Source organism: Haliea alexandrii, assembly GCF_003719295.1.
In the GTDB taxonomy this organism is placed as follows: domain Bacteria; phylum Pseudomonadota; class Gammaproteobacteria; order Pseudomonadales; family Halieaceae; genus Haliea; species Haliea alexandrii.
Genome location: NZ_RFLW01000002.1, coordinates 230,686 through 344,155, shown reverse-complemented (window position 1 = coordinate 344,155; position 113,470 = coordinate 230,686). Strand labels below are relative to the sequence as shown.

Genomic DNA, 113,470 nt, shown 5'->3' with positions numbered 1-113,470 from the left:
CATTGCGCAACAGCTTGCGTGTGTTCTTGCAGTCCTCGGCCGTGCAGCCGAAGTACTTGCCGAAACGCCAGGTTTTCAGCTGCATCTCGGCGCCGCACTTGTCACACACCAGTGTCGGGCCGTCATAGCCCTTTATCTTGAATTTGCCCTTCTCCACTTCATAACCCGGGCAGTCAGGATTATTGCCGCACACATGCAGCTTGCGCTGTTCGTCGATCAGGTAACTGTCCATGGCGGTATTGCAGAGCTTGCAGCGGTGCTTGGTTCGCAGCAGGCGGGATTCCGCCTCATCGTCGGCGTCCTCACGAATCGCCTCGTCACCCGGCGTCAGGTTGATGGTGTTCTTGCAGCGTTCCTTCGGTGGCAGCGCGTAGCCCGAGCAGCCCAGGAACACCCCGGTACTCGCGGTACGAATCTGCATCGGCCTGCCGCATTTGCTGCAGGGAATATCCGTCGGTGTCGGCTCGTTCGGTTGCATGCCGGCGGGTTCGGCCTCTTCCGCCGTTTCCAGCAATTGCCGGAAATCGGCGTAGAAGCTGTCGAGCAGGTCGCGCCAGTCGAGTTGCCCCTGGGCAACGGTGTCCAGACGCTCCTCCATGCTGGCCGTGAAGCCGTAGTCGAGCAGCTCGGCAAAACTGTTCTGCAGGCGCTGGGTAACGATGTCACCCATCTTTTCCGCGTAGAAGCGCTTGTTTTCCAGGCGCACGTAACCGCGGTCCTGAATTGTCGAAATAATGGAGGCGTAGGTTGATGGACGCCCGATGCCCCGCTTCTCCAGTTCCCGCACGAGGCTGGCTTCACCATAGCGTGGTGAGGGTTTGGTGAAGTGCTGGGCGGGGTCCAGCGCCAGCAGCTTGAGCGTATCGGCCTTCTGGATGTCCGGAAGAACTTCGTCTTCGCCTTTCCGCCCGCCCGCTCCCTGAACACGCGTGTAGCCGTCAAAGCGAATGATGCGGCCCTTGGCCGACAACTCATACTCACCTGCGGTGACGGTAATGGTCGTGGCGGTATATTCGGCGGGCGTCATCTGCCCCGCCACAAACTGTCTCCAGATCATCTCATAGAGACGTTCCGCATCGCGCTCCATGCCCTGTAGCCCGGATTGCAGCAGATTCACGTCCGACGGGCGAATCGCCTCGTGCGCTTCCTGCGCGCCCTCCTTGCTGCTGTAGCGATTGGGCGCCTGCGGCAGATACGCCGGCGGAAACTCCGCCGCGATATAGTCGCGGCAGGCCCTCACAGCCTCATCACTGAGGTTGGTTGAATCGGTACGCATGTAGGTGATGTAACCCGCTTCATAGAGGCGCTGCGCCATCATCATCGTTTTCTTGACCGAAAAACCCAGGCGCGTACTGGCCGCCTGCTGCAACGTGGAGGTGATAAACGGCGCCGGGGCTTTCGAGCGTGTGGGCTTGTCCTCGCGATCGCTGACAACATACGGCAGCTGCTCCAGTGCCGTGGTTGCGGCACGTGCCGCCTCCTCACTGGCGGGACGAAACGCGGCCCCTGCATGCTTGCGGACCTGGAAGCGCACCGCATCGGCGCCATCCGGCTCCAGGTCGGCGTGGATTTCCCAGTACTCCTCCGGCACGAAGGCGCGGATTTCGCGCTCGCGCTCGACGATCAGGCGCACAGCGACCGACTGCACACGCCCTGCGGACAGGCCGCGTGCAACCTTGGCCCACAGCAGCGGCGACACCATGTAGCCCACCACCCGGTCGAGGAACCGGCGCGCCTGCTGCGCGTTGACCCGGTTCTGGTCCAAGTGTGCGGGACGTTCGAAGGCCTCGCCAATCGCTTTCTTGGTGATCTCGTTGAATACGACACGCTGGTAGCGCGAATCGTCGCCGCCAATCGCTTCACGCAGGTGCCAGGCGATGGCCTCTCCCTCGCGGTCAAGGTCAGTCGCGAGGTAGATGGCATCACTGCTCGCGGCGAGCTTGCGCAGCTCCGCGACCACCTTCTCCTTGCCCGGGAGTATCTGGTAGTCCGCGCGCCAGCCGTGTTCGGGGTCTATGCCCATCCGGCGCACCAGTTGCTGCCGCGACTTGGCCTTGCGGTGCTGCACCTTTTCTTCCGGTGACAGCTTGCGCGTAATGGCAGCCTGGGCGGCACGCTCTTTCGCATCCACCTGCGCAGCGCTGCCCGCCGTAGGCAGGTCGCGGATGTGGCCGATACTGGATTTCACGATGAAATCCGGACCGAGATATTTGTTGATCGTTTTCGCCTTGGCGGGCGATTCGACAATAACCAGTGATTTCCCCATAGACTCCCGCGTGATCTCGCTTGGTTTGGGTCAGCGGGTACCGGCACCGCAGTGCCAAAGCCCGTGAAAAAAGTGGCATATATAAAGACCCTGCCCCTCCGGGTCAAGGAATCTGTTGCGCCCAGTCCTTCAGAATGGTCGCCATGTGCTCTACGGTAGCCCCATCACCCGATTCTTGCCAGTACAGGCCGCAGCTGTCTTCGTGCACGCTCGCGGCGAGGATGGGAAGCGTGCAATCCTCCAGCGCAGCCGGCAGTGGTTCACGCGTTGCCCCCACCGATTGCCAGCCCGAGTCCCGCAGCAACCAGGCACAGCGACGACGCCCCTTACCGCGCGAGGGCCGCAGCCGCAGGCCGTAGTAAATCACATCGGCTGAATTGGCATGCGCCTTCACCACGGCGCCCGGCAGTTCGCGAAACTCGACAAATAGCCCGCTCAGCGCGGCGGTCTCGCGCAATTTCACCTGCAGCCGCTGACGCTTGCTGGGCAGGAAATGGGTGAGCGGCGCGAGCGCGACCAGCAGAGCAAAGGCAATGAGCAAATAATTCAAGGCAGGTCCTGACTCAGGTCAACGTTCGCGGCAAAGTCGCGCCGGGGCGCTTGTCCGGCGCGCATTGTATGCTATAACAGGACCTGATTTCTGTTGACGTTCACAGGGGGCCCCAATGTCCAATTACAAAAAACTGATTATCGCCGTGGACCTGAGCGAGGATTCCGCCGATGTGGCCCAGCGCGCCCGCGGTGTGGCGCAGGGCAGCGGTGCCGAATTGCATCTTATCCACGTCATTGAACCCCTGAGTTTTGCCTACGGCGGCGATATCCCCATGGATTTCTCGGGCATACAGGACGAAATTCACCAGCAGGCCGCACAACAGCTGGCACGTTTCGGGGAACAGTGCGGCATTGCCGCTGATCGCCAGCACATCGTGTTAGGGCGCCCGGAAGTCGAAATTCACAGCAAGGCCGAGGAAATCGGCGCTGACCTCATTGTGGTCGGCAGCCACGGTCGCTACGGCCTTGCGCTGCTCATGGGGTCCACTGCTAACGGCGTTTTGCACGGCGCCTCCTGCGACGTACTCGCCGTCAGGGTCGGCATCAAGTCCTGAACCGGCATGGCCGGGCCGTTGCGCCCGGCCACACTATCCCTGCGGCGGTGCCTCCGCTTCCAGGAAATTCAGAAGTTGCTCGGGGGAAAACGGGCCATCGAGCTCGCGCCCGCTGTGACTGCGTAACACCGGAATACGCAGGCCGTAACGCAGAAACAACGCATCGTCCGCGCTGATATCAACCTCGGCATAGTCGCTGATGATCGATTCGCGCACCGCCAGCGCCAACAGGGCGGACGCCTGCTCACACAAGTGACACGCCGATGTGCCGTACAGCGTAAAGGGACTATGACAAAGCTCTGGCACCTGCAGGCTCCCTGTTGTTTAATGCGTCCCGCCTGGCAGCAACCTCACCCAAACGCAGGATTGCGGCCGCTGGCAGTCGGAGGTTATGATTCTGCAGTACAGCATAATGAACCGCACATTTGCGAAGCCAGGGAGTACCTGACGTGGCACTGTTTTCCCAACCTACAGCTCGCGCGCTTGCCATACTCGATTTACTGATGGCGAACCCGCAGCAGGCCTTTGGTTTGACGGAAATGACACGTCGTCTGAACCTGAACAAGGCCACCTGTCACGCCATTCTCACCACCATGGCCAACTATGGATTCCTGGTGCAGCATCCCAAGACCAAAGCCTACCGGCTGGGCCCTTCCATTATAGCCGCAGGTAACGCCGCCTTTGCACAATTTCCCGTGTTGGAATATGCCCGGCCCGAGCTGGAGGGACTCAACAGCGACCTGAATCTGGGTTTCGCGGTGACGGCACGTTCCAAGCTGCACCAGGTACTGCTGGCCCTGTACGGGAACGCCACCCCCCTCATGGACTCCTTCCAGCTGGGCCTGCGCCTGCCAAACGCCGCCCCCATCGCTGCCTGCTTCACCGCGTTTTCGCCGGCCAAGCAGCTGGAAGCCTGGCTGACCCGCGCCCATGAATCCCGCGGCGGCTACAACGAGCGTCTGGATCAGAAGTTGCGGGTTTCGGTGATTGCGATCCGAGCGCGAGGCTATGAAGTCACGCTGAAAACACGCGCGGAAGAAGAGCTGACCCGTGAGCTCACACGCATCCACCAGTCCTGGAGCCTGCAGGAGCTCGAGGAGGCAACAAACAAGTACCAACAGGGTATTTGCCTCGAGCATTACCACCTCGACCGGGTCGACCCCAAGGCACGCTACGAGGTGAGCACGATTGCGGTACCGGTGTTTGTGTATCGGCAGGTGCCCGTGATGTGTTTTGTCGCCGGTTCCATGGACGCGCCGATGACCGGTGCCCAGATCGAGGACATCGCCACGCGCATGAAGCAGTCTGCCGACCGCGTTACCCGCCTGGCCAGCGGCCACGAGCCCAGCGCGAACCCCTGAACCGTTGAAGGACCGCCCAGAATACACCGCGCGCAAGGCCTTCTTCGATCGCGTTCTTACCGTGTTCGGTCGCAAGCCCGTGCTTGAGGCACTGCGTAGCCCTCAGCTGTCACTGCACGCCCTGCACGTGGCAGACAGCAACCGCGAAGACGGCGTTATGGCAGAAATACTGCGCGAGGCGACGCGGCGCAAGTTGACGGTATTGCGCCACACTCGCACCGAACTCGCGCGCATCTCGCGCAATGGCCGGCAGGACCAGGGCATTGCACTGGATATCCTCTGCCCCGCCTTTGCCCGCATCGAGTACTACCTGCAGGCGCCACGCAGTGCGCCGCAGCGGTTGCTGGCGCTCGACGGCATCACCAACCCACAGAATCTGGGCATGATCATTCGCTCGGCGGCCGCTGGCAACATCGATGGCATTCTGCTGGCCAAACGCGGCAACGCAGCGCTCGGGCCGCTGGTAATCAAGGCCAGCGCTGGCACTCTCTACCGCGCGCCCGTGCTGTTCTGCGAATCGCTGCCCGCAGCACTGAAGGCGTGCAAAGCGGGAGGTTTTACCGTTTGCGCGCTGCGCGCCGATGCCACCCAGAGCCTCTTCGACTACCGCCCGACGGGCGACTGCCTATACCTTCTCGGTAACGAGACAGACGGGGTGTCAGCGGCCAGTGACAGCCTTGCGGACACCGCTTTGAGTATTCCCATGCGCAACGGCGTGGAGTCTCTGAATGTGGCGGTAACCGCCAGCCTGATCGCGTTTTGCAACAGCATGGGCCAGCAGCCCGCCTGAGGGCCCTGCCCTACTTCGACAGGTAGGCCATCGCCTCTTCCAGTCCGTGCAGGGTCAACGGGTACATGTGCCCCTCCAACAGTTTGTGGGTCATGGCGGTGGATTGCGTGTACTCCCATTCTTCCCGGGGCACGGGATTGATCCAGGCCACTTTTTCGTAGGTCTGTTTCAGGCGACGCATCCAGACCTCTCCAGACTCTTCGTTCCAGTGTTCCACCGAGCCGCCGGGCTGGGCGATCTCATAGGGCGACATGGCTGCGTCGCCGACAAAAATCACCTTGTAGTCGTGACTGTACTTGTGCATGACGTCGAGCAGGGGCACTCGCTCGTTGTGCCGACGCACGTTGTTGCGCCACACGCTCTCGTAGATGAAGTTGTGGAAGTAGTAGTACTCCATGTGCTTGAATTCGGTGCGCGCCGCCGAGAACAGCTCCTCACAAACCCGTACGTGAGGGTCCATCGACCCACCCACATCAAAGAACAGAAGCACCTTTACCGCGTTGTGGCGCTCGGGCACCATCTTGATATCCAGCAGGCCCGCGTTGCGCGCGGTTGAGCGAATCGTATCGTCCAGGTCCAGCTCGTCCGCTGCCCCGGTGCGCGCAAACTTGCGCAGACGGCGCATCGCCACCTTGATGTTGCGCGTGCCGAGCTCGACACTGTCGTCGAGGTTGCGGAATTCGCGTTTGTCCCACACCTTCACGGCCTTGCGGTTGCCGCCATTGGGCCCCACCCGAATACCCTCCGGGTGATAGCCCTGCTGACCGAACGGTGAAGTCCCGCCCGTGCCAATCCACTTGTTACCGCCTTGATGGCGTTCCTTCTGCTCTTCCAGACGCTTTTTGAATTCCTCGATCAGCTTTTCCAGCCCGCCCAGGGATTCAATCTTTGCCCGGTCTTCCTCCGAGAGCTGCTTCATGAACTCGGCGCGTAACCAGTCGTCCGGAATGATGGCCTCAATCACATCATCGAGCCCCTCCAGATCCTTGAAGTGTGCTCCAAACGCCCGGTCGAAGCGGTCGAAGTACTTTTCATCCTTGACCATGCAGGTACGGCTGAAATAGTAGAAATCATCGATAGAGGCAAAGACCACGTGCTGCCGGATACCGCTGAGCAGATCCAGTAGCTCACGTGTTGTCACCGGTACCCCGGCATCACGCAGCCCATGGAAAAAATTGACCAACATGGGGTCAGCGTGTCTCGCGGCGGTGCATGAAGGCCAGACGCTCCAGCAGGTGCACGTCCTGCTCGTTCTTCAGCAGCGCGCCATACAACGGCGGTATGGCCTTGCTGGCATCGCGATTCTTGAGCACCTCATCGGGAATATCGTCGGCCAGAATGAGTTTCAGCCAATCAATCAGCTCCGAGGTGGAGGGTTTCTTCTTCAGGCCGGGAATGGAGCGCAAATCAAAGAACACTTCCATGGCCTCCTGCACCAGCGCCTGCGCGATACCGGGATGGTGTACATCGATGATCGCGCGCATGGTGTCGCGATCGGGGAAATTGATGAAGTGAAAGAAACAGCGCCGCAGGAACGCGTCCGGCAATTCCTTTTCGTTGTTGCTGGTGATGATGATGATCGGGCGATGCCGCGCACGCACGGTGGCGCCGGTTTCATAGACAAAGAACTCCATGCGATCCAGTTCGACCAGCAGGTCGTTGGGGAACTCGATATCCGCCTTGTCGATCTCGTCAATCAGCAGCACCACCTGCTCTTCGGCCTCGAATGCCTCCCACAACTTGCCCTTCTTGATGTAGTTGCCGATGTCGTGGACTTTCTCGTTGCCCAGCTGTGAGTCGCGCAGGCGGGACACTGCATCGTACTCATAGAGGCCCTGCTGGGCCTTGGTAGTGGATTTGATGTGCCACTGAATCAGACGCTTGCCGAGGCCGAGTGCCACCTCCTCGGCGAGCATGGTCTTGCCAGTTCCCGGCTCACCCTTGATCAACAGCGGGCGCGCCAGAGTCACCGCAGCGTTTACCGCCATGCGCAGATCATCGGTCGCGACGTAGCGCTCAGTTCCCTCGAATTTCATCATCAGTTCCATACTCGTGAAAAAGAAAGCCGCAAAGGGTAGCGAGCACTGCGCGGCTAATCAAGGGGCTTTCTCATTGTCACCGCTATCCGGGTCTGTCGCGCTGAGCCCGGACACCACCGTGTCCTCCGAGCCACCGCGCGAGGCGTCGAAGCGCCGCTGCCAGATCGCCATTTTGCGCTTGCGGCGGCGCCGATACACCCAGAACGCCACGGCCAGCGCCAGCAGTAACAGCGCGATGAGCGTCACCGCCGGGCGTTGCAGGTCCTGTTCGGAGACCTCGGCGGGGCGCGTACTGATCGCGGGCGCCGCTTCCTCGGCGATGACCTCCACGTACAGGGGCAGCTCGCGCTCAAGCGTTTCGCCACGCAGCTGTACCAGCACCTGATAGCGGCCACCCCGCTCGAATGCGGGAACGCTGACACGGTATTCACCGGTCGCGGGAACCGGATAGCGGCCGCTGACGTCAATCGACTCGCTGTATCCGTCCGGGCCGGTAACCTGCACGGCCAGCGTGAACAGCTGCAACAACTCGGGCTGGGAGATAACTCCCTCGGCATCGCGCAGGCGGATACCCAGTTCAGTCACCCGTCCTGCCGGCAGGCTGTTGGGTAGCGGGTCGACTTCCAGCTTCAGGTCGGAGATCACTGACACCCGGCTGCGTGCGCCATCCGGGGCGGCCAGTGTCCAGGCACCACGTTCCGGGGATGTGACCGTTACCAGCGCGAACTGGCTGCTCTCGAACCAGTCGACGCCATCAGCACGCTGCTCCGGGCTATAAACGCTGCCGGCGGGACTGGTAAGCGTCACTTCGGCGCCGGCCTCCTGCAGAAAAACCAGTGCCGTGAACTCGTCTACTGTGTCGTCAATGAGGAAAATATTGCCCACGATCGGCACACGCGCCGTCGGTGCGACCATTTCCAGCGACTGCACGAAGATTTCGGTCAGCTGGGCTGCGGTGCGCGCCTTTTCTGCAAGCCCTGCCGTGCTGTTGGCGAGCGCGCGCAAGAAGGTCCAGTCCGCCTCTTCCGACAGTGCAATGGTGTGTACCGGAATACCAGTTGCGCCCAGCTCAGGTGCAGTATTCGCCAACAGGTCGCGCGCTGCAGTGGCGTTCGCCATGGGCGAAGCCGAAAGATCCACCTTGCCGTCCGTCAACAACACCACGCTGGTGCGGTAGGTCGGATCCATGCTGCCGAGATCATAGGTGGCCGCTGCCAGCGCCGCCGGAATATTGGTGCGCTGGCCTGAGTTATCGATACGAGCCACAGCATCCAGTGCGCGCTCTCGCCATTGCGCATCGACAACCTGATGAGGAACAATTTGCTGTACGTTCTCACCGAAAATCCATACCCCGGCGCGCGCACCGTCGGGCAAAAGGCGGACGATCAATTCCAGTGCGGGCCCACGCAGGTTGTCCGGGTCGGACTCTTTCATACTGCCCGAGATATCGATCAACAGGCGCAGGTCCGGTTGTGGGCCCAACGGGGTTTGCGCCTGCAGGTGTGACGAGGCACTGAGCAGTAGCGCACAGAGCAGGACAAAACGTGAGATGAATCCAGTTGGTCTTTGCAGAACGGACATAACAGCTCCTCCGGATCAGTGATCGCCAGGTGCATGCCGTGCGCGGCGCAACACGGTGAAATACAGTAACAGAGTCAGTAACAACGCAAGCCCCAGGGCAGCCACCAGCGGTCTAACCGCGTGGGCGGCGGCCTCTGGCCCCTCTGTCAGCATCTGGAATGCGGCGACAACAAGCGCGGGTGCAAACGTGTTGACGCCTTCGTAAGGGTAGGCTGGTGTCATTAACAGCGCTGCCCCTGCCAGCAGCAGGAGCCAACGCCAGAGCGGGCTCCAGCGGCGCCGCAGCCACCAGAACAGCGCGCCCAGCGCACACAGCGCCGCGCCGAGGTAGACCAGCGTAGCTACGAGATAATCCGACTGCCCGGTCATCGCGGTTCCTCCTGCACCCACCGCACAATATGTTCTTCATGGCTATCCGGGTGCACGTGATCCTCAGAGACTACACGTCCACGCACGGAAATACCCGCCCTGTGTACGGAGTCGGCATCGCCAGACAGCAACGGATGCCAGAGATACAGCGGCTCGCCACAGGCACGCAAGCGATAGGCACAGGTGGCGGGCAACCAGGCCAGCGCCTCGGCAATATTGTCTGGCTGCAGGGTAATACAGTCGGCGACTAGACGGCTGCGTTGCGTGTATTCGCGGCACCGACAGCTCTCGCTGTGCAGATAGCGACAGCTGACACGGGTGTAGAACACTTCGCCATTGTCGGCGTCCTCGAGCTTGTGCAGGCAACAGCGGGCACAGCCGTCGCAGAGCGCTTCCCACTGGCTCGGCGTCAGTGTGTCCAGTGGTTGCTCCCACCAGTCAGTCACGGGCGTTCTCCCGCTGCTTCAAGACAGCATCCGCCGGCGGCATTTGCAGGAAAAAACCCTGCGCCTCGATTGCGGCCAACACCTCCGCCGCTGCGACCCGCGCCAGCTTCCGGCCTTCCGACAGGGCCAGAACAAGCACCGGTTGTGGGTCGCCGAAGCGCGCCAGCAGGGGTTCGGGCACACGGGCACACCCCTCTGCCTTGTCCACGTAGAGGTACATTTCCGCTTTCAACGGACTGCGAAACACCTGGCAAATACGGGTCACAGTCCCTTCTCCTCAAGCAGCTTGCGCAACGGAGCAATGACTTTCTCGGCACGCCAGCCCGACCAATTTATCGGGCTCTCCTGCACCTCGCCGCGCTGCTGCCGCAGCAGGAGTTCATAGTCGCGCGCTGCGAGCAGTGCCTCGGGGGCGGCATTGAGTTCACTGGCGATCTCACGCGCGCGGTGCTTCAGTGCCTGCAACAGTTTACGCCCCGCCGGATCCAGTGGTTGCGGCAGTCGCCCGGGTAGTTGGTCCTCGGGACAGTCGCGCTGCGTGGCCAGTAATTCCAGCAAGGCATTGCCGTCGCGACGCAGTGAGCCGCCACTGAGCAGCCCAAGCTTTTCCAGAGCCGTCATAGACTGCGGGTCGGCCTCGGCGATCCCGAAACAGGCGGCATCATCAATCACCCAACCGCGGGGTTTGTTGCGCTCGCGCGCTGCCGTTTCGCGCCAGGCACAAAGCGCTATCAACCTGGCGGTGGCACGGCGGTCCAGTTTCCAGGCCGATTTGATGCGCGCCACGCCACTGCCTGGCGGTGCGCGGTAAGCCGCCAGCACATCCGCCCCGTCCGCCAGCAGCCAGTCCAGCTTGCCCTGTGCCGCACAGTCGGCAGCGAGGCGTTGCCACACGGGCAGCAGGTGCGCCACATCCTGCGCCGCATACTCGCACTGTGCCGCGCTCAACGGGCGTTGCAGCCAGTCCGAACGGGTTTCATCCTTCGGTATATCAACCCCCTCGCAGGCGAGGACCAGCGCGCGGTAACCAATACCAAAACCCATGTTCAGCAGCGCCGCGGCGCGCTGGGTGTCAAACAGCGGTTCGGGGAGCACGCCCAGCCAGCGATCGAACACCTCCAGGTCTTCGCTGGGCGAGTGCAATACCTTCACCGTGTTCGGGTCCTGCATCAGCCGGCGCAGCGGTTGCAGATTACTCAACTGCAGTGGATCGACCAGCCAGGCTTCATCGCCGAAACAGAGTTGCACCAGGGCCACCTCGGGGAAAAAGGTGTTGCGGCGCATGAATTCCGTATCGACCGCCACGGCAGGTGCGCCTGCAAAACGCTCAAGCATTGTCTCTAGCGCGCTGTCAGACTTGATCAAATGCCACTGCATTCAGGCGCCTCCACTGAGTTGGCGGCGGCCGGTAAAGGCGTGCGCAAGTGTATTGCCATCAACATATTCCAGTTCGCCACCCAGCGGCACACCGTGGGCAATTCGCGACACGCGAATACCGCGTGGCAGCAGCATGTCCGATAAATAATAGGCCGTCGCCTCCCCTTCCACGGTGGGGTTGGTCGCCAGGATGACCTCGGTGATTCCCTCGTCGATCACACGCGCCTGAAACTTGTCCAGACCGATTTCGGCCGGACCAATGCCGTCTATCGGGGAAAGATGCCCCATCAGCACAAAGTACAGGCCCCGGTAGCTGCCACTCTGCTCAACCGCGAGCACATCCGCGGGCGTTTCCAGCACGCAAATAGTCTGCCGGTCGCGGCGCGGGTCAACGCAGATTTCGCACACGTCGAGCTCGCTGAAATTCCGGCACTGCGTGCAGTGGTCGATGCGATCCATGGCGACGCGCAAGGCCTCGGCCAGTGCCAGCGCTCCCGCCCGATCGCGCTCAAGCAGGTGCATGGACATGCGCTGGGCAGACTTGGGACCGACGCCCGGCAAGCACCGCAGCGCATCTATCAATTGCCCGAGGGCGGGGCTGAATTTCATGGTGTCCTCAAAACGGCAGCTTGAAGCCCGGGGGAAGGTTCATGCCCGAGGCCAGGCCCGCCATGGATTCGCGATTCTGTGCCTCTACCCGGCGCACGGCGTCGTTCACCGCCGCAGCCAAGAGGTCTTCTAGCACCTCTCGCGACTCGCTGAGCACGCTGTCATCAATGCGTACCTGCTTGACGTCGTGGCGACCCGTCATGGTCACGCGCACCAGGCCAGCTCCCGCTTCACCGGTAACCTCTTTTTGTGCCAGTTCTTCCTGCGCCTTCTGCATGTCGGCCTGCATTTTCTGCGCCTGTTGCATCAGGTCGTTAATACCTTTCATCTGTTTTTCCTCACGAATCCAGGGGCGTTATGGAACCCCGATCCAGTTCACCATCGAAACGCTGAATGAGTTGCTGTACGCGAACGTCACTCTCAATAGCAGCCTCGGCCTCGCGCTGGCGCTCTTCCCGTTCGCGGGCCAGACGCATGGCGGGGGTCTCCCCGGTGGGGCGGCCGGGCTCTATGGAAACTGACACCGGGGTGTCGAAGTAGTTCTGTAAAGCCAGGCGGATACGCTCGGCATGTCCGGGGTTGAAAAGCCCCAGTTGATTGTCGTCCAGCACGAAGCGGAACTCACTGCCTTGCTGCTGTTCCAGCGCGCAATGCGAGGCAATACTCAGCACCATGCCAGCCAGACCCAACCGCGCCAGCAAATCGGGCCATTCGGCGCTGGTAGTCAGTGCCGGCGAGCTGGAACGATCCAGTTGCATGCTGGCGACAGGCGCTGGCGGCTGCGGTACGACGGGTGCGGGTAGCGGCGTTTCCGGCTGCGCGGCACCGGCGTTGGCGCCACCCGTCTCAGGCCCCGAGGCAGAGGGTTCACCGTCCAACGAGGGCAGGCTTCCGTCGTCGGGCAGCAGCGCCGGACGGAAGGCCAGCATGCGCAGTACGGTCATCTCGAATCCGCTGCGCGGGTCCGCGGCATGCGGCAGGTCGCGCTTGCCATTGAGCGCCATCTGGTAGAAAAGCTGCGCATCTTCCGCGGTCAGCGCCGCGGCAAGACTCACAACACGCTCTGCATCACCGCGGCTGGTATCGGCGTGATCGGGCAGCATCTGGGCAACCGCAACCCGGTGCAGAAGACCCAACAGTTCCGCCAGTGCGGAGTCGAAATCCGGTGCATGTTCCGCCATGTGCGCGACCGCGGCGAGTGCAGCCGCTGCGTCGCCCGCCGCCACGGCCTCCAGCACGGCATACACGAAGGTCATATCCACCGTGCCCAGCATGCTGCGCACACCCGCCTCGGTGATGCCACCGGCACCGAATGCAATGGCTTGATCGGTGAGGCTCAAGGCGTCGCGCATGCTGCCATCAGCAGAGCGCCCCAGCAGCCACAGGGCCGGTTCTTCGTAGCGGATCATCTCGGTATCCAGCACCGCCGCCAGGTGCGCCGCGATCTGCTCTGGCACCATGTTTTTCAGGTTGAATTGCAGGCAGCGCGACAACACGGTAGCCGGGAGCTTCTGGGGATCGGTTGTGGCGAGCAGGAACTTGACGTGCGGCGGCGGCTCTTCGAGCGTTTTCAGCAGCGCATTGAAGCTGCTGTTTGACAGCATGTGGACTTCGTCGATCAGATAGACCTTGTAGCGCGAGCGCGTGGGGGCGTACTGCACGTTCTCCAGCAGTTCCCGCGTATCCTCGACCTTCGTGCGCGAAGCGGCGTCCACCTCGAGCAGGTCCACACTGCGCCCCTCGGCAATTTCCACACAGGAACTGCAGCTGCCGCAGGGTTCAGAACTGACACCGGCTTCACAGTTCAGACTTTTGGCGAGAATGCGCGCGATTGTGGTCTTGCCTACGCCGCGCGTGCCGGTGAAGAGGTACGCGTGATGCAGACGGTCGTGGTCCAGCGCGTTTACCAGCGCTTGCAATACGTGTTCCTGGCCCACCATTTCGCTGAAACGACGGGGCCGCCACTTGCGGGCGAGTACCTGATAAGACATGTCAGACTGGCCTTGCCGAAAAGCGCCAAGGATACACCACCCCCGGGGAAGGGGCACAGGCAATTCAGGAAAGAGGCAACCCGGGCAGCCACACCCCGGCACACGCATCAGTAACTACCGTTGCTCCCTTCCGGGCCTGGCGGGGTTCGCTACCTGGCGTTGCGAGGGGACCACCCGGGTCACCGGGGCGGCATTCTCCTTGAATCGCACCCCGGCTGCAACCACTTGCGTGCGCCCAAGGACAGGGCACTGCCAGCGCTGTCGCCTGGGCGGATTACACAGAGCGCTTTCAATTCGATGTTAAATGCTCTAACATTAAATGTTACTGCCATTAACATTCGAGCTGCAACCCATGCCGGTTTTGCTTCCACGTCGCTACGTCACGTTTCTGCTCAGCCTTATGGCCGCGCTGCTGGCTACCGCGCTACTGACGGTTACCATCACCCTGCGCGCCGGCTCGGAGGAGCAGCCAACACCCGCCCCCCTGCCCGTTGCGGTGTTGCCTTTTGTCGAGGAGAACAGCTACACCGAAGCCATACAGCTCTCCGGAGTCGTGCAGGCCACGGCGCGCGCCCAGCTCGCTTTTGAAGTGCCGGGCCTGCTACTGGAGCTCACGGTGGAGGAAGGCAGCGCCGTGACCGCCGGACAGATTCTCGGGCAACTCGACACCCGCCAGCTGCAGGCACAGAAAAACATGGCCAGTGCGGACCTGGCGAGTGTGGACGCCGAGCTGCAATTGGCGCGCCTGCGCCTCGAGCGCAGCGAGCGTTTGCGTAAAACCGGCGCCGTTTCAGCCCAGGACTACGATGAGGCCCGTTTGACGGCGGATGCGCTGGACAACCGCAAAGGCGCGGTGCTGGCGAGGCTGGAAACCCTGGACATCGACCTGGAAAAATCAGCGCTGAGAGCGCCCTATGACGGGGTTGTCGCCACGCGCCATCTGGATCCGGGGACGGTATTGCAGGCGGGTGAGCCGGTCATGCAGCTGGTCTCGGTGGATGCGCTGGAAGCGCGCATCGGCATTCCCGCTGCGCGACTCAGTGATCTCGAGGCGGGGGCACGTTACACGCTGCAACTGCGTACCGGCGCCATCGAAGCCACCCTGACGGCCCTGCGCCGGGATGTGGATACCCGTACCCACACCGCAATCGCGGTCTTTCAGCTGGCACCCGTCACTGAAGTACTCGATGGTGAAGTGGTCAGCGTGACGCTCCATCGCAGTGTACAGGCACGAGGTGGCTGGGTGCCTGTCAGTGCTCTGCTTGAAGGCGAGCGTGGCGCATGGACAGTGTTGCGTATCGAAGAACAGCACGATGGTCGCCATGTCGCCCTGCGCGAGGCTGTCGAGGTGCTCGCCGTGAACGCTGATCAGGCGTTTGTGCGGGGTAGTCTGCAGGCAGGACACAGCGTTGTCGCCGACGGCATACACCGCATTGCCGCAGGGACAACCGTGCAACCTGTGGAGTACTGAACATGCTTGCGCGTCTGCTCTACGGCAATACCCGCTACTTCATTCTGCTGGTTATGGTGGTGCTGGCCGTCGGTATAGCCAGCCTGCGTTCCATTGCACGGCAGGAAGATCCCACCATTACCAACTTTGTGGCGCACGTGACAACCTTCTATCCCGGCGCCGACCCAGCGCGGGTGGAGGCGATCATCACACGTCCCCTGGAAGACGAACTGCGGCAGATCGCGGAAATCGACGAGCTGAATTCGGTCTCTGGTACCGGCGTCTCCAGCCTCACCATATCCTTGGTAGAGAGCCTTTCCGATGCAGACATCGAACGCAGCTGGTCGGAGATTCGCGACGCACTCGGCGATGCCGCCGCCCAGTTCCCGACGGGGGCGAGCGCGCCGCTGTTTGATGATGACCGGCTGAAGTCCTACACCATGCTGGTCGCCTTGCGGGCCAGGGACGGCAACACGGCGCCGCTGTCACTGGTACACCGCATCGCGCTGGATTTTGCCGATGCTGCGCGCAATTTCAGCGGCACGGAGCGCGTGGACCTGTTCGGTGAACCGAGCGAGGAAATCCGCGTGGCCATCGACGAAGTCGCCCTCGCCAGCCGCGGCCTGAGTGCCGCTGATGTTGCGGCGGCGCTGCAGGGCGCAGACCCGCGCGCTGCAGCAGGGCGCAGTACCGGCAGTGGCAACGACCTGCTGATTGAAGTGGGTGGCGAGTTCGACACCACGGCGCGCGTACGCGATGTTTTACTGCGCGCTACGGCGGATGGAGGCGCGATACGGGTAGGCGACATTGCCGATGTGTACCGCGCGCGCTCCACCCCGCCTGCCGCGCGGGTTCTGGTGCAGGGCGCGGAAGGTATCCTGATTGGCGTGGCGATGAAAGACGGCCTGCAGGTCGACCGCTGGGCCACCGATTTCACCAATTTTGTGGCCACCTACAATACACTGGCGCCCGATGGCATCAGTATCGAGATCAGCTACGATCAAAGCGTGTATACCGAGGAGCGCTTGCGCAGCGTTGTTGCCAATCTCGCGCTCGGCGTATTGCTGGTACTGCTGGTGTTGCTGTTCACTATGGGCTGGCGCGCTGCGGTGGTGGTTGCCTGCATCCTGCCCCTGTGTACCTTGTTTTCCGTCACCGTGCTCTATCACGCCGGCATTGCGATCCACCAGATGTCGGTTACCGGCCTGGTGGTAGCGCTCGGGTTGCTGGTGGACGGCTCCATCGTCATGACTGACGAAATCCGCAAGCGCCTGATCGACCATGGCGACAGCCCGCTTTCCTCCATCACCGGCGCGGTGTCACGGTTGCGCGTTCCCCTGCTCTCTTCAACGGTCACCACCGTACTGGCATTCATGCCCATGGTGATTCTGCCCGGCCCTTCGGGGGACTTCATGGGGTCCATCGCCATCGCCGTGGTGGTCATGCTGACCGGTTCGCTGCTGCTGGCATTGATTGTCACGCCTGTGCTCGCCGCCTGGTTATTGCCGCGTGGACTGACGCGCAGCGGCCGCTGGTGGGAAATGGGTATTGCCAGCGGCCGCCCCGGCACTCTCCTGGTTCGCGCATTGGACTGGTCGCTGCGCAACCCGGCCAGCTCCGTGGCCCTGGCCCTGGTGTTGCCGGTGACGGGTTTTCTCACCTTCCCCACGCTCACGGCGCAATTCTTTCCCGGCACCGACCGCGACCAGATGTACCTGCAGGTGAAGCTGCCAGATGGCCGTTCCATTGACGACACCACTGCGCTGGTCAAGCGGCTGGATGAAGACCTGCGTGCAGAACCCCTGGTGCGCAGGGTTGACTGGACCATTGGCGAGAGCACACCGCCCTTCTACTACAACATGTTCCGCACCCGGGAGGCCATGCCCAGCTGGGCCGAAGCACTGGTGCTGACCACCGACCCACGTGCTACCGACGCCCTGATCCGGCGCCTGCAGCGCGCCGTGGACCGGGACTACCCCGCGGCGCGCATCATCGTGCGCGGTATCGACCAGGGGCCGCCGGTGATGGCCCCGCTGGAAGTGGAAATCTATGGTGACAATCTTGATGTGCTGCGCGAACTGGGTGAAGCCTTTCGCCTGCGCATGGAACAGCTGGCGGATGTGACGCACACCAATACCAGCCTGGCCGCTGGCGCGCCAAAATGGGTGTTTCATGCCAACGACATGCGGCTGCAGCTGTCGGGTGTAAGCCAGCGCGATGTGGCAGCGGCACTGCAGGCGGCGCTGCAGGGCATCAGCGGCGGCGAGGTGCTGGAAGGCACGGAACGGCTACCCGTGGTCGCTCGCTTGCAGGAGGAGCGCTGGAGCAGCCCGGGAGATATCGGCAATCTGCACTTGCCGCTGGCGGGCCTGCAGGAGAGCACCGGTATGCCGGGTGTTGCGCTGCACAGCCTCGGAGAATTCGCGCTGGAGCCAGCCCGCAGCCCGATCAGCCGCACGCGCGGCGAACGTACCAACACCGTCCAGGCCTACCTCACACGGGGCGTGTTACCGGAGGAGGCGCTCAGCCAACTGCGTGACGATCTGCTCGCCAATCCCATCGCAATGCCGGAAGGCTACCGGTATGGATTCGGTGGAGACAGCGACGAACGTACCGAAGTTGTACACGACATCATGGCGCCAATGGGCATGATTCTCGCGCTGCTGATTGCCACCATTGTCCTCACATTCAACTCGTGGCGGCTTTCCGCCGTCGCTGGTATCGTCTGCGTCTGCTCCATCGGGCTCAGCCTGCTGTCACTGGCCATCTTCAAATATCCCTTTGGTATTCAGGCGCTGATTGGCGTGATCGGTTCGATTGGCGTATCGATCAACGCCGCCATCATCATCATGACGGCCCTGCAGGAAGACAGCGGCGCCATGACCGGTGGCCGCTATGCGGTGCGCCGGGTGGTCATGGACTCCAGCCGCCACATTGTTTCAACCACGGTAACCACCTTCGGTGGCTTCCTGCCGTTGATACTCGAAGGTAGCCAGTTCTGGCCGCCTTTCGCCATGTCCATTGCGGGTGGCGTGCTGTTATCCACCGTTGTGTCGTTCTTCCTTGTGCCCCAACTCTTCGTGCTGTTCAAGCACGGTGGCACGCATACGATGCCACAGCCGCTACCCGCAACTGCGCTGGATGCACAACCATGAGCACGCGTTCCCCGGCCTATCACCACGGCGACTTGCGTAACGCCCTCATTCTCGCTGCTGCCGAGCTGATTGAGGAGCGCGGCGGCGCGGACTTCGCCATGGTAGACGCGGCACGCCGCGCCGGTGTCAGCAGCGCCGCCCCCTACCGCCACTTCAGCGATAAAACCGCCTTGCTGGACGCGGTAATCGATTTCGCCTTCTTCACGCTGGGTGAGCAAGTGGCAGCGGTCGTGCAAACCGAACCGCATGGCAGCGCCGAGGCAATTATCGCCATTGGCAAAGCCTATATCCGCTTTGTTTGTGAACACCGTGCGTTCTACGGCCTGATGTGGGGCGATGCGGGTATCCGCGCAATACGGGAAAGGAAGAGTGATGAGCGCAGTGCCGCAGGGTTCTACGTGTTGATGACCGCCGTAGAGCACTGGTGCACACATAACCCCGTGGATGAAGACAACGTGCTGCAGTTGAGCATAAAGCTCTGGTCCATGGCACATGGCCTGGCGGGTATTGCCCTCTATGGTCACGTGGAGCGCTTCCTGCCTGAAGCCGATGTATTTTCATTGCTTGAAAGCAGCACGCACACCTTTCTGGAGGGTCTGCGCAAGCGCCAATAACTGCGCGTCGGGCGGATGTTGAGGTATAGTGGCGCGGCTTGAGGCCTTCACAGCGAGACACCATGCAAAACACCCGACCCTACTCCCCGGACGCACCCAGCCGGGCGTCTATCGACCTGACCCCGGGTGAACTCCTGCTGGAGTTTGGAACCGACTGGTGTGGCCATTGCCGGGCCGCGCAACCCGCCATTGCAGAGGCGCTGCAAGCGCATACCGCACTCGCCCACCTCAAAATTGAAGACGGCAAGGGGCGCCCGCTTGGACGTTCCTTTGGTGTGACACTGTGGCCGACGCTGATACTGCTGCGCGCAGGGCAGGAAGTCGCACGCGTGGTGCGCCCCACGGCAGCCTTGCAAGTGACTCAACTGCTGCAACGCTGAACTCCTGATGGCCGCAAACACCGTCCCGGAAAACGACTGCCTGCCGCGGTTTCAGGCCCTCGATAGCTTGCTGTACCGGCACCGTGAGCTGTGGCAGCTGAGACCGTTTCACTATCGTGTGCTGCCCTGGTCGACAACCCATCCCACACTCGCTGCAGCGCTGCAGCGCCTGGATGACGCACAGCTGGCAACTCTGGAGGCTGCACCACTGGAGCGCCTGCAATGGTTGCAACCCTGGCTGGGTGAGGCCGCCACGCGCCTTGCCGAGCTGTGCGCCCTGCCCCGTTTACCGGCCCGCGATCTGGCGGTTCCTGCACGCCTGGATACAGGTATCCCCGGGCGCAAGTGGCAACAGATCAAGGCGTTCGCGGCGCGCATGCCCGACACCGACCAGCAGGTGCTTGAATGGTGCGCCGGCAAGGGGCATCTTGGCCGGCTGCTGGCGACGAGTGACCGGCGCCGGGTCACGAGTATCGAACGGGATCCCGAGCTCTGCCGCGCCGGACGGCAACTGGCGGCGCGCTGGGCGGCGGCGGCGGCGGTCGAGTTTTGCGAAATGGACGTACTGTGCGCCAACGCAGGCGCACTACTGCCACGTGGAGGGCACGCTGTTGCCCTGCATGCCTGTGGCGACCTGCACACCACGCTCTTGCAGCACTGGACACACAGCGAGTGCGCACGACTCAGCCTTTCACCCTGCTGCTACGACGCGATTGCCCAGCATGCCTATCAACCGCTTTCGCGCCCGGGGGCGGCAAGCGAACTGCGGCTGACTCGCACCGACCTGCAGCTGACCCAGCAGGAAACCGTGACGGGCAGTTGTGGTACACGTCGCAAGCGGCAACAGGAGCTGTGGTGGCGGCTGGCGTTTGACGAGTGGCAGCGCACTGCGCGCGCCAGCGATAGTTACCTGCCTCTGCCATCCCTGCCGACCGCTGTTCTGCGCGGCTCATTCAGCGATTTTTTGCGTTACGCCGCGGCGCTCAAGCACCTGCCAGCACCGGATACCGTGAATGAACAGCAGTGGCTTGAACAGGGCGCGCAGCGACGCAAACTACTGCGGCGTATTGAGCTCGTCACGCATGTGTTTCAACGCCCGCTGGAGATCTGGCTGGCGCTGGACCGCGCCCTGCTGCTGCAGGAAAGCGGCGCGGACGTGCGCCTCGGCACGTTCTGTGATTACCAGCTGACACCGCGTAATCTGCTGATTGACGCCCGGCGGCCAGAGCATGCGTGAGCCTGCGGCGCGGCACGTTGGTCGCTACCAAGCAGCCCAGTGGCAGGCCATTGCGGCGCTCGGCATCACCGCTGCGCTACTGCTGTTGCCGGGGTCGGCGCTCGCAGCACTCGCTGACTGGCTGGGCTTGGCGGACACGCCGGGTCCTCAGGTCAGCGGGTCTGACAAGCTCGTTCACGTGGCCCTGTTCGGGCTGTGCGGTTACACGAGCCTGCGCGCCTGGGGTGGTCGAATCACTCAGGTGGTGCAGATCGTCCTTGCACTGGCACTGTTCGCGGGGGCCACGGAGGTGCTGCAACTCTGGGTTCCCGGGCGTTCGGGCAGCGTCAGCGACTTCGTGGCGGACCTGCTCGGTGCGCTGGCGGGCATGGGGCTGGCGGCGCGCGCGATGATTTTGCCGGTTCGAGCCCCTTGAGTCAGGTCTGTGAAAATGACGGGATAACGCTATACTCAACGGTTTTGGATGCCTAACCCGCGAGGCAGCAGGCACAGCCCATGGTAAAGAAGCTACCCGAGAAAGCCGACCTGCGCGCCGACCTTGACCGTGAGACCCGGCGCTTTTTGCAGGCGGGTGGTGAAGTGGAGTCGGTGCCGTCCGGCGTGAGTGGCAAAGACCCCCTCGCTGCTCCTCTGTATCTGACCCGGCGGCTGTTCACCGAACCTCGCGCAGAGCGGACCCTGATTCCGGAGGTGGTCGCCGCCATCGAAGAGCGCCGCAAAGCACTACAGAAAAAGCAACCCGCGACGAAAAAAACCAATCGCGCCCGCCCTCGACGCAAGACAGTGTACGATGATTTTGGTGAACCGTTGCGCCAGATCTGGGTGGACGAATAACGCTACTGCGCACTGGCGCCATCCCCGGAGGCTGGTGCCGCTTCCTCTGCAAGCCCCGCCCCCGCCTCGGAGGTCAACTCGAAACTATGCTGCGGAATGTAGACCGTGAGACGCTGCCCGGCAATCAACTCGCCGGCCCGCAGTGACTTGCCGTCGATCAGTGCGCGCCATTGCGGGCCAACTCGCACCGTTGTCTGGTGCCCCGCACTGCCATCAACATGTACCGTGCGCACGGTCATGCGATTACCACTGACCCGTAACACCTCAACCTCGGCCTGGGCATAGAACACGCCGTCTCGCTGGTAAATGCCGCGGCAGATCTGCTCGATATCGGGGTAGCTGTCGTGCACCGCCTGCGACCAGGCGAAATTGTCACAGGTGGGCAAACGGGTGTCTATGTCGTACTGCGCCTGCACAGCAAGGCTAGCCAGCGCACAGCACAATACCCCAAAAATCCGGCAGCAACCGACCATTCTCACTCCTTCGCCATTTTCCAGGCAGCTTCCGGCCCAATGCGGTGAGCGCTCTGCAGACACCGCCTAAAAACGCGGGGCCACGCGGCGTCTATACTGATTACCGAAGCGGCAATCTGTACCCGGTAGCACATCGTATAAAGGCTAACGTTTTTCAGAGGTTTGCACCATGATTGAGCTGCACGAAAAAATCGATGTGCCGCGCCCTGTGCGCGAAGCATTCGACTATGTGAAAGACTTTCGCAGCACCCGGGAGTGGGATGCCACCGCCAGCGCTGCGGAGAAGTTGTCCGCGGGGCCGGTGGAGGTAGGCACCCGATTCCGCGTGACCTGTGATATGCCCGTCGGGTCCGTGGACCTGCTCTACACCGTCACGCACCTGGAGCAGGATAAATCCATTGAGCTGCACGGCACGTGTCGTCTGTTCGAGGTCACCGACGTCATTCACTTCTCTACATCCACTACCGGCACGCACATCGATTACCGGGCATCGTTCAGCTTCCACGTGCCGCTGGGGCCCACCGTGTCCGCGCTGCGCAAGGGCATGGAGAAAATGGGCTTTGAATCCCTGCAGGGGCTGAGGGCAGCGCTGGAGGACAACTATCCTGCACCGACCATCTCGGCCGGTAACGCACGCGCAGACCGCTGGGTGCTGCCCGGCGTCGCACGTTTCAGCCGGCGCGGCTACACGCTGGGTAAAAAGCACTGGAACCCGATGTCCGCGTGGATGGGAGACAAGCACGCTGTCATTACGGGGGCCACCTCCGGGCTCGGCCTGGCTACGGCGCGATCCCTCGCGGAACGCGGCGCTACGCTTACCCTGGTCATCCGCAACGAATCCCGCGCGCAGGAACTGATCAACACGCTGCAGCGGGAAACCGGCAACCCCAATATTTCCGTGGAAATTGCCGACTTGAGCCTGATGTCCGAGGTGCAGCGTCTGGTGGAGCGTCTGCTGCGCACCGAACTCCCGATCGACATTCTGGTAAACAACGCGGGTGCTCTCTTCAACGAGCGCACGCTGACCCCAGAGGGGCTGGAGCAGAGCTTCGCGCTTCTGCTGCTGTCACCCTACCGCCTTACTGAAGGGCTGAAGCCCCTGTTGCTGGCCGCCCCGCAAGCCCGTGTGATCAACGTGGTCTCCGGGGGCATGTACACGCAGCCATTGAAGGTGCGCTGGCTGCAGGCCCGGGAGGAAAACTACTCGGGCAGTGTAGCCTACGCCCGCTGCAAACGGGGCCTCATGGTGTTGACCGAACAGTGGGCCGAAGCCTGGGCCGATGAGGGTATCGTGGTCAATGCCATGCACCCGGGCTGGGCCGACACCCCGGGGGTGGAGTCGGCACTGCCCGGTTTTCACCGCATCACACGGCGTATTCTGCGCAGCCCCGAGGAAGGTGCCGACACCATCGTGTGGCTCGCGGTCGCCACTGAAGCGGGCAAGGCGAGCGGGGAGCTGTTTCTCGACCGGGAACCGCGCACGCCGCACTTGCTGCGCAAGACCGAAGGCGATGCTGCGCAACGCGAAGCCCTGCAACCCTACCTGGAGTCAGTCACTGCGGCCAAGCCGCGCAAAACCCCGGCGAAGCGACGCAGCGCTACGCGCAAGCAGGCGGCAACCGCGGGTTAAGCGGGTATACCGCCGGCACGGATTGACGCCCGTAGCGCTTGCATCGCAACTGAGCTGTGGCTACGGTAGTGCGCTCAACTGAGGGTCCTGCCATGTCCGATACCGCCGTTCTGCCATTCACTGTCGATATTTCCGATGCGGATCTGGAGGATTTGCAGCGTCGTCTCAGCACAACCCGGTGGCCGGAAAAAGAAACCTGCGATGACTGGAGCCAGGGTATACCACTGGCCTACACGCAGGAACTGGCAGGCTACTGGGCGCGCGAGTACGACTGGCGGCGTTGTGAGGCGGAGCTGAACCGCTGGCCACAGTTCCGCACCCGCCTCGACGGCATCGACATCCACTTCCTGCACTGCCGCTCGCCGCATGCCGGAGCTTTGCCCCTGATCATATCTCACGGCTGGCCCGGCTCGGTGCTGGAGTTTCGCCATATCATCGACGCGCTGGTAGACCCGGTTGCGCACGGAGGCAGCGCCGCTGATGCCTTCCATGTGGTAATTCCCTCCCTGCCCGGCTACGGTTTTTCGGGTAAACCGACTGGCACTGGCACCTCCGTGGAGCGCATTGGCCGCATGTGGGGCGAACTGATGGCGCGCCTCGGGTATAGCCGCTACATCGCGCAGGGGGGCGACTGGGGCAGCATGATCACCCAGAGTATTGGGCAGACGGAGACCGACCATTGCGCGGGCATCCACATCACCATGCCCATTGTGACGCCCGATCCGGAGACGATGAACGACCTCAAGCCGAATGAGCAGGCGGCACTGGAAGCGATGACCTTCTATGCCCAGTGGGACTCCGGATACTCGAAACAGCAGTCCACCCGCCCGCAGACCCTCGGTTATGGGCTGGCTGACTCGCCCGTCGGCCAGATGGCCTGGGTTGTGGAGAAATTCTACGCGTGGACAGACTGCGAGCGCGATGGCATCAAGCATCCTGAACATGTCATCAACCGCGATGAACTGCTCGACAACGTGATGCTCTATTGGTTGAACAACACCGGTGCAAGCTCGGCGCGGCTGTATTGGGAGAGCTTCAACAATCCTTCCATGCAGCCGATTGCCATGCCCACCGGGTGCTCAATCTTCCCCAAAGAGATTTTCCGCAGTAGCCGGCGCTGGGCCGAGCAGCGCTTCCAGAACCTCATTCACTGGAACGAGCTGTCGCAAGGTGGGCATTTCGCCGCGCTGGAGCAACCTGACGTACTGGTCAATGAGTTACGCACCTGCTTTCGCAGCCTGCGCTAGCACACTACAAAACAGGACCCGCTACATGTTTGATAGCCCAGAAAGCAGCAAGGCGGTTTTCAGCCCTTTTGCCTCGGAAGAGGTTTCACCGCCTTTTTCATCCCACTGGGAAGCGAAGCGGAGGGCCGCCGAGGCCTTGCGCGCACTCACCGAAGCCCTGGTAACCAGCGACGCCTCCACTGACTTCATTAATGCGCTGGCGCAGCGTCTCGAACGCGAGGCTCACCAGCTCCAGGCCGAGCCACGTCTCTACGGCCTGGCGGCATTCCTGAAGGATGGCAAACACGGTGGGCACGGTGAGGTGAATCATGAACTGAATGCGCTGGGCGGCTGGAGCAACCCTCTGTCGCCGGCACTCAATATGTGGCTCAAGGGGCGCGAGGCTTTCGGGACCGTGCGTTGCGGCTATGCCTACGAAGGGCCGCCCGGTTATATCCACGGGGGTTTTATCGCGGCTATTTTCGACCAGTTCCTCGGCATGGCGCAACTGGCAGGTGACAACCCCGGCATGACCGGTTCGCTGACCGTGCGCTACCACCGTCCGACACCGTTGAATCGCGATCTGGACCTGCACGCAACCCTGCAGGACACTGTGGGCCGCAAAACAGTGGTCACCGGCGAAATGCTGTTGGATGGCGAAGTGACCGCAAGCTGCGAGGCGCTGTTTATTCGCCCCCGCACTGCCTTGCTAGGCCCTTGAGTCGTTGCCCGGATTAGCCTTCGAAGCTATCGCTGGTGTTGAGGCTGGCTGAAAACGGCACCGGGGTGAAGCGACGCGGCGCCCCCTGTTCCCGATCCACATCGTTATCTGGCGGTTCGGCATGAGGCAACGGGGTGCGTCCCCGGGGCGGCGCTTCAAAACGTCGCGCCACGCTGAAGCCGGCGGCATCCAGCGGGTGCGACAGCGGGTCCACCTGCTGCGTCTCCGCGGATGGCGCCAGCGCCTCACCCAGGGCAGCCGGCGGTACCGGTCGCCGGCGACGATCCCCCGCGCGGGCCGCCCGGCCACCTGAGGCGTACGCCATCGACGCCCCACCACTGCCGATAAACTCCAGCCCCTGCAGTGCTGCATCGGTGGTTTCCACCGTGCGCTCACGGGCGAGCGGCACGTCGCATTCAGGCGGCGTTAACGCAAGCTCGTGCCGCTCCTGCGTCTGCCAGTGCGCGTCACCCTGCAGGGCCCGCTGACGCAAAACGTCATTGGCACAGGCGCTCCAGCGACCAAAATGTACGGATAGCGCCGGATCCGGCATACGGTGCTTGCGAAACTCGCGCTGCGCTGCCATGAAATGCTGCTTTACGGCGCGGTAATGAAAGATATGATCCTCGGTTTTCAGGTGCAGCGCTTGCCCGCCGCGGCGGAACATCACCATCTGCGGTGGCAGCACGCCCTGCACGCTGTGGAGCAGGTCGGCAAGAAAACACAGCCGGAAGGCATCGTGCCGATTGGTTTTACCCTGAGTGTCGCAGGGGATATACAGGTGGTTACCCAGCTCTGAGTAGCCGCTGGTACGCATCAACAACTGACTGGATGCTGCCAGCGGCCCCACGGCGAGCTGGCCGTTGACGATGAACTCCGTGCCGCTGCGCATGGCCGCCAGCGTTTCACTGCGCCGCAGTGTCTCCGGCGCATCCCAGTCGATCACTGTGACTTGCCGGCCATTGTTGGCGAGCAGTTCGGCGACTGCATCCTGCCGCCGGGCACTGTCGCCGGGGGGTACACTGCCTGCATCGGGCGCAACGCCGTGCGCGGGGTTTTCGAGCGTCAGGCGCTCCATCCAGCAGGCAAAGGGCGATTCCTTGAACAGCACCATGTCTTCGGATGTAAAGGTCAGTGTTCTGTCGACGCTGTAGAGGTACATGGGTGAGGACCAATTCCTTTGGTTTTTTTACCTTCCGAAGCAGGTACGTAACACCAGCGCTTTTATAACGAATCACGGCGCGACTGTCCACGCCGCGCGTTTATCCCCGCTTGAACACCAGCGCCCCGCCCACCCAGGTAGCATCCACTTGCAGCTCTCGCATCCCCATCGTGTCACGCAGCGGACTCCCATCCAGCAACACCAGGTCCGCGTACTTGCCGGGCTCCAGCGAACCGCGATTGTCTTCTTGAAAAACCTGCCAGGCGGCGTCAATGGTCACCGCACGCAGGGCCGTCATGACATCCACACGTTGTTCCGGTCCCAGCACATCACCGCCGTAGGTTTGCCTGTGTACGAGGCTCCAGGCCGCCTGCAGCGGGCGCATCGGCGTTACCGGAGTATCCATATGCGAGGTGAAGCGCAGCCCCGCCGCCTGCGCCCAGCCCGCGGGACTGATCTGCGCGGCGCGCTCGGGGCCGATAAAGATCTCCCGATGTCGGTCACCCCAGAACCAGGTGTGCGCGGCAAAAAAGCTGGGCGTAACACCCAGTTCTGCCATGCGCTGGATCTGATCCTGGCGTGCCATTTGCGCGTGAATCAGAATCAGGCGCGGGTCGTCTGCAGGGTGGGCGGCCTGCGCCGCTGCAAACGCATCCAGGATGTCGTCAATGGAGGCGTCACCATTGCCATGCACAGCGATCTGTAACCCCGCGGCATGCAGGGTCTCGATCTGCTCGAACAGACGTTCCCGGGGTACCGCTGCATAGCCGCGGTACTCTTCGTCACCGTGGAATGGTGTGTGATAGGGCCGCGTGAGGTAACCGGTAAAGCCCTGGATACTGCCATCGGCGACGATTTTTACCGCGCCGACATCAATCCGCCGCGCCGCGAGGTCCTCCGGATCGAACGTGCCAGCGCCGATCGCGTCTCCGTAATCATCCTGCATGGGGAAGAGCACCAGCCGCAGCGGCATCAGTCCCAGTGCGCTGGCGAGCTTGAAACCCCCGGCCATCTGGGGCGCCACGCCCCCCGCCTGTGCGGTGGTGACGCCATATTCGGCATATTCACGCACTGCCGCACTCACCATGCGCAGGAAATCCATGGCGCCGAGATCCAGCATGCGTTCGGCAACCGGCAGGCGCGCGGTTTCCTCCAGCAAGCCGGTCAACTCACCGCTGGGCGTACGACCGATTACGCCACCTTCAGGGTTGGGTGTGTCTGCGCCTATTCCAACAGCCTCCAGCGCGCGACTATTGGCAACCACCATGTGCCCGGAAATATGCAGGAGCGCGACGGGGTGTTCGGGTGCCACCGCATCCAGTTCTTCACGGGTGGGGTGGCGCCCTTCCGCCAGCAGGGTATCGTCGTAGCCGAAGCCGGTAACCCACTCCCCCGCCGGCAGCTGCGCCGCCCGGGCCCGCAGGGCACCCAGCAAGTCCTCCATGTTTTCCATCGTCCCGATCGGCGGACTGTTCAAGTCCACAGATACCGTGTTCAGTGCGGAGCCGGGAAAGTGGCCGTGTGCATCAATGAAGCCGGGCATGAGTGTGCGCCCGGCGAGATCGATCACCTCGGTCCGGTCATCCACGAGTGCCATCATTTCCTCGTTGCTACCGAGTGCTTCGATGCGCTCGCCACGCACCGATAGTGCCTGAACCACACGGTTTTCGGCATCCATGGTCAGCACATCGCCGTTGACGAACACCTGATGCTCCGGTGGTGTCGGCAAGCGCGTGGCAATGGAGAACAGTGTGAATAACCCCACGGCAAACGTGAGCCCCAGTAACACCCAGGTCTTCCAGCTCATGGCATAATCTCCAAATGCACGTGGTGGTGGATCATGCGGCGCTGCCAATCACGATATCGGCGAGTCGCGCCCGGTGCCAGGCCGCATCGCCCCAGAGCACTTGCGAGTGTTTCTGACGCTTGAAATACAGGTGCACATAGCACTCCCAGGTAAAACCGATACCCCCGTGGCTCTGCACTGACCGGCTGCTCGCATAAGCCGCCATATCACTGGCCGAGGCCTTGGCCATATGGGCATACTGTGCTGCCTTCTCCGGCTCGCTGTCACAGGCGCAGGCCGCGTTGTAGACCAGCGACTTCGCTTCGTCGATCAGCACCATCACCTCGACCAGAGGGTGCTTGATCGCCTGGAAGAAGCCCAGCGGACGGTCGAACTGCTTGCGGGTGCTCACGTATTCAACGGTGGTGTGCAGTTGCCATTCGCCGGCACCGACCATGTCGGCAGCAAGGAGTGTCCAGATAGCGGGCATGGCTTCGTGCAGAACGGCCAGTGCGTTGCCGCTGACCTCCAGCCCCTGCGCGCCATCAAAGGTGATGTGGGCCTGGTCGCGGGTGAGATCTACAATGCCATCGGCCTGTACAGTAACACCCGCAGTGGCAGCATCCACCCAAAACAGGCCATGGCCGGCGGCAGTGCTGGCACAGACCAGCAGCTTGTCACATTTCAAGGCATCCTGAACGAACCACGCCGTGCCATGCAGTGCACCATCGCGGAATTCTACTTCGGTGGCCGCCGGATCCCACGCCCCATGACGATTGGTGAGCGCCAGTGTGGCTGCTGCACCAGAGGCAATGTCAGCCAGCGCTGTTGCCCCCGGTTGTTTACAGGCCACAAGCGCATAGGTGGCATTCAGTGTGCCCAGCAGCGGGCAGGGAAAAGCCGCCCGGCCCACCTCTTCCACCAGCCCGGCCACCGCCGCCACGGGCATTCCCACGCCACCCGCTTCTTCAGGCACCGCCAGCATGGTCCAGCCCAGCTCAACCAGCTGGCTCCAGAGGGTTTCATCCCACTGACACTGTGGTGCCCGCCCGGGTGTTGGATCACTGGCCACCAGGGCGTGCAGTTTGTCGGTAGTGAAATGCTCGCGGAAAAACTTGCGCGCCGATTCCTTGAGCAGTGCAGCCTCTTCGCCGAAGCCGTAATTCTTGGGTTGTGTCATGTGCTGTATTCCTTTTTCGGCTTCAATTCACTTCGACTTCGGCAGGCCGAGCACACGCTCGCCAAGAATATTGCGCTGCACCTCGCTGGTGCCCGCAGCAATCGTCATGCCGTAGGAGTTCATGTATGACAAAGGCCACTGCCCGCCAGCCGGTGCGTTGCTGTCGCCCATGTAGAGCGAGGACGCCATGCCCTCCACTTCCACGGCCAGCGCGGCGATGGATTGGGCGATTTCACTGGCCAGCAGTTTGTTTTGCAGCGGCAGGCGCATGGGGTGATCCAGCAGGGCCTGCACCCGCGAGCGGCGCTGGTTCTGCTTCAGGCCTTCCTCGCGAATCAGCTGGCGCATCAGTTTGTCGCGCAGCAGCACGTCATCGGCGGCCGTGCCTGCACCGCGCCTGGTGTTCCGTGCGAGGTCGATAACAGCCGAAGTGGTAATGTTGTGGCTGGAACGGTTCTTCATGCCGCCCGAGCGTGGCCCCTGCAGCTCACCCGCGCCGCGCTCGTGCAACAGCGTCGTCATCGCCACCTGCCACCCCTTGCCCAACTCATCCAGGCGGTAGCGGTCGTCCACTTCCAGGTTGTCAAAAATGACCTCGTTGAAGCCGGTCTCGCCGGTGATCTTGATCAGTGGCCGCACCGTCACCCCCTTACCCAAGGCGGCGCGTATCGGCACCACAAAATAGGACAGCCCGTCGTATTTGTGTGATTTATCCGTGCGCAGAAGAATAATCATCCACTCGGCAAAATGTGCCAGCGAGGTCCACACCTTGTGACCATTGATCACCCACTTGTCGCCGCGCGGTTCTGCAAAGGTTTGCACACTGGCCAGGTCGGAGCCGGCACCAGGTTCGCTGAAGCCTTGGCACCAGATGTCTTCGCCTGAAAACAAACGTGGCAGCAACTCCGCCTTGACCTCATCCCGGGCGTGATAGAACACGGTGGGGGCCGCCATGCCCAGGCCAATCACATTGGGCAGAAAGGGCGTGCGGGCTGCCAGCATCTCCTCATTTGCAACGCGCTGGCAATCCTTGCGACCGCCACCGCCCACTGCTTGCGGATAATCACAACCGATAAGGCCGGCATCGTAGGCCGCTTTCTGCCACGCCTGCAGGTAGCTCAGCTGCTCTTCGGTCATGATCTCGAGTGGTGTCTGCGGCAGCCGCACGGGTGGCTCACCGGGCGTGTTGCCTTGTAGCCAATCGCGGCAGTAGGCGCGAAATTCGGCCTGTTCGGGTGTGTCTTTGCGGGCGGAATCGTCGGACATGGTCTGTACCTGTAAAATTATGCTGTCAGTCAAAAAGCGCCAAAGTGTGGGCGATTTGCCTGCGCGAGGCAAGTTGTCAGCCAGGCCCCGGCGCACTGCAGCCGATGCAGCGTTGCGGAATGACGATCAGTAATGTGGAGGCGGCGCCTCAGGGCCCCGGGGCCGGGCATCATCGAGTGCCGCGGCCTGCTCATCCTGACGCTCCTTCAGCAGCTGCATCTGCCGCTGCACTACCAGCAGGTCCTGCTGCTGGCTGCTCAGCGCCGCCTGCAGCCCCTGCAAGGTGTCTTCCTGAAACGCCACCTGACTCTGCAGGTCCTCCAGCATTTGCAGCAATTCCTTCTTCTTCACTGTCTTCCCTCGCGGCACATTTCAATTGCAGCGCGGAGGCTAATATACTGCCGGGCGCCGCTCAACAAGGAATTGACCATGCCGCGACGCAACCCCACAAACTCCCGTCTCGTGTACTCCACCGATGGTGGGCGCCTGTGCCCGCAGTGCCAGCGCCCTGAGGCGGGCTGCGTCTGCGGCAAGGCGAAACCCGCCGACCTGGGCGATGGCATCGTGCGCCTGCACCGCGAAACCAAAGGCCGCGGCGGCAAAGCCGTTACCCTGATTCGGGGCTTGCCGTTGCAGGGCGATGAGCTGAAGTCGCTGGCCAAGGCCCTGAAACAGAAGTGTGGCGTAGGCGGTGCGGTGAAAGAGGATGCCGTGGAGATTCAGGGCGATCAGCGCGAGTTGTTGAAAGCCGAGCTGGAGAAGCGCGGATTCACAGTGAAGATAGCAGGCGGTTAAACGCAGCTTTTAATTACATATAACCGCAATTAATCCATATTTAAACGATTTTTGGCGAAATAAAACGCTGTTCTTACGCGCGTATTCTTTGCAGTTACACACTCTTCCGCACGTACTTAGTAAATAATTACACGCAACCTGTTATTTTTATTGGCTTTATTGAATTCGTATGCTAAAAATACCTGCAGGTGCCATGACGGCGCGGGTGAACCGAGCAAAGGTGGCCCGGTCGCAACAACAATAACGGCACCGGAAGAAAAGTGGAGTACGAAACGGCGGTAATGAATTCAATCGGCTTCCCGAGAGGATACAGGCCATGTACGTAACCGCAGAACACCTGAGAGACCAGGTCATCCGGCCCACATTGAAGTACCTGGGGGTGTGGACGGAAGCCTGTGAAGACTTCCTGCTACAGGCCGCCATCGAAGCGCCTGAGCTGGGCTTGTTCTCAGCGCGCAGCAGCGGGCTGGGGCTTTATCACATCACCACCGCCCAACACCGGGACATCTGGGACCGCTACCTGGCCTACCGCCCGGAGCTGGCCAGCCGTGTCCGGGGGTTGGCCAGTCAGCGGGCCTTTCTCAGCGACCCGGACGGTGAATTGCAAACCAACCTGGGCTACTGCACCGCCGTTGCCTGGCTGTTGTACCAACGCTCACGGGTCAGTGCCGACGAACCCCAGCGCGCCGCCGCCACTGCGACCGCCTGAACCCGACACGGCTGCCAGCAGCACGCGCCAGGCGGCGAGGTCATCCGGGCGATCAATATCCTGTAAGGGAGGCAGCAGCGCGGTGCTATAGCCCGCCTCTGCCGCCCGTGCCAGTGTCTCTGCCAGAACCGTGTCCGTGCCCCAGCTCACGCCATCAAACACCCCGCGACGCAGCGCGCAGCGCGCAGCGATTAGCACAAAGCCCCCGTCCAGCGCAGGCCCCAGAACGATGTCATCACGCTCCAGCGCCTGCACGGCGAGTTCCAGATACGCGCGGTCGATCCACGGGCAGTCGCTACCCACCAGGACCACCCGGCCAGCCTTCTGCAGCCCCGCTGTCAGGGCGTGTTGCATGCGCTCACCCAGATCGACACCCTGCTGCACGCATAGCCGGCTGACGCCCTCGCTCAGGCACTGCTGAAACAGCGCGTGATCGCCGCCGCCGGCAGTCCACAGCTCAACTGGGCCCAGGTGCGCCTGCAGCAAGCTACGCGTGGTCCACAGCACCAGTTGCTCGTGCAGCGCGCAGGCCTCGCCGGGGCTCAACGCAGGTTGCATGCGGGTTTTCACGCGGCCCGGCACCGGGGCACGGGCAAACTGCTGTAAGACCACACTCATCGAGTCACACCGTAGTAATACCGCCAGAGACGCGCCGGACTGACACCCAGCGCGTACGCCAGACGCAGGCCCCACATTTCCACCACCGTACGCGCCACCCCTCTCTTCTCCCATCGGCGGCTTGAGGTCCGCACCCACAAGCCAGGTGGCAGGAGAGGCCGCTGCTGCTGGCGCAGACGCACGCACAACTCGATGTCTTCCATGAGCGGAATCGCCGCGAACCCGCCTGCCGCTGCAAAGACGTCCCGACGCACAAACAACAACTGGTCGCCGGTGCCAATGCCGGAAGCACTGGAGCGCCAGCTGATCGCACGTTCGATCAACCGGAATACCGCGGCCCTGCCATCGAGGCGCAGCCTGAAATAGCCCCAGGCGGGGCGGAGCTCCAGCGCGGCGCGCAAGCTTCTGGCGTCAAACAGGGGGGTGGTATCCGCATGTAAGAACAGCAGGTACTCGCCCTGTGCCGAGCGCGCCCCGAGGTTCATCTGCAAGGCCCTCCCCGGCTCCGCCACAAGTACACTCGTTGCACCCGGTAGCGCGAGGGCCACCGTATCGTCATCGCTGCCGCCGTCCACGACAACTCGCTCCGCGCCGGGAAAGCGGGCTTGCAGGTCCTTCAGCAGGCCCGCGATGCGTGGCGCCTCATTGAGTACCGGTATGACAAAACTCAGTTGACTGGCGGGTGCTGCCACGTGCGCTCAGTACGCCAACTGGCGTTCGCGCTCGGTGAGCACGCTGCCCGACTCACCCAGCTGGTACTGGAATACAACGTTGTACGCCAGCACCGCCTGCACGTAGTTGCGTGTTTCACGAAAGGGAATGGTTTCTATCCACACATCCACCGGGACTGTGGCATCGGCTGCGTTCAGCCAGCGGGTGACACGATGGGGGCCGGCGTTGTACGCGGCGAGCGCCAGGACACGATTGCCGTCATAGCGGTCGAGCAACTGACGATAGTAGGCACTGCCCAACAGTACGTTGTGCTCCACATCGTAGAGTGCGCTGTCCGAATGCGGGGTACCGAGGCTCGCGGCCACCTCGCGGCCCGTAGCGGGCATCACCTGCATCAGCCCACGGGCACCAACCGGGGAACGGGCGCCGGCGTAAAAGGCACTCTCGCGGCGCGCAATGGCCATCAGCTCGGTTTTCTGCAGGCCGCGCTGCGCTGCCAGGCGGGTGAAGGTGTCGCGGTAGGGTAATGGAAAACGCAAGTCCAGTGCGTCCCAGGCCTGGGCACGGTTTGCCGCATCAATCGCCATGCGGTGCCAACCCATATCCGCTGCCAGCGCTGCCAGTTCAACCTGCTCCTCCGGCGTCGTGAGCTGTAAGGTCTGGTACCACTCCGAATGTGCGAGGTTTTCTTCCTCATGGTGGTAGAGTTCCTGAATGCGCTGCACTACCGGCAACTCACGCAACGGGCCCGCGCGCTCCGCGGCCACGGTAATCACCTGCGGATTGAACTGGTAGGGCAACCCCAACCGGTCTGCAGCGAGAAAGCCATAGTAGTCGCGCTCGCCAGCCAGTTCGCGAAACAGCGCCTGTGCCAGCTCGGTTTCGCCGTCGCGCTCATAGAGTACGGCGCGCCAGTAGCGCCATGCCGGCGCCGCCCTGCCCTCCACCGACAGCGTCTTCAGGGTTGCCGCCAGCGCTGACCAATCCTGCTCCTCCAGCGCCCAGCGCAGCCTGACCTCCACCAGCAGGTCATCGCCCAGGCGGGCCAGGGCATCGTCCACCCACGCCAGATTGACATCCGAGCGTGCAAACAGGCTGCGCAGCGCCAGCTCCCGCTCCGCCTGTATTTGCTGCGCGGCAGTAAATACCATGCGCTGCTGAAAATACTGCCACTGGACCAGTGCCGCTTCAGGCTTGTAACGCGCGAAATAGGCGGTGCCATGTGCCACGATGTCAGCCACCTTCGGGTCATCACTTGGTTCAAGACGGTTTTTCATCTGATCCGGCTGCACATAGGCCTGGAGCAGGCGCTCGGCCCAGGGTTGCAGGTCGGCACTCCCCTGGCGTGCCACATAGTTCATCAGGCTGCGCTGCCTCGCGTCGAAGGCTTTCAGCAACCGCGCCCACACGGCGTCATCGTCAAGCTCCCCGGCTTTCTGCCAGGCAGCAAACAGTGGATCGCAGGCCTTGGGGCGCGACTCACCGTGCACCCAGAGACGCTCTGCACCCTCCCAGGCTGCCAGCGGGTCGGATGCTGCGAGTTTGGCGCGGAAGTAGTAGCACTTGAGATCAATGCTGTTGGGCTCTGTCGGCATCACGGCGAGAAAATCTCGCCAGCGCTGCTCCTGCCCAGCACGCCGCAGGTATACCGCCAGGAAGCGATTGGGCAAGGGGGTTCCGGCGCTGCGTTGCAGGAACAGCTGCGCGTCACCCGGGCGCACGGCACTGGGCTTGCGGCTGAGCTCAAAGTAGTCGAGATACATCGCCAGCGGATACTCATCGAGTGCCGGGCGTAATTGCTGGTACTCCGTCCATCGCCCACGGTCGATGGCAACCACCGCATCGCTGTAGCGCTCACGGTCTACGGGCAGGTCGGATGCCTGCGCTGCGCCTGCATTGACTGATAAAAACTGGAGTGCGAGAACACCCGCGACACACCGCCACCGCAATCGGGTAACCCTCTCTAAACAACCTGCCGCCGCGCGGGTGCGCGGCGGACACTCACGGTGCAGAGAGTGATACGCCAGCGCGGGATTTGCAAGGGGCTGGCGGTGGACGAATTGCATATGGTGCCCCCGCCAGGACTCAAACCTGGGACCTACCCCTTAGGAGGGGGTCGCTCTATTCAACTGAGCTACGGGGGCGCTGCGGGCGGCGAGTATATCAGCAGCCCTGCATAGATGGCACCACCGGCCGTGTCCTGAATGAGTCAAAGTGAAGGCAGGGAGCAATCCAGCGTGATCGAAAGTAGAGGGATAGCCCGGTGTCCTGTGCAAGGCCACCGGGGGGAACGCGTTTCAGCTGTTGGGCAGGATAACCGCATCGATCACGTGGATCACGCCGTTGGCGGCCTCAATGTCGGTCGCCGTGACGTTCGCCGCGTCGACCTTAACGCCTGCATCAGACGCCGTTACCATTATCGTGTCGCCCTGCAGGCTGGTCGCCTCGGTCAAGGTTACAACGTCTGCGGCCATCACCTTCCCCGCTACCACGTGGTACGTGAGCACGGCAGACAGTGTCTCCTTGTTTTCCGGCTTGAGCAGGTCGTCAAGAGTGCCCTCAGGCAGCGCGGCGAATGCCGCATTGGTCGGGGCAAACACGGTGAAGGGCCCTTCACCAGACAGTGCCTCAACCAGCCCTGCGGCCTTCAGCGCAGCAACCAGGGTCGAGAAATCCGGGTTGCTCACCGCTATTTCTACAATCGTCGGCTTGGCCATTTCCTCGGCGTGCGCGTGACCGTCCGCGGTCGCAACGGAAGACGCCAGCAACATGCCGCTCAAGGCGGCCAGTGACATGAGTTTCGAGATTAATCGCATAATAGAGCCTCGCAAGTTCAGGTCGTGTTGAATCGGCGATTCAACGTCAACAGACTTTACGAGTCCTGTGCTGGCGTGGACTGGCCCTGTAGACGTTTTGACCATCCACAGGGCTGCGTGCAGGCTTAGCCGCCAATATCCAGACAGATCTTGCCGAAGTGTTGCTGGGATTCCTGGTGGCGGAACGCATCAGCCAGCTGTTCCAGCGGGTAGCTACTGTCGATAACCGGTTTGATACCGCCCGCCTCTACCGCTGCCAGCATGTCGAGTTGCTGAGCTCTGCTGCCGACGGTAATGCCGCTGATGCGCGCATTTTTCTGGAACAGTTCGGCTGTTGGCACCTCGCCGGCAAGACCTGTCAGCACACCGATCATGCTGATACAACCGTCAAACGCGGCGGCTTTCACAGACTGCGGCAATGTACCGGGGCCGCCCACTTCAACCACCAGGTCCACGCCGCGACCCTCGGTGATTTCCTGGACGCGCTTCCCCCAGGCAGGCACGTCGCGGTAGTTGATCAAATGCTCGGCCCCCAGCTCCCCCAGGCGCGCCAGCTTGGCATCCGATGAGGACGTGGCGATGACCCGGCACCCCATCTGGCGAGCAAACTGCAGCGCAAAAACCGATACGCCGCCACTGCCCTGCACCAGCACCCAGTCCCCGGGGCGCAACTGTGTTTCTACCATGAGGGCGCGCCAGGCAGTGAGGCCGGCGCAGGTGAGCGTTGCCGCTTCCCGATAGTCCAGCCCCTTGGGCATGCGTGTAAAGCCCTGCGCCAGCATGGTGACCGTCTCCGCGGCAAAGCCGTCGACGTGGTCGCCGGGAACGCCGGTGACTTTGCGCAAATCCGGACGGCCGTCATGCCAGGCGGGAAAAAAGCAGCTCAACACATCATCGCCCACGGCAAATTCGGTAACGCCCTCACCGACGGCGGTTACGACGCCGGCGCCGTCTGACATGGGAATTCTGCCGTCGTCTGTGGGCAACATTCCCAGAGCCACTACATAGTCGTGGAAGTTCAGCGAACTGGCACGCACCTGCACCTGTATTTCGCCGTAGCCGGGTGGGCGCGTATCGCGCTCGACCACCTTGAGATTGTCCAGGCCACCGGGTTTTGCAAGGGCTACTGCGTGCATGTGATGTTCTCCATTATCGGGTGAGAGGGGCTTGTGTAGGCAGATACCCGCTTCTCAGGCACTGCCTCGCACTATCAGACCCGCAATGTAGGCAATATGCAGCGCCACCACAAGCAGCGTGAGCTGCACCCGCATGCGCGAGTACCAGCCGCGCGCTGCGCTGCTGCCACGTTCGTACCAGAGCGTTGCCAGATGAGCCAGCGCCAGCAGGCCTGCGGCGATCACGGCCTGGGCTGTCAGCACACTGCAGACGGCAAATAGAACGACGCCATTGCTGACCAGCAGGCGCAGCGCTTTATCTCCACCCGCTCGGCCGCGCGCTGTGCCCCACAGTGAGCCGGCGATGAAGCAGAGAATAGCCAGTGAGTAGACAATAAAGCCCTGTTGCGACAGTGCGCGCGGATAATCACGCAGAACCCAGACACCCGCCACGCTGGCTGCGAAGGGCAAGAGGCCGGCGTAACCGAGGCCAGTGACCAGGCGTGTCATCGCCTCAATCGCTCAGTCAGGTACTTTGCTGATGACCAGCAGGATCTCCCCGACACGGATGCCAAACTTGGTCATAATGGATTCATTGATCAGTGTCGTTGGGTTCACCAGGTACATGCGGTCGTCGATACGCAGGTCAAGCGTGCCATCGTCCCAGGGTATCTGCAGCACGTAATCGAGAAACATGCTGTTGCCTGCTACGCTGATCCTGCCTTCCCCAACCACATCGCCGGCGGTGCCTACATACTCGCCCTCTCCTGTGGGGGTAAGCGTCCACACTCGACGGTCCGGCTCGTCATCGTCGAACAGGAAATCCTCTTCGAGCGTGCCGATACCATTCTGCCAATAGGCCTTGATATCTGCATTGAAGTAGCGAATCACCTTGCCGCCGCGATCCTTGATAACGCCGTGTGCGGTCAGCTGCCCCTGAAAAAATGTCTCGGGGACCAGGGTTGGCTGGTTGTTGGCGTATTCATCTACCGTCACCGCGCCGCAACCGGAGAGGCCCGATAGGAGAACGAACAGCACGAAAAGGGAAAATGGCTGGCGCATTGGGTCGCTCACAAGACAGAGGGTTCCTGCTTGTTTACGCGCGCTACGCGCCGGGGGATCACCCGGCCGGGAAAGCCTACAGCGTGTAGTGAACACCAACGTGGTAGCTGCAGGCCTGGCTGCCGCTGAAAGCACGCAGGCGCGCCTCAATGGCCGACTGGTCACGCTCGACAATCCCGAACATCAGTCCATCAAAATAGCCGAGCGCCTTGGCGTAGATGACATCGCCGGATTCGGCGTCGTAGGCACCCAGCACCTCCTCCACCTGGTCTGCGTACTCGTCTTCACTGAGAAAGCCCAGTGCATCGTGCGCGAGCACACAGCTCAATTGACGCGCAGCGGCAAATTCCTCCGCGCCGAGTGAAAGCGCCTGAGCCTGGCTGGCGGTAACGAGCAATAGTGCAGCAATCAGTGAACGCATGGTACGCTGAACCCTCCTCCGGGGAGATGTCGAAAGCCGCGACTTTACGCCCGCTTTATGACACCTGTGTGACAACAATATGAAGAATGCGGGGAGTACAGAGACATGAGTCTGAGAGTCGTTGTGTGGGGCACCGGTAACGTCGGCCGCCCCGCGATCAGGGCAGTACTATCCCACCCGGGCCTCGAGCTCGCCGGCGTGATTGTTGCCAACCCGGAAAAAGTGGGTGTCGATGCGGGCCTGCTTGCCGGTATTGCGCCGGTTGGCGTGCTGGCCGGCAACGATGCCGCGGCATTACTCGCCGATCGACCGGATGCCGTGGTGTACACGGCAACCGCGGACACGCGGCCCGAGGAAGCCATGCGCGACCTGCTGCAGTGCCTCGAAGCCGGTTGTAGCGTTGTCTCCAGCGCTTTTTATACGCTGCTGCACCCAGCCTCAAGTTTTGCCGAGGTGCTGGACCCGATTGAGGCCGCCTGCAAACGCGGCGGCGCCTCGCTATTTGTGTCCGGTATAGATCCTGGCTGGGCCATGGATATGCTGCCGGTTTTTGCCAGCGGTACCAGTTCCGCGATAACGGAAATACGCAGCCGTGAAATCTTCAACTACGCCCTCTATGACCAGCCGCATGTGGTAAGGGAAGTGATTGGCTTTGGCGGCGACATGGACGCTCTGCCCATGATGTTGCACGAATTTGCCATCGAAATGGTCTGGGGGCCGATGGTTCGTTTGGTGGGCGATGCGCTGGGCCATCCGGTGTCCGCTCTGGAGGTGAACGTGGAGCGGCGCGCGCTGGAGCAGGACGTCACGGTTGCCGGCATGGGCGTGTTCCGCGCCGGTACCCAGGGGGCTTTTCGCTTTGAGGTACGCGGGCTGCACCAGGGGCACCCGCTTTTCGTGCTGGAACATATTACCCGCATTGACGACCGCTGTGCGCAGGACTGGCCCTATCCGCCGCACAGCGGGGGCTGCCATCAGGTGATTGTCAGTGGCAACCCTACCGTGACGCTGAGCCTGCATGCGGAAGACCAGTTCGAACCCGGCGCCGGCGGCGGTGGCAATGCATCCGCCGCCTGCTGGCTGGTGAATGCCATTCCCGCCGTGATCGCGGCGCCTACCGGCGTGGTGACGGCGCTGGACATGCCGCGGATAGACGGCAGCAGCCAGTTGGGCATGGAGTTGCCGTAAAAGAAAAGGCAAAAAAAACGCCAGCTCAAGGCTGGCGTAAAGGGGATGCGCGTTCGCTTACAGCGAGCCGGATACCGTCCAGCCTTCAAACCAAGTGCTCGAAGCCGAGGGATCTACAGCACCCGCGTAGTCGGTTGCCTCAAAGAACGCAGGGTCGGCCAGGCTGGCAGAGTACGTTGCATTGATGTTGTCGATGTCGAGCACGCCCACTGCAGCGGCCTCGGGGGCCTGTGATGCGTAGTTAGCATCCAGCGCCACGTCGGATACCAGCGCGGGCAGCAGCACCACATCACCGCCAACGTCACAGTCGGCCACGACGTTGGTGTACACCAGCTCGGTACCCACCTGCGCCGCTCGCGAGGAATCCACGCAGGTAGTTTCGGCGGTAAAAGCATCGTCGTAGGTGAACACGGAGTGGTGCACAAAACCACCCGAGGTCGCCTTGAAGACCGCACCCGTAGCATTGCTGCCGCCGCCAATGAACGTGGCGTTGGCAATGGTGGGCAGTGACAGGAAGTCCAGCGTACCTTCGGTGTCGGCTTCAATCACATTACCGGTTGCATCCGGGCCCTGGTCAACCAGCAGGAACTGCAGGTTGCCGCTCCAGCCTTCATCCCAGTCGACTGAATCGTCCTGGTTGCCCGTCAGCACCATGTAGCGCACGCTGACCGAACCGCCGTAGAACTCAATGCCGTCATCGGCGTTGCCGTTCACCTGGATGTACTCCATCTCCGTGCCGCTACCGACACCGATCAGAGAGATACCGTTGATTTCGTTACCCGTGGCGAACTCGAAGCCGCCTTCGGTGACGATGACATAGCGCAACACACCGCTGCTGTCGTCGGGGGAGTAGCCACCACCGAACCCGGATTCACCCTCGGAGTCGACGTTACAGGCGACGGCGCCCTGATCGGCGGTCAGGCACTCGTTGTGCGGTGCATAGCCGTGCATGATCAGGCCGCCCCATTCACCGGCGCCATCGAAACCGGCGTCATCGGAGCTGAACACGATGGGGGCATCAGCCGTGCCCTCTGCCATGAGCATGGAACCGCGGGTGATGATCAGGTTGGCAAAGCTGCCGGTCTGACCCTTGATCTGCGTACCGGCTTCAATGGTCATCGTCACATTGGTCACGGGGTCGCCGCTGGCCAATGTCCCTTCATCAATGGACATTTCCTGATTGCCGTTGCCCACGGTTACCCGGGACTCCATGTACCAGACCTTGTCACTGGTCAGGGTGCGATCAGCGAGCACCGTCGAGGGCAGCTGGCATACATCATTGCCATCGCTGTCCTTGGGGCGCGCTGATGACCAGTCCGGGCAAGTGGACGCGCTGCCGGAGCCATCACCGCCGCCGTCGACTGGCGGGTTGACGATTTCCGTAGGCGCATCGATATTGATGGTGGCACTGTCACCTTCGGAACATCCATACAGGCCGCCAACCGAGCCGAGCATCGCCGTGGCGATTGCCAATTTCTTCAGTTTCATAGTTACTCCTGGGGTTTCCTGGTTCATTGAACTTCAAACTTCCTACTGACGCCGAGCGGCGAGCCTGTTGTCAGAATTCCCAATCGAATCCTGCTTTCACTTCATAGCCACGCTTGTAGCTCTGAAACACATTTCCGCCCTGGGTGAACTCCAGTTCGCTGTCCAGCAGATTTTCCAGCTTGACGCGGAAGGTAAAGGTATCGGAGAGCGAGTAGCGGTAGACCAGATTCACGTCCATGCGCGGCTCGAGGATGACATCCGGCTGCCCGGACACGCCCACGTCCACAATCGTCTCCCCGCTCTGGTTCATCAGCAGCGTGAGTTCATGCCCCTGGGCGATGTCGTCGTAACCGACAATCAGGTTAAACGTATAGTCCGGTGCGCCCTGCAGGTTCCGCGTGCTGGCATTCTGCAGGGTCACTTCCGAGTCGATCAGGCTGGCGTTGGTGGCAACGAAGACACTGCGGGTGAAGCTGTCGTCCAGCGCAAAATCCTTGCGACCGTCAATTTCTACACCGAGTATTTCCCCGGACTCGGCATTCTGGAACGTCCGCGAATTCCCCGCCGTACCGGAAGCCGGCTGCACCACGCGCTCGATCGGGTCGGTCATGTCCTTGTAGAACAGCGCGACACTGAGCGATTCCTGGTCGGACCAGTATTTCTCCCAGCGCACGTCATAGTTGGTGACATCGGATAACTGCAGGTTCGGGTTACCGCGCACCCGGAAGTTGAATTCGCGGTCATAGAAGGTCGCGTTCGAGGTTTCCTTGAAGTCGGGGCGTGCCACCGTTCTGGATATCCCGAAACGCAGCTGCTGCTCGTCGGTGATGAACCAGTTGAAGCTCAGCGAGGGCAACACCGAATCCTCGGCGAGCACCGACTGTTGCGGACCCTGGTCTCCAGACAGGGAGAAGGTGTCGGTAATCTGTTCGAACTCCTCGTAACGCACACCCACAACCAGCTGGTACTGGAGGTTCCACAGCGCGTCGTAAGACACGTACACACTGTTCAGGTCCATCTCCGCGTCGTAGCTGTCGCTGGGCAAGGTCTTGTCCTGGAAGGAGAAGCCTGTGCTGGACACACCGGTGATGGTGTCGCTGTTCACCACATCAGACACCGCCAGGTTCGGCGCATTGTCGTCGATGGCCAGCAACCCGCCGCCAAATCCGTAAGTATCGGAGTCAGAGTCACGCTCGCGGCTGATGCCGTTGACGCCAAAGGTCAGGGATGACTCGAGGTTGCCGTTGGAGAACAGATAATTCGCATCGACCGAGCCATCAAGATTGTCGTCCACCAGGTCGTCGTAGCGGCGGGTCAGCTCGGGTACCTGGAGGTTGTAGATGCCATCGTTACCCTGCAGGTCAAAGCGTACATCGCGGCGATCGGGTGCGTAGCGTTCTGCGCGGCTGCCGGTCAACTGCCAGTTCAGCGTCCAGGATTCATCGTCACCCAGAATGTGCTCGCCGGCCAACTGTTGGGAGATGAACTGGCGCTCTTCCCACTCGATGGACCAGCTGATTGATGGGTTGAGCTCGTCACCGTCAAACCCCTCCTCCACTCGCACCGATTCGCTGGTGACGCGGGAAACAATGGTGTTGGCGGTGAAGCTGGAAGCGCCGATGTTCAAACCAAGGGACAACAGCCCGCTGGCGTCCACGTCGTTATCGAACTGTTCGAAGGTGTAGTCATCGAGCAGGAGAGACGCATTGACCCCGCCGTATGTCCGGCGGATGCCGTCCTTGCGCACACCGCGTTCGTTCTTGTAGTTACCCGCCACGAAGAAGCCGAGTTCGGCGCCCCAGTCCGGGAGGTCAAACACATCGCCATAGTTCGCACCCATGGAAAGATCCGGCGCTGCGCTTTCCGTGTCGTACTGGAAGCCATCAGTGATTGCGTTCGCACCCAGCTTGCCGAGTTCGCGCTCGACTGCCGCACCGTAGTAATCCGAGTATTGCAGTGCCTGGGCAACGGCATAGGCAATGGCCGGGCGCTGCCGTGCGCCATCGTCCCAGCCGAAGACATCAAAATCGCCACTGGCAGGGTCGACGTACGCATCGTCCAGTGTCACGCCATCGACATAGCCGAGCTGGAATGACAGGCTACCGCCACGTTCGTTGGGGAACGTGCGCGTGTTGATTTCCAGATTGCCGCCGGTGCTTTCGCCCGGCATGGAGGCCAGGTAACTTTTCCGTATATCGAGCTGCTCCACCATGCTGCTGGGAAACAGGTCCAGGGGCACACTGCGCTTGGTCGGGTTGGTGCTGGGCAACGTTGCTCCGTTCAAGGTGCTGCTCACGTAGCGATCACCCAGGCCGCGAATAAACACAAACTGGTCGTCCTGCACCGTGACACTGGGCACACGAATCACCGATGCGGCGACATCGGTGTCGCCGAAGCGCGCCAGCTGCTCGACATCCAGCGTGTTGATGACGTTGGTGGCAAAACGCTCGGAGTCCTGCATACCGCCCGCTGGCAGACTGGCGATGACCGTCACTTCCTCGAGTTGCGGCACGCTAATTGCGAGCGATTGAGCCGCGGCAGGGGAACGCAGGACAAAATCCGATTGCTTTTCGGCACTGGCGATGACGCGGTAGTCATTCACATTCTGCGTGCCGAGGTCCGGATGGCTGATGCTCAAGCTGTAGATGCCGCGTGGCGCCTCCAGTGCGTACACCCCGTTTTGATCGGTCACGGCACTGCGTTCAACACCGCCGCTGAGCGCGACCACCGCACCCACGACAGGTGCACCGCGTGACTCCACGCGCCCGGTGAGTCGGCCGGTCACCGCGCGACTGCGCTGGGCGGCGGTTTCCGCGGCAAAGTAGGATTCAACTGACGTGGATGCCTCGGACTCCGCATCGAGGGTGACCAGAACATCCGCCAACTGACCATCAGCTGTGTTGAACCGGAAGCTGTGCAACGTGCGCCCGCCGTCGAGAATCTGCACGCTGTGCGCGCCAGACGCCAGGTCGAAATAGGCAAAACCGCCGGCGTCGAGGGGCTTGCTGACTTCACCGTCAAGCACCACGGTCAAGCCCGCGGCGGAGGCGCCGACGCGGCTTACCTGCACAACGAGTTCATCTGCCGCCTGCACCAGCGCACTGGAGCATATGAGGACGGCCGCGGCGCCGATTTGAGAAAACGATGACTTCATTCTTGCTTCCCGATGCATGAGCGACATTCGAGACAGGGCTGCGAGCTACGCACCCCGCTCAGGACAGGGGCAAGAATAGAGAGGCTTAATGACAGTTGTGTGATTGAACTGTGACGTTTTTGTTGCAGTCCGCGCGACGCACCCAGCCTTTCCTGCCGCACGTGGACAGTCAAGAAAACTTCATCGCGCTGTCGCAGGACTGCAATACCCACTGTGCAGAGTTGCCGGCAAACCCACCGTGGAGGCTTGACCATGCAGCAACAGACACTCCAGACGCGCCTGACCCAGAAAGAACGGGAACGCCGCGAAATTCAGCGCCAGATCGATCACTTCATCCAGCGCGGGGGCCGGATTTCCGTGATCGAACAGGCCGGGGAGCGCGCGGCCCCGGGAATGGCGTTCGCCTGGCAGCAGGAGCAGGACGATTCACTCAACCTGATTTACTCCTAGGGGCGAGGCACATGCTGGATATTCGCGAGATTGTGCAGCCACGTTGATTATTTTCCCCGCCGGCGAGGTCTCGCGTTTCGGGGTGAAGGGAGTCAAGGATGGGGACTGGCAACACGGTTTTATTCGTATCGCCAACACAGCCCAGGCGCACAATACTGTAGAGGCGCGCGTGGGAGCCCCGATTCCCTGGCAAAACTACCACACCGTGTCCACCTCGCCGCGTACTCTGGCGGGCCAGTTTCGCCGCCATGTCTATCGTCTGGCACGCAACGCGCCGCCCATCTTCCGGGGTGTGGAGGCCATTGCCGAACCCGAAAACCGGCGGCTGCTGGAGCAGGAAGTAACGGCCAGCGAACTGCTCGGGTGCACCCCGGACGGCATGCAGATTCACTTGTGCAAAATGGAGCGTGCTCCCTGCACGATGCGCGAAATCGGCCGTTTGCGTGAACTCGCCTTTCGAGCAGTGGGCGAAGGCTCGGGGCTACCGCGCGACATCGACAGGTTTGACCAGAACTACCTGCAGCTGGTGCTTTGGGACCCGGACAACCGAGAGGCAGCGTTACCTGCAGGCACCGCCGATCCGCTAGCCCTCAGGCACTGCCACTGCAAGCGTCATGAAGACAACGTCCAGTTACCGTTGCGGCGTGCCAGCCAATCCTGCAGGGCAACGGGAGCATAATCTCCCCGCGCATGCCGTTCGCAAACGGATCGGTGCAGCACCGCGTCATCCGGAATACGGCGGTTGTATCGCCCCAGCGCGCGCCAGAAACGTTGATAGGAGCGGTGCGCGGCTGCCGAGCTATCCAGGTCACCGGCATCCAGCAAGTGTGCCTCCAGCGCCACGCCGGCGCTTTGCGCCTCGCGCGCCATCCAGTTGAGCGGTATATCGCTCAGGCGCTTGCCCGCGCTATCGACGCCGTAGCCTCCGCCCACGTCACCGTGCACCCCGGCAAACCAGACCTGCTGCATGTCGGCACTGTCGGTAGGTGTCCACAGGGTGGGCTCAAAATCGCTGCGTTGCTCGTCAATGGAGACCGCATGCCGGGCCACGCGAACGTTGCTGCCCAACACCGGGTCATAAAACAGATCCTTCTCCCCGGCAAAGGCCAGCACGCGCGTTGGAATACCCAACGCACCCACCGTATCCCACACGCCGATAAAATCGACTTCGGCACGCTGACCGCCCACCGCGAACGCCTGTCGCCACTGTTCTGATGTCGGTGACCCGGGCGGCGCATTGCGCTGTTTGTACAAGGTGAAGGCCTCGGGTATGCGCGACGCCTCCGCGCGCCGTAGCACCCCGCAGTTATTCAGCATGCCCGCCAGACAGCGCACCGTGTAGGCGCCGCGGCTGAAGCCAAACAGAAACAGGCGATCTCCCGGATCGTAGTTCTGTACGATAAAGCGATAGCCATCCTGGATATTCTTGGTCATGCCGAGACCGCTTACTCCGCCCGCAGCCTGGGCGTAGTAGGAGCCGACTCCCCAGTCATAGAAGACAACCTGCTTGCAACCGTTCGCCGCGCGGGGGCTGATGGCGCGGGCCATGCGCAGTACGTTGGTGGGGCTTTCATCTTCGGGGTCGTTCCACGTGCCATCGGCACAAATTACGATGTGTTTGCCATCCGCAGCCATATCGCCCCCTCGTCGACCGGTTGTGGGTGATCTTGCAGTGTACACCCGCTTTGGTTATAAACGGGGAAAGCCTTGCTCCCAATCGATGTTTGCGAGGCCTTTGGCAGTCTGTTTAGATGGAACCGTGCCCCCCGGGCACAAGGGTCCAACAGGAGGCAGTATTGATGAGAAGACAGAAACGCGACATGAATTCCCGGGCGTATGACCGCGGCTACCAGGCCGGAGTAACGGGCCGCAGTATCGATTTTTGTCCGCACGCCAACGAGGAGCATCGCCAACAGTGGGTATCGGGCTGGCGAGAAGGTCGTGTCGACCAATGGGACGGCCTGACCGGCGTGTCAGGCGTGCATAAACTCCGCGTCAGCTGAGACGCCATACCGCGCTGGAAGGTCTACATGGCCTTCTGGCGCCTGCCTCGCTCAGGTGCGCAGGCTGCTCTGAGCCAGATCCAGCAACTCCCGTACCGCGACAGCAAACATCGCAAAGTCCGGTGAATCGGTCGTGTGGAGTTCGGTGACCATATCCTGCCAGCGGGACAGCAGCGCTGCCTGCTGCTCCTCCCAGGTCTGCAGGCAGGCGTCCAGCGAACCGTCCGCAGTCAGGTAGCGCAAGGCACCTACCGCCAATGTTCGCTGTTGCCACTCGAGGTCCTCGAGATAAGTGTCGCGGGCCAGCGCCTGCCACTCATTCTCGACCTTGCTCGCCAGAATCTGCCCGCTGAACCAGTCCAGCTGTAGCCGTTCGCCCATTTCGAAATAGAGCTCAGCCACGTGCATGAGAGGCGCTTCTGTCTCGCGCGCCGCCTGCACAATGCCCAGCGCAGTGTAACCCTGCAGCGCCCCCGCCACCGCTTCCGCCAGTGAGGCGTCAACCCCCGCTTGCTGCCAATGCTCCGACATGGCGCGGTATTGCTCCGCCGCCCGGCCGCGCAGCATCGTCGGCAGCGCTTCGCGCAACTGCGCGACACCCTCGGCAAACTCGGCGATGGCTCGTGTCGGTGCCATCTCATGACGCCGGTTGCGCAGTAGCCAGCGGCTGGCGCGCCGCACCAGGCGCATGAGGCAATGCATCATGGTCTGTTGGACCGTGGCGTCTACGGTGTAATCCAGTGCCTCCACCTGCGTCCACAACGCATCCACCGCATAGATATGCATGACCGCGGTGTACGCCCTGGCAACGTCGGCCACCGGTGCGCCGGTCGCTTTGCGTTGGCGCGGCACAAAATTGAAACCCAGTCGGTTAACGATATCGTTGGCAACCTGGGTACACATGATCTCCCGACGCAGGCCGTGTTCGGCCACCTCTTCCGGATAGCGCTCCAGCAGTTGTGGCGGGAAGGCCGTCGTTGCCGCCGCCGCCAGGTGTGGATCCAACCCCAGGTCGGACGCAATCAATTCCTCTTTCAGAATCGCCTTGCTGTAGGACACCAGCACCGCCAACTCCGGCCGGGTGAGCCCCTGCCCCTGCACCCGCCGGTCCGCGAGATCCTGGTCCGAGGGGATAAACTCCAGCTGGCGATTGAGCTTGCCAGCGGCCTCGAGGTTGCTGATATAGCGCCGATACTCACCGCTGCGCTCCTGGACTTCTGCCTCCGCCAGGCTGATCGCCTGGGTTTGCCGGTAGTTGTTCTGCAGCACCAGTGCCGCCACGCTGTCAGTCATGTCCTCCAGCAGCGCATTGCGCTGCTTGCCGGTAAGATCGCCGCGTTCTACCACCGCGTTCAGCAAAATCTTGATATTGACCTCGTGGTCGGAGCAGTCCACGCCGCCGGCGTTGTCGATAAAGTCGGTGTTGGACCGTCCTCCGGCCAGGCCGTACTCAACACGCGCCAGTTGACTCATGCCGAGGTTCCCGCCCTCGCCGATGACGCGGCAGCGCAGTTCGTCGGCGTTGATGCGCAGGCCATCATTGGATTTGTCGCCAACATCCGTGTGCGACTCGCTACTGGCCTTGATGTAGGTGCCGATGCCACCGTTCCAGAGCAGGTCCACCTCTGCCCGCAATAGATGTGATATCAGCTCATTCGGCGGCAGCCGATCGGCGTCGATCGCAAACCTCGCCTGCATCGCGGGGGATATGGCGATCGACTTGGAACTGCGCTCAAACACCCCGCCGCCGGCGGAAATAAGCGTCGTATCGTAGTCCGCCCAGCTCGAGCGCGGCAGCGCAAACAGGCGCTGGCGCTCGGCAAAGCTGGCTGCCGCAACCGGTTCCGGGTCAATGAATATATGCTGGTGATTAAAGGCCGCGACCAGTTGTATGTGGGGCGACAACAGCATGCCGTTGCCGAAAACATCGCCGGCCATGTCACCGATCCCGACCACGGTGAAATCCGTCTGCTGGACGTTGATGCCGAGCTCACGGAAATGCCGTTGCACCGACACCCAGGCGCCGCGCGCGGTGATGGCCATTTTCTTGTGGTCATAGCCGGCACTGCCACCGGAAGCGAACGCGTCGCCCAGCCAGAAACCGTATTCACGTGCCAGCCCATTGGCGATATCAGAGAATGTCGCCGTGCCCTTGTCGGCTGCGACCACCAGGTAGGGGTCTTCATCGTCCTTGGCCACCACCAGCACCGGGCGCAGGATGCCACCCTCACCGCGATTATCCGTGATATCGAGCAACCCGCGGATGAACGTCTGATAACAGGCTATGCCTTCAGCCTGTACCTCGTCGCGCGACATGCCCGGCGTCAGGCACTTGGCCACAAAACCACCCTTCGCCCCCACCGGCACGATCACCGCATTCTTTACCTGCTGCGCCTTCACCAGCCCGAGCACTTCCGTGCGGAAGTCCTCCAGGCGGTCGGACCAGCGCAACCCGCCCCGGGCCACCTTGCCGCCGCGCAGATGCACACCCTCCACCCGGGGTGAGTACACATAGATTTCGTAGAGCGGCACCGGGCGCGGCACATCAGGTATCTCGCGCGGGCTCAGTTTGAACGAGAAATACGGTTTGAACTTGCCGTCGCTGCCCGGCTGGAAAAAGTTGGTGCGCAACGTGGCCTTGATCACCTTCACATACTGACGAATGATGCGATCCTGACCGAGATTCTGCACCTCCTCCAGAGCCGCCAGTACGCGCTCTTCCACCACCTGTTCGCGCTGGCTGCGCCAGTCGTCATCACCATCGAACACGGGGGAAAAGCGCGTCAGGAACAGCTCGACCAGGCCCGCGGTAATCTGCAGGTGGTCCGCCATGGTTTCGGCGATGTACTCGACACTGTAAGGAAACTGCACCTGGCGCAGGTAGCGTGCGTAGGCGCGCAGCAAGGCAATTTCCCGCCAGCTCAGCCGGGTTCCCAGCAACAGGCGATTGAACGAGTCACTTTCTGCCTCACCAAACCAGATACGGGCAAAGGCATCCTCGAACTCGTCGCGCACCTGCTCCAGATCGATGTTGTCAGACAGCGAATAACTGAGGCTGAATTCCTGTATCCAGAAGCGTGTGTCATCCGCCGTACGGATGCCATAGGGGCGTTCGGTCATGACGCGCAGGCCAAGGTTCTCGAGAATCGGCAGCACATCCGACAGGGGTAGCGATTCACCCCGGTGGTACAGCCGCAGGCGCAAGCGGTCTTCCTCCTCCTCCAGCTTGCGCGACAGGCTCATGCCGAGCTTCTGTCCCGCGCGCAAGTTGAGCAGATGCTTGATATCCAGCACGGCAACCCGCGGGTCGAAATCGTCCCGATAGCCCGGAGGGAAGCCGGGGCCCAGTTCGCGTGCGTACTGCTCGCCGTTTTCCTCGCCGAACTCCTCGATCAGGCGCAGCCGCAGCCGGTCTTCCCATGCCAGTGTTGCCTGCACGATCTGCTCCTCAATTTCGTTGACGTCCCAGGACCGATTCACTGCGGGGTCGACCCGCAACACGAAGTGACAACGCACCAGCACGGACTCGGAAAAGTAGGTGGTGAACTCTGATTCCTCAGCGCCCAACGCGCGACAGAGGATCTCCTGCATCACGCAACGCTGCTGGGTGCTGTAGCGGTCCCGCGGCATGTAGACGAGACAGCTGAAGAACTTTCCGTGCACGTCGCGACGCACGAAAAGCCGGGTTTGACGGCGCTCCTGTATGCGATTGACCGCTAGCACTGTATTGCGCAGCTCTTTCACATTGGACTGGAACAGCTCGTCACGCGGAAACAGCTCCAGTACACGGGCGAGCTCGCGGCCATCGTGCTCGCGGGGATCCAGGCCCGAGCCCTCAACCACCTGCGCGACTTTACGGCGCAGGATCGGGATAAGGGCCGGGTTCATGGTGTAGACAGCCGCTGTGTACAAACCGATGAAGCGATGCTGACCGGCAACATCACCCGCCGCATCGTAGACCTTGATTTCGATATAGTCTGGATACGCCTGACGATGCACGCGGGAGCGCAGCCCCGACTTGGCAAAGCTCAGCTGCCGCCTGCGCAGTTCATCGGGGGACATGGCGTGCAGATCGGCGTGCAGGTCCTGCGCGCCGCGGGTGTCGCGCTGGCGGAGAATACCGAGCCTCGCGGCCGGGTCTTCTGCCACGCGGTAGTCCGGACCTTCGCGAGTGACCTGCAGGTATTCATAGCCAAGGAAAGTTACCCGGTCCTGCTGCAGCCAATCGAGAAATGCCAGCGCTTCTGCGCGGTTTTCCTCGTCGGGGCCGGCATTGGCACTGACCGCTTCGCGCGCCTGCTGCAGGCAATCGCGCATGGCGGCAAAGTCGTCCACGACCAACGCCACCTCGCGCAGAATGTCACGCAGGGTATCGTGCAGCTCACCCAGCTGCTCGGGGCGGGAGTGACGGCCGATCTCGAAGAACAGCAGGCTTTCGTTGGACACCTGCCGCGCGTCCTCCGGCGGTGCGCCCAGCACGGCTTGCAACTCCCCGGCGGGACTGCGCGCCACCAGCAGGTTACAACTGGCGAGCGCGTGAATGCGAATATTGCGCTGGTTCAGCTCCCCGCGGACCGAGGCCGTGCAGAACGGCAGGTCGCGGCAAAGCACGGCGATGACCGTGCTCTTGCTCTCCCAGCCATGATCCTCCAGGCTGGGATTGAAAATGCGCACCTTAGGCTCCGGTGCATCCCACTCGCTCATGAAGTGCAGCAGGCTGTAGAGCGAACCGTAGAGGTCGTCGATGGAGCGATGGCGCAGATCTTCTGCCGGATAGCGGGTAAAGAAGTCGTCCGCGAGTTCGTGTAGCGAGGCCCGGTCGCCCTCCGCCGCGCGGGCATCGATACATGCCGCGAGGTCCTTGAGCAGGTTTTTCTTGAACTCGTCCCACGCCATGCTGCAATGCTCCCGCGCCTTCGAGGGCCCAGTTTCCAATGTCTTATATGCATGTAGTCTACCGCAATGGTGGCCGGGACGTGACGGCTGCAGAGGGAACTTTTACACACACGCAGGGCTCCAAGGGCTGCATCCGTGGGAAGCGTGAAGAAACCCGGGGTATTGGCTACAATACGCCCCCGCCGCAAAGGCGATCTGTGTCGTCAAACAAGGAGACTGCGTGCCTAGCGCTGAATTGAGAACGCTGGAGAGCTGGCTGAGTGGCCAGATTATCGGACAATCCCACCTGGTCGAACGCCTTATCATCGCCCTCCTGGCCGATGGTCACTTGCTGGTGGAAGGCGCGCCGGGGCTGGCCAAAACCCGCGCCATCAAGGCGCTGGCCGATGGTATCGAGGGCAGCTTCCACCGCATTCAGTTCACCCCGGACCTGCTGCCTGGCGATATCACCGGCACCGAGATCTACCGACCGCAGGAGGGCAGCTTTCACTTCCAGCGCGGCCCGGTCTTCCACAACCTGGTGTTGGCAGACGAAGTGAACCGCGCGCCGGCGAAAGTGCAGTCGGCCCTGCTGGAAGCCATGGCCGAGCGCCAGGTGAGTGTGGGAGCCGAAACCTGGGCGCTGCCGGAGTTGTTCCTGGTCATGGCGACCCAGAATCCGATCGAGCAGGAGGGGACCTATCCACTGCCCGAGGCTCAGTTGGACCGCTTTCTCATGCACGTTAAGGTCGGCTACCCCGATGCTGCGGCGGAGGCGGAAATTCTGCGGCTCACCCGCGCCGAGGCCCGCAGCGGCGGCGCTGCCACGCCCGCACCACTGGCGCAGAAAACCGTGTTCGACGCACGCGGCGAAGCACTGGGACTGCACATGGCCGATGTCGTGGAACACTATATCGTGCAGCTGGTGATGGCCACGCGGCAACCGGCCGCCTATGACGAGCGCCTGGGAAACTGGATCGAATACGGTGCCAGCCCACGTGCCACCATCGCTCTCGACCGCTGCGCGCGGGCACATGCCTGGCTGCGCGGGCACGATTTTGTCAGCCCGGATGATGTGCAGGCGATTGCCGCGGATGTCCTGCGGCACCGCCTCATCCTGAGCTTCGAAGCGGAAGCCAATGGCATCACCCCGGATCACGTCATCGACGAGCTGCTGACCCTCGTCCCCACCGCCTAGGAATATGCAGGTGAGCTTGGCTGACGCGACAGGCCCCGCACGCGGCGCATACGCGAGTCTCGATGCGCTGATTGCCCTGCGCTTTCCCGCGGCGCACCTCAGCCTGTCGCGGCGCACACGTGCGCTGGCCTCACTTACCGGCCCCAACAAAGCGAATTTCCGTGGCCGCGGCATCGATTTCGAGGAAGTCCGCAGCTACCAACCCGGAGACGATATTCGCACGATCGACTGGCGGGTGACCGCGCGCACCGGGAATGCCCATACCCGGGTGTTCCGTGAGGAGCGCGAACGTCCCGTGCTGGTCGTCGTGGACCAGCGCCAGCGGCTGTTCTTCGGCTCGCAGTGCTGTTTCAAGTCAGTCCTCGCCGCCCATCTGGCAAGCCTGCTCGCCTGGAGTGCACTGGGCAACGGTGACCGTATTGGCGGCGTGGTTTTCAATGAGACGGGACACCAGGAAGTTCGCCCGCGTCGCAACCGCAAGACGGTGTTGGCACTGCTTTCGCAGATTGTCGAATTCAACGCGCGCCTGCCCGCTCACACAGAGAATACCGAGACACGCGGCCTGGCCGCCATGTTGGAGGCGCTGCGCCACATCGCACGACCAGGTACCAGCCTGTACCTGATCAGTGATTTCCACGACGCCGCTGATCCCGCCGTGCGCGAGCACCTGTTTCGATTGGCGCAGCACACTGAAATCACTGCCATCGCCTGCAGCGATCCACTGGAAACTACGCTGCCACCGCCGGGGCGTTACGCGGTTACCGACGGGACACGCCGCGCGGAACTGGTGACCCGGGACAGCACACTGCGCGACCGCTATGCCGCGCTGGCAGCACAGCGTGCCGCGGCATTGCACACTGAGCTACAACGCCTGGGTATTCCGCTGTTACAAGCCAGCACCGATCACTCACCTTTCCTGTTGTTGCAGCGCTATTTCGGGGAACCACGCCAGTGACGCCGCAGGACCCACTGGCAGCACTGCAGCCACTGCGCAGTCCGGACCCGATCGCCCTTTGGCCACCGGCTCCAGGCTGGTGGATACTTGCCGCCCTCGGCTGCGCGGCCCTCGCCCTGCTCGGCTGGAGCCTGCTGCGGCGTTACCAACGCAACCGCTATCGGCGCCTGGCCAGAGCGCAACTACGGGCAATCGAGGCGGCCTATCACACAAACACATCCGTGACCGGCACCTTGAGTGCTGTGAACACTCTGTTGAAAGGCGTGTGTCTGCAGGTGTATCCACGTCGTGAAGTGGCGGCGTTGAGCGGCACACGCTGGCTGCAATTCCTCAATGAGGAATTCGCGGTAACAGACAGCAAGCAGCGTTTTCCCGAGGCTCTCGCCAAGGCACATGCGCCCGATCCAGGGCCCATCGACATCCCTGCCCTGCTCGCGTGTGCCGACATCTGGCTGTGTCGCCACCGGGGGCGCGCATGATTACCTGGCTCTGGCCCTGGGTGGGCCTGCTGTTGCCGCTGCCGCTGCTGGTTCGACGCTGGTGGCCGCCGGCGCGCAACGAACTCACACCACTACGGGCGCCCTTCTTCGATGACTGGCAAACACTGGAGCAGTCTGCCGATGGCGTGGCTGGTGGTGCCCGTTTATCCACGCTGCTGCTTTGGCTGCTCTGGCTGTGCCTGCTGCTGGCGGCGGCGCGCCCGACCTGGATCGGCGAACCGGTGCAACTACCCGCCAGTGGTCGCGACCTGATGCTAGCGGTAGACATCTCCGGCAGCATGCGCGTGGAGGACATGCAGGTGGGCAACAACCTGGTGCGCCGCGTGGACGCCGTGAAGGCCGTGGGCGCTGAGTTTATCGAACGCCGCCGCGGCGACCGGGTTGGCCTTATCCTCTTCGGCAGTAATGCCTATGTGCAGTCTCCCCTGAGTTTTGATGTCGCCACCGTCGAACGTTTCCTGCGCGAGGCGCAAATCGGTTTTGCCGGGCAGGAAACCGCGATCGGTGACGCCATCGGGCTTGCGGTAAAACGCTTGCGCGAACGGCCCGCGGAAAGCCGCGTGCTTGTCCTGCTCACCGATGGCCAGGATACCGCAAGCAGCATCGATCCGCTGGACGCGGCACGGCTTGCCCAGGGGCTGGGTATACGCGTGTATACCATCGGTATCGGTGCAGACCAGCTTGCGGTACCCGGTATTTTCGGTTCGAGTTTCGGCAGCCGGCGAGTGAATCCATCCGCTGATCTCGATGAAGAGAGCCTGCAGGCCATCGCCGAAATGACCGGTGGACGGTATTTTCGCGCTCGCGACCCGCAGGAGCTCGCGGGGATCTACCAGCTGCTGGACGAACTCGAACCGGTGACCCTCGACGGCGGCACCTACCGGCCCAGGCAGGCACTGGGGCACTGGCCGCTGCTACTGGCGTTGCTGATCAGCTTCTGGCTTGCGGCACAGCACGGCGTGCAGTTACACCGCCAGCGCACCGACCCAGCGGGAACCCACTGATGATTGAGTCTGAGGTATTCATTCATTTCATCCGGCCCGCCTGGCTGCTCTGGGGCTTGCCCGCCCTGCCACTGGCGTGGCTGTTGTGGCGGCAGAGAGCGCTCGCGGGCGACTGGGGACGCGTGATAGATGCGCACCTGCTGTCCCATCTGGCTCCTGCAGCGCGCGGGGCCGGCCGCCGTCGCATCGTCTGGCTGGCGCTCGTTGCGTGGCTACTCGCAGCATTTGCAGCCGCTGGCCCCAGCCTGAAAAAGATACCGCAACCCGTGGAGCAGATTCAGGACGCACTGGTGCTGGTACTTGACCTGTCCTACTCGATGAAGGCAGCTGACCAGGCTCCATCGCGCCTGGACCGGGCGCGGCAGAAGCTGCTGGACCTGCTGCAGGCGCGCGATGAAGGCCAGACCGGCCTGGTTGCCTATGCCGGAGACGCGCATGTGGTGACACCACTGACTGACGATACCGGAACAATCGCCAACCTGCTGCCCGCCCTGAATCCCGACATGATGCCGGTGGCGGGTAGCAATACGTCTGCCGCCATTGAACTGGCGCTGGAGTTGTTGGCCTCGGCAGGCGTGAGTGACGGGCGCATTCTATTGCTGACCGATGGTGTGCCCGCAGCGCAGGGTGAACGTGTCCAAGCCCTGCTGAAGAACACCTCCGCTCACCTGGCAATACTCGGCCTGGGTACAGCCAACGGCGCACCCATGCCCCTGCCGCGTGGCGGTTTTGTGCGCGATGACAGCGGCGCTATCGCAATGCCCGGGCTGGACGCGCCAGGCCTGAAGAGGCTGGCTGGCGCGACCAATGGCCTCTACCGCTCGTTGCAGGTCGATAACGGCGACCTCAGTGAACTCCTCGCTGCCGCGCCACGCTCGCGCGAGACACGCCGCAGTGACGAGCGCAGCGCCGACACCTGGGAGGACCAGGGTTACTGGCTGATCATCCTCCTGCTGCCCTTCGCCCTGGCCCTTTTTCGCCGCGGCTGGCTACTGACTCTAGCGCCCTTGCTGCTTGTATTCCAGCCTGCCCCCACCCACGCGGCGGATTGGCAGGACCTCTGGCTGACCCCCAACCAACAGGGCCAGCGTGCGCTGGCTGAGGGGGATGTCGAACGCGCCGCTGAACTGTTTGAAGACCCGGCCTGGAAAGGTACTGCGGCCTACCAGAGTGGCGACTTCGAGCGCGCATCAGCCCTGTTTGCCGACCCGGATAGTGCCGACAGCTGGTACAACCGCGGCAACGCTCTGGCGCGTAGCGGAGAGCTCGATGCCGCCATCGAGGCCTACCGCAAGTCCCTGGAACTGGCGCCCGAGCAGCCCGATGCCGCGGCCAATCTCGCCTTGCTGGAGTCGCTCAAGCAACAACAGGAGCAGGAGCAACAGCAGGGGGACTCGCAGGAGCAGGACCCGGGTGATTCACAGTCTCCGGAACAGGGCGGCGGGGACGCGGCGGACCCTTCGGAACCCGGTGAAAACACTCCTGATAGCGAAACACCGGAAGATCCCCGCAATGAACCGGCCGGCAAGCCACGCGACCCGGGCAACAACGAGGATTCGCAGGCAGGTGCGAATCCAGAGGAAGAAGAGGCACGAGCGGACGAGCCGGAGGGCAACGAGGTGAGTGAACAGCCGGCAGCGCCCGGTGCACTGGAGAATGTACCCGTGCCCGAGCTGTCCATGGAGGAAGCGGAGCGCAACCAGGCCATGGAGCAATGGCTGCGGCGGGTGCCCGATGATCCATCGGGTCTCCTGCGCGAAAAGTTCCGCTACGAGAGCCGCAAACGCCAACAGGCACCGGAGAGAGGCAATGATGTTGAGTGGTAAGCGCTTCTGGATACCGCTATTGGTAGTCTTCACGGCGGCAAGCAGCCAGGCAGCGCTGGAGGTGGCCGTCGACCGGCAGGAGGTGGCCCTGGGCGACAGCATTCGACTGGTCATCACTGCCACCGCAAATGAGGATCTCGACGCGCTGGACCTGCGCCGACTGCTGGCAGATTTCGAGATACTGCAGCGCAGCGCCACCAGCAGCACCAGTATCGTCAACGGCGAGCGCAGCCAGACGCGGCAGGTGCTGCTGGATTTGAGTCCCAGGCGCGAAGGCCTGCTGGCGATCCCCGGGCTGCGCATCGGCGCCGCTACCAGCGAGCCGATCGCTGTCGAGGTCGGGCCGCCCCCCGCGCCAACGGATGCCGATCAAACCGTTGTGGTGGCCGCTGAAGTGGATCGTCAGGAGGTCTATGTACAGGGTCAGATTCTGTTGACGGTACGCATTCAACAGTCGATCAACCTGGATTCCCGCAGCGTCAGTGAGTTACAGCTGGACAACGCCTATGTGCAGCCTCTGGAACAGAACTCCTTCCAGCGTACGCAGGATGGCCGGCCCTGGTTAGTGCACGAAGTACGCTACGCGATTTTCCCCGAGCAAAGCGGCACCCTGACCATTCCTCCGCAGGTGTTTACCGGTCGGGAGAGTAGCGGGCGTCGCAGCGTATTCGACTTCGGTTCAGGCGGCCGCCAGCTCCAGCGCCGTACCGAGCCACTGACGGTTAATGTATTGCCTCGCCCGAGCACATTTCCGGCCAACGACACATGGCTTCCCGCTCGCGACCTTGTTATCGAAGAGAGCTGGTCCAAGCTGCCGGATACCTTGCAGGCCGGTGAATCGGTGACGCGTACAATCACCCTGCGCGGGGCCGGCTTGCAGGGAGCCCAGCTACCGCCAATCGCCTTTGAGGCGCAGGACGGTCTGCGCTACTACCCGGATCAACCCGTTGTCACCGATGCAGAAAACGCTGCTGGTCTTGCTGGCCAACGCCGTGAGAGTGCCGCATTGGTCGCCAACCGGGCCGGCCGCTTTACCTTGCCGGAAATCCGGATTCCCTGGTGGGACGTCGCGCAGGACACCGTGCGCTACGCGGTGCTGCCCGCCCGTGAAATCACGGTTGCGCCGGGCGCGTCGGCGACGGCGAGCCCGCCCGCCACGCAGACGGATGCTCCCCGGAGCAATGATGCCCTGTTCCCACTCGACCCTGCACCGAAGAGCGACAGCAGGCTATGGCAGTGGCTGACGGCGTTCTTTGCCGTGCTCTGGGCCGCCACCATCGTGCTGTTCTGGCGATGGCGCCCCGCAGTGCATGCGACTCCGCCGAACGCCACGCCGCGCAACAACAGCGAGTCGCGCGCCTTCAAGCAACTGCAGGCCGCCTGCGCCAGCGACAGTGCAGCAGCTGCGCGGGCCGCGTTGCTGCACTGGGCACAGGCCTACCTCGACATGCCCCGTCCCTTACGGGCGGATCAACTTGCCCGCCACCTCGGCGACGCCGGTCTGTCGCAGGCAATCGCTGAACTGGACGCGGCACTCTACCGCTCAGGGAGCAGCCAGTGGCGCGGTGCCGCCCTCGCCTCTGCGGTTGCGGAGCTGCGTCGGCGCAAGGGCGGCAAACGCGACCGCGCTGTGGATACGTTCGCCCTTTACCCCACCACGTCCTGAACGTGCGCCGTGCGCTCCGCGCACGGTTCAGTCGGCCAGCGCAAGCTCCAGCATCTCGTAGACATCCCGGGACACCGTCGGCGTATCAATCATGCCCTGTAAAATGCCACGCATCTGCTCTCCCCTACCACGGTAGTTACGCCAGCGGGTCAGCGGTACGAGCAGGCGGGCTGCCAGCTGCGGATTCAGCGAGTCGATCTGCATGACCTTGTCCGCCAGCAGGCGGTAACCGGCACCGTCAGCACGGTGAAACGCCAGCGGGTTGGCGCTGGCAAAGGCACCGATCAGCGCGCGCACCTTGTTGGGATTGCGCACATCAAATACCGGGTGGTGCAGCAGTTGTTGCACCTGCTCGAGTGTGCCGGGCGCGGGAATAGTTGCCTGCAGCTGCAACCACTTGTTCATCACCAGGGTTTCATGTTGCCAGTCTGCATGGAACGTTTGCAGCGCCGCGTCGCGTCGAGTGACATCGCCGTGAAAAGCCAGGGACTGCAACGCAGCCAGGCGGTCGGTCATGTTGCTGGCGCCCGCGAACTGCGCCTCGGCCAACAGCAGTCCATCTTCGCCAGCGAGGGCCAGATAATCGAGGCACACGTTGCGCAGACGACGTGCCCCAATCTGGGCCGCATCCGGTGCGTACGGTGCCTTGTTTTCCAGTCGCAGGTAGCCAGCCTGCAAGGCGTCGCGATGAGTGGTGGCGATGCCCTTACGCACCACTTTCCGGGCCGCGTGAATGGCATCCACATCCGCCCCGCCGTTCGCAGCCGCGAGATCCGCAAGATAGTTCTCGCCGGGGAGCGACAGCATTTCCGCGACCAGCGCGGGGTCCAGTGCGGTGTCGCGCAACAAGTCACCACAGGCGGCCAGATACTCCGGGTCAACCACCCCCTCCTCACCCGCTGCCAGCTGTGCCTGTACCTCGTTGATAACTCGCAAGGCATATTGCTGCGCAGCGTCCCAGCGCAGGAAACCGTCGTCCTCCCGACTCATCAGCGCACGCAGTTGCGCGCTCGTGTAATCGCAGGCCAGCCGCACGGGAGCGGAAAATCCGCGTAGCAATGCAGGTACGGGGGCTTCCATGACGTGCTCGAAGACGAAGGTCTGCTCGGGCTCGTTCAACACCAGAACACGGTGCGTCGCCGTCGAGACCTCCTCGTCAGTGTCCAGACACAGGGGCAGGCTCCCTTCACGACCCAGCAACCCCAAAGCCACCGGGATGACCAGGGGTTCTTTATTTGCCTGTCCCGGCGTGACCGGGCAGGACTGCCTCAGGGTAAGGAAAAACCGCTGGGCATCCGCGTCGTACCTACCCTCTGCCGACACGAGGGGTGTGCCCGCCTGTGAATACCAGCGACGGAACTGCTGCAAATCGATCCCGGACGCCTCCTCCATCGCGCGCACAAAATCCTCGCAGGTCACCGCCTGGCCATCGTGGCGCTGAAAGTAAAGATCAGACCCTGCCCGGAAGTGCTCCGCCCCCAGCAGCGTATGAATCATCCGCACCACTTCCGCACCCTTTTCATAAATGGTCACGGTGTAGAAGTTGGAAATCTCGATAAACGACTCGGGCCGCACCGGGTGCGCCAGAGGGCCGGCATCTTCGGCAAACTGCGCATTGCGCAGCATATTGACGTCTGCCACACGCTTCACAGTGGGCGAACCCATATCCGCAGAGAACTCCGCATCCCTGAAAACGGTGAAGCCTTCCTTCAGGCTGAGCTGGAACCAGTCACGGCAGGTCACCCGGTTGCCGGACCAGTTGTGAAAATACTCGTGGGCGACAATCGCCTGCACATTCTGGAACTCGGCATCGGTAGTGATCTCAGGGCTGCAGAGCACACAGGAACTGTTGAAAATATTCAGCCCCTTGTTTTCCATCGCACCCATGTTGAAATCATCAACGGCGACAATATTGAAGATATCGAGGTCGTATTCGCGCCCGTACACCTCTTCGTCCCAGCGCATCGACTGCTTGAGTGAGCGCATGGCGTGCTCACATTTGTCGAGGTCCTTCTCCTCAACATGGATATGCAGTGCCACTTCACGGCCACTGGCGGTCACGAAGGTATCGTCGACGCTGCGCAAGTCGCCCGCCACCAGGGCAAACAGGTAGGCGGGCTTGGGAAACGGGTCATGCCAGCGGGCGCGATGGCGTCCGTTCTCACGCGTCTCCAACGCCAGTGGATTGCCGTTGCTGAGCAACACCGGATAGCGCGCCGCATCCGCTTCCACGGTCACCTCGAATTCCGCCATGACATCCGGGCGATCAAGGTACCAGGTGATCTTGCGAAAGCCTTCGGCCTCGCATTGGGTACAAAACAGGGTGCGTGACTTGTACAGCCCCTCCAGAGACGTGTTGTTCTGCGGCAGAATGCGGCACTGCGACTGCAATCTGAAGGTGTCTGGCACATCGGCAATCCGCAGGCCGACTTCGCTCAGCTCATACTCATCCGCAGCCAGTGGCCTGTCGTCAATGCCGAGGCTTACCAGCTCCAGCTCTTGACCGTGTAACTCAAGCGCCTGGCTGCCAGCGCCCGTATTGCGACGCATGTGCAGGCACGCTGTTACCAGCGCGTGATCCTCGTGCAGGTCGAAAGCGAGCTCGGTGCGCTCGATCAGAAAAGCAGGGGGCTGGTAATCACGCAGGTAGATAGCCCTGGGCTGTGCATCTCGCATGGTTGTCCTCAGTGTTCCGTGAGAGCGACCTGATAGCCGCCGAACTTGCGCAGGTTGATCACACCGGTATCGAATATCAGGTACTGACCCTTGATACCCTGCAGGGTACCCGCCACCCGCGCCGTCTTGTCGAAATTGAACGAGGCCACCTTGGCCGGGTAAGCCAGCACGGGGTACTCGATCAGCGTTTCCTCTGCCTCCAGCGGAGCGATGGCCTGCAAGCCATGGGCGGCCTGCAACCCCGCGATGCCCGGTTCACAGGCGCTCATCAGGCGCTGGCGCTCGGACTCCAGAGCGGCGGGGGCCGCCGCTCCCTTGAGCATCGCCTGCCAGTTCGTCTTGTCCGCCACGTGCCCCTTGAACAGGGTTTCCACCAGGCCGGATTGAAACCGGCTGGCCACGCGAAAAATCGGCAAAGCCTGCGTCGCGCCCTGGTCCATCCAGCGTGTGGGTACCTGGCTGTGCCGCGTGATACCCACTTTCAGGCCGGAAGTGTTGGCCAGATAGACAATGTGGTCGATCATGCAATTGGCAAAGCCCCAATCCGGCTCGCGGCAGGTGCCCTGTTCGTAGTGGCATTTCTCCGGACTCATGATGCAGCTGTCACACTGCGCGAGGCGACGGAAGCACGGGTAACAATAGCCCTGGTTGAAGCTTTTGCTGGTGACCCGATCACAGTGAATGCAGTTGATTTGCCCGAGAAATTCCAGGGCGATGGACTGCCCCAGCAAAGCGTTCAGGGGCACCCGCGCCTCACCGAGAACCATGGTGTAGGTCACGGGTTGGTCCAGCTCCGTTGCCATTTTACGCAGAGCGCCGCGCGCCAGCTCCTGCCCCATACTTAACTCCCCTCCGGCGTGTCGCGCCAGCGCAGCGGTTCAGGGTCGTCGCAGACATCCCCCGCCTTGCTGCCTTTGTCGATGTAGCCAATACGTTGTTCAGGTGGCAAGTGCTGCTCACCCCAGGCGATAAGGGCTTGCATGGCATGGGCACGCTGCTCCGGCGTTACCGGACGGCCATCCGGCCAGCGTCCCAGCTCCACCGAACGGCGCATGCTCTGGTAAATCTCCGGTGAAAGCTGCTTGATAATGTCCTGATAATTCATGCGGTACCACGCGAGGCAAAACGGTAATTATAACCGTCCGGCCCCTGCACTGTCGCCGCCGCGTCGCGAGAGCAGGGCCAGCAGCGCACCGAGCAGCGCGCCGGAGAGCAAACCCGCGACATGCGCGGCATTGGCGATGGCACCAAAACCCAGCACCTCGACCACACCGGCAATACACAGCAGCAGCCAGCCCACCATCAGCAGCATGATCGGACGGCTGGGCTCGAAACCCCAGTCAGGCTGCAAACGGGCGCCCGCAAAACTGAAGCCGAGCAGGCCGTAAACAACACCCGACATACCGCCAAAAATGGACGGCCCGCCGAAAACAAACTGGCACCCATTGGAAACCAGCGCGATACACACGAACAGGCCCAACATGTGCACCGAGCCCAGCCTGCGCTCGATTCTCGCACCGAGTTCCCACAGCCAGAGGCTGTTGAAAACAATATGCAACCAGCCGAAGTGCAGGAATGCGGGGGTCAGCAGGCGCCAGTATTGGCCGCCCATCTCGCCAAATTGAAGCGTGTTCCCGTGGATCGTGAAGGGGGTAAAGGTAAACAGCGACAGCCGCTCGGCCGAGGCGCCCAGGTAGACGAGCAGAAAGCCCGCCACGCTCAATAACAGAAGCAGAATGGTGACCGGTGCCTGGTGCCAGGCGGCGGCAAGTTCCGGACGCGCGCTGCTGGGTGCCGGCGCTGCGCGTAATTGCAACTGGATATCGCCGTCGCGCCAGGCTTTGTAGAGTGTCTGCGCGACGTGCACCTGCGCCTCACCCGCCACCTCGACCACCTGGTCGCCCGCGGCTTCGTATATGCGGCAGCGAATACCCTGCTGTTGCAACAGTGCAGCAAAAGGACGCAGGTCCTCACCGGCTGCAGCGCGCAGCGCTACAATCCCTTCAGGCATCAATTCACCAGCGCCGTGTTCCAGCGCAGCTTATCGCGACAACTGGCGTAGAAACTGTGTCCCAATGGGTGCAGCAGGGTAAGTCGATGGGGCTTCTTGCTCACCAGCACCGAGTCTCCGGGCCGCGCCGTCATATTCACCTGCCCGTCGCAGGTCACAGGCGGGTGAATGCGGTTGCGCTGGAGGATATCCAGCCGAATTTCGCTGTTGCCGTCTACCACGATCGGGCGACTGCTGAGCGCGTGCGGGAACATTGGCACCAGTACCACCGCATCCAATGTCGGGTGCATGATGGGCCCCCCGCCGGAAAGTGAATAGGCGGTAGAGCCTGTGGGTGTAGAGATGATAAGCCCGTCGGCACGCTGCCGGTAAACGAATACGCCGTTGATGGACAGCTCGAACTCGATCATTTGCGCCGATGTACCGGAGTTCACCACCACATCGTTGAGTGCGTCGGCCCGGCCGACCGTCTTGCCCTCACGCACCACGCGGGCGTCGAGCAGAAAGCGGCTCTCCCGGGTATATTCGCCCGCCAGCACCGCCGGCACCTGCACGGCGATGTCGTCCGGGCTGATATCGGTCAGAAAACCCAATCTGCCCCGGTTGACCCCAAGCACAGGTGTTTCGTACTTCGCCAGCGTACGGGCGGCACTGAGCAGGCTGCCGTCGCCGCCCACCACGATCACCAGATCGCTGTCTTCGCCGATCTCATCCAGGCTGGCCCGGGGGATGGCGGTATCTTCCACCAACTCGGCCAGGCGTGACTCCAGCACAAGCTCCTTGCCCAGGCCCTGCAGCAGACGCACCAGCTCGTCCAGCACATCCGTGAGGCCCTCCTGCTGGCTGCGGCCCACCAGGCCTATCCTGTCGAATTTTGTGTGCATGGCTACCCCGCTCTGCCCCGCGCTATGCGAGCGACATTATAAACACAGATAGCCAGGACAGCGCCGCAGCGCAGGGCCCTTCCCGATACCATCAGGGTTGGACGAGTCCCACGTTGTTCTTCTCCAGCACTTGCTCGGCGCGATAGCTGGAGCGCACGAAGACGCCGGACACCACTTCCAGAAACCCTTTTGCCAGACCCCACTGCCGATACTTCTCAAAATCCTGGGGCGGCACGTAGCGGTCTATCGGGTAGTGGTTGACGGTGGGTTGCAGATATTGCCCGAAGGTCACAATGTCGACGTTGGCCGCACGCAAGTCATCGAGGGCCTCCTCGATCTCCGCTTCAGTCTCACCCAGGCCCAGCATCAGGCTGGTTTTGGTGAGCACATCGGGACGGTAGCGTTTGGCATGCGCCAACACCGCAAGCGTCTGCTCATAGCTGGCGCGAGGATCGCGCACGGGGTGCGTCAGGCGACGCACGGTTTCCACGTTCTGGGCAAACACCTCAATACCGGAATCCAGTACGGTTTCCACGTCGGCCAAAACACCCAGAAAATCCGGGGTCAGCGCCTCTACCGCGGTGTCGGGGTTTTCCGCCTTCACCGCCCGCACGCAGGCTGCGTAATGACCGGCGCCGCCATCGGCGAGATCGTCCCGATTCACGGACGTCAACACCACGTAACGCAGGCCCATCAGCTGCACGGAGCGCGCGGTATTGGCGGGCTCCTCCTGATCGATCCAGCCGCGCGGATTGCCCGTGTTCACTGCGCAAAAACGGCAGGCGCGGGTGCAGACATCACCCATCAACATGATGGTGGCCGTCCCGGCGCTCCAGCACTCGCTCATGTTCGGGCACTTGGCTTCTTCGCACACGGTCGCCAGACGATGCTCGTGCACGATGGACTTCACGCGGTCGTAGGTTGCGCCGCCGCGCACCCGAATGCGCAGCCAGTCAGGTTTGGCCAGCCTTGCGGCACCCTCCGCAGACGCCTTTATGCCATCCTTGATCGCCGTGATGCCCCGCTCATTGACGAACTTTCCGCCGCTGGGCACCGGCACCAGCGGTATCAGTTTATTATCTGCCATGTTGCTGTCCTGTCGCCCGGGCCCGCGTGCCCCGGCACTGCCTGAGAACGGGCAATTATAGCCGACTCTGAGGCCCTCCGCAGCGTTGCATGGCGGCAGGCCAAGAGCGGGCAGTAGCAGACGCACAGCGTGCGCCAAGGTACACTAGGCGATTGCTTTCATTCGAGGTCGACTATGGCAACGCTCACATTCTACGGCGCGGCACAGGAGGTCACGGGGTCCTGTCACCTGCTGGAATCCAAGGCCTGCGGGCGTGTTCTGCTCGATTGCGGGCTGCGCCAGGGCGGCGATGCCGTTGAGCGCATTCACAACGAGCGCTTCAGCTTCAAGCCCGACAGCATCGACGCCGTGGTCCTTTCACACGCCCACCTGGACCACTGCGGCATGCTGCCGCTATTGGTGCACCAGGGTTTCAAGGGGCCGATTCATTGCACCCGCGCCACCGCCGACCTGCTGCCGATCATGTTGCACGACGCCGTGGGGCTGTACCTGCGCGACCTTGAGCGCGACAACCTGCGCGCGGCGCGACGGGGCAGGAAAACCCGCGAGCCCGTGTATGACGAGGAGGATGTGGAGCGTGTGCTGAAGCAGCTGCAACCAAGCCGCTACCGCAAGCCCTTCACGCTCGGCCACCACTGTACGGTGACGCTGCACGATGCCGGGCACATTCTCGGCTCTGCCATCGTGGAAGTCGTACTCACCGAAAACGCCACTGAAAAACGGCTGGTGTTCTCGGGCGACCTCGGGCGCAGAGGCTCGGTATTGATGAACGACCCCGCTGCGCTGGACAAGGCCGACGTGGTCCTGATGGAAAGTACCTACGGCGACCGTGACCACCGCTATGAAGACGACTCCATGGACGAGCTGGCGGAGATCCTGCACGAGACCTGGAACAAGGGTGGCAGCGTGATGATCCCCTCCTTTGCGGTGGGCCGAACCCAGGAAATCATTTTCCACCTGGGTCGCCTGCACCACGCCGGGCAGCTCGACAACTGGGAGGTTTTCCTCGACAGCCCGATGGCCATAAAGGTCACACAGGTTTACGACCACTGGCTAGACATCATGGATGGGGAGGATATTCGTGAACTGTCCGAAGCCCACAAGGCTTCCCTCGCGGATTTCCTGCCCCGCCTGCAACTGACAGCGGATACCGAACAGTCCATGGCCATCAACCGCATCAAGGGGGGCGCCATCATCATCGCCGGCAGCGGCATGTGTACGGGCGGGCGGATTCGTCACCACTTCAAGCAACGCATCTGGGACGACCGCAACACCGTGATCTTCGCCGGTTTTCAGGCCCATGGCACGCTCGGCCGCCTGCTGGTCGATGGCATGCAGACCGTCAAGCTGTTTGGCGAGGAGTACGCGGTCAAGGCCCGCATCGAAACACTCGGTTGCTTCTCCGCGCATGCCGGCCAGAGCGAGCTGGTGCAATGGGCCAACAACTTTGATCCAGCCTCCCGGCTGGTTTTGGTGCACGGCGAGCCCACGGCGCAGGACGCCCTCGCATCCTTGTTGTGGCAGGAGCACCAGCGCCGCGCCGCCATTCCGGCCGAGGGCGACACCCTCGCGTTCTGAGTCTGTCGAACAGACTCTCCAGCGGGGCCCGCAGGTTCTACCCGGCGGGCCCCATGAGGTCAGGCGTTGCTGAACGACTCTGCGTAAAACTGCCCGTACCACTTGCGGAACCGGGCAATCGGGCCATCGCCGTCACACAGCACGGGCTGTGGCCGGAACATCTTGTTTTCCCAGATCGGCTTGTCCTCGTCCAGCTGCTTGCAGATGTCGCGGATAATGGCAGCGTTGACACCCCCGGTCTTGACCTCTCCGTCCACCAGAGGCTGGGTAAAGGCAAAGCGCACATGCACCGTCTCGTCGTCAATCGGCGTGACATTCCCCATGAGAAAGGTGCTGGCGATACCCTCAAAACGGGTAAAGCCCTGACCGGGGCCGATGTTCTTGGAGGTAATGCTGCCTTTGACCATCCCTCGCGGGGTTTGCATGTCGGCCTTCTGCACGCCCAGGGAGTAGTGCTGTTCGTAGGTCAGTTCGGTTTCCGGAAAGGTCGCTGTCTGGTGTACATAGCGAAAGTGCGCGGAATCGGCACCGTTTTCCGCCATTTCCTGACAGGCAGTCTTTATCGTCCACTCGAAGCGTTGCAATGGTGCCCAATCGGCACTGTTGGCCTCCTCGAACGACTCCACGTCCCACATCGGCGCGACACCTTCCGGATGATACCAGGCGTAAATCACCTGATTGTCCTCCACTACCGGGTAGGACTCCAGGCACTGCTTGCCCACCACTTTGGGCGGCATGTTTTTCGCGTAGGGCACGTCCGTGCAGTAGCCTGCCGCGTCGAACTTCCAGGCATGAAACGGGCACACAATGCTTTCGCCTTCGATACGACCACCCTGCCCACTGCTTTCATTGATACCGTAGCCAAGGTGGGCACCCAGGTGCGGGCAGTATGCATCCAGCAGCACAGGGCGGCCGGATTCCGTGCGAAAGAGCACCATTTCGCGACCAAAATACAGCACGGGACGCGACTGTCCTACAGCCAGCTCATCACTGTAGGACACGACAAACCAGCCAAAAGGCACTGGCATGGGGGGACGTGGTTTCGGCATTACAAACTCCTCGGCAACCGTTCGGGCCTGCCAGCCCGGCTCAAGACAACACTCAACCGCGAATAATAGACCCTTTTGCACGCCGGCTTAAACCGCACGGTGCAAGTGCTTATACCGATGCACTCCGGGCCCCGGCAAAGCGTGCAATCGTCACCTCCTGCCCTCTGCGGCGCTTGCAGCCGCTTGCCGCCACCGTCCACCCGAGATAGTCTCCCCCGTCACCCCATCACCAGCAGGCAGGCCGCGCATGCCCGACATTCGCCCAGGAAACGTGTTCGACTTCGGTAGCGCCCTCCGATGACACGGCGCTCGCTGCAGTCTATCGCCCGCGCCGCAGTCGTACCCGACGGTGGAACATCCCTTGCGTTGGATGACATCGCTGGCGTGGCGGCAATCACGGGCATCGGTGAAACCGCGGTCTCCGGCCCCTCCGGTCGCGAGCCACGGCAGATGGCACTGGAGGCGATCGCTGCCGCCATTGCCGATGCCGGATTACAGCCTGCGGACGTTGATGGTCTTATGGTGTCTGGCCACATCGCAGACCAGATCACCCCTGACGATTTTCGCGGCTATTTTGGGACCCAACGCCCGCTGTGGTTCAGCACCGATGGCGGCGCCATGATCTGGGCGGGCACCTGTGGGCACACGGCAGCAACCGCTATGCTTGCCGGCAAGGCCACCCATATCGTCAACGTGTTTGCGGTCGACTGGGCCAGTCGCCGCGCAGCAGGCACGGGAACACCAGGCGACTGGCATGCCGGAGAGGCATTGAAAGCACACCTGGAAGTCCCTATGGGCTGGTATCCCCAGCCCGTGTACTTTGCGACCTTCGCCCGACGCTACATGCATGAGTACGGGCTCACCGAGGAACAGCTCGCGACGATTCCACTGACCTTTCGCCGCCATGCCAACGGGCACCCGGGTGCCGTGATGGGGGACCGCAAGCTGACGCTGGAGGACTACCTGAACAGAGCGCCGCTGGCCGGCCCGCTGCGACGGGAAGATTGCTGCCTGATTTCCGACGGTGCCGCGGCCTGGGTGATGAGCCCAACCGAGCGTGCGCGCGACATGCCGCAGGTGCCGGCCATTATCGATGGCGTCGGACATGGGCGTATCGCCGGGGCACCCTATATCAGCCAGCAGCGCGACATGACCGCGACGCCCCAGGTGTTTGCCGCGCCCTGGGCCTACGCCATGGCGAATACGGGCCCCTCGGAAATCGATGTGATTGCGGTTTATGATTGTTTTTCCAGCACAGCACTGATGCAGATAGAGGACCTGGGCTTTTGCCGCAAGGGCGACGGGGGTAGTTTCATACAGGACAACCGCTTGCACCACACCCGGCCTCGGCAGAAAGGCGGCATACCCTGTAACACCCACGGCGGACTGCTGTCCCACAGCTATCTGCTCGGCGCATCGCATGTCGTAGAGCTGGTCAAGCAGTTGCGCGGCAGCGCTGCCAACCCGGTTGCCGACGCGCGCCGCGCGGTGTACGCCGGCTTCACCGCCGACGAATCTTCCACTCTGATATTGAGCCGGGGGCGATGATGAACGCACCGCAGCTTGACCATCCCTTGACCGGCCCGTTCTGGAAGGCTGCTGCACGGCAGGAGCTGCAGATAACCTGGTGCGGGGCCTGTAATAACGCCGTGTGGTACCCGCGCGCCAACTGCCCCGACTGCGGCCACTCACTGCACTGGCGCGCATTGAGTGGCGAAGGCCTACTGGCGAGCTGGTGCGAGGTGGCGGCGGGGCTCAACCCGAACTTCCCCAGCGCCTACACCTGCGCCCTGGTGAGCCCGGTGGAGGCACCGCACATCCGTATCGTGATGCAACTGGCAAACTGCTCTGCAGAGAAGGCACTGCATTGCGACATGCCAGGGAGGGTGCGCTTCATATCGCTGCAGCAGGCGGCTGGTGAACCCTACCTTGCACCCGCGTTCGAGCCATACCATGATGACGGCACCGTATGCGACAAACAGCTCGCCCCCGGTTGAAGCAGCGCTGCAGGCGAGAGCGAGAATTACTACCCACTACCGAGCACAAGGAGAACAGTCATGTCAGAAGCGTGGATCATCGATACTTGCCGGACCCCCCGGGGTATCGGCAAGAAAGGGAAAGGGGCGCTGGCCGACCAGCACCCGCAACACCTCGCAGCCACGGTGCTGCGTGCAATCGCCGAGCGTAATCAACTCGATACGGCACAGGTCGACGACATTATATTCGGCACCAGCAGCCAGCGCGGTCAGCAAGGCTCGGACCTCGCGCGCATGGCGGCACTCGACGCGGGCTATGATGTGCGTTCCTCGGGGGTAACCCTGGATCGTTTCTGCGGCTCCGGTATCACCTCCGTCAGTATGGCAGCGGCGTCGATCATGTCTGGCATGGAAGACCTCGTCATCGGTGGCGGCTGTGAAATGATGTCGACGTTCGGCAGCGACCCCAGCCAGTCACCGTTTATCGACAGCGACAACCTGCGCTTGCGCGAGAAACACCCGCAGCCACACCAGGGCGTGTGCGCCGACGCCATCGCGACGCTGGAGGGCATCGACCGCCACGCGGTGGACCGCCTGGCCGCGCTCTCACAACAGCGCGCCGCGCACGCTATCGCCAATGGGCACTTCGAGCGCAGCCTGATTCCGGTGTACCGGCTCGACGGCAGCCTGGCACTGGATCATGAAGAGTTCCCGCGCCCGAGCACAACGCTGGAAACGCTGGCGGAGCTCAAGCCGTCCTTTGCGGCCCTGGCCGACTACCCACTGGACGAAGGTGGCACCACCTTCCGCAAGCTCGTCAATCAGGTGTACCCGGACCTGCAGATCAACCATGTGCACCATGCCGGCAACTCATCCGGCGTTGTGGACGGCGCCGCCGCGATTCTTCTGGCATCACCGGGCTACGCGAAAGCGCACGGCATGAAGCCCAGGGCGCGCGTGGTGGCCATGGCAAACATGGGGGACTCCCCCACGCTGATGCTCAATGCGCCCGTACCCGCGGCACGCAAGGTATTGGCGAAGGCCGGCATGCAGTTATCGGATATCGACCTGTTCGAGATCAACGAGGCGTTTGCTGTGGTCGCCGAGAAGTTCATTCGTGACCTGAAGCTCGACCGGGACAAAGTGAACGTGAACGGCGGCGCAATGGCTTTGGGCCATCCCATCGGCGCCACGGGTTCTATTCTGATAGGCACGCTGCTGGACGAGCTGGAGCGTCAGGACAAGCAGTTTGGCCTGGTGACAATGTGCGCTGCAGGCGGTATGGCACCGGCGATCATCATCGAACGCATTTGATGCCAGGCTGAAAACAAAAAAAGCCACCCTAGGGTGGCTTTTTCCGTAATTGGCGGAGCGGACGGGGCTCGAACCCGCGACCCCCGGCGTGACAGGCCGGTATTCTGACCAACTGAACTACCGCTCCAGAAAGTCCTCGGTAATGGTGGGTGGTGACGGGATCGAACCGCCGACCCTCTGCTTGTAAGGCAGATGCTCTCCCAGCTGAGCTAACCACCCCCTGACCGAGAACGCGCATTATAGAGATAAAAAAAAGGCTGTCAAACGTTCCGGAATAAAAAGTCGCGGATTTTTTTCAACGCTGAAAAAACCCGTGTTTGGTAGTACTATTTCGCGTTTACCCGATCCGGTGGCCGCGTCAGTGGACAAGACCGGTCACTCGCCACGCAACAGAACAAACGGGCACTGCGACCATGGAGATCTTCAAGGAGTTTCACTTCGAGGCCGCGCACCGGCTACCCAACGTACCGGCTGGGCACAAGTGTGCCCGCCTGCACGGCCATTCATTCCAGGTGCGCCTTGTCGTCTCGGGCGAGGCCTGTGAGCCCAGCGGCTGGGTAATGGATTTTGGCGATATCAAGGCTGCGTTCAAGCCGGTGCTCGACCGCCTGGACCACTATTACCTCAACGACATCCCCGGCCTGGAAAATCCAACCAGCGAGAACATTGCGCGCTGGATATGGAACGAGTTGAAGCCACAACTACCCAGCCTGTCGCAGATCGAGATTCGCGAGACCTGCACATCGGGTTGTATCTACCGCGGCAGCCAGGATGTCACCAAACCGTTACGAGCCGGTAACATGTAAGAATTCGAGTGGCTTTTGTCTGGAGGCTATCGGTAAAGGGTTCTGCCGCGGGTTTGCGGGGTGTTACCCAAAGCGACCTTGGCGGGCTGTTTCCAATGGTCCTGCCAGGTTACGTTCGGTAGCACAAAAGAAAAGGTTATGCACATCGACACCGCGAGACACAGTCCCCTCTCGCTTAGCGATCAAACCCGATGCATGGCATTAGGAGTCAAACTTAACTCACTGTATTTAAACAGTTTTTGCTATTTGTTTGTTTTTTAACCAATCTGTAACACCCCCCCCGACTACTGGCTTTGGGACGGCGCTAAACAAATTGTTCACCGACTTATCCACAGAATCTGTGGAAAAAAGATGAGAGATACAGGATGTTACCCTACCCCCTACCGGAGCTCGGATGAGCCTCATAACCTGGTTAACGCTCACCGGCATCTGCCTGCTCGGCGCGATGGCACCGGGCCCCAGCCTGGCCGTGGTTCTGCGCAGTACCGTGCGCAATGGGCGGGCTGGCGGGCTGGCGACCGCCATTGCCCATGGTATGGCCGTGGGCTGCTACGCGCTGTTGACGGTGGGCGGCCTGGCCCTGGCACTGCGGGAGTCACCTGCGCTATTCACCGCCCTGCAGTTGGGGGGAGCCGCCTGGCTCCTGCACCTGGGACTCAGGGGCCTGCGTGAAGCAGCACCAGGGGTGACAACCACGCTGGACGACACGCTCCCGCCCGGGCCGCTGGCGCGCGACGCGGCTGAGGGCTTTCTGATTGCATTCCTCAACCCGAAGATTGCACTGTTCATGCTCGCCCTGTTCAGCCAGTTCCTGCCGGCGACTGCGAACCTGGGAACACATACGCTGATGGTCGCAACAATCGTGTGTACAGATGCCGGCTGGTACAGCCTCGTGGCAATGTTGCTCAGCCGACCGCGCTGGTTGCAAGGCCTGCGCAGCAGGGCCTGGCTGATTGATCGGCTGCTCAGTACAACCCTCGCCCTCCTCGGCGCTGGCATGTTACTGCACACGGCCTGGCAGCTTGTCGCCCTTTAATGCAGCGTGGTTTCGGGCTCGCGCACAATGACCGCCTGCAGGCGCTGCCCGAGCATGATGACGTATCCTTCGTGACGCTCTACCCCGTCGAAGCTGTAGTCAAACCGGTATTGGCGCCAGACGCGCCAGCGCCGCTGCTCGTCCCGGCTCAGGGAGATTCTGTTCAAGTGGACGTTCTGATCCAGCAGCTGAAAGTCATCCCGCTTGCCCGCGCGAGCAACCGCGGCAACCGCAAGCTCACGTACACGAATGGACGCCAGAAACCAGCCGCAGAGCAACCCGAGCAGCATCAATGCAACCACATCGCCCAAAGTAAAGACCATGGTCAGCGGTGCCTGCGGCGGAGGCCGCTACGCGGCGACTCAGCCATCGAGAAAGGCCACCACCTGCTGGTTGAAACGCGCTGGCTGCTCGGCGTGCAACCAGTGGCCACACCCGGCGAGCGTCACGATGTCCGCCTGCGGGAACAGCGCCTCAATCTGCGGGCGGTAGTCGTCATGCACGTAGTCGGATAGTTCACCGCGAATAAAGCGTGTGCGACCGTCAAAGGGTGCAACCGGTTCGGGGGCGGCGAGCAGTGCATCGTATTGCGCCTGCAATACGGGATGATTGAAACGCCAGCGATAGATGCCGGCGGCATCGCGCTGCAAGCTGAGCAGCAGGAACTGTATAACGTTCTCTTCCTTGAGGTACTGCGCCATCACCTCCGCGGCTTCGCTGCGACTTCCGCAGCCGGCCTCGGCCACTGCGGTAACAGCAGCAAATACCGCCTGATGAGACGGTGGATAAGCAACCGGGGCGATATCGGCGACGACGAGAGCGTCGACACGATAAGGGGTGTCCAGGGCCAACTGCATTGCCACCTTGCCCCCCAGCGAATGCCCAACGAAGTGCGCGGTTTCCAGATGCCTGTGCTCCATCCAGCGCTGCACAGCCTGCGCCATAGCGGGCAACGACATGCGGGTGGTCCAGCCCGAGCGCCCGTGATTGGGCAAATCAAGACTGTGTACCCGATAGTGATCCTGAAGGGCCCGGGAAACGCCCCCGAGGTTACTGCCCATGCCGAACAACCCGTGCAAAAGCACCACATCGGGGCCCTCGCCTGCCACCGAGTCGAATACTTCAGCTGCCATTGTCGCTGTCTCTCCCTCGAGATTTTGCTAACATGCCCGCACTATAAACGAAGTGGAGACAGTATGCGTTATTTCCGGAGCGTGAGCCGCGTGAGCACACTGCTGCTACTGGTGCTTGGCCTTGCCGCCTGCAGCGGCACCACCTACAACCCCACGGTATTCCCCTATGAACTGGATCAGGAGCGCCTCGACCAGTCGACGGTGAAAACCGTCGTCATTGCCCACGTCAATCTGGGGCCACCCTCGCGCAGCTATCTGGAAAAAGAAGCGCCGCGAATTGATGGCATGGTGGCGACCTATCTCAAGAAAAATGGCTACAAAGTACTGCCCCAACGCGAGTTCACGCAGCACTGGAACACGGCGGTACGGGCCTTTGGTGACCCTGTGGACCCGACCACCGGGCGTATGAACATGAATACCTTCGTGCAGATCATGCAAAGCGTTCGCGACCAGTTGCGCGAGGACACCAACGTGGACGCAGTTATTTTCACCGACTTGCTGGAATCCGAAGTGCCGTTTTCGTCCGGCCTGAATCGGGTTGCGCGCTGGCACGGAGTCACGCGGAAGCCTTCGCTGCAGGGGCCCGGCAGCGGCGTGTCCACCGATTTCGACTGGAGTCAGGGAGCCGCTGTGGCCTCACTGCAGATCAGCATCTACGATATGGAGCTCAAGCGCTTGTTTGCCAGCGTGGGCGGCCTCGACGTTACCGATGCGATTGATGCACGCTCTTCCGGCGGACGCTTTGTCCGCCGGCGCAACATTCTGGAAAGTGACGCATTCGTCAACGAGGGCATCGCCCTCGCCCTGCATCCGTTTGTGGCAATGGAAGACTGGCCCGGCAACCCCTGACGGCATTGGGCAGCGCTTCAGTCCTCGAAAGACGCCTGCTGTTTGCTCGCCTGGGCCTGAACGCCGGCGGTCAGGTCCACCTCGCTGAGCATGCCGGCGTTCCAGGTGGCGATGTAGTTCAGCCCGTCGCGCACGCTGTGATCGCGCGCGTAGAGGATCATTTCCTTGGTGCCGCGAACTGCAAGCGGTGCCTTGCGGGCGATGCCGCGGGCGATCGTGGTCACCTCGCGCAGCAGGGTTTCCCGATCCGGAAAAACGCGGTTCACGAAGCCGATGTCCCGGGCTTCTTCCGCATCCATATTCCGGCCTGTGTAGGCCAACTCGCGCACGATACCGTCCGCCACCAACTTCGGCATGCGCTGTAATGTGCCGACATCCGCGGTCATACCGATGTCGATTTCACGAATCGCGAACCAGGCGTCTTCCGTGGCATAACGCATGTCGCAGCAGCAGACCAGATCCACCCCGCCACCGATACAGGTGTTGTGAATAGCCGCCAGCACCGGCTTGCGACACTGTTCAATCGCGCTCAGGTTGTCCTGCATGCGCAGTACATTGCGCCGAAACGCTTCTGCCCGGCGAGCCGGGTCATCGGATTCGCCACCGAGACCACTGAACATGGCGAGATCCAGCCCCGAGCAAAAGTGTTTACCGTTGCCGGCCAGCACCACGGCCCGCACGCCCGGCTCTGCATCGAGCCACTCGAAACACGCCTGCAACTCGGGCCACATCACCGCGTTCATCGAGTTGGCCTTGTCGGGACGATTCAGGGCAACGGTAGCCACCTGCTCTTCCACGCTCAGGGTCAGTGTTTCAAACTCCGGGATCGCCATGGGCACTTCGCTCCTGTTCAAAGTATGCGCCGGTTTCACCAGCGATTGACAAAATCAGCCGTATTCAGGGTGGGTAAGGTCTTCGGGTTGCCATCCCGTGTACCGAGATACAGAAATGACACGACCTCTTCACCCGGCTCCAGGCCCAGAGCCGCACCGACAAAGGGATCAAACGCGGCATTGCCGGTACGCCATATACCGGCGTAGCCCAGGGCCTCTGCCGCCAGCAGGATGGCATGTGCGGCACACCCCGCGGACAGCCGCTGTTCGGAGTGCGGCACCTTCGGATGTTCTTGCAGGCGCGCTACCACCACCAGCAGCAAGGGTGCACGCAACGGGGCGCCACGGGCTTTCTCCCGGGCTGAGATGTGAGCCGCCGGGTCGCGCTGCAGCAGGCAGCGCTCGAGCACTTCGCCGAAGTCCTCGCGACGTTCGCCTTCAATAACGATGAAACGCCAGGGTCGCAGCCAGGCGTGGTCTGGCGCGCGCAGGCCTGCCTGGAGAATCTGCTCCAGTTCCTCCGCACTGGGCGCAGGGGCCTGAAGACGGGGAGCAGAGTTTCGGGTTTGGAGATGGTGTAGCACATCGTTCATGGGACAACTCGGGGCAGCTCGTTTTGCAGGCGCACATCATAGCAGCAATCAGGGAGCCGCTGACAAAAGTGCGGCGCTGCAGCGGGGTGGTGCTTTTTCTCCTGTCTGGCGTTACTATAATCGGCCAGATGTGTCTGGTGTAAACTTGGACCCGGTGGCGAGCCAAAATCGGTAATAATTTGGTTGTTAGCCGCTCTGGAAAGCACGACACTTCAGCAAACATAACTACAGCGCAGCGCACGCACGGGGAAATGCGCGCAAAGAGTGAAAGACCTGTATTTTTATAATTAAAAGGAGTACCACCATGAAACGCGACAGCGTACCTCACCGCATGAAAAAAACCCCACTCGCCATCGGCGTGTCAGCACTTCTGGGCACCGTGATGGCGGCTTCCTTTTCCACCGCGGCCCAGGCACAGCAAGAAGCCCGGCGCAGCACCTCGGCGCTGCTGGAGGAAGTGGTTGTCACCGCGCGCAAGCGTGAAGAAGGTTCACAGGACGTACCGCTGTCGATCTCCGCACTCGGTGCAGACCAGCTCGAGGCATTGAAAATTCGTGACCTCACCAACCTCTCGGTGCGGCTGCCCAACGTGGCGCTGGATGACGTGGGCACGGCGCGTGGTACGGCAAACTTTTCCATCCGCGGCCTGGGGGTGAACAGCTCCATTCCCGGCATCGACCCCACCGTGGGCGTTGTGGTCGATGGGGTGTACATCGGACTCAACAACGGCATCCTGTTTGACACCTTTGACCTGGAAAGCGTTGAAGTACTGCGCGGACCGCAGGGCACCCTGTTCGGGCGCAACGTCACCGGTGGCGCCGTGTTGCTGAACAGCAAAAAGCCGGGCGATGAATTCGAGTTCAGCGCGCGTGCGGCCATTGACCAGGGGCCCGAGGGCGGCCCCAGCCGCTATGCCATGGCCAGCGTGGGCGGCCCGATCAACGACATCGTTGCGGCACGCCTGACGGCTTACCACAACGACGATGACGGCTTCGTGGAAAACCAGTTCGATGGCGAAGACATCGGCGTGATCCGCCAGACCATGGTCCGCCCGGTGGTGGTGCTGACGCCCACCGATGAACTCGAACTCATCCTGCGCTATGAATATGGCAAAGTGACCGGTGACGGACCTGTCGGCCAAAGCCACACCAACGGCTCGGGCGTACCGGGCACTCCCTTCAATGCCGACCGCGAAAGCTTCGATGTCTCTATCGATGAACCCGGTTCGCAGGACAACGAGACCAACGCCCTCACCATCGAACTGAACTACGATGTGGCGTTCGGTGAAGGCACCATCACCAACATCTACGGTGTGCGCGACTACCAGAGCAAAGGTGTCGGCGACATCGACGCCCAACCGGTGTGGCTGTTCCACGCACCCTCCTGGCTCGATTATCGCCAGGTGAGCAACGAACTGCGCTATAACGGCCTGTTCGCGGACCGCTATAACGTCACCACCGGCGTGTTCTACTTCGACAGCGAAATCAATTATCACGAGCGCCGGGAACTGGCTGGCATTGCCACCGGGGGCGTCGCCCCCGCCGCACAGTTCGACGGCGGCGGCAACCTGTTGACGGAAACCTGGGCCGTATTCGCCTCTGTGGACATCGACCTGAACGAGAAGATGGTATTGAGCCTGGGTGGACGCTACTCCGAGGAAGACAAGGAAGCGGAAATCGCCTCGCTCAGCCAGAACATCAACAGCCCCTGCAACATCGTGACCATGAATGACTGTGACTTCGACTTCGTCGACGATGACAGCTGGAGCAGCTTCTCACCCAAAATTGGTTTGACCTACACACTGTCGGACGACGCCTTTGTCTATGCCAACTACAGCCAGGGCACCCGCTCCGGTGGCTACAACATGCGCAACACGTCCTTCAACCCCGCTGACACTCCCGGACCCTTCGACCAGGAGACGGTGGACAGCATCGAGCTGGGCTACAAGTCCTCCTTCGGTGGCCGCGGCATTCTCAACGCCGCCGTGTTCTACAACCAGATCGACGATATGCAGCGTGAAATCAACCTCCCCGGCCCCATCGGTGTCATTCAGCTGGTGCGCAACACCGCTGAGGCCACAATCATGGGGCTTGAGGTGGATGCCACCTGGGGCCTGACCGACAATCTGGTTGCGATTGCCTCCATCGGGGTACTGGACGCCAGCTACGACAAGGTGCTGGTTGACCTCAACGGAGATGGCGTTATTGACGGCGCAGACAAGGATCTCGATCTGCCGCGTGCAGCGGACCTGACCTACACTGTCGGTTTGAACCACGATCTGGAGCTGGGCGGCTGGGGCTATATGGGCTCGCGCATCAGCTACTCCTACCGCGATGAGTCAGCGTACACCGATAACAACCTGGGCTTCATCAATGAGCAGAATCGGGTCGACGCCGGCCTTGATTTCTACAGCAACGACGGCCACTGGGTGTTCTCGGTATACGGTCGCAACCTGCTGGACGAAGTCCTGAACGGCAACGACACGCAGCTGCCCAACGATATCTCCGGTATCCCGCTGGGGGGCACTTTTGCGCCTCTGTCGAAAGGACGCCGTATCGGCCTGGAGGTCACCTACAACCTGTAGCCCGTCGGTACTCGCTAAAAGGCGGCCTCAGGGCCGCCTTTTTTATGCGCGTGACAGTGAGACCCCGCTGTTTCGTCAGCGGCACATATCACTGTAGGGATTGGCCAGGTCCAGGTCGATTTCGTACTCGCCCACACGCATGGACTGCACGGCATGCTGCACATCTGCATCGCCGAGCACACCGTAGTCAAAGCGATAGGTGGGCGCAACACGTCCGGCAATGGCGTCATCGTCATACGCACGCTGCTTTGCCAGCACCGCCTCGTTGCGCTGCGCCCAGTCCTGCCAGGCACGACTGCCATGCCGTGCTTGCAACATTTTTGCCGTTGCCGTCGGGCTGAGCAGTGTGGCGGATGCGTTGTTGCCGCCAAACCCCTTGGAGTTGACGATGGCATAACCCTGGGCGGACGGATCGATCGCCTGGTGCTGCAAGGCAAAGTTCAGGTTGTCGCGGCAGACATCGTCGGCAAGCCCGTTTATGGTGGTGATGCCGGGTATGACGCCCTCCGCCCATATACCGAGGGTTGCATTGACCTGATCCCCTGACGCGGAACCCAGGGAATGGCCCAGATAACACTTGAGTGCCGCTACCGGCCAGGCGGAAATACCGAACGCTCTCGCGGTTTCTGACAGTATTCTCGACTCGCTGGTGCGGTTCTGCGGTGTACCCGTGCCGTGTGCTTGTACCAGCCCGCCATTGCGCAGCATGCGTTCACCGAGCATCGCACGCGCAGCGGCCGTCGCCTTGGCCATGGTGATGTAGTTGCCCACACCCGGCCCCGAAATGGACTTTTTATAGCCATCGGCATTCACGAAAACATCCGTGGCTGCGCCGAATACAGTCGCGCCCAGCTCAAGCGCCAGGGCATCGTCAAACAACACAACCATTTGCGCCGACTCGGCAATGGTGAAGCCGCAGTTCTCGGCGAACGGGCGACAGGCGCGCCGATGGTCCGCGGTGGCCACGCCATCCAGGTCACGCAGGCCTTTATCCGTGGCAAGGGCGCCCATCGCCGCATAGCCATCCATGACTTCCGGATTGACGGGCGCCTCTGCCGAACCAATAAAGGCCACGCGCGCCCGGCCGCTGCGGATATCTTCAATACCCTGACGCAGGTTGTAAAGGAAAGAGGCGCACGCGCCGAGGCTGGCACCGGTTGCACCCAGGCTGCCGAGTACGTAGGCATTCACGAAATCCGCCGGCATTTCCGCCAGCGACAGGGGGCAGAACTTCGAGGTCACACGCTGTCCGTTGTGGCGTGCACGCAACATGCCGCCCGCGCCAGCCGCATCCAGCTGCCCCATGGCGCTGCCCGCGTAGACACTCACCTGGTCCGCGGGTACCCGCCGCTGAATTTGTTCCCAGGGAATCCCCAGGCTTTGCAGGGCATCGGATGCGGCGTAGATCATCATTTGCAGGCCGCGCGGATGATTGCGCGAGGCGTAGAGCGTCCCGGGGTCAAACCCCGTGGGCAGCTGCCCCGCAGCCTTGACCTCAAAATCCCGCACCGTGGGCAACAGCACATCCAGCCCCCCCGCAATACTGACCTCCACATCCTCGGTACTCAACGGTTTCACTTCCCATCCGGTGGGGATCACGGCGGGCAAGTGTTGACGGCGCAGCCGCATCACAAGAGGACCCTCACCGGCACGGGCCGGGAGACGCTGGTTCCAGCTGACCGCGTCAGGGTTAAAATGCTGCGGCTCTACCCGCCGAATCAGCGTGTGCGCCAGCAGATAGTCCTCCTGCCCACGCACCTGCTCGACACCCATCAGGCGGGCGAGGGCCGCGAGCGTGCGCGCTTGAGTCGACGTCGGCAATGCATCATGCACCAGCCGTCGATAGGCATGGTGTGACGATGCCCGCCCGGCACCATTAATGCCACCGAACCCTACTATCACCGGCAACCGCGCCTGCCCCATTCTTCACTCCTCGTTGTTTGTCCATCAGTACGCGGTGGAGTGTAGGCGGCGAATGCCTCTGCATATTATGTTTTTTACGCCATAAAACATGGTATTTTGGCCATAAAGCCTTGATGCTGCTGCCCATGTATACCGTTGCTGCCCTGATTTACCCCGATGCGCTGGCCACCAGCGTGACACTGCCCATGGAAATTCTCTCCGCCGCCGCGCAAACCGCCCGCAGCCAGAGACGCACGGCGCCGGGGGTGCGATTCCTGCTGGCGGCGGAAACCGCGGGGGCGGTCACTCTGGATAACGGGCTGACGCTGGAATGCCCTGTGTCGCAGTGGGAACTGCCCGCGCTGGACCTGCTCATACTGCCCGCAATCTGGCGCACACCCTTGCCTACCGTGCGCCGCTGCGCGGCCTGGCTGCCGCAGCTGCAGGCGATAGCCGCCGCCGGAACACGTATCTGCAGTGTGGGGACGGCCAGCAGTTTGCTGGCTGAGGCAGGCTTGCTCGACGGGCGACCAGCCACCACGCACTGGAACTACTTTGAGCGCTTTGTCCGTCGCTATCCACAGGTACACCTGAAAACTCGCCATCTGATCACCCAGAGTGACAATATCTACTGTGTCGGCAGCGTGAACTCGATCGCTGACCTGTGCGTGCACCTTGCGGAGGATTGGTACGGCAGCGGCATCGCCCGGGCCGTTGAGCACCAGTTTTCCCCGGAAATACGCCAGCCCTTCCAGAGCGCGGCCTGGCAGGACACACCGCAGCGCCGTCACCACGACGAAATCGTGCTGCTGGCCCAGCAATGGTTACAGGACCACATGCACTCCGCGCTATCGCTGCAGGACATGGCACCCGCACTGGGAGTCAGTGCGCGGACACTGCATCGACGCTTCCGCCAGGCCACCGGAATGCCTCCACAGGCTTATCTGAACGCGCTGCGCTTGAATACAGCTCGCGAGCTCTTGCACCGCAGCAATCTCACTATCGCCGAAATTGCCTGGCAGATCGGACTCCAGGACGCCAGCTACTTCTCGCAACTGTTCCGGCGCAGCAACGGTGTCACACCCGGGCAATACCGCGAGGCTGTGCGGGGCAAACTGTTTGATCCGCCCGGGAAGCCTGCGCCTGGGCCGCCTTGAGTCCAGACCACGAGTATGGCCTAATACGCTCCCGCTTTAACACGCGCCCGCAACCACACGGGCATGTCCACCGCCGTAACCAGCAGTCGGGAATGTCATCATGAGCAAAGAGTCAGTTGTCATCGTCAACGGTGCACGCACGCCAATGGGTGGTTTGCAGGGCAGCCTCGCTGCACTGACCGCCGCACAACTCGGCAGCGCCGCCATCGCCGCGGCACTTGAGCGCAGTGGCGTCGAGGCATCCGCAATCGACGAAATTTTCATGGGTTGCGTACTGCCCGGTGGCCTGAAGCAGGGTCCCGCCCGGCAGGCCGCACGCGGCGCCGGCATCCCCGATGCAGCCGGTGCAGTAACGCTGAACAAACTCTGTGGCAGTGGCATGCAGGCCACAATATTCGGCTTCGACAGCATTGCCGCCGGCACTAACCAGGCCGTGGCCTGCGGCGGCATGGAAAGCATGAGCAACGCCCCGCACCTTATCCCGGGCGCCCGCGGTGGTGTGCGCACAGGGCACGCCAAACTGCTGGATCACATGTTCGTGGATGGGCTGGAAGACGCCGACACAGGCCGTGCCATGGGCAGTTTCGCCCAGGAAACAGCGAACCAGCGGGGCCTCACGCGCGAGCAGATGGACGCGTTTGCTGTCGAATCCCTCACCCGCGCCAAACGCGCCATTGAGGATGGATCACTGCAGGCAGAAACCGCGCCTGTTACCGTCTCCAGCCGCAAGGGCGACACCGTGGTAAGCGACGACGAGCAGCCACACAAGGCAGCGCTGGACAAAATTCCCAACCTGCGCCCGGCCTTTGCCGCCGATGGCACCATCACCGCCGCCAACAGCAGCTCGATTTCCGACGGCGCCAGCGCCCTGGTGCTCATGAACGCGAGTACGGCAGAGGCTCAGGGCTTGAAGCCCATGGCCCGCATCGTGGCGCATGCCCGCCACAGCCAGCATCCTTCGGAATTCACCATTGCTCCTATCGGTGCCATGGAAAAGCTGCTGGCTAAAACGGGCTGGAGCATCGGCGATATTGACCTGTTTGAAATCAACGAAGCCTTCGCGATGGTCACTATGCTCGCCATTACTGACCTCGGCCTGGACCACAGCAAGGTAAACATCCACGGCGGCGCCTGCGCACAGGGTCACCCCATTGGCTCAACAGGCTCACGCATCATTGTCAGCCTGATGTACGCGCTGCAGAAACTGGGCAAACAGCGCGGGGTTGCCGCGCTGTGCATCGGCGGCGGCGAAGCCACCGCTGTCGCCATTGAAATGATCTGATACCGATACGGTGGGTCCTGCCCACCGCATCACGAGGCAACGCATGGCACTGAGCAGCATTCCAGACATTCTCGACGACATTCGCGCGGGCAAGATGGTCATCCTGATGGATGACGAGGACCGCGAAAACGAGGGCGACCTCATTGTTGCCGCCGAGGCCGTGACACCGGAAATCATCACGTTTTTTTCCAGTGAAGCCTGCGGTCTTATCTGCATGCCCATCACGGAGGAACGCGCGCGTCGTCTGCAACTCCCCTTGATGGTGAGAGACAATCGCTCACAGCATGAGACCAATTTCACGGTATCGATAGATGCTGCCGAAAAACGGGGTCCCGGCATCAGTTCGATACAGCGCGCGCATACGGTGCGGCAGGCGGTCGCCCCCAATGCCAAGCCCGGCGATATCATTCAGCCCGGCCACATCTTTCCCCTGGTGGCCAAGGCGGGTGGCGTGCTGCGCCGGGCCGGGCACACCGAGGCCGGCGTCGATCTGGCGAGAATGGCGGGCTTCGAGCCCGCATCCCTGATCGTGGAAATCATGAATGAAGACGGCACCATGGCGCGGCGCCCGCAACTCGAAGTTTTTGCCGAACGCCACGGGCTGCGCATGGGTACCATCGCCGACCTCATCGAGTACCGCTCGCTGCATGAGCAGTCAATCGAGCTGCGCGACACGAAAACGGTCAATACGGAGTTTGGCGAATTCACGCTCTACACATTTAGCGACCTCATAGACGACACGCTGCACTTTGCCCTGACTCGCGGTGAACTGTGCGAGGACAATGCCTCACTGGTGCGTGTACAGACGGTGAATTTGCTGCGCGATGTGGTGGGCACCCTGATCGGTGACGATGCACCCGGCTGGTCATCGCGCCGTGCACTGGAACGCATAGCGGCGGAAAACCTCGGCGCTCTGGTGCTGATCGGCCAGCCGGTCTCATCGACACAGGCGTTGGCCGACGTCATTCAATACCCGAATACCCCCGCCATCGCCAACAGCAAAAACGGCGGCATCGGTAATTACCGGGTCATCGGTACCGGCGCCCAGATCCTCAAACGCATCGGGGTGGGCAAGATGCGCCTGATGTCGGCGCCGATACGCTTCAACGCGCTGTCGGGCTTTAGCCTGGAAGTGACTGAGTTCGTGCAACCCTGACACAGAACGGGGTTTAGTCGAACCTGGGCGCCCGCTTTTCAAAGAATGCGGTGAGCGCTTCCAGGTTATCGGGCGAGCCCGCCTGCCGGGCCATTCCCGCCTGCTCCGCCACGAACGCTGCATCAATGGCCGCTGTGTGGTGCATACGCAGGCTGCGCTTGATCTCACGCAGGGCGCTCACAGGCCATTGCGCCACAGCCGCAGCGCGTTGCAGGGCATGCGCCAGCAGCTGCTCGTCAGGTATGACCTGCGCGACGACTCCCAACGCCAGCGCGCGTGACGCGTCAATCCACTCTGCCGTATAGAACAGCTCCGCGGCGCGCTGGGCGCCGATATTTGCCTGCAGCATGTAACTGCTCGCCCACTCCGGCACCAGGCCCAACGCCGCGAACGGCAAGCGCATGCGAAATGTTTCGCCGGCGTACACCATGTCAGCGTGAAACAGTACGGTAGCCCCACCCCCGATAGCCACGCCTTTGGCCGCTGCGATGAGCGGTTTGTCGAAATCGGCCACGGCACGGGCGGCACTTTCAAAAGGGTGCGGCACATCACTCTCGGTGCCGCCAAAGCTGGCGAGATCAACTCCCGCGCTAAAGCTGTCCCCGGCGCCGGTGAGCACAAGGCAAGCCACGCTGTCATCCTGCGCTGCGGCCTGGAACGCCTCACGCAGCGCTATCCACAGCGGATCATTGATGGCGTTTTTCTTATCGGGGCGATTCAGCGTAAGCAGGCGCACGCGGCCCAGTTGCTCCTGCAGCAATACCTTGTCACTCATCGGTCAAGGGCTCCTCGTGGAATACGACAAATGCGTCGAGTGCGGCGAACCCGGCGGGCACAAGCACCTGCGTCCCGGGCCAACAGCAACGCAGCGACGGCTTACTCACCGCGGAACTGCGCGGGACGTTTTTCCTTGAACGCACGCATGCCTTCTCTGGCATCGGCCGACGCGAATACCGGCCCGGCCAGCGCATCGGAGGCGAGCATGGCGTCCTCCTCGGCCATACACTCCTGATGCTCACGCAGCGAGCGCGTGACGGCGGCAACGGCGAGTGGCGCATTGGCGCAGATTCTCGCCGCGTATTCCCGTGCCGCCTGCAGGGTTGAGCCCGGCGCTACCAGTCTGTTCACCAGCCCCCAGTCAAGCGCCTGCTGCGCGCTGATATGCTCGCCACAGAGCAGCATTTCGGCGGCCAGGCAATAAGGTATCTGACGTCGCAAGCGCACGGTGGATCCCGCCATCGGGTATAGCCCGCGGGCGACTTCGGTCACACCAAACACGGCATCCTCAGCCGCCACGCGAATATCCGTGCCCTGCAGAATCTCGGTACCACCCGCAAGCGCGTAACCCTCCACCGCAAGAATCAACGGTTTGGCGGGCCGGTTGTCACGCAGCAGAGCTTGCCAGTGCAGGTTCGGCACCTCGGCCATCAGGGCCATGAACTCTTCACTGGCACCCTGGTCGCCCTCGGCGCCCGCTTTCAAATCCATGCCGGCGCAGAAGGTGTTGCCGCGCGCGGTGAGAATGGCACAACGCAGCGCCGGGTCCTCATCCAGCCGGCGCCATGCGCGATACATTCCCAGCAGCATGGCCGGATTGAACGCGTTTTTCGCCTCCGGGCGATTCAGGGTAACGAAAAGCACACCCTCCTCCTGTTCGACCAGGCAACTCGAGGTGCTGATATCCAGTTCTTGCACGGTGTGCTCCTTATTGGCTTGCGGGCGTTTACTCTGCGCGGTGTGCACCCGACAACGCAATATCGAGTGCTTTGGGATAGGCTGGTTTGCCGCTGGGTGCGCGCGGCACCTCGGACACCAGATGCAGCTCGCGTGGCACTTTATAACCGGCTATGTGCTTGCGCGCTTCCTCCTGCAGTGATGCCAGGCTCAGGGACTGTCCGTCTCGCGCCGCCACCACCGCGCTCACCCGGCTGCCCAACCGCTCATCTGGCGTGCCCACGACCAGGCAGTCAAATACCGCCGTGTGATTTTTCAGGGCCTGCTCAACCTCCTCCGGGAACACCTTTTCGCCCCCCGTGTTGATGCAGTTAGAGCCGCGGCCGTACACGGTAATCGTGTCGTCATCCTCCAGTTTGGCCTCGTCTCCAGTGAGTAACCAGGTCTGACCTTCGACCGTCACAAAGGTCTTTGCAGTCTTCTCCGGGTCGTTGTAATAGCCGACGGGAATGTGGCCACAGCGTGCAAAAATGCCTTTTTCTCCCGGGCGGACTTCGCGGTAACTGCCATCAGCATTCTGCGCGAGAACCGACATGAACTCGCTGCGGGTGACATTGCCAAGCCCTTCCCCTGCCCTGCCACCACCGTCTGCCCCCATTGCGCCAGACTCGGACGAACCGAAGCTGTTGCGCACCATGATATTGGGCAAAAGCTCACGAAACGCTTCCTGCTTGCTGGCAGAAAACACGGCGCCTCCGGAACCCACAGCGAACACAGAACTCAGGTCCCAGCGCCCGGGATGTGCCCGCAGCGCATCCAGCAGTGGCACCGCCATGGCATCGCCCACGATGGTCAACGAGTTCACGCGCTCACGTTCAACAATGTCCCACACATCCTCGGCGACCAGATGGTGCGCCGGGTTGAGCACCAGCGCGTTGCCCGACAGCAGCTGTATGCAGGCGTACCACCAACAGGCACCGTGCATCAGCGGCGCCAGCGCTATGCCAACAATCGCGAAATCGCCAATGCGCTCGGCAATCTGTTCCGGTTCGGTGATCACACCGTCAGGGTGAAAATAACCCCCGCCGCCCATCGCCGCGTAAAACACGTGTTTGTGCGGCCACATGACCCCCTTGGGCATGCCGGTAGTGCCGCCGGTGTACAGGATGAACAGGTCATCATCGGCGCGCTCGGCGAAATCCCGCGCTGCGCTCTCGCCCGCAAGCGCCTGTTCGTAGGCGATGCTGCCAATGCTCTCGGGGTTCACACCACTGTTGTCCTCGACGTAGACAAATGTGGTCAGTGCCGGCGCGGTGCCATGGACCGCGGCGATATGCGGCGCAAACTCGCGGTGATGAATACAGGCCACCAGATCCGCGTTGTTGAGAATATAAGCCAGCTCTTCCTCCACATAACGGTAGTTGATGTTGATGGGCACCGCGCGCAACTTGAAGCAGGCGAGCATACCTTCCAGGTACTCGTTACAGTTGTAGAGGTACAAGCCCACGTGCTGGCCAGCTTGCACGCCCCGTGCAGCGAGAAAGTGCGCAAGCCGGTTGGCGCGTTGTTCCAGCTGCTCATAGGTCGAGCGCTGCTGACCACACACCAGCGCTGTGCGTTCTGGCACCCGGTCGGCCACCAGTTCGAACAGGTCGGCGATGTTGAAATGTCGCGGCATGGTGTGTCTCCGTTTCAGCGTGATTCAGTTCTTGTCGGCACCGACAACCCACATGGAAAAAAACTGTGCGCCACCGCCATACGCGTGGCCAAGGGCCAGACGGGCATTCTCGACCTGATGCGCGCCGGCATCACCGCGCACCTGACGGGCGGCCTCCGCGAAACGGATCATGCCGGACGCTCCAATGGGATTGGAGCTGAGCACACCGCCGGAGCAGTTCCAGGGGATATCGCCCCCGTCGTCGAGCGATGTGGCACCGTCCAGCGTTAGCTTCCAACCCTCCCCTGGCGACGCAAAGCCCAGATTTTCCAGCCACATGGGTTCGTACCAGCTAAACGGTACGTAGACCTCTGCGCAATCGAAATCGCGGCGTGGGTCCGTGATACCGGCCTGCGCGTAGACGTCGGTCGCGCAGTCGCGACCGGCCTGGGGGCTCACTTCATCGCGCCCCGCATACATGGTGGGCTCGGAGCGCATGGCGACCCCGCGAATCCAGGCGGGCGGCTTGTTGCCGCTAATGCTGTCAGCGGCGGCGATCACCATCGCACAGGCGCCATCAGAGGATGGACAGGCCTCGAGGAAGCGCAGTGGATCCCAGAGCATCATCGAGTCGCGCACCTCCTGTTCGGTAATGTCGGGTAGCTGCAGGTGTGCCAACGGATTGCGGGCTCCGTGGCGCCGGTCCTTCACCGCAACGCGTATGCCCACACCCTCGGGTGCGTTGGCGCGACGTATGTATTCGCGAATGATGGGTGCGAAATACCCTCCGGCGCCGGCGTTCAGGTGCACGGAAAAAGGCTGCGGTGTCGACAGCGCCCACATGGCGTTGGACTCGGACTGCTTTTCGTAGGTGACGGTGAGCACCCGTTTGAACGTACCGCTCTGGACGTGCGACGCGGCGACGATGGCGGTGGAGCCACCCACCGACCCGGCAGTGTGCACCCGCAGCATCGGCTTGCCGCTGGCCCCGAGTGCATCCGCGAGATAGCTCTCCGGCATGATGACGCCCTCAAACATGTCGGGCGCTTTGCCAATCACCACCGCATCGATGTCATCAAAGCCCACTCCGGCATCCGCCAGTGCCCGGTCGACCGCTTCTCGCAGCAGGCCGGCTATCGACACATCCGAGCGCCGGGTCTTGTATCGGGTCTGGCCTATGCCAACCACCGCTGCCCATTCAGCCATTACGCGCCCTCCAGTACCGCCACAAGGTTATGTTGCAGACAGGGACCACTCGTGGCGTGAGCCACCCCGCGGCGCGCGTCTCCGTTGACGATACGCTGGAACACTTCTCCCACCCGGGCAAGACCCGACGCCATCATCAGGTTTCCGGCAAGCACGCCACCGCTGGGGTTGACCGCGATGGCCTCATCCAGCCCGAGTGCGCGGGTCAGGATAATTTCCTGATGGCTGAACGGGGCGTAGATTTCCGCGACGTCAAGCGCCGCCTCGTGCACCCCGGCCGCCGCCGCAGCCTGGCGTGTCGAAACCGAGTCGGTGAGGTCACGCATACAGGGGTTATGGCTCTCGATACGCTGGTCAATGCCGGTGAGCCGCGCATAGGGCACACCCCAGCGGCGCGCCTGTTCGACCGTCGCGATAATCATCGCCGCCGCGCCATCCGATACCGGCGCACAATCGCCGCGCCGCAGAGGCGCCAACAGGTAGTCATCCTGCAACAATGCTGCCACGCCGATATCCCCTGCCAGCTGTGCCAGGGGGTTCGCCTGCGCATTCTGCCGCGAGCGTGACACAACCGCTGCCATATCGCTTTCAGTAATCGACCCGCTATCGAGCAGCATCCTGGCCTGCAAGGCCGCGAGCGATACCGTATCGAGCCAGAGTGGCGCGAGGTAATACGGATCGAGCCGCTGCGAAAGCACCGCAGGTAACTCGCCCGGCGAGGATTTGCCGAAGCCGTAGAGCAACGCGGAGTCCGCATGTCCCGTGCGAATCTTCAGCACCGCTTCATAGAGTGCCCAGGCGGCGTCCATTTCCACATGCGACTCTTTCAATGGGGGCACGGCTCCCAGCGCATCGACGCCCGCGACGAAGGCGAAAGCGGCGCCCTGCAGATAGTCGCAACTGCCCGAACAGACAAAATCCACGTCCTGGGCGCTGCTCAACCCCACCTGGGCGTACACAGCCTGCAACTGGGGCATGATAAGCTCGACTTCATTGACGGCGCCGATATCGGCGACACAGGCGCTTTGGCTGAACGCAACAACGGCGATGTCCCTCATCGCGGCACCGCCGGGCCGGACACCGGCAGCGTGCCAATACGCTCCACCGGCACATCGGGCTCATCGAGTGGCCGGAAGTGACGGATATTATCCATGGCGTAGTCCCACTCCTCCGGTGGCCGCCACACCGCCTCTACCCGCTGCCCGATACGCACCGCCTCGTTAACACAGTCACTGAGCAGATGAATAAAGGATATATTGGCCCCGTCCAGCACAATGTTCGCCACGACGTAGGGGGGTTCGATGGGATTGCCCGGAATGGGGATGTGCACAATGGTGAACGACTGCACGGTGCCCCGGTCGGGCAGCAGTACCTCCTCCGTCGTCGGCACGCCGCAGGCCGGACAGGAGCCGCGAGCCGGAATATAGACCTTGGCACAGCGCGGACAGCGCTGGCCGCTGAGCAGCCCTTCCCTGAGGCGCACAAGAAAGCGGGCGGGGGCCGTTCCGGCGGTAAAGTGGTAGTGCAGGTAAACCGGAGCTTCTATGCCTGTCACATCCGGGCGTGCTGTGCTCATGATACACCTCCCGGCACAGGCACGAAGCAGCGAATATCCGTGATGTGCCCACGCGGCTCTGCCACCCAGGTCACCCGCACGCGCGCCCCGGTGCTTACCGCCTCGGCCGAGGGTGCTTGCAAGCAGTGAATCATCGGTACGTCGGCACCGTCGAGGCGCACCATCACCCAGGCGAAGGGCTGCTGCAGGGGATGGGAGGCCCGGGGCTCTGACACCCAGCACCAGCTCACCACAGTGCCCTCCTGGCCCACTTCGACCCAGTCCGACAGGGCTTCTGCCGTGACAGGGTCATACTCCGGTGGCGGCACCAGCACGCGGCCGTCGCTACCGCGGATGCCGAGCACGCGGCCATCGCGGAGGCCGGTGAGGAATCTGCCTACCACCGGCCCTGTAGAGCGTGTATAGGTGAATCCGAGCTCAAATTCCTGGCTTAGTTTTTCTGTTATGGCCATTGGCAGACGCTCCCGACTGAACCGTCCGATGAGTATTCAACAGCGGGGGCCTGATCTCAATGACCCAATGCGGCAGCCAGGAGTGACATTTCTGATCACCGCTGCCCCCAGCTGAGGGTTTCCCTGCTTATACCAGCTACACCCGTCTGCTGCGGCTACCCTGTGCCTGTGGGCCAATCACCCTTACTATGGCCCCAGGTACATCTTTCACTCCGAGGAGAACAGCACATGAGTATCGCCGCCATTGGCTACCTGAGAATCGCCGCGACCGATACGGACGCCTGGATGACGTTCGGCACCAGCACACTGGGCCTGATGGACGCGGCACGCGAAGACTCTGCCGGCGCACGCTTTCTGCGCATGGACAATCACCCGTTCCGCTTCATGCTGGAGCCGGCCGATCACGACGGGTTGATTGCTGCGGGCCTCGAATGCCGCGGCCGCAGCGAGTGGGAGGAGCTCTGCAACCGCCTGGAGAGCAAGGGGCACACGCTGCAACAGGGTTCGCCAGCCGAGGCCGCGCGTCGCTGCGTCACGGCATTTATCAGCGTTGATGACCCCTGCGGCAACACGCTGGAGATCTACTACGGCCGGCGTCTGGACTACGCACCGCTGATTTCACCGACGGGCGTCAAGGAGTTCATCACGGGCGATGAGTACACCGGCGACATGGGCTTCGGCCACGCGGTACTGCCAACGCCCGACCTTGACGCAGCCGCCAGCTTTTACACCGACCTGCTGGGTCTCGGCGTGAGTGACACGCTGCATCCGCCGCTGCCCGAAGGCGCACCGGAAACAACCATCCTGTTCCTGCATGCCGACAATCCGCGCCAGCACTCGCTGGCACTGTACAACCACCCCTACACTGGCGACGTTGTGCATATCATGGTGGAAGTGAGCTCCCTGGACGAGGTTGGCCGCGCCATGGATCGCGCCAAGGCCGGCGGTTACCCCATACTCGCCAGCCTGGGCAGGCACGTGAACGACAACATGTGCTCATTCTACGTGGTGGCGCCGGGCGGTATCGCCGTAGAGTACGGCTACGATGGCCTGCTGGTGGACTGGGACACCTACACACCCACTGTCAGCACCGAGGGTGACCACTGGGGCCACGAGTACAACTTCCCCGGCTAGGCTCTCAGGGCACCTCGACCGTCACCGGTATCCAGCGATCGATGATGTACTCCAGGGTGCCATTTCCGCGCATGGTCGCCAGAGCACGGTTGAGCTCGGCGGCCAGCACAGACGCATCCCGACGCACTGCCCAGGCGAGCTGTTCGTCAGTAAGAAAGTGGTACTGGCTAATCAGGTCAGCATAGTCGTCAGAGGTGGCCAGCAGCCAACTGGTTGGGGCATCGTGCACGAACAGGTCAATTGCACCCGCGCGCAGTGCGGCCAGTCCGGTGGACACGTCCGCAAATGGCGTAAGCTGCGCATCGGGGAGTTCAGTGTTTGCCCAGGCCTCACCCGTGGTACTCGCCTCTACACCCACCCGGACTCCATCGCGATAAACCGACCAGGGTTGGCCAAACCGCGCCACGCTGTCGATACGCATGATCGCCATCTGGCCGGCTTTCAGATAAGGATCGATAAACTCTACCTGCTGCTCACGTTCCGGGGTAACACTCATGCCGGACATGATGATGTCTATGCGCCCGGCCTGCAGCGCCTCCAGCAACGCATCGAATGGCATGGGCACCCACTGCACCGGGCGACCGACAATCTCCCCCAGTGCTTTCGCGCTATCCGCCTCAACACCGACAATACGCTCGCCATCATAGAAGGCCAGCGGCGGCCGATCGGGCGCCACTCCAACACGCAGGGCCTCAGCCAGAGCAGCGGAGCTGCACAGCACAACCGAACACAACAGCAGGACAAGTCTATTCATCACGGGCCTCACAGGGGCGACAGTCAACAGGGCGGGATGCATCCGGACACAGAGGGTAACCTCAGGCACCGGTAGGTGGCCAGTATGCCCGCCGCCATCAGCAGGGCGAGAACCGCCACAATACTGCAGGCTGCTTCAATAACGCCAAGGCCGACACCTGCAAACAACAGTACACCCATGGCGGTGTTACTGACTGCGGTGTACTGCGCCCGGTTCTCGCCCGAGGCCATGTCCACGAGGTAGGTCTTGCGCCCCACCCTTGCGCCCTGATGCGCCACGGCGGCAGTGAAAACCAGTACCGCGCCCATCAGGCCGTGGCCCAGTATTGCCGGGTTCACCAACTGCAACGTGACGGCCACGGCGACCGCCAGAGTGGCCAGGGCAGCAGCCGCCGCCATGACGTGGTGAGCACCGCTATCCGACCAACGTCCCCAGAACGCAGCAGACAGCAACGCCGCCGCGCCCTCCGCGACCAGCAAGGCCGCAAAGCTGAGTATTTGCGTCTCCGCCGCGCGCTGCACCAGCACCACCAGATAGGGTATGGCGAAGGCGGTGCTGACAAGTAACGCCCGGGCGATCACAAAGCGACGCAACTGCACGTCCGTGTACAACAGCGTGAGGCTGCGCAGGGCTTCGGCGAAGGCGTTGCCACCACCTGAGGTGGCACCTGGCAGTTCCGGCACCCCGGCGTACACGGCTGCAGCGAGAAACCACAGGCAGGCTGCGGCCGCCAGAATGCCGGCGAACAACCCGGCGCCGGCATTGCCCTGACTGTCGATGTAGTCCGGGAAAACCAACAGCGCCAGTGCAAGCAGCAGCACGATCGCACCCGCGGCAGCGGCTGCCAGCCCCGTCAGCCGGCCCCGACGCGACTTGGACACCGTTTTTCCCAGCACGTCCTTGGCGGCTATTGAGCACACACCCCGGGCCAGACTGAAGCAGGCCAGCAGAACCACAACAGCCCAACCCAGTGACGCGCCCTCCAGCAGTAATACGGCGACCATCATGCCCAGCAGTGCAAGCCCCTGCGCAACACTGCCCCACACCCAGAAAAACTTGCGCAACGCATGCTCGCGCACCCACTGGGCGACAAACAGCTGCGGCAGCAGGGACAATGACTCGCGCACGGGTACCAGCAACGCCACGAAAAACGGCGGTGTGCCCAACGCGGCAAGCATCCAGGCCAGTACAAGGCGGCTGCTGGTGAGGGTGTCGCCTATTTTGGTGAGTGTTTGCGCCAGCCATTGCAGCAGGAAAGCTCGCGGCTGCTCGTTACAGGCGGAATCGGGGATGTCGCGGCACACGCGGGCATCTTCGTCCTCAACCAGCAGACCGTAGACCCGGTCCGGAAATGCCTGGGGGCCGCTCGGTGCCACGTTTCAGTCATCCTCTGCGTCGCGCATGCGCTCGCGACGCTCTTCCTCTTCAAGCAAAACGGCGCGAATCTCCAGCATCACACTGTCGACATCGGCGGGGTCCGCGGCTTCCGCAAAGAGGCCACTCAGAGCATGCTCCGGCGTCAGCTCGCCGTCCTCGAACAACTGCCAGATTTCCTCGCCGTAGCGCGTACCCAGTACATCGGGCGCAAACAACCCATAGTAGTCGGTCACACGCTGCACATCGCGCAGCAGCATGGCACGGGCGTTGTTATTCGCCGATGCGTCCACAGCCTGTGGCAAATCAATAATGACCGGCCCGTCGGGATCCACCAGAATATTGAATTCGGAGAGGTCGCCGTGCACCAGCCCTGCACAGAGCATACGCACGATATACCGCAGCACCTGGGCGTGATCCTCGAGGGCCTGTTCCTCGGACATGAGCACATCCGCGAGGCGCGGCGCCACATCACCCGTCTCGTCGGTCACAAGTTCCATGAGCAGGACGCCGTCATAACACCCGTAGGGCTCGGGCACTCGCACATCGGCGCGGTCGAGGCGATAGAGCGCATCCACTTCTGCGTTCTGCCAGGTCTCTTCCTGCTGTTTGCGCCCGTAGCGCGAGCCTTTTTCCATCGCGCGGGCACGCCGGGTGTTGCGCACCTTGCGCCCCTCGGTGTAGGCGGCTGCCTTTTTGAAACTGCGCTTGTACGCCTCTTTGTACACCTTTGCACAGCGCGTGCTGGTGCCGCTGCGAACCACAAATATGTCGGCCTCTTTCCCGCTCATCAGCGGAAACAGAACCTCGTCGATCAGGCCGTCCTCCACCAGGGGCTGCAGGCGAGGCGGTACTTTCATAGGATGATATCCAGTGCAAACTTTCCCGGCAGTCTAGCATGAAACACCAGTGCGCCATGCGATCCTCATCGCGGGAGAGCGGGCTGTGGCAATTCCGCGCAGCGTTAAGGTATGATTCGGGCCAAGTCCTGAAGAGCTACTCTGAATATGCCCCTGATGCGGTACCTGCTCGCAATTATCGCCCTGTTCGCAGTCTGGTTATTGTGGGGCGGCCTGTACAAGACGCCTGTACTGCAATTGGGCATTGCCTCCTGCGTCCTGGTCGTCTGGCTCACCCACCGTATGGCGTTGCCCGACCAGCAACAGCATCGCTTCGCATTGCTGTACCGTATTCCCCTCTACTGGCTGTGGCTGCTGTGGGAGATGATCGTCACCAATATTCAGGTCTTGCGTCTTGTGTTGGGCCCGAAGTCTGCGTTGTCGCCCACCATCGTGGATATTGACGCCAGCGCTTCCAGCAAGTTCGCCCTCACACTGCTGGGCAATTCGATCACACTGACGCCGGGGACTCTCACCATCAACATCGACGACACACGCATCACCGCGCACTGCCTCACGCGTACCGCTGCCAATGATCTTCGTGGTGGCGCCATGAGCCGCCGCGTCGCCATCGTGGACCCTGACTGATGTTGCTGATCGCTGCCATCGCTATTCTGGTTACCATGGCGCTCGCGCTGACCCGTGCACTGCTGGGCCCGAGCGTTTATGACCGGGTGCTCGCAGTCAACATGTTCGGCACCAAGACGGTGCTGCTCATTGCCGTCATGGCGTTCATCATGGGTCGCACCGACTTCCTCGATCTCGCCCTGGCTTATGCGCTGATCAACTTTATCGGGGTGATGGCTGTGCTCTGGTTCGTGCAGGAAAGTCGCCGGCGTCAGCGCTCGGCCAACAGCACAGAGTCGCCTGCGGAGAGTCCCATCGAATGAATGAAATTCTGGACCTGATCGCTGGCTTGCTGGTGGTTACAGGTAGCGTGTTCGTTCTCGCTGGCGGCATTGGCGCGTTGCGCATGCCCGACTTTTACACCCGCATTCACGGTGCCAGCCTGACTGACTCTCTCGGCCCGGTACTGGTGCTCGGCGGGTTGATGATCTACGCAGGGCTTTCCCTGATCGCGGTAAAACTGGCTGCTGTCATGCTATTCCTGCTTGTGACATCCCCTACCGCGACCTATGCGTTGGCCAATGCGGCACTATTGGCCGGCCTCAAGCCGGAAGGTGTGGAACACCCACCGACGGATCCGGAGAACCCCGCGTGACAACGCTACTAATTGGCATATTCCTGCTCTCCCTGCTGGTGATTACCGCCATCGCAATTGTGCGCTCAGAAGACCTGTTTTCTGCAGTGATGCTGAGCGGCATCTTCAGCCTGCTGATGGCGCTGAATTTTTTCCTTCTGGACGCGGCAGATGTCGCCCTCACCGAAGCGGCGGTGGGTGCCGGTGTTGCCACCGTGCTACTGCTGGCCGGCCTGAAACTCACGCCACCTACAGAAGCCAAGGGACGCTCCGTGGGCAAGCTGTCGGTTGTCGTGATCGCCGCAACCACGCTGTTGATGATCTACGCCTCTTTCGGTCAGCCGACATTGGGCGACCCCATGGCCCCGACCCAACAGCACGTTGCACCCTGGTACATCGAGAAAACGCCGGAGCTGATTGGTATCCCCAATATCGTGACCGCGGTGCTCAGTAGTTTCCGCGGCTATGACACGCTCGGTGAAGTATTTGTGGTCCTCACCGCCGGTATTGGGGTGATGTTCCTGCTCGGTGGTGGGCGCGGCAAGCCCTTTTCACGCCTCGACAGCGATGTTGAAGAGGGTTTGAGCGGTCACTTGATCCCCAAGGTCATGGCGCGACTGCTGATTCCGTTTATCCTGTTGTTTGCGCTGTTTATTCAGTTCCATGGGGAATACAGCCCGGGTGGAGGATTTCAGGCAGGAGCGATTTTCGTTGCCGGCATTATCCTCTACTCCCTGGTCCGCGGCGAAGGGCTGGCGCTTTCGGTCATTCCGCCCAGGGTGCTGCTCTGGATGAGTGCCGGTGGCGCGCTGCTCTTCGGTTCTGTGGGGGTCATAGGGATGCTCATGGGCGGCCAGTTCCTGGAGTATTCCGTACTCGCGGACAATCCGGTTACAGGCCAACATATCGGTATTATCGTGATTGAGCTGGGCGTCGGGCTGACCGTCACCGGCGTGCTGCTCTCCATTTTCCACGCCTTCGCTGCCCGGGACTGATCCTGCATGAAGCTTCTTGGTCTTTTCAATTACTGGGTTTTTGCCGTGCTGCTGATGATTGGCCTATATGCACTCATCAGCAAACAGAACCTGGTGAAAAAAATCATGGCGCTGGCCATCTTTCAGTCAGCGGTTTTCCTGTTTTTCATCACCATGAGCCGCGTGGATGGCGGCACTGCCCCGATCATACAAGCGGGCGTCTCCGGTCAAATTTTTTCCAATCCACTGCCCCAGGTGCTTATTCTCACCGCCATTGTCGTCGGCATATCCACTACGGCCTTGGGGCTCGCGATTGTTGTTCGGTTGAATGAAGAGTACGGCACGGTCGAGGACAACGAAATTCTGGCGATGGACCGCGAGTCATGAATCTGGTGGATCACCTCCCGGCACTGCAGGTTGCACTGCCGCTACTCACCGCACCACTGGTCATTCTCCTGCGCAATGGTTTTCTAGCCTGGATGGCCGCACTGGCGGCCAGCCTGGCTTCATTCGGGCTCGCCATCTTGCTGACGCAAGGGGTGCTCGGCGATGGCGTACCGGAATATGCCATCGGTGGCTGGCAGCCCCCCTTCGGTATCAGCTTGAACGTAGACGGGCTCGGTGCGCTCATGCTGCTGCTGGTGACCGGGGCGTCCAGCCTGGGGCTGGCGGGCGGACGCCTCTCCCTGCGCCGCGATATCGACAACCGCCGCGCGCCCATGTTTTACGGCGCCTGGCTCATAGCACTCGCGGGGCTGTGCGGTATTGCAGTGTCGGGTGATGCCTTCAACGTCTTTGTGTTCATGGAAATTTCCTCCCTCGCAACCTATATCCTGATTGCCGCAGGACGCGACCGCAGAGCGCTGTCGGCGGTATTCAAATACCTGATCATAGGCACCATTGGGGCAACGTTCTATCTCATCGGCGTGGGCTTCATTTACATGATGACCGGTACATTGAACTTTGCCGACATGGCGCTGCGACTCGGAGAAGTGATTGAAACGCGGCCCATCATCATCGCGGCAGGCTTCATCACCATTGGCCTCGCATTGAAAGCGGCGATATTCCCGCTGCATATCTGGTTGCCCCGTGCCTACACCTACGCACCCAACGCGGTCACCGTGTTTATCGCCGCCTGCTCCACCAAAGTGTCGATCTACGTGCTGCTGCGCTTCAACTACGGTGTATTTCACGGCAACCTGCTCGGTCACTCCGACCTGTTCAGCGTCTTCATCGTGCCGCTTGCCCTGTCCGGAATTTTACTGGCATCGGCCATTGCCATCTACCAGGGGAATATCAAGAAGCTGCTGGCATTTTCCTCAGTGGCACAGATTGGCTACATCGCCCTCGCCGCCGGCCTGGCCACCCAGGCCGGCTTGATGGCCGCGCAATTACACATGTTCAATCACGCACTCGCCAAGGGGACCCTGTTTCTCTGTGTCACTGCCTTTGTGCTTACCTCGCGTAGCGCCAACATGGACAAGCTTGCGGGCATCGGGCGACGCATGCCGTGGACGATGGGTGCTTTTGTCATTGCCGGCCTCAGCCTGATTGGCGTACCGGGCACGGCGGGTTTCATCAGCAAGTGGTACCTGGTGGTCGCCGTGATGGAGGTTCCAGGCTGGGGCATACCGCTGGTTGTCGCAATCGTCGCCAGTTCACTCCTTGCCGTTGTTTACCTGTGGAAGTTCGTGGAAAAGGCTTACTACGGTACCCCGCCCGACGGTGATGTTTCGGCCATGGAAGTGCCCTTGCCACTGCGTGCCCTGATCTGGTTTGCCGCGCTCGCCAACATCTACTTCGGTCTCGCACCACAACTGCCGATCGCACTGGCTGAAAGTGGCACCGGCACACTGCTCGGGGGGCTGCTGTGATGATGGCCACATCAACTCTGCCAATCATCCTGATATTGCCCTTGTTGGGTGCCATCGGCATTGCCTTTACCGGGCGCTGGCCCAACCTGCGGGAAGCGATCAGCCTGCTGACCGCGGTGACGCTCGCCGTGCTGGTATTCTCCTGGTTTCCAGAAGTCAGCGATGGTGCACGCCCGCACCTCCTGCTCTCTGAACCGCTTCCCGGATTGACCCTGGCACTCTCGCTGGAACCACTGGGAATGATGTTTGCCTGCATCGCTTCCTTCCTGTGGATCATCAATACCGTGTACTCCATTGGCTACATGCGAGGCAACAACGAGAAGCACCAGACACGCTTCTACATCTGCTTTGCACTCGCGATTGCCGCGGCCATGGGCATTGCCCTGGCCGACAACCTGTTTACCCTCTTTCTGTTCTACGAGCTGCTCACGATCTCCACCTATCCGCTGGTGGCACACAAGGGCGACGCCAAAACCATCGCCTCGGCGCGCGTGTATCTCGGTGTATTGTTGGGCACATCGATCGGCTTGCTGCTTCCCGCGATCATCTGGACCTGGGTTGCAACGGGAACGACGACTTTTACTCTGGGCGGGATTATCGAGGGTAAACTGGCAGGGCCGGCGGTCGGGCTGCTGCTGGGGCTGTTTGTGTTCGGTATCGGCAAGGCTGCTGTGATGCCAGTGCACCGCTGGCTACCCGCCGCCATGGTGGCCCCAACGCCCGTCAGTGCTTTGCTGCATGCGGTAGCAGTGGTCAAGGCGGGCGTGTTCAGCATCACCAAGATCATCATTTACATTTTCGGCGTTGATTTTCTGTTCAACGAGCCCAGTGCGCAGTGGCTGCAATTCGCGGCTGCGTTCACCATCATCACGGCGAGTATCATTGCGCTCTACCAGACCAACCTGAAACGCATGCTGGCCTACTCCACCATCGGCCAACTCTCTTATGTGATTATGGCGACGGTGATTCTCAAGCCGCTGGCAGAGGTGGGTGCCGCGGTACATATTGCGGCGCACGCTTTCGGCAAGATCACGCTGTTTTTTGCTGCCGGGGCAATCTACACCGCAGCGCACAAGACCGAGCTTTGGCAGCTCGCCGGCATCGGTCGCCGTATGCCCGTTACCATGGCGGCATTCACTATTGGCGCACTGAGTATGATTGGCGTGCCGCCTACCGCGGGCTTCGTGTCCAAGTGGTTCATATTGGCGGGCGCCTTTCAGGCTGAAAACTACATCGCCATCTTCACGATTATTGGCAGCACGGTACTCAACGCCATGTATTTCCTGCCCATCATCTATTTTGCCTGGCTGGCACCGCCGGCAGACGGCGTGGACATGAACCACGGCGAGGCGCCGAAAGCGATTTTGCTCGCGCTGTCGGTAACCGCCACCCTCACCATTGTGTTTTTCTTCTTCAACCAGCCACTGCTGGATCTTGAGAGCCAGCTAGTGGAGAGCCTGCCGTTATGACGCAATCCGACAACCACTGGCTGACGCGCCCCACCACCATTCGCTGGTTGTGGATTATCGGCTACAGCGTGCTGGCCATGACCGTGCTCCTGCAGTTGCTGATTCCCGTCAAGGGCTATTTCGGTGTAGACAGCTGGTTCGGCTTTGGCGCGCTGTTTGGTTTCCTCAGCTGTGTGCTGATGGTGTTCGGCGCAAAGTTCATCGGCAAGCTGCTGAAACGGCCGGAAGACTACTACGATGTTTGAGATGCTTCCCCCCGCCCTTGCGCTCATTGGCGGAGCCCTGCTCACGGCACTGATCAGCTCGCGCCAGTTGCGCGCTCTGGTGGTCATCGTCGCACCGCTGATCTGCCTGTACTTCATCTGGCAGGTCCCCGACGGCGTCGTCCTGCGCGGAGAGTTCCTGGGCTACCCGCTGGAATTGGTGGAAGGCGGCCCGGTACGGCGCCTGTTTGCGACCATATTTGCCATCATGTCCGCCACCGGCGCCGTGTTCGCGTTCAATCACGCGCGGCGCACGGAACTGGTTGCGGCACAGCTCTACGCGGCGGGTGCGGTGGGCGTATCCTTTGCCGGCGACCTGCTAACGCTGTTTGTGTTCTGGGAAATCATGGCGCTGTTTTCCACCGTCGTGGTGTGGTGTGGCGGCACAGAAAAGGCCCGTGCCGCCGGCGTGCGCTATGCCATTATGCACCTGCTGGGCGGCGTCATTCTGAAGGTGGGCATTGAAGGCCTGTTGGTCACCACCGGCTCACTGGACATTCGCCCGCTGGCGGCGGAGGACTTCAGCACCTGGATGATCCTCATAGGCATATTGATCAACGCGGCAGCGCCACCGCTATCGTCGTGGCTGTCAGATGCCTACCCGACGGCCAGCCCGACCGGTTCCGTATTCCTTTCGGCCTTTACCACCAAGACTGCGATTCTGGCCCTGATACTGCTGTTCCCCGGCGAATCGATATTGGTGGGTATCGGCCTGTTCATGGTGTTTTACGGCATTTTCTACGCCCTGCTGGAAAATGATATTCGCCGTATTCTGGCGTTCTCCATCGTCAACCAGGTGGGGTTCATGGTCGTTGCGGTGGGCATAGGCACAGAAACGGCAATCAACGGCGCTTCGGCTCATGCGTTCGCTCACATCATTTACAAGGCACTGCTGTTCATGAGTGCGGGCGTTGTGGTGATGCGCACGGGCAAGCACCTGTGTACCGATGTTGGCGGCCTGTTTCGCACCATGCCGGTGACCATGTGGTGCGGTGTGATTGGCGCCCTGGCGATCTCCAGCTTCCCGCTTACCTCTGGCTTCACCACCAAAACCCTGATTTCCCAGGCGGCAGTGGATGAAGGACTGGTAACGGTGTACTTCCTGCTGGCGGCCGCCTCGGCTGGCGTATTCCTGCATGCCGGGATCAAGTTTCCCTGGTTCGTATTCTTCCAGAAGGATTCGGGCCTGCGTCCCGACGATGCACCCTGGAACATGCGTATCGCCATGCTGTTCTTCGCGTTCCTCTGTATTCTCATCGGCGTCTACCCACAGTTGCTCTATCCGCTGCTGCCCTATGCCGTGGACTACCATCCCTACAAGCCAGGCAAAGTGTTGTTCTACCTGCAGCTGCTGCTGTTCTCAGGGCTCGCGTTCTTCCTGCTACTGCCCTGGATGAAGCGCACCCTCACCATTTCCCTCGACGTGGACTGGCTCTGGCGTCGGGGCTTGCCGGTGCTGGTGCAATTCGTGGCGCGAATCGGGAAGCCGCCAGTGGTGGCCGCGCGACGCCGGCTCCAGCACGGTGTTGACCTGCTCACCGCATCGGCGCGCCACACCATGGGCCACACAGGCCCGCTGGGGCGTTCCTGGGAAATCGGCACCACCGCGCTGTGGATCGTACTGCTACTGATGGTCTACGTCTTCGCCTACTACCTGTTCTAGCACGCCTGGACACTGTGAACTGGCGCACACTTCATGTGCGCAGCAATTCGTGGCACGCACGCGCCAGACTACACTGTTACGCTCTGTTACCTTAACCCGAGAGCGTCAACCCCACCATGTACAAGATTATTGGTATTGCCCTACTCCTGTCCTCTGTGACGCTTTCCGGCTGCAAGGTGCAGCTTTCCAGCCCCACCGGCGGCTCCATCTCAACCGCCTCCGGCAACTATGCTTGCGCTGCCAACGCCGCCTGCCCGGCAATCAACGTCACCGACATTTTTTTCGACGAAACCTTCGTTGCCCGCCCTGCAGCGGGCTACGAATTCGCCGGTTGGAAAAAACAGCAACGTGGCCTCTGCGGTGGCAGCACGAAGGATTGCAGGCTATTCACCTCTGGATTCGCCGGCAATGACGCCCTCCTGGGGTTTCTCGCCCGGCCCAGTGAAGTGTTTTACCTGGAGCCGGTGTTTACCCGTAGCGCCGGTGGCAGTGGTGATGCCCGCCGCTGCTTCAACAGCACACTGATGACGGTCAACACCACCGTTGTCGCCAGCTATCGCAGCACGGACGCGAGTGGTGCTGTGGTGCCTTTCGACTACGATCAGGTGATTACCGGTGGCGCGACTTTCGAAGGCAAAAGCGCCCTGAAGGCGACCACCAACACCCGGGGCAGGGGTGCCGCTCCCTCGACCTCAAAAGCCGAGGCCTACTTCCAGCCCCAGACCAGCCAGTTCCGGGTGCTCGAATACGGTGTTGAGGTCGAATCGTTCACGCCCGAATCCTCCGACAGCCGGGTGGTCTTTGCCCCGCAACAGCTGGAGCGCTACGACCTCAGTGCAGGCCAGTCATACGAGCAACGCTACACGGTCAACCTGCGCACGCGCGTGCGCGGCTTCACCATCAACGAGAGCAACACCGTGGACCGGCGCACCACCTTTGTCGGTGTCGAACCTGTCACCGTGCCTGCTGGCCAGTTCCAGGCCTGTCGTTTTCAAACACGTGAGACCGGAAGCGCGGGCACTCAGACCAATGAGGAGTGGTTCGGGGTGGGCAATGGCATGCTGCTGCAATCGACTGCCGACGGCGACAGCACTGTGCTGCTCAACGCCAGCATCAATGGCGCCGCTCTCTAAAGCCAAAAAAAACCCTCTGCGCCGGCACGGTGCAGAGGGTTTGTTTGGTGGAGCTAGACGGGATCGAACCGTCGACCTCTTGCATGCCATGCAAGCGCTCTCCCAGCTGAGCTATAGCCCCGTAAACTCTGAGGACGCGAATTCTAGAGAGGCGGGATAACCCTGTCAAGCAGTGGCAGGGGTGAAAGTGTCTCTAGCAGTCGACAAAATTGACCGGAACCTCCAACACGTTGACGGCCAGCCCGCCACGTGCCGTTTCCTTGTACTTGTCCTGCATATCGCGGCCGGTATCGCGCATGGTCTTGATCACCTGATCGAGTGACACGTAGTGTTCTCCGCTGCCTCGCAAAGCCATGCGCGCCGCGCTGATGGCCTTGATCGCCCCCATCGCATTGCGCTCTATACAGGGCACCTGCACCAGGCCACCGACAGGGTCGCAGGTCAGTCCCAGATTGTGTTCCATGGCGATCTCGGCGGCGTTCTCCACCTGCTCCGGGGTGCCACCCAGGGCGTCCGCCAGCGCGCCTGCAGCCATCGAACAGGCCGAGCCCACCTCGCCCTGGCAACCGACTTCCGCACCGGAAATGGACGCATTGATCTTGTACAGGGTGCCAATCGCCGCAGCCGTGAGTAAAAAACGCACTGCGTCCTCTTCCACTGCACCCTGGCAACGTGTGAGGTAATACTTGAGCACCGCGGGAATGATGCCCGCCGCACCATTGGTTGGTGCGGTCACAATGCGCCCGCCCACCGCATTTTCCTCATTCACCGCCAGCGCATACAGAGTGACCCAGTCCATGGTGTTGAGGGAGTCATCTCCCAGCCCCCCCTGGCGGCCCTTGAGCTGGCGGTACAGCTGCGCCGCGCGACGCTTGACCTTGAGTCCACCGGGGAGAATGCCCTCGGCCTGACAGCCGCGGGCAATCGATGCATCCATCACCCGCCACAGCTGCAGCAAACCGTCGTGGATCTCCTCCCGCGAACGCCACGCTTTTTCGTTTTCCAACATCAGGCTGCTGATGGAGAGACCGCTTTCGTCGCAGCGGCGCAGCAACTCTTCCCCCGTGCTGAAGGGGAACGGCACCGCGGTCGGGTCGTCGACAATCAGCTCGCCCCCCTCGGCTGCCGCCTCGTCCACCACGAAGCCGCCGCCCACCGAGTAGTACACGGCCTCCTGGAAGCAATGGCCTTGCGGGTCAAACGCGCGAAACCGCATGCCGTTGGCGTGCTGTGGCAGTGTTTCGCTGCGGTGCATGATCAAGTCGTCGCGGTAACTGAAGGGTATCTCGTGCTCACCGAGCAGCTGCAGTACACCGTGTTCGCGCACCGCCGCAACACGCTGGGGAATATCTTCCACAACAACGGTATCCGGCGCTTCCCCCGCGAGGCCGAGAATCACCGCTTTGGGCGATCCGTGGCCGGCACCGGTTGCACCCAGGGAGCCGTAGAGTTCAGCCGTGATGCGCCCGCAGCGCTGCAGGGCGCCCTGCTTCTGCAGCGTGTCGACGAAACGCTTCGCCGCACGCATCGGGCCAACCGTGTGTGAGCTGGAGGGGCCGATGCCTACCTTGAACAAATCAAATGTGCTGATGGCCACACCCGCGACCTCCGTAAGCTACCACGCTGTTGAGTGTAGACGTATTCAGGCGCCGGGGCACAGGCTGTGCGCTAGGCGTAACCTGCACGTTGCAGGGCGTCCTCAATGAGAGGCACGCAGGGATGGTCGAGGTTAATGTCGCGACCCCGTGCAGCATCGATACCCGCACGCCGATACGCCGGCGGCATGCCGGGGTGCATGGTGCTGTGTTCAGAAACGATCGATGACTCAAAAGTGAGGCCGAAAAAATCGAGTACACGCGCCAGCTCTGCCCGTGGATCCGCCACCAGTTCCTCAAAACGCAGGAAGAGTGTGTTTGGACGTGACTGCAGGAACGTGTAGACCTCGACCGCATAGCGCCAGCTCTCGCAGGCCTGTTCCAGGCTCTGCGCGGTGCGCGACAGTTTCGACTGGACGCAGGCGCGACCGTCGCGCAGCAGGTAGATGATTTTCAGCCCCGCCAGTGTCTCATTGAAGAAAGCGTCGAGAACATCCAGTGCCGGCACGTGGTAAAGATTATGTTTGTTGAGACCGGCCAGCTGCTCCGTGGTCACCTTGTTACCCCACAGTGCCGCGTCGCTGTCCGCTGCCGCCCGCAGACAACAGTCGACAAAGGCCCCGGTGCGCTGCTCAAACAGCCGCTGTGGTTCGTCATCCAGTTCGCGGCCCCGCAGGTAGGCAATACTGCCGACCTCAAACCCCACTTCCAACTGCGAATGCTGGTCAAGGAGTGCGGTGAGCAGGCTTGTGCCCGAGCGCCCGGCCCCCACAATGAGAAAACGAAAACGCGTATCGTCGGGGAGCGCCATGGTGTTTCAGTGGTCCGAGGGCTGCAGCTCGGCATAGGCTTTTTCAAGCCGCTTCGCCGCTTTCTTCGACACGCCGCCCAACACCTCAATGGCATGGCGCAGACGAGCCCGGCTCATGTCCGGGCCCAGCAACGCCATGGAATCAACCACCGAGAATGACGCACTGGAACCGGCAATCGCCACGAACATCGGTGCCAGGAAATCCTTTATCTTCACTCCCTGCGCGTCCGCCAGCGCCTTGAGCGCGTTCCAGACCGCGTCGCGCTCCCAGTCACTCAGTGCCTCCAGACGCCACAGGGCGAACTGCAGATTGGCGACCAGCACCTCACGCTCCATTTTGATCCCGGCGAAGGCGTCCTCGCTGATCGGCAGCGTGCCGGACACCAGAAAGGCAGCGAGCGGGGCGAAATCACTGAGGGTTTCCATGCGCTTCTGGGCGTGGGGCAGCACCTTGCGCAGGTTTTCCGCGTTGTAGGCCCAGCTGATCAGCCGCGTGGCCAGCTCTGCCTCGCTCAGGTCCTCACGAATCCACAGCCCATTCAACCAGCGCAGCTTTTCCTGGTCGAAAATAGGCCCGCCCAGGGATACCCGCGTGATGTCAAAGTGTTCCTGCATGTCCGCCAGCGAGAACTTTTCCCGCTCGTCCGGCATCGACCAGCCCATCCGCCCGAGATAGTTCAACAGGGCTTCCGGCAGAAAACCCATGCGCTGGTAGTAGAGGATACTGGTGGGGTTCTTGCGCTTGCTGAGCTTCGACTTATCGGGGTTGCGCAGTAAAGGCAAATGGCAGAGCACCGGCATGTCCCAGCCAAAATAGTGATAGAGGAGCTTGTGCTTGGGGGCGGAATTGATCCACTCCTCGCCGCGCAGCACGTGGGTAATACCCATGAGGTGATCATCAACAACATTGGCCAGATGATAGGTGGGCATACCGTCCGACTTCAGCAGAATCTGGGCATCCACCATGCTCCAGTCGAGTTCGATATCGCCGCGCAACAGGTCGTGCACGACACAGGCTCCGTCCTCATCGGGCACATGCATACGTACCACATAGGGCATACCGGCCGCCTCGCGCTGCGCCACTTCCGCTTCCGGCAATACAAGATCCGCCGGTTTCAATGCCGTACTGTTGCCCGCAGCCCGTCGTGCCTCGCGCAGCGTATCCAGCTCCTCCGGCGTGCGATAGCACAGGAACGCCTTTCCCTCACGCACCAGTTGCAGCGCATACTCGCCGTACAGCGCCATACGTTCGCTTTGTCGGTAGGGGCCACGGTCACCGCCCACGTCGGGGCCTTCATCCCACGCCAGGCCAAGCCAACGCAGCGAATCCAGAATCGCCTGCTCGGAAGACGCAGTGCTTCTGGCCTGGTCTGTGTCTTCAATGCGCAGGATGAATTCCCCGCCGTGTGCGCGCGCAAAACAGTAATTGAACAGCGCGATGTACGCCGTGCCGACATGGGGGTCACCCGTGGGTGAAGGCGCGATACGTGTGCGAACAGTCATGGGGCTTCCGGAACGAGACAGTGTAGGGGCGGGATTATACGGTCTCACCTTTCCGATTCCCACCGGAGGCGCGTTGAGCTGTCGCGACGGCCTCGACACCGGCCCCGCTGCATCCAAGCGGGCCGGCGCACGAAATCCCCCACCACGCAGACTTGCCTTGTCCGCACTTAATGCGAATAATTAGCGTTTTCACATTACTCCACTCGCGAGGTTCCCATGGTACGTCTCCACACCCGCATCCGCCGGGCCACCCTGCTGCTCATCCTGCTGGCATTGAGCGGGCTCACGGCCTGCGGCGCACCGGATGCGGTGAACGTATACTCGGCCCGCCAGGAGGCGCTTATCCAACCTCTGCTGGAGAAGTTCACGGCGGAAACCGGCATTACCGTCAACCTGGTGACCGGGAACGGCGATGCGCTGCTGGCCCGTCTTGAAAACGAAGGCGACAACTCACCCGCCGACCTGTTCCTGACCAGCGACGCCGGCAACCTTTACCGCGCGCAGGCGAAAAACCTGCTGCAACCCGTAACATCCCCGGCCCTGCAGGCCGGCGCCCCCGCCCACCTGCGCAGCGACGAGAACTACTGGTATGGTCTGTCAGTGCGTGCCCGGGTACTGGTATTCGCCGCTGAGCGCGTGGATGCCGCGGACCTCAGCGACTATACGTCGCTGGCCGACCCTGTCTGGCGCGATCGCATCTGCGTTCGCTCGTCAGGCAACATCTATAACCAGTCTCTGGTCGCAGGCATGCTTGCCAGCGATGGTCCTGCAGCGACCGCAAGCTGGCTCGACGGGTTTGTTGCGAACTTCGCGCGTACTCCCCAGGGGGGCGACCGCGACCAGATCAAAGCGGTGGCCGCCGGGCAATGCGATGTCGCGCTGGTCAACAGCTACTACCTGGGGGGAATGCTGCAATCCGATAACCTCGCGGAGCGCGAAGCCGCCGAGCAGGTCACTCTGTTCTGGCCCAATCAGGCAGGCCGCGGCACGCACATCAATATCAGCGGTGCCGGCGTCACCCGGGCGGCAAGCAAACCGGAAGCGGCACGCCAACTCATGGAATTCATGCTGCGTGAGGACAGCCAGCGCTGGTATGCCCAGGTCAACAACGAGTTTCCTGTACGTGCAGGCGTGGAGCCCTCAGCGCTGTTGCAATCGTGGGGGTCTTTCGAGGCCGATGCGCTGAATGTGAGTGAGCTCGGGCGCCTCAACGCGGAAGCGGTCAAAGCAATGGATCGCGCAGGTTGGAAGTAGTCGCCACCACGAAACCCACGGTAGAGACCGCTGCAGTGCTCTGGCGTATTGCCATGATCTTGAGCGCCGGGCTTGTCGCGATGCCGGTTGCGGTGATTGCCGCCAGCCTGCTGGGGCCCTACAGCGCGGCATGGACACACCTACTGGATACCGTGCTGCTCGACTACATCGTCAATTCGCTGCTGCTGATGCTCGGCGTTGGCGCCGGCACGCTGCTGTTGGGCGCGAGCAGCGCGTGGCTCACGGCACTCTGCGAATTCCCCGGGCGGCGTGTGTTCTCCTGGGCATTGCTCCTGCCCCTGGCCATGCCTGCCTACATCATTGCCTACACGTACACCGGACTGCTCGACTTTGCCGGCCCGGTGCAGAGCGCCCTGCGCGAGACATTTGGCTGGCACTACGGTGACTACTGGTTTCCGCCGATACGCTCGCTCGGTGGCGCGATCTGCATGCTGTCCCTGGTTCTCTACCCCTACGTTTACCTGCTGGCGCGTATCGCCCTGCTGGAACAATCACCTGCGCTCGTCGAAGCGAGCCGCAGCCTTGGCCGGTCCGCATGGCAAACGCTGTTCCGCGTGACCTTGCCGCTCGCGCGGCCAGCGCTCGCCGCGGGCGTCAGCCTGGCACTGATGGAAACCCTGGCAGACTATGGCACCGTGGCGTACTTCGGTGTGAGTGCCTTTACCACGGGCATCTTCCGCACCTGGTATGGCCTGGGAGAGCTGCACACCGCCGCGCAGCTGGCCGCCTTCCTGCTGATCTTTGTGTTGGTACTTTTCGCGCTGGAAAGGCACTCCAGGGCCCGCCTGCGTTTCCATAAAATGCACAGTGCGCGGCCCCCCTCACGCATACAACTGCGCGGCTGGCGCGCGGCAGCAGCTTCTACAACCGCGCTGCTTATTCTTACAGCCGGTTTTCTACTGCCCGCCGCACAACTTGGGGTGTGGGCGGCGCAGCACTACAACAGCGTGTTCAGTGCCGCTTTCCTCGCACTGCTGGGCAACAGCTTTCTTCTTGCCGCACTCGCCTCTCTGGGCTGTCTGCTGCTGGCCCTGCTGCTGGGATACGGCAAACGCGCCTACCCCGGCCGTCTGGAAACTGGCGTCACGCGCCTTGCGAGCATGGGCTATGCGGTGCCGGGCACCGTGATTGCCGTCGGCGTGATGATCCCCTTCGCCTGGATGGACAACACGCTGGACGGATGGCTACAGCAAACCCTGGGTGTTTCCTCTGGACTGCTCATCAGCGGCACCCTCGGGACACTCGTATTTGCCTACGTTGTGCGCTTCCTCGCGGTGTCGCTGCAGTCGGTGGAGGCCGGCCTCACCCGAATCCGGCCCGCCATCGATGAATCCGCACGCTCACTCGGGCAAACACCACTGGGCGTGCTGCGTCGAATACACCTTCCCATGTTGCGCACCAGCCTGCTCAGTGCCCTGCTGCTGGTTTTTGTGGACGTACTCAAGGAGCTGCCGACAACCCTTATTCTGCGCCCTTTCAACTTCAACACGCTGGCCGTGCGGGCCCACGAACTGGCTTCAGACGAACGTCTCGCCGAAGCGGCACTGCCAGCGCTAGCCATCGTGCTGATCGGGCTGCTGCCTGTTATTCTTCTCACCCGCAGCATGTCACCGGAGCCCACAGAGACATGAGCCAGCAACTTGAGCTGCAACAGGTCAGCGTGCGCTACGGTGCGACCACGGCGGTCGACAATGCCTCAGTAACGCTGCAGTCGGGAGACATCGGCTGCCTGCTCGGCCCTTCAGGATGTGGCAAGACAACGCTGCTGCGCGCGATCGCCGGTTTTGAGCCGATCACCGCGGGCAGCATTGCACTGTGCGGCGTAACCTTGAGCACGCCGCAGCGCCGCACACCACCGGAGCAGCGTAAAGTCGGCATGGTGTTTCAGGATTTCGCCCTGTTTCCACACCTCAACGTGCGTGGCAACATCGCGTTCGGCCTGTCCGCCCTGTCCAGCAGAGCACGTCGTGACCGGGTCGAAAGCCTGCTGCAACTGGTTGCACTAAGCGGGCATGGCGATGCCTGGCCGCACGAACTGTCGGGTGGGCAACAACAGCGCGTCGCCCTGGCCCGTGCACTGGCACCCGAGCCGGAAATCCTTCTGCTGGACGAGCCGTTCTCCAACCTCGATGCAGAGCTGCGCACAGTCCTCGCCGCCGACGTTCGCGAACTGCTCAAGCGCAGCGCCATTACCGCATTGCTGGTGACGCACGACCAGCACGAGGCGTTTGCCATGGCGGATCAGATTACTTTGCTCAATGAGGGCCGGGTCGTGCAGACCGCCTCACCCTACGACCTTTATCACCATCCACTCAGCCCTTTCGTTGCCGCATTCATTGGCGAAGGTGCAATCATAACGGCCACCATCAACCGGTCCGGCGAGGTCACGGCGCCTTTCACGGGCGCCGGGGAGCCCGGCGAGACCGACGCCCGCTATCAGCTGCTGATACGACCCGGAGACATTACCTACGACGCGGGCAGCACTACACGATTGCGGGTTGCACGACAGTCCTTTCGCGGCGCCCACTACCTCTACGAGCTGCTGTTACCCGACGGACAGCGCGTCCCCTGCCTGGCTCCGGGGCACATCGATGTACCGGCAGGCGCGATGCTGCCGGTGAGCCTGCGACTGCAAACCCACCTGGCATTTCGCGGGGAGTCAACCAGCCGCCAGGCCTGAGGGGCTAGCCCCAAACACGAGGGCAATCAGGGCCACCCAGCGGGTCATCTTCCTGCACACGTGCATGGTGTGGTTTGCGCGGCGCGCCGGGGCGAAAGTGGTAGCGTACATCCTCCCCGCAATAGCGAAGGCTGATGGCGCGACGTCGCTGATGCGGGCTCAGGTTACCGCCGGCGGCGTGCAGGGTACGGGCGTGGTGAACGGTGAGATCACCGGGGCCAAGCGCGTACTGCAACACTTCAACGCGCTGTGCAGCCGCCAGGGCCGGAATATCAGGAACCTCCAGACCTTCAGTGCCTTCCATGCTCTGCTGTGAGACAAACCAGTTGGGCCGGTAAAGCGCGCCGTCACGGTGCGAGCCGCGCACAAAACTCATTGCGCCGGTTTCGGCATCTGCCCTGTCCAGGGGTATCCAGGTTGTGCAGACCTGCTCACCGCGGGCATGAAAGTAGCCCATATCCTGATGCCAGGCCGTCTGCTCGACAGTATCCGGCTCCTTGACCAGAATACTGTCTTCCCACAGATATACCTGCTGGCTGCGCAGCAACGCTCCGGCCAGCGCCCCCAGACCCGGGTCCAGGGCGAAGGCACGGCAATCTGCGTCAACACGCCAGTGATCCGTGCCAGATACAAAGCGCCCTTTGCCGGCGACGCCCCCGGTCAATACGGTGCCCCCCGCTGCCGCCAGGCCCGCCCCCAGTGCAGACATGTCATGCATGGTCTCACCCACCGATTCCTGCAACAGCCGCTCCACGGCGGGCGCCATGGCCAGCACCGCATCGGGGTCCAGCGCTCCGCGCAGGCATACAACACCGTCGGCCCAGAAGGTATCG

General features: G+C 62.0%; 107 protein-coding genes, 4 tRNA genes and 1 other RNA gene (2 of these 112 running past the window's edge). 50 read left to right on the top strand and 62 right to left on the bottom strand.

Annotation, left to right across the window (positions count from 1 at the left end; translation table 11 throughout):
• Both topA and EGJ68_RS09805 read right to left on the bottom strand, forming a co-directional pair.
• On the bottom strand, window positions 1-2,266 hold the 5' portion of the coding sequence (gene topA / locus EGJ68_RS09810; RefSeq protein WP_123034371.1) for a type I DNA topoisomerase. The gene continues 440 nt to the left of window position 1, outside the view; only the first 2,266 of its 2,706 coding nucleotides appear in the window; it begins with the start codon at window positions 2,264-2,266; its stop codon lies off the left edge, out of view.
• Window positions 2,267-2,369: 103 nt separating this feature from the next.
• Window positions 2,370-2,816 carry a hypothetical protein gene (locus EGJ68_RS09805; RefSeq protein ID WP_123034370.1) on the bottom strand — a complete coding sequence of 149 codons (447 nt, stop codon included), beginning with the start codon at window positions 2,814-2,816 and terminating at the stop codon, window positions 2,370-2,372.
• A 115-nt stretch (window positions 2,817-2,931) separates the two neighbouring features.
• Between EGJ68_RS09805 and EGJ68_RS09800 the strand changes: the two genes are divergently transcribed.
• A complete protein-coding gene (locus EGJ68_RS09800; protein ID WP_123034369.1) occupies window positions 2,932-3,372 on the top strand; it encodes a universal stress protein in 441 nt (146 codons plus the stop codon).
• Between the two features lie 33 nt (window positions 3,373-3,405).
• Here EGJ68_RS09800 and EGJ68_RS09795 read toward each other — a convergent pair whose 3' ends face one another.
• Entirely contained in the window at window positions 3,406-3,678 is a 273-nt protein-coding gene (locus EGJ68_RS09795; RefSeq protein WP_123034368.1) for a glutaredoxin family protein, read from the bottom strand.
• A gap of 143 nt (window positions 3,679-3,821) precedes the next feature.
• Between EGJ68_RS09795 and EGJ68_RS09790 the strand changes: the two genes are divergently transcribed.
• Together EGJ68_RS09790 and EGJ68_RS09785 are read left to right on the top strand one after the other, a co-directional pair.
• Complete coding sequence (locus tag EGJ68_RS09790; protein WP_123034367.1) at window positions 3,822-4,733, top strand: IclR family transcriptional regulator; 912 nt, start codon at window positions 3,822-3,824, stop codon at window positions 4,731-4,733.
• Window positions 4,734-4,737: 4 nt separating this feature from the next.
• Window positions 4,738-5,523, top strand: coding sequence for a TrmH family RNA methyltransferase (locus EGJ68_RS09785; protein WP_123034366.1), 786 nt, complete (start codon window positions 4,738-4,740; stop codon window positions 5,521-5,523).
• A gap of 10 nt (window positions 5,524-5,533) precedes the next feature.
• Here the strand turns inward: EGJ68_RS09785 and EGJ68_RS09780 are convergent, their stop codons facing one another.
• The 11 genes from EGJ68_RS09780 to ffs all read right to left on the bottom strand — a co-directional run bounded on the left by EGJ68_RS09780 (window position 5,534) and on the right by ffs (window position 14,111).
• Entirely contained in the window at window positions 5,534-6,709 is a 1,176-nt protein-coding gene (locus EGJ68_RS09780; RefSeq protein WP_123034365.1) for a vWA domain-containing protein, read from the bottom strand.
• A 4-nt stretch (window positions 6,710-6,713) separates the two neighbouring features.
• The gene (locus EGJ68_RS09775; RefSeq protein WP_123034847.1) at window positions 6,714-7,559 is read right to left on the bottom strand and encodes an AAA family ATPase; all 846 of its coding nucleotides are present in this window, start codon (window positions 7,557-7,559) and stop codon (window positions 6,714-6,716) included.
• A 60-nt stretch (window positions 7,560-7,619) separates the two neighbouring features.
• A complete protein-coding gene (locus EGJ68_RS09770; protein WP_123034364.1) occupies window positions 7,620-9,143 on the bottom strand; it encodes a VWA domain-containing protein in 1,524 nt (507 codons plus the stop codon).
• Between the two features lie 15 nt (window positions 9,144-9,158).
• A complete protein-coding gene (locus tag EGJ68_RS09765; RefSeq protein WP_123034363.1) occupies window positions 9,159-9,512 on the bottom strand; it encodes a hypothetical protein in 354 nt (117 codons plus the stop codon).
• Complete coding sequence (locus EGJ68_RS09760; RefSeq protein ID WP_123034362.1) at window positions 9,509-9,958, bottom strand: YcgN family cysteine cluster protein; 450 nt, start codon at window positions 9,956-9,958, stop codon at window positions 9,509-9,511. Before EGJ68_RS09760 ends, EGJ68_RS09765 begins: the two co-directional genes overlap by 4 nt.
• Entirely contained in the window at window positions 9,951-10,223 is a 273-nt protein-coding gene (locus EGJ68_RS09755) for a YcgL domain-containing protein (protein ID WP_123034361.1), read from the bottom strand. Before EGJ68_RS09755 ends, EGJ68_RS09760 begins: the two co-directional genes overlap by 8 nt.
• Window positions 10,220-11,335 (bottom strand): ribonuclease D, encoded by a 1,116-nt coding sequence (gene rnd, locus EGJ68_RS09750; RefSeq protein WP_123034360.1) that lies wholly within the window; start codon window positions 11,333-11,335, stop codon window positions 10,220-10,222. The genes EGJ68_RS09755 and rnd overlap by 4 nt, the downstream gene beginning before the upstream one ends.
• The gene (gene recR / locus EGJ68_RS09745) at window positions 11,336-11,944 is read right to left on the bottom strand and encodes a recombination mediator RecR (RefSeq protein WP_027949487.1); all 609 of its coding nucleotides are present in this window, start codon (window positions 11,942-11,944) and stop codon (window positions 11,336-11,338) included.
• 7 nt (window positions 11,945-11,951) lie between these two features.
• Window positions 11,952-12,272, bottom strand: coding sequence for a YbaB/EbfC family nucleoid-associated protein (locus EGJ68_RS09740; protein ID WP_027949488.1), 321 nt, complete (start codon window positions 12,270-12,272; stop codon window positions 11,952-11,954).
• A gap of 10 nt (window positions 12,273-12,282) precedes the next feature.
• Entirely contained in the window at window positions 12,283-13,935 is a 1,653-nt protein-coding gene (gene dnaX / locus EGJ68_RS09735) for a DNA polymerase III subunit gamma/tau (RefSeq protein ID WP_123034359.1), read from the bottom strand.
• A gap of 79 nt (window positions 13,936-14,014) precedes the next feature.
• Window positions 14,015-14,111, bottom strand: an RNA gene (gene ffs, locus EGJ68_RS09730) — signal recognition particle sRNA small type.
• Between the two features lie 176 nt (window positions 14,112-14,287).
• On the opposite strand from ffs, the gene EGJ68_RS09725 reads away from it, so the two are divergent.
• The 7 genes from EGJ68_RS09725 (at window position 14,288) to EGJ68_RS09695 (ending at window position 21,605) form a co-directional block, all read left to right on the top strand.
• Window positions 14,288-15,406 (top strand): efflux RND transporter periplasmic adaptor subunit, encoded by a 1,119-nt coding sequence (locus EGJ68_RS09725; protein WP_158283597.1) that lies wholly within the window; start codon window positions 14,288-14,290, stop codon window positions 15,404-15,406.
• Window positions 15,407-15,408: 2 nt separating this feature from the next.
• The gene (locus tag EGJ68_RS09720; protein ID WP_123034357.1) at window positions 15,409-18,540 is read left to right on the top strand and encodes an efflux RND transporter permease subunit; all 3,132 of its coding nucleotides are present in this window, start codon (window positions 15,409-15,411) and stop codon (window positions 18,538-18,540) included.
• Window positions 18,537-19,154, top strand: coding sequence for a TetR/AcrR family transcriptional regulator (locus EGJ68_RS09715; RefSeq protein WP_123034356.1), 618 nt, complete (start codon window positions 18,537-18,539; stop codon window positions 19,152-19,154). The genes EGJ68_RS09720 and EGJ68_RS09715 overlap by 4 nt, the downstream gene beginning before the upstream one ends.
• 62 nt (window positions 19,155-19,216) lie before the next feature.
• Window positions 19,217-19,534, top strand: coding sequence for a thioredoxin family protein (locus EGJ68_RS09710; RefSeq protein ID WP_123034355.1), 318 nt, complete (start codon window positions 19,217-19,219; stop codon window positions 19,532-19,534).
• A gap of 7 nt (window positions 19,535-19,541) precedes the next feature.
• On the top strand, window positions 19,542-20,771 hold the full coding sequence (locus EGJ68_RS09705) for a methyltransferase (protein ID WP_123034354.1): 1,230 nt from the start codon (window positions 19,542-19,544) through the stop codon (window positions 20,769-20,771).
• A complete protein-coding gene (locus EGJ68_RS09700; RefSeq protein WP_123034353.1) occupies window positions 20,764-21,186 on the top strand; it encodes a VanZ family protein in 423 nt (140 codons plus the stop codon). Before EGJ68_RS09705 ends, EGJ68_RS09700 begins: the two co-directional genes overlap by 8 nt.
• Before the next feature lie 80 nt (window positions 21,187-21,266).
• Window positions 21,267-21,605 (top strand): hypothetical protein, encoded by a 339-nt coding sequence (locus tag EGJ68_RS09695; protein WP_123034352.1) that lies wholly within the window; start codon window positions 21,267-21,269, stop codon window positions 21,603-21,605.
• A 2-nt stretch (window positions 21,606-21,607) separates the two neighbouring features.
• Here the strand turns inward: EGJ68_RS09695 and EGJ68_RS09690 are convergent, their stop codons facing one another.
• Window positions 21,608-22,078, bottom strand: a complete 471-nt coding sequence (locus tag EGJ68_RS09690; protein ID WP_123034351.1) for a hypothetical protein — start codon at window positions 22,076-22,078, stop codon at window positions 21,608-21,610.
• A 169-nt stretch (window positions 22,079-22,247) separates the two neighbouring features.
• On the opposite strand from EGJ68_RS09690, the gene EGJ68_RS09685 reads away from it, so the two are divergent.
• The 3 genes from EGJ68_RS09685 (at window position 22,248) to EGJ68_RS09675 (ending at window position 25,655) form a co-directional block, all read left to right on the top strand.
• On the top strand, window positions 22,248-23,708 hold the full coding sequence (locus EGJ68_RS09685; protein WP_123034350.1) for an SDR family NAD(P)-dependent oxidoreductase: 1,461 nt from the start codon (window positions 22,248-22,250) through the stop codon (window positions 23,706-23,708).
• A gap of 92 nt (window positions 23,709-23,800) precedes the next feature.
• The gene (locus tag EGJ68_RS09680) at window positions 23,801-24,955 is read left to right on the top strand and encodes an epoxide hydrolase family protein (RefSeq protein ID WP_123034349.1); all 1,155 of its coding nucleotides are present in this window, start codon (window positions 23,801-23,803) and stop codon (window positions 24,953-24,955) included.
• Window positions 24,956-24,980: 25 nt separating this feature from the next.
• Entirely contained in the window at window positions 24,981-25,655 is a 675-nt protein-coding gene (locus EGJ68_RS09675) for a PaaI family thioesterase (protein ID WP_123034348.1), read from the top strand.
• 13 nt (window positions 25,656-25,668) lie between these two features.
• On the opposite strand, the gene EGJ68_RS09670 is transcribed toward EGJ68_RS09675, so the two are convergent.
• From EGJ68_RS09670 to EGJ68_RS09650, 5 genes are all read right to left on the bottom strand, one after another.
• Window positions 25,669-26,817: a hypothetical protein gene (locus tag EGJ68_RS09670; RefSeq protein WP_123034347.1), complete on the bottom strand. Its 1,149-nt coding sequence runs from the start codon at window positions 26,815-26,817 to the stop codon at window positions 25,669-25,671.
• 100 nt (window positions 26,818-26,917) lie between these two features.
• Window positions 26,918-28,624 (bottom strand): amidohydrolase, encoded by a 1,707-nt coding sequence (locus tag EGJ68_RS09665; RefSeq protein WP_123034346.1) that lies wholly within the window; start codon window positions 28,622-28,624, stop codon window positions 26,918-26,920.
• A 31-nt stretch (window positions 28,625-28,655) separates the two neighbouring features.
• Complete coding sequence (locus EGJ68_RS09660) at window positions 28,656-29,783, bottom strand: acyl-CoA dehydrogenase family protein (protein ID WP_123034345.1); 1,128 nt, start codon at window positions 29,781-29,783, stop codon at window positions 28,656-28,658.
• 27 nt (window positions 29,784-29,810) lie between these two features.
• On the bottom strand, window positions 29,811-31,049 hold the full coding sequence (locus tag EGJ68_RS09655) for an acyl-CoA dehydrogenase family protein (protein ID WP_123034344.1): 1,239 nt from the start codon (window positions 31,047-31,049) through the stop codon (window positions 29,811-29,813).
• Window positions 31,050-31,175: 126 nt separating this feature from the next.
• On the bottom strand, window positions 31,176-31,400 hold the full coding sequence (locus tag EGJ68_RS09650) for a SlyX family protein (protein WP_123034343.1): 225 nt from the start codon (window positions 31,398-31,400) through the stop codon (window positions 31,176-31,178).
• Between the two features lie 78 nt (window positions 31,401-31,478).
• Here EGJ68_RS09650 and EGJ68_RS09645 point away from each other — a divergent pair, with 78 nt between their 5' ends.
• Both EGJ68_RS09645 and EGJ68_RS09640 read left to right on the top strand, forming a co-directional pair.
• Window positions 31,479-31,844, top strand: a complete 366-nt coding sequence (locus EGJ68_RS09645; RefSeq protein ID WP_123034342.1) for a translation initiation factor Sui1 — start codon at window positions 31,479-31,481, stop codon at window positions 31,842-31,844.
• 316 nt (window positions 31,845-32,160) lie between these two features.
• Window positions 32,161-32,553 (top strand): hypothetical protein, encoded by a 393-nt coding sequence (locus tag EGJ68_RS09640; RefSeq protein ID WP_123034341.1) that lies wholly within the window; start codon window positions 32,161-32,163, stop codon window positions 32,551-32,553.
• Here EGJ68_RS09640 and EGJ68_RS09635 read toward each other — a convergent pair.
• The 9 genes from EGJ68_RS09635 to EGJ68_RS09595 all read right to left on the bottom strand — a co-directional run bounded on the left by EGJ68_RS09635 (window position 32,500) and on the right by EGJ68_RS09595 (window position 39,257).
• Window positions 32,500-33,171: a TIGR04282 family arsenosugar biosynthesis glycosyltransferase gene (locus tag EGJ68_RS09635; RefSeq protein ID WP_123034340.1), complete on the bottom strand. Its 672-nt coding sequence runs from the start codon at window positions 33,169-33,171 to the stop codon at window positions 32,500-32,502. The two genes, EGJ68_RS09640 and EGJ68_RS09635, sit on opposite strands and share 54 nt — an antisense overlap.
• Window positions 33,168-33,863: a TIGR04283 family arsenosugar biosynthesis glycosyltransferase gene (locus EGJ68_RS09630; protein ID WP_123034339.1), complete on the bottom strand. Its 696-nt coding sequence runs from the start codon at window positions 33,861-33,863 to the stop codon at window positions 33,168-33,170. The genes EGJ68_RS09635 and EGJ68_RS09630 overlap by 4 nt, the downstream gene beginning before the upstream one ends.
• Window positions 33,864-33,869: 6 nt before the next feature.
• A complete protein-coding gene (locus EGJ68_RS09625) occupies window positions 33,870-35,792 on the bottom strand; it encodes a transglycosylase SLT domain-containing protein (RefSeq protein ID WP_158283596.1) in 1,923 nt (640 codons plus the stop codon).
• A 118-nt stretch (window positions 35,793-35,910) separates the two neighbouring features.
• Window positions 35,911-35,987: transfer RNA gene (locus tag EGJ68_RS09620), tRNA-Arg, on the bottom strand.
• Between the two features lie 153 nt (window positions 35,988-36,140).
• The gene (locus tag EGJ68_RS09615; protein WP_233248756.1) at window positions 36,141-36,659 is read right to left on the bottom strand and encodes a fasciclin domain-containing protein; all 519 of its coding nucleotides are present in this window, start codon (window positions 36,657-36,659) and stop codon (window positions 36,141-36,143) included.
• A 125-nt stretch (window positions 36,660-36,784) separates the two neighbouring features.
• Window positions 36,785-37,795, bottom strand: coding sequence for a zinc-dependent alcohol dehydrogenase family protein (locus tag EGJ68_RS09610; RefSeq protein ID WP_123034336.1), 1,011 nt, complete (start codon window positions 37,793-37,795; stop codon window positions 36,785-36,787).
• 54 nt (window positions 37,796-37,849) lie between these two features.
• A complete protein-coding gene (locus tag EGJ68_RS09605) occupies window positions 37,850-38,284 on the bottom strand; it encodes a DUF3429 domain-containing protein (protein WP_123034335.1) in 435 nt (144 codons plus the stop codon).
• Between the two features lie 12 nt (window positions 38,285-38,296).
• Window positions 38,297-38,836, bottom strand: coding sequence for a DUF3833 domain-containing protein (locus tag EGJ68_RS09600; protein ID WP_123034334.1), 540 nt, complete (start codon window positions 38,834-38,836; stop codon window positions 38,297-38,299).
• Window positions 38,837-38,912: 76 nt separating this feature from the next.
• Window positions 38,913-39,257 (bottom strand): hypothetical protein, encoded by a 345-nt coding sequence (locus EGJ68_RS09595; protein ID WP_123034333.1) that lies wholly within the window; start codon window positions 39,255-39,257, stop codon window positions 38,913-38,915.
• 105 nt (window positions 39,258-39,362) lie between these two features.
• On the opposite strand from EGJ68_RS09595, the gene EGJ68_RS09590 reads away from it, so the two are divergent.
• Window positions 39,363-40,445 carry an NAD(P)H-dependent amine dehydrogenase family protein gene (locus tag EGJ68_RS09590; protein ID WP_123034332.1) on the top strand — a complete coding sequence of 361 codons (1,083 nt, stop codon included), beginning with the start codon at window positions 39,363-39,365 and terminating at the stop codon, window positions 40,443-40,445.
• Between the two features lie 57 nt (window positions 40,446-40,502).
• On the opposite strand, the gene EGJ68_RS09585 is transcribed toward EGJ68_RS09590, so the two are convergent.
• Both EGJ68_RS09585 and EGJ68_RS09580 read right to left on the bottom strand, forming a co-directional pair.
• The gene (locus tag EGJ68_RS09585; RefSeq protein WP_123034331.1) at window positions 40,503-41,933 is read right to left on the bottom strand and encodes a hypothetical protein; all 1,431 of its coding nucleotides are present in this window, start codon (window positions 41,931-41,933) and stop codon (window positions 40,503-40,505) included.
• A 70-nt stretch (window positions 41,934-42,003) separates the two neighbouring features.
• Window positions 42,004-45,087 carry a TonB-dependent receptor gene (locus EGJ68_RS09580; protein WP_158283595.1) on the bottom strand — a complete coding sequence of 1,028 codons (3,084 nt, stop codon included), beginning with the start codon at window positions 45,085-45,087 and terminating at the stop codon, window positions 42,004-42,006.
• A 252-nt stretch (window positions 45,088-45,339) separates the two neighbouring features.
• Here EGJ68_RS09580 and EGJ68_RS09575 point away from each other — a divergent pair, with 252 nt between their 5' ends.
• Both EGJ68_RS09575 and EGJ68_RS09570 read left to right on the top strand, forming a co-directional pair.
• Window positions 45,340-45,537 carry a hypothetical protein gene (locus EGJ68_RS09575; RefSeq protein ID WP_123034329.1) on the top strand — a complete coding sequence of 66 codons (198 nt, stop codon included), beginning with the start codon at window positions 45,340-45,342 and terminating at the stop codon, window positions 45,535-45,537.
• 43 nt (window positions 45,538-45,580) lie between these two features.
• On the top strand, window positions 45,581-46,216 hold the full coding sequence (locus tag EGJ68_RS09570; protein ID WP_123034328.1) for a lysophospholipid acyltransferase family protein: 636 nt from the start codon (window positions 45,581-45,583) through the stop codon (window positions 46,214-46,216).
• On the opposite strand, the gene EGJ68_RS09565 is transcribed toward EGJ68_RS09570, so the two are convergent.
• Entirely contained in the window at window positions 46,150-47,172 is a 1,023-nt protein-coding gene (locus tag EGJ68_RS09565; RefSeq protein WP_123034327.1) for a DUF2235 domain-containing protein, read from the bottom strand. The genes EGJ68_RS09570 and EGJ68_RS09565 overlap by 67 nt on opposite strands.
• Before the next feature lie 164 nt (window positions 47,173-47,336).
• Between EGJ68_RS09565 and rmf the strand changes: the two genes are divergently transcribed.
• Window positions 47,337-47,540 (top strand): ribosome modulation factor, encoded by a 204-nt coding sequence (gene rmf / locus EGJ68_RS09560; RefSeq protein WP_084638877.1) that lies wholly within the window; start codon window positions 47,337-47,339, stop codon window positions 47,538-47,540.
• A gap of 51 nt (window positions 47,541-47,591) precedes the next feature.
• Here the strand turns inward: rmf and EGJ68_RS09555 are convergent, their stop codons facing one another.
• Window positions 47,592-52,436 carry an NAD-glutamate dehydrogenase gene (locus EGJ68_RS09555; RefSeq protein ID WP_123034326.1) on the bottom strand — a complete coding sequence of 1,615 codons (4,845 nt, stop codon included), beginning with the start codon at window positions 52,434-52,436 and terminating at the stop codon, window positions 47,592-47,594.
• Between the two features lie 220 nt (window positions 52,437-52,656).
• Here EGJ68_RS09555 and EGJ68_RS09550 point away from each other — a divergent pair, with 220 nt between their 5' ends.
• From EGJ68_RS09550 to EGJ68_RS09525, 6 genes are read left to right on the top strand one after another with little or no spacing between them, the layout of a single operon-like run.
• A complete protein-coding gene (locus EGJ68_RS09550; protein ID WP_123034325.1) occupies window positions 52,657-53,613 on the top strand; it encodes an AAA family ATPase in 957 nt (318 codons plus the stop codon).
• A gap of 10 nt (window positions 53,614-53,623) precedes the next feature.
• Window positions 53,624-54,568, top strand: a complete 945-nt coding sequence (locus EGJ68_RS09545; protein WP_233248755.1) for a DUF58 domain-containing protein — start codon at window positions 53,624-53,626, stop codon at window positions 54,566-54,568.
• Complete coding sequence (locus EGJ68_RS09540; protein WP_123034323.1) at window positions 54,565-55,047, top strand: DUF4381 domain-containing protein; 483 nt, start codon at window positions 54,565-54,567, stop codon at window positions 55,045-55,047. Before EGJ68_RS09545 ends, EGJ68_RS09540 begins: the two co-directional genes overlap by 4 nt.
• Complete coding sequence (locus tag EGJ68_RS09535; RefSeq protein WP_123034322.1) at window positions 55,044-56,072, top strand: vWA domain-containing protein; 1,029 nt, start codon at window positions 55,044-55,046, stop codon at window positions 56,070-56,072. The genes EGJ68_RS09540 and EGJ68_RS09535 overlap by 4 nt, the downstream gene beginning before the upstream one ends.
• Window positions 56,072-57,898: a VWA domain-containing protein gene (locus tag EGJ68_RS09530; RefSeq protein ID WP_233248754.1), complete on the top strand. Its 1,827-nt coding sequence runs from the start codon at window positions 56,072-56,074 to the stop codon at window positions 57,896-57,898. Before EGJ68_RS09535 ends, EGJ68_RS09530 begins: the two co-directional genes overlap by 1 nt.
• The gene (locus EGJ68_RS09525) at window positions 57,882-59,564 is read left to right on the top strand and encodes a BatD family protein (protein ID WP_158283594.1); all 1,683 of its coding nucleotides are present in this window, start codon (window positions 57,882-57,884) and stop codon (window positions 59,562-59,564) included. Before EGJ68_RS09530 ends, EGJ68_RS09525 begins: the two co-directional genes overlap by 17 nt.
• Window positions 59,565-59,591: 27 nt before the next feature.
• Here the strand turns inward: EGJ68_RS09525 and pepN are convergent, their stop codons facing one another.
• The 6 genes from pepN to lipA all read right to left on the bottom strand — a co-directional run bounded on the left by pepN (window position 59,592) and on the right by lipA (window position 66,222).
• Entirely contained in the window at window positions 59,592-62,240 is a 2,649-nt protein-coding gene (pepN, locus tag EGJ68_RS09520; protein ID WP_123034320.1) for an aminopeptidase N, read from the bottom strand.
• A gap of 8 nt (window positions 62,241-62,248) precedes the next feature.
• Window positions 62,249-63,079 (bottom strand): DUF2797 domain-containing protein, encoded by an 831-nt coding sequence (locus tag EGJ68_RS09515; RefSeq protein WP_123034319.1) that lies wholly within the window; start codon window positions 63,077-63,079, stop codon window positions 62,249-62,251.
• A 2-nt stretch (window positions 63,080-63,081) separates the two neighbouring features.
• On the bottom strand, window positions 63,082-63,345 hold the full coding sequence (locus EGJ68_RS09510; protein WP_027949525.1) for a YeaC family protein: 264 nt from the start codon (window positions 63,343-63,345) through the stop codon (window positions 63,082-63,084).
• Between the two features lie 27 nt (window positions 63,346-63,372).
• Window positions 63,373-64,251, bottom strand: a complete 879-nt coding sequence (locus EGJ68_RS09505) for a rhomboid family intramembrane serine protease (RefSeq protein WP_123034318.1) — start codon at window positions 64,249-64,251, stop codon at window positions 63,373-63,375.
• A complete protein-coding gene (locus tag EGJ68_RS09500) occupies window positions 64,251-65,135 on the bottom strand; it encodes an NAD(+) kinase (protein WP_123034317.1) in 885 nt (294 codons plus the stop codon). Before EGJ68_RS09500 ends, EGJ68_RS09505 begins: the two co-directional genes overlap by 1 nt.
• 91 nt (window positions 65,136-65,226) lie before the next feature.
• A complete protein-coding gene (gene lipA, locus EGJ68_RS09495) occupies window positions 65,227-66,222 on the bottom strand; it encodes a lipoyl synthase (protein WP_123034316.1) in 996 nt (331 codons plus the stop codon).
• A gap of 174 nt (window positions 66,223-66,396) precedes the next feature.
• Here lipA and EGJ68_RS09490 point away from each other — a divergent pair, with 174 nt between their 5' ends.
• Complete coding sequence (locus EGJ68_RS09490) at window positions 66,397-67,800, top strand: MBL fold metallo-hydrolase RNA specificity domain-containing protein (RefSeq protein ID WP_123034315.1); 1,404 nt, start codon at window positions 66,397-66,399, stop codon at window positions 67,798-67,800.
• 59 nt (window positions 67,801-67,859) lie between these two features.
• On the opposite strand, the gene EGJ68_RS09485 is transcribed toward EGJ68_RS09490, so the two are convergent.
• A complete protein-coding gene (locus EGJ68_RS09485; RefSeq protein WP_123034314.1) occupies window positions 67,860-68,849 on the bottom strand; it encodes an aromatic ring-hydroxylating oxygenase subunit alpha in 990 nt (329 codons plus the stop codon).
• A 297-nt stretch (window positions 68,850-69,146) separates the two neighbouring features.
• On the opposite strand from EGJ68_RS09485, the gene EGJ68_RS09480 reads away from it, so the two are divergent.
• The 3 genes from EGJ68_RS09480 to EGJ68_RS09470 are packed head-to-tail and all read left to right on the top strand — an operon-like array spanning window position 69,147 to window position 72,139.
• Entirely contained in the window at window positions 69,147-70,397 is a 1,251-nt protein-coding gene (locus EGJ68_RS09480) for a thiolase C-terminal domain-containing protein (RefSeq protein WP_123034313.1), read from the top strand.
• Window positions 70,397-70,846 carry a Zn-ribbon domain-containing OB-fold protein gene (locus tag EGJ68_RS09475; protein ID WP_158283593.1) on the top strand — a complete coding sequence of 150 codons (450 nt, stop codon included), beginning with the start codon at window positions 70,397-70,399 and terminating at the stop codon, window positions 70,844-70,846. The genes EGJ68_RS09480 and EGJ68_RS09475 overlap by 1 nt, the downstream gene beginning before the upstream one ends.
• Window positions 70,847-70,906: 60 nt before the next feature.
• Window positions 70,907-72,139, top strand: a complete 1,233-nt coding sequence (locus EGJ68_RS09470) for an acetyl-CoA C-acetyltransferase (protein WP_123034311.1) — start codon at window positions 70,907-70,909, stop codon at window positions 72,137-72,139.
• Between the two features lie 50 nt (window positions 72,140-72,189).
• Here the strand turns inward: EGJ68_RS09470 and EGJ68_RS09465 are convergent.
• A tRNA-Asp gene (locus EGJ68_RS09465) sits at window positions 72,190-72,266 on the bottom strand.
• 16 nt (window positions 72,267-72,282) lie between these two features.
• Window positions 72,283-72,358, bottom strand: a tRNA-Val gene (locus tag EGJ68_RS09460).
• A gap of 194 nt (window positions 72,359-72,552) precedes the next feature.
• Between EGJ68_RS09460 and queD the strand changes: the two genes are divergently transcribed.
• Window positions 72,553-72,945: a 6-carboxytetrahydropterin synthase QueD gene (gene queD, locus EGJ68_RS09455; protein ID WP_123034310.1), complete on the top strand. Its 393-nt coding sequence runs from the start codon at window positions 72,553-72,555 to the stop codon at window positions 72,943-72,945.
• A 394-nt stretch (window positions 72,946-73,339) separates the two neighbouring features.
• Window positions 73,340-73,981, top strand: coding sequence for a LysE family translocator (locus EGJ68_RS09450; RefSeq protein ID WP_123034309.1), 642 nt, complete (start codon window positions 73,340-73,342; stop codon window positions 73,979-73,981).
• Here the strand turns inward: EGJ68_RS09450 and EGJ68_RS09445 are convergent.
• Together EGJ68_RS09445 and EGJ68_RS09440 are read right to left on the bottom strand one after the other, a co-directional pair.
• On the bottom strand, window positions 73,978-74,304 hold the full coding sequence (locus EGJ68_RS09445) for a DUF3301 domain-containing protein (protein ID WP_027949136.1): 327 nt from the start codon (window positions 74,302-74,304) through the stop codon (window positions 73,978-73,980). The genes EGJ68_RS09450 and EGJ68_RS09445 overlap by 4 nt on opposite strands.
• 39 nt (window positions 74,305-74,343) lie before the next feature.
• A complete protein-coding gene (locus tag EGJ68_RS09440; protein ID WP_027949137.1) occupies window positions 74,344-75,114 on the bottom strand; it encodes an alpha/beta fold hydrolase in 771 nt (256 codons plus the stop codon).
• A 90-nt stretch (window positions 75,115-75,204) separates the two neighbouring features.
• Between EGJ68_RS09440 and EGJ68_RS09435 the strand changes: the two genes are divergently transcribed.
• A complete protein-coding gene (locus EGJ68_RS09435) occupies window positions 75,205-75,963 on the top strand; it encodes a hypothetical protein (RefSeq protein ID WP_233248753.1) in 759 nt (252 codons plus the stop codon).
• 17 nt (window positions 75,964-75,980) lie between these two features.
• On the opposite strand, the gene EGJ68_RS09430 is transcribed toward EGJ68_RS09435, so the two are convergent.
• Together EGJ68_RS09430 and EGJ68_RS09425 are read right to left on the bottom strand one after the other, a co-directional pair.
• The gene (locus EGJ68_RS09430) at window positions 75,981-76,796 is read right to left on the bottom strand and encodes a crotonase/enoyl-CoA hydratase family protein (protein ID WP_199228000.1); all 816 of its coding nucleotides are present in this window, start codon (window positions 76,794-76,796) and stop codon (window positions 75,981-75,983) included.
• A 35-nt stretch (window positions 76,797-76,831) separates the two neighbouring features.
• Entirely contained in the window at window positions 76,832-77,389 is a 558-nt protein-coding gene (locus tag EGJ68_RS09425) for a nitroreductase family protein (RefSeq protein ID WP_123034307.1), read from the bottom strand.
• 304 nt (window positions 77,390-77,693) lie between these two features.
• Between EGJ68_RS09425 and EGJ68_RS09420 the strand changes: the two genes are divergently transcribed.
• Window positions 77,694-79,973, top strand: a complete 2,280-nt coding sequence (locus EGJ68_RS09420) for a TonB-dependent receptor (protein ID WP_123034306.1) — start codon at window positions 77,694-77,696, stop codon at window positions 79,971-79,973.
• 75 nt (window positions 79,974-80,048) lie between these two features.
• Here the strand turns inward: EGJ68_RS09420 and EGJ68_RS09415 are convergent, their stop codons facing one another.
• Window positions 80,049-81,896 (bottom strand): beta-ketoacyl synthase, encoded by a 1,848-nt coding sequence (locus tag EGJ68_RS09415; protein WP_123034305.1) that lies wholly within the window; start codon window positions 81,894-81,896, stop codon window positions 80,049-80,051.
• A gap of 125 nt (window positions 81,897-82,021) precedes the next feature.
• Between EGJ68_RS09415 and EGJ68_RS09410 the strand changes: the two genes are divergently transcribed.
• From EGJ68_RS09410 to ribB, 3 genes are all read left to right on the top strand, one after another.
• On the top strand, window positions 82,022-83,032 hold the full coding sequence (locus EGJ68_RS09410) for a GlxA family transcriptional regulator (protein WP_123034844.1): 1,011 nt from the start codon (window positions 82,022-82,024) through the stop codon (window positions 83,030-83,032).
• A 100-nt stretch (window positions 83,033-83,132) separates the two neighbouring features.
• The gene (locus EGJ68_RS09405; protein ID WP_123034304.1) at window positions 83,133-84,314 is read left to right on the top strand and encodes an acetyl-CoA C-acyltransferase; all 1,182 of its coding nucleotides are present in this window, start codon (window positions 83,133-83,135) and stop codon (window positions 84,312-84,314) included.
• Between the two features lie 43 nt (window positions 84,315-84,357).
• The gene (gene ribB / locus EGJ68_RS09400; protein ID WP_123034303.1) at window positions 84,358-85,470 is read left to right on the top strand and encodes a 3,4-dihydroxy-2-butanone-4-phosphate synthase; all 1,113 of its coding nucleotides are present in this window, start codon (window positions 84,358-84,360) and stop codon (window positions 85,468-85,470) included.
• Between the two features lie 13 nt (window positions 85,471-85,483).
• Here the strand turns inward: ribB and EGJ68_RS09395 are convergent, their stop codons facing one another.
• The 7 genes from EGJ68_RS09395 to EGJ68_RS18230 form a co-directional block, all read right to left on the bottom strand.
• Window positions 85,484-86,245: an enoyl-CoA hydratase/isomerase family protein gene (locus EGJ68_RS09395; protein ID WP_123034302.1), complete on the bottom strand. Its 762-nt coding sequence runs from the start codon at window positions 86,243-86,245 to the stop codon at window positions 85,484-85,486.
• A 101-nt stretch (window positions 86,246-86,346) separates the two neighbouring features.
• Window positions 86,347-87,165 (bottom strand): crotonase/enoyl-CoA hydratase family protein, encoded by an 819-nt coding sequence (locus EGJ68_RS09390; protein ID WP_123034301.1) that lies wholly within the window; start codon window positions 87,163-87,165, stop codon window positions 86,347-86,349.
• A gap of 28 nt (window positions 87,166-87,193) precedes the next feature.
• Window positions 87,194-88,822 carry an acyl-CoA synthetase gene (locus EGJ68_RS09385; RefSeq protein ID WP_123034300.1) on the bottom strand — a complete coding sequence of 543 codons (1,629 nt, stop codon included), beginning with the start codon at window positions 88,820-88,822 and terminating at the stop codon, window positions 87,194-87,196.
• Window positions 88,823-88,846: 24 nt separating this feature from the next.
• A complete protein-coding gene (locus tag EGJ68_RS09380) occupies window positions 88,847-90,007 on the bottom strand; it encodes a thiolase domain-containing protein (protein ID WP_123034299.1) in 1,161 nt (386 codons plus the stop codon).
• A complete protein-coding gene (locus tag EGJ68_RS09375; RefSeq protein WP_123034298.1) occupies window positions 90,007-91,065 on the bottom strand; it encodes a lipid-transfer protein in 1,059 nt (352 codons plus the stop codon). Before EGJ68_RS09375 ends, EGJ68_RS09380 begins: the two co-directional genes overlap by 1 nt.
• A complete protein-coding gene (locus EGJ68_RS18235) occupies window positions 91,062-91,583 on the bottom strand; it encodes a Zn-ribbon domain-containing OB-fold protein (RefSeq protein WP_199227999.1) in 522 nt (173 codons plus the stop codon). Before EGJ68_RS18235 ends, EGJ68_RS09375 begins: the two co-directional genes overlap by 4 nt.
• The gene (locus tag EGJ68_RS18230) at window positions 91,580-92,035 is read right to left on the bottom strand and encodes a Zn-ribbon domain-containing OB-fold protein (RefSeq protein WP_233248752.1); all 456 of its coding nucleotides are present in this window, start codon (window positions 92,033-92,035) and stop codon (window positions 91,580-91,582) included. Before EGJ68_RS18230 ends, EGJ68_RS18235 begins: the two co-directional genes overlap by 4 nt.
• Before the next feature lie 228 nt (window positions 92,036-92,263).
• On the opposite strand from EGJ68_RS18230, the gene EGJ68_RS09365 reads away from it, so the two are divergent.
• A complete protein-coding gene (locus EGJ68_RS09365) occupies window positions 92,264-93,169 on the top strand; it encodes a VOC family protein (RefSeq protein ID WP_123034297.1) in 906 nt (301 codons plus the stop codon).
• Between the two features lie 4 nt (window positions 93,170-93,173).
• On the opposite strand, the gene EGJ68_RS09360 is transcribed toward EGJ68_RS09365, so the two are convergent.
• Genes EGJ68_RS09360 through EGJ68_RS09350 form a run of 3 tightly spaced genes read right to left on the bottom strand, consistent with a single transcriptional unit; the run spans window position 93,174 to window position 96,157 of the window.
• Window positions 93,174-93,923: an ABC transporter substrate-binding protein gene (locus EGJ68_RS09360; RefSeq protein ID WP_158283592.1), complete on the bottom strand. Its 750-nt coding sequence runs from the start codon at window positions 93,921-93,923 to the stop codon at window positions 93,174-93,176.
• 23 nt (window positions 93,924-93,946) lie between these two features.
• The gene (locus EGJ68_RS09355; RefSeq protein ID WP_123034295.1) at window positions 93,947-95,299 is read right to left on the bottom strand and encodes an MFS transporter permease; all 1,353 of its coding nucleotides are present in this window, start codon (window positions 95,297-95,299) and stop codon (window positions 93,947-93,949) included.
• A gap of 3 nt (window positions 95,300-95,302) precedes the next feature.
• Complete coding sequence (locus tag EGJ68_RS09350; RefSeq protein ID WP_123034294.1) at window positions 95,303-96,157, bottom strand: PA4780 family RIO1-like protein kinase; 855 nt, start codon at window positions 96,155-96,157, stop codon at window positions 95,303-95,305.
• 147 nt (window positions 96,158-96,304) lie between these two features.
• Here EGJ68_RS09350 and EGJ68_RS09345 point away from each other — a divergent pair, with 147 nt between their 5' ends.
• From EGJ68_RS09345 to EGJ68_RS09300, 10 genes are all read left to right on the top strand, one after another.
• Entirely contained in the window at window positions 96,305-96,784 is a 480-nt protein-coding gene (locus EGJ68_RS09345) for a Na+/H+ antiporter subunit E (RefSeq protein ID WP_123034293.1), read from the top strand.
• Entirely contained in the window at window positions 96,784-97,086 is a 303-nt protein-coding gene (locus tag EGJ68_RS09340; protein ID WP_233248751.1) for a monovalent cation/H+ antiporter complex subunit F, read from the top strand. The genes EGJ68_RS09345 and EGJ68_RS09340 overlap by 1 nt, the downstream gene beginning before the upstream one ends.
• Window positions 97,083-97,418 (top strand): monovalent cation/H(+) antiporter subunit G, encoded by a 336-nt coding sequence (gene mnhG / locus EGJ68_RS09335; protein ID WP_123034292.1) that lies wholly within the window; start codon window positions 97,083-97,085, stop codon window positions 97,416-97,418. Before EGJ68_RS09340 ends, mnhG begins: the two co-directional genes overlap by 4 nt.
• Window positions 97,415-98,392 (top strand): DUF4040 domain-containing protein, encoded by a 978-nt coding sequence (locus EGJ68_RS09330; RefSeq protein ID WP_199227998.1) that lies wholly within the window; start codon window positions 97,415-97,417, stop codon window positions 98,390-98,392. The genes mnhG and EGJ68_RS09330 overlap by 4 nt, the downstream gene beginning before the upstream one ends.
• Window positions 98,393-98,398: 6 nt before the next feature.
• Window positions 98,399-98,758, top strand: coding sequence for a cation:proton antiporter subunit C (locus EGJ68_RS09325; RefSeq protein ID WP_123034291.1), 360 nt, complete (start codon window positions 98,399-98,401; stop codon window positions 98,756-98,758).
• Entirely contained in the window at window positions 98,755-100,245 is a 1,491-nt protein-coding gene (locus EGJ68_RS09320) for a monovalent cation/H+ antiporter subunit D family protein (protein WP_123034290.1), read from the top strand. Before EGJ68_RS09325 ends, EGJ68_RS09320 begins: the two co-directional genes overlap by 4 nt.
• Window positions 100,245-101,714: a proton-conducting transporter transmembrane domain-containing protein gene (locus EGJ68_RS09315; protein WP_123034289.1), complete on the top strand. Its 1,470-nt coding sequence runs from the start codon at window positions 100,245-100,247 to the stop codon at window positions 101,712-101,714. Before EGJ68_RS09320 ends, EGJ68_RS09315 begins: the two co-directional genes overlap by 1 nt.
• A complete protein-coding gene (locus EGJ68_RS09310) occupies window positions 101,711-101,959 on the top strand; it encodes a hypothetical protein (protein ID WP_123034288.1) in 249 nt (82 codons plus the stop codon). The genes EGJ68_RS09315 and EGJ68_RS09310 overlap by 4 nt, the downstream gene beginning before the upstream one ends.
• The gene (locus EGJ68_RS09305; protein WP_123034287.1) at window positions 101,952-103,640 is read left to right on the top strand and encodes a Na(+)/H(+) antiporter subunit D; all 1,689 of its coding nucleotides are present in this window, start codon (window positions 101,952-101,954) and stop codon (window positions 103,638-103,640) included. The genes EGJ68_RS09310 and EGJ68_RS09305 overlap by 8 nt, the downstream gene beginning before the upstream one ends.
• A 116-nt stretch (window positions 103,641-103,756) precedes the next feature.
• Window positions 103,757-104,773, top strand: coding sequence for a hypothetical protein (locus EGJ68_RS09300; protein ID WP_123034286.1), 1,017 nt, complete (start codon window positions 103,757-103,759; stop codon window positions 104,771-104,773).
• A 45-nt stretch (window positions 104,774-104,818) separates the two neighbouring features.
• Here the strand turns inward: EGJ68_RS09300 and EGJ68_RS09295 are convergent.
• The 4 genes from EGJ68_RS09295 to gltX form a co-directional block, all read right to left on the bottom strand.
• Window positions 104,819-104,894, bottom strand: a tRNA-Ala gene (locus EGJ68_RS09295).
• Between the two features lie 72 nt (window positions 104,895-104,966).
• A complete protein-coding gene (locus EGJ68_RS09290; RefSeq protein WP_123034285.1) occupies window positions 104,967-106,370 on the bottom strand; it encodes an L-serine ammonia-lyase in 1,404 nt (467 codons plus the stop codon).
• A gap of 71 nt (window positions 106,371-106,441) precedes the next feature.
• The gene (locus EGJ68_RS09285) at window positions 106,442-107,179 is read right to left on the bottom strand and encodes a sulfotransferase family protein (RefSeq protein ID WP_123034284.1); all 738 of its coding nucleotides are present in this window, start codon (window positions 107,177-107,179) and stop codon (window positions 106,442-106,444) included.
• 6 nt (window positions 107,180-107,185) lie between these two features.
• Entirely contained in the window at window positions 107,186-108,682 is a 1,497-nt protein-coding gene (gltX, locus tag EGJ68_RS09280) for a glutamate--tRNA ligase (protein ID WP_123034283.1), read from the bottom strand.
• 216 nt (window positions 108,683-108,898) lie between these two features.
• On the opposite strand from gltX, the gene EGJ68_RS09275 reads away from it, so the two are divergent.
• Genes EGJ68_RS09275 through EGJ68_RS09265 form a run of 3 tightly spaced genes read left to right on the top strand, consistent with a single transcriptional unit; the run spans window position 108,899 to window position 112,637 of the window.
• Window positions 108,899-109,936 (top strand): Fe(3+) ABC transporter substrate-binding protein, encoded by a 1,038-nt coding sequence (locus EGJ68_RS09275; RefSeq protein WP_123034282.1) that lies wholly within the window; start codon window positions 108,899-108,901, stop codon window positions 109,934-109,936.
• Window positions 109,927-111,588 carry an ABC transporter permease gene (locus EGJ68_RS09270; protein ID WP_199227997.1) on the top strand — a complete coding sequence of 554 codons (1,662 nt, stop codon included), beginning with the start codon at window positions 109,927-109,929 and terminating at the stop codon, window positions 111,586-111,588. The genes EGJ68_RS09275 and EGJ68_RS09270 overlap by 10 nt, the downstream gene beginning before the upstream one ends.
• Complete coding sequence (locus EGJ68_RS09265) at window positions 111,585-112,637, top strand: ABC transporter ATP-binding protein (protein WP_123034281.1); 1,053 nt, start codon at window positions 111,585-111,587, stop codon at window positions 112,635-112,637. Before EGJ68_RS09270 ends, EGJ68_RS09265 begins: the two co-directional genes overlap by 4 nt.
• A gap of 4 nt (window positions 112,638-112,641) precedes the next feature.
• On the opposite strand, the gene EGJ68_RS09260 is transcribed toward EGJ68_RS09265, so the two are convergent.
• Window positions 112,642-113,470, bottom strand: partial view of a phytanoyl-CoA dioxygenase family protein gene (locus EGJ68_RS09260; protein ID WP_123034280.1) — the 3' portion only. It continues 44 nt past the right edge of the window; the window shows 829 of its 873 coding nt (coding positions 45-873); the start codon falls outside the window, past its right edge; it ends in the stop codon at window positions 112,642-112,644.

Excerpts from the sequence above, each read along its gene's own strand:
- EGJ68_RS09275 (WP_123034282.1), top strand. The coding sequence starts at position 108,899 with ATGGTACGTCTCCACACCCGCATCCGCCGGGCCACCCTGCTGCTCATC.
- EGJ68_RS09585 (WP_123034331.1), bottom strand. The coding sequence starts at position 41,933 with ATGAAACTGAAGAAATTGGCAATCGCCACGGCGATGCTCGGCTCGGTT.
- gltX (WP_123034283.1), bottom strand. The coding sequence starts at position 108,682 with ATGACTGTTCGCACACGTATCGCGCCTTCACCCACGGGTGACCCCCAT.
- EGJ68_RS09780 (WP_123034365.1), bottom strand. The coding sequence starts at position 6,709 with ATGTTGGTCAATTTTTTCCATGGGCTGCGTGATGCCGGGGTACCGGTG.
- EGJ68_RS18230 (WP_233248752.1), bottom strand. The coding sequence starts at position 92,035 with ATGGCCATAACAGAAAAACTAAGCCAGGAATTTGAGCTCGGATTCACC.
- EGJ68_RS09655 (WP_123034344.1), bottom strand. The coding sequence starts at position 31,049 with ATGTCCGACGATTCCGCCCGCAAAGACACACCCGAACAGGCCGAATTT.
- EGJ68_RS09600 (WP_123034334.1), bottom strand. The coding sequence starts at position 38,836 with ATGCGCCAGCCATTTTCCCTTTTCGTGCTGTTCGTTCTCCTATCGGGC.
- EGJ68_RS09340 (WP_233248751.1), top strand. The coding sequence starts at position 96,784 with ATGTTGCTGATCGCTGCCATCGCTATTCTGGTTACCATGGCGCTCGCG.
- EGJ68_RS09725 (WP_158283597.1), top strand. The coding sequence starts at position 14,288 with ATGCCGGTTTTGCTTCCACGTCGCTACGTCACGTTTCTGCTCAGCCTT.
- EGJ68_RS09360 (WP_158283592.1), bottom strand. The coding sequence starts at position 93,923 with ATGAATAGACTTGTCCTGCTGTTGTGTTCGGTTGTGCTGTGCAGCTCC.
- EGJ68_RS18235 (WP_199227999.1), bottom strand. The coding sequence starts at position 91,583 with ATGAGCACAGCACGCCCGGATGTGACAGGCATAGAAGCTCCGGTTTAC.
- EGJ68_RS09510 (WP_027949525.1), bottom strand. The coding sequence starts at position 63,345 with ATGAATTATCAGGACATTATCAAGCAGCTTTCACCGGAGATTTACCAG.
- EGJ68_RS09385 (WP_123034300.1), bottom strand. The coding sequence starts at position 88,822 with ATGCCGCGACATTTCAACATCGCCGACCTGTTCGAACTGGTGGCCGAC.
- EGJ68_RS09305 (WP_123034287.1), top strand. The coding sequence starts at position 101,952 with ATGTTTGAGATGCTTCCCCCCGCCCTTGCGCTCATTGGCGGAGCCCTG.
- EGJ68_RS09665 (WP_123034346.1), bottom strand. The coding sequence starts at position 28,624 with ATGAGCTGGAAGACCTGGGTGTTACTGGGGCTCACGTTTGCCGTGGGG.
- EGJ68_RS09525 (WP_158283594.1), top strand. The coding sequence starts at position 57,882 with ATGATGTTGAGTGGTAAGCGCTTCTGGATACCGCTATTGGTAGTCTTC.
- EGJ68_RS09700 (WP_123034353.1), top strand. The coding sequence starts at position 20,764 with ATGCGTGAGCCTGCGGCGCGGCACGTTGGTCGCTACCAAGCAGCCCAG.
- dnaX (WP_123034359.1), bottom strand. The coding sequence starts at position 13,935 with ATGTCTTATCAGGTACTCGCCCGCAAGTGGCGGCCCCGTCGTTTCAGC.
- EGJ68_RS09775 (WP_123034847.1), bottom strand. The coding sequence starts at position 7,559 with ATGAAATTCGAGGGAACTGAGCGCTACGTCGCGACCGATGATCTGCGC.
- rmf (WP_084638877.1), top strand. The coding sequence starts at position 47,337 with ATGAGAAGACAGAAACGCGACATGAATTCCCGGGCGTATGACCGCGGC.
- EGJ68_RS09445 (WP_027949136.1), bottom strand. The coding sequence starts at position 74,304 with ATGGTCTTTACTTTGGGCGATGTGGTTGCATTGATGCTGCTCGGGTTG.
- EGJ68_RS09530 (WP_233248754.1), top strand. The coding sequence starts at position 56,072 with ATGATTGAGTCTGAGGTATTCATTCATTTCATCCGGCCCGCCTGGCTG.
- EGJ68_RS09410 (WP_123034844.1), top strand. The coding sequence starts at position 82,022 with ATGTATACCGTTGCTGCCCTGATTTACCCCGATGCGCTGGCCACCAGC.
- EGJ68_RS09555 (WP_123034326.1), bottom strand. The coding sequence starts at position 52,436 with ATGGCGTGGGACGAGTTCAAGAAAAACCTGCTCAAGGACCTCGCGGCA.
- EGJ68_RS09800 (WP_123034369.1), top strand. The coding sequence starts at position 2,932 with ATGTCCAATTACAAAAAACTGATTATCGCCGTGGACCTGAGCGAGGAT.
- EGJ68_RS09375 (WP_123034298.1), bottom strand. The coding sequence starts at position 91,065 with ATGAGGGACATCGCCGTTGTTGCGTTCAGCCAAAGCGCCTGTGTCGCC.
- EGJ68_RS09715 (WP_123034356.1), top strand. The coding sequence starts at position 18,537 with ATGAGCACGCGTTCCCCGGCCTATCACCACGGCGACTTGCGTAACGCC.
- rnd (WP_123034360.1), bottom strand. The coding sequence starts at position 11,335 with ATGCAGTGGCATTTGATCAAGTCTGACAGCGCGCTAGAGACAATGCTT.
- EGJ68_RS09350 (WP_123034294.1), bottom strand. The coding sequence starts at position 96,157 with ATGAAAGTACCGCCTCGCCTGCAGCCCCTGGTGGAGGACGGCCTGATC.
- EGJ68_RS09325 (WP_123034291.1), top strand. The coding sequence starts at position 98,399 with ATGAAGCTTCTTGGTCTTTTCAATTACTGGGTTTTTGCCGTGCTGCTG.
- EGJ68_RS09590 (WP_123034332.1), top strand. The coding sequence starts at position 39,363 with ATGAGTCTGAGAGTCGTTGTGTGGGGCACCGGTAACGTCGGCCGCCCC.
- recR (WP_027949487.1), bottom strand. The coding sequence starts at position 11,944 with ATGAAATTCAGCCCCGCCCTCGGGCAATTGATAGATGCGCTGCGGTGC.
- EGJ68_RS09415 (WP_123034305.1), bottom strand. The coding sequence starts at position 81,896 with ATGGGGCAGGCGCGGTTGCCGGTGATAGTAGGGTTCGGTGGCATTAAT.
- EGJ68_RS09425 (WP_123034307.1), bottom strand. The coding sequence starts at position 77,389 with ATGAACGATGTGCTACACCATCTCCAAACCCGAAACTCTGCTCCCCGT.
- EGJ68_RS09765 (WP_123034363.1), bottom strand. The coding sequence starts at position 9,512 with ATGACCGGGCAGTCGGATTATCTCGTAGCTACGCTGGTCTACCTCGGC.
- mnhG (WP_123034292.1), top strand. The coding sequence starts at position 97,083 with ATGAATGAAATTCTGGACCTGATCGCTGGCTTGCTGGTGGTTACAGGT.
- EGJ68_RS09440 (WP_027949137.1), bottom strand. The coding sequence starts at position 75,114 with ATGGCAGCTGAAGTATTCGACTCGGTGGCAGGCGAGGGCCCCGATGTG.
- EGJ68_RS09770 (WP_123034364.1), bottom strand. The coding sequence starts at position 9,143 with ATGTCCGTTCTGCAAAGACCAACTGGATTCATCTCACGTTTTGTCCTG.
- EGJ68_RS09675 (WP_123034348.1), top strand. The coding sequence starts at position 24,981 with ATGTTTGATAGCCCAGAAAGCAGCAAGGCGGTTTTCAGCCCTTTTGCC.
- EGJ68_RS09660 (WP_123034345.1), bottom strand. The coding sequence starts at position 29,783 with ATGACACAACCCAAGAATTACGGCTTCGGCGAAGAGGCTGCACTGCTC.
- EGJ68_RS09645 (WP_123034342.1), top strand. The coding sequence starts at position 31,479 with ATGCCGCGACGCAACCCCACAAACTCCCGTCTCGTGTACTCCACCGAT.
- EGJ68_RS09575 (WP_123034329.1), top strand. The coding sequence starts at position 45,340 with ATGCAGCAACAGACACTCCAGACGCGCCTGACCCAGAAAGAACGGGAA.
- EGJ68_RS09395 (WP_123034302.1), bottom strand. The coding sequence starts at position 86,245 with ATGAGTGACAAGGTATTGCTGCAGGAGCAACTGGGCCGCGTGCGCCTG.
- EGJ68_RS09345 (WP_123034293.1), top strand. The coding sequence starts at position 96,305 with ATGCCCCTGATGCGGTACCTGCTCGCAATTATCGCCCTGTTCGCAGTC.
- EGJ68_RS09380 (WP_123034299.1), bottom strand. The coding sequence starts at position 90,007 with ATGGCTGAATGGGCAGCGGTGGTTGGCATAGGCCAGACCCGATACAAG.
- EGJ68_RS09315 (WP_123034289.1), top strand. The coding sequence starts at position 100,245 with ATGATGGCCACATCAACTCTGCCAATCATCCTGATATTGCCCTTGTTG.
- EGJ68_RS09300 (WP_123034286.1), top strand. The coding sequence starts at position 103,757 with ATGTACAAGATTATTGGTATTGCCCTACTCCTGTCCTCTGTGACGCTT.
- EGJ68_RS09670 (WP_123034347.1), bottom strand. The coding sequence starts at position 26,817 with ATGTACCTCTACAGCGTCGACAGAACACTGACCTTTACATCCGAAGAC.
- EGJ68_RS09565 (WP_123034327.1), bottom strand. The coding sequence starts at position 47,172 with ATGGCTGCGGATGGCAAACACATCGTAATTTGTGCCGATGGCACGTGG.
- EGJ68_RS09695 (WP_123034352.1), top strand. The coding sequence starts at position 21,267 with ATGGTAAAGAAGCTACCCGAGAAAGCCGACCTGCGCGCCGACCTTGAC.
- EGJ68_RS09710 (WP_123034355.1), top strand. The coding sequence starts at position 19,217 with ATGCAAAACACCCGACCCTACTCCCCGGACGCACCCAGCCGGGCGTCT.
- EGJ68_RS09720 (WP_123034357.1), top strand. The coding sequence starts at position 15,409 with ATGCTTGCGCGTCTGCTCTACGGCAATACCCGCTACTTCATTCTGCTG.
- EGJ68_RS09640 (WP_123034341.1), top strand. The coding sequence starts at position 32,161 with ATGTACGTAACCGCAGAACACCTGAGAGACCAGGTCATCCGGCCCACA.
- EGJ68_RS09595 (WP_123034333.1), bottom strand. The coding sequence starts at position 39,257 with ATGCGTTCACTGATTGCTGCACTATTGCTCGTTACCGCCAGCCAGGCT.
- EGJ68_RS09535 (WP_123034322.1), top strand. The coding sequence starts at position 55,044 with ATGATTACCTGGCTCTGGCCCTGGGTGGGCCTGCTGTTGCCGCTGCCG.
- EGJ68_RS09515 (WP_123034319.1), bottom strand. The coding sequence starts at position 63,079 with ATGGGGCAGGAGCTGGCGCGCGGCGCTCTGCGTAAAATGGCAACGGAG.
- ribB (WP_123034303.1), top strand. The coding sequence starts at position 84,358 with ATGGCACTGAGCAGCATTCCAGACATTCTCGACGACATTCGCGCGGGC.
- EGJ68_RS09610 (WP_123034336.1), bottom strand. The coding sequence starts at position 37,795 with ATGCACGCAGTAGCCCTTGCAAAACCCGGTGGCCTGGACAATCTCAAG.
- EGJ68_RS09470 (WP_123034311.1), top strand. The coding sequence starts at position 70,907 with ATGTCAGAAGCGTGGATCATCGATACTTGCCGGACCCCCCGGGGTATC.
- EGJ68_RS09430 (WP_199228000.1), bottom strand. The coding sequence starts at position 76,796 with ATGGCGATCCCGGAGTTTGAAACACTGACCCTGAGCGTGGAAGAGCAG.
- EGJ68_RS09680 (WP_123034349.1), top strand. The coding sequence starts at position 23,801 with ATGTCCGATACCGCCGTTCTGCCATTCACTGTCGATATTTCCGATGCG.
- EGJ68_RS09500 (WP_123034317.1), bottom strand. The coding sequence starts at position 65,135 with ATGCACACAAAATTCGACAGGATAGGCCTGGTGGGCCGCAGCCAGCAG.
- EGJ68_RS09405 (WP_123034304.1), top strand. The coding sequence starts at position 83,133 with ATGAGCAAAGAGTCAGTTGTCATCGTCAACGGTGCACGCACGCCAATG.
- EGJ68_RS09310 (WP_123034288.1), top strand. The coding sequence starts at position 101,711 with ATGACGCAATCCGACAACCACTGGCTGACGCGCCCCACCACCATTCGC.
- EGJ68_RS09365 (WP_123034297.1), top strand. The coding sequence starts at position 92,264 with ATGAGTATCGCCGCCATTGGCTACCTGAGAATCGCCGCGACCGATACG.
- EGJ68_RS09580 (WP_158283595.1), bottom strand. The coding sequence starts at position 45,087 with ATGAAGTCATCGTTTTCTCAAATCGGCGCCGCGGCCGTCCTCATATGC.
- EGJ68_RS09705 (WP_123034354.1), top strand. The coding sequence starts at position 19,542 with ATGGCCGCAAACACCGTCCCGGAAAACGACTGCCTGCCGCGGTTTCAG.
- EGJ68_RS09690 (WP_123034351.1), bottom strand. The coding sequence starts at position 22,078 with ATGGTCGGTTGCTGCCGGATTTTTGGGGTATTGTGCTGTGCGCTGGCT.
- queD (WP_123034310.1), top strand. The coding sequence starts at position 72,553 with ATGGAGATCTTCAAGGAGTTTCACTTCGAGGCCGCGCACCGGCTACCC.
- EGJ68_RS09450 (WP_123034309.1), top strand. The coding sequence starts at position 73,340 with ATGAGCCTCATAACCTGGTTAACGCTCACCGGCATCTGCCTGCTCGGC.
- EGJ68_RS09685 (WP_123034350.1), top strand. The coding sequence starts at position 22,248 with ATGATTGAGCTGCACGAAAAAATCGATGTGCCGCGCCCTGTGCGCGAA.
- lipA (WP_123034316.1), bottom strand. The coding sequence starts at position 66,222 with ATGGCAGATAATAAACTGATACCGCTGGTGCCGGTGCCCAGCGGCGGA.
- EGJ68_RS09420 (WP_123034306.1), top strand. The coding sequence starts at position 77,694 with ATGAAACGCGACAGCGTACCTCACCGCATGAAAAAAACCCCACTCGCC.
- pepN (WP_123034320.1), bottom strand. The coding sequence starts at position 62,240 with ATGCGAGATGCACAGCCCAGGGCTATCTACCTGCGTGATTACCAGCCC.
- EGJ68_RS09505 (WP_123034318.1), bottom strand. The coding sequence starts at position 64,251 with ATGCCTGAAGGGATTGTAGCGCTGCGCGCTGCAGCCGGTGAGGACCTG.
- EGJ68_RS09475 (WP_158283593.1), top strand. The coding sequence starts at position 70,397 with ATGAACGCACCGCAGCTTGACCATCCCTTGACCGGCCCGTTCTGGAAG.
- EGJ68_RS09635 (WP_123034340.1), bottom strand. The coding sequence starts at position 33,171 with ATGAGTGTGGTCTTACAGCAGTTTGCCCGTGCCCCGGTGCCGGGCCGC.
- EGJ68_RS09615 (WP_233248756.1), bottom strand. The coding sequence starts at position 36,659 with ATGCGATTAATCTCGAAACTCATGTCACTGGCCGCCTTGAGCGGCATG.
- EGJ68_RS09285 (WP_123034284.1), bottom strand. The coding sequence starts at position 107,179 with ATGGCGCTCCCCGACGATACGCGTTTTCGTTTTCTCATTGTGGGGGCC.
- EGJ68_RS09605 (WP_123034335.1), bottom strand. The coding sequence starts at position 38,284 with ATGACACGCCTGGTCACTGGCCTCGGTTACGCCGGCCTCTTGCCCTTC.
- EGJ68_RS09485 (WP_123034314.1), bottom strand. The coding sequence starts at position 68,849 with ATGCCGAAACCACGTCCCCCCATGCCAGTGCCTTTTGGCTGGTTTGTC.
- EGJ68_RS09740 (WP_027949488.1), bottom strand. The coding sequence starts at position 12,272 with ATGAAAGGTATTAACGACCTGATGCAACAGGCGCAGAAAATGCAGGCC.
- EGJ68_RS09320 (WP_123034290.1), top strand. The coding sequence starts at position 98,755 with ATGAATCTGGTGGATCACCTCCCGGCACTGCAGGTTGCACTGCCGCTA.
- EGJ68_RS09480 (WP_123034313.1), top strand. The coding sequence starts at position 69,147 with ATGACACGGCGCTCGCTGCAGTCTATCGCCCGCGCCGCAGTCGTACCC.
- EGJ68_RS09265 (WP_123034281.1), top strand. The coding sequence starts at position 111,585 with ATGAGCCAGCAACTTGAGCTGCAACAGGTCAGCGTGCGCTACGGTGCG.
- EGJ68_RS09490 (WP_123034315.1), top strand. The coding sequence starts at position 66,397 with ATGGCAACGCTCACATTCTACGGCGCGGCACAGGAGGTCACGGGGTCC.